At 41.7% G+C, this 115,343-nt stretch carries 91 protein-coding genes and 1 pseudogene (1 of these 92 running past the window's edge); 55 read left to right on the forward strand and 37 right to left on the reverse strand.

All coding sequences use genetic code 11. The annotated features are described in order from the left end of the window. Nucleotides 1-856 (forward strand): Imm49 family immunity protein (locus MHO82_RS14190; protein ID WP_239184614.1); only part of this gene is annotated, 856 nt, incomplete at its 5' end. 53 nt (nt 857-909) lie between these two features. Here MHO82_RS14190 and MHO82_RS14195 read toward each other — a convergent pair. Continuing rightward, the gene (locus MHO82_RS14195) at nt 910-2,475 is read right to left on the reverse strand and encodes a methyl-accepting chemotaxis protein (protein ID WP_239184615.1); all 1,566 of its coding nucleotides are present in this window, start codon (nt 2,473-2,475) and stop codon (nt 910-912) included. A 575-nt stretch (nt 2,476-3,050) separates the two neighbouring features. On the opposite strand from MHO82_RS14195, the gene MHO82_RS14200 reads away from it, so the two are divergent. Further along, nucleotides 3,051-5,366, forward strand: coding sequence for a cytochrome-c peroxidase (locus tag MHO82_RS14200; protein WP_239184616.1), 2,316 nt, complete (start codon nt 3,051-3,053; stop codon nt 5,364-5,366). 78 nt (nt 5,367-5,444) lie between these two features. Here MHO82_RS14200 and MHO82_RS14205 read toward each other — a convergent pair whose 3' ends face one another. Next, the gene (locus MHO82_RS14205) at nt 5,445-5,984 is read right to left on the reverse strand and encodes a hypothetical protein (RefSeq protein ID WP_239184617.1); all 540 of its coding nucleotides are present in this window, start codon (nt 5,982-5,984) and stop codon (nt 5,445-5,447) included. 318 nt (nt 5,985-6,302) lie between these two features. On the opposite strand from MHO82_RS14205, the gene MHO82_RS14210 reads away from it, so the two are divergent. Next, a complete protein-coding gene (locus MHO82_RS14210) occupies nt 6,303-7,568 on the forward strand; it encodes an immunity 49 family protein (protein ID WP_239184618.1) in 1,266 nt (421 codons plus the stop codon). Between the two features lie 136 nt (nt 7,569-7,704). Here the strand turns inward: MHO82_RS14210 and cra are convergent, their stop codons facing one another. After that, a complete protein-coding gene (cra, locus tag MHO82_RS14215; RefSeq protein ID WP_239184619.1) occupies nt 7,705-8,688 on the reverse strand; it encodes a catabolite repressor/activator in 984 nt (327 codons plus the stop codon). 300 nt (nt 8,689-8,988) lie between these two features. Between cra and fruB the strand changes: the two genes are divergently transcribed. The 11 genes from fruB (at nt 8,989) to MHO82_RS14270 (ending at nt 26,252) form a co-directional block, all read left to right on the forward strand. After that, entirely contained in the window at nt 8,989-10,104 is a 1,116-nt protein-coding gene (fruB, locus tag MHO82_RS14220) for a fused PTS fructose transporter subunit IIA/HPr protein (RefSeq protein ID WP_239184620.1), read from the forward strand. A 5-nt stretch (nt 10,105-10,109) separates the two neighbouring features. Continuing rightward, nucleotides 10,110-11,102, forward strand: coding sequence for a 1-phosphofructokinase (pfkB, locus tag MHO82_RS14225; protein WP_239184722.1), 993 nt, complete (start codon nt 10,110-10,112; stop codon nt 11,100-11,102). A 21-nt stretch (nt 11,103-11,123) separates the two neighbouring features. Beyond that, nucleotides 11,124-12,848: a PTS fructose transporter subunit IIBC gene (gene fruA, locus MHO82_RS14230; RefSeq protein ID WP_239184621.1), complete on the forward strand. Its 1,725-nt coding sequence runs from the start codon at nt 11,124-11,126 to the stop codon at nt 12,846-12,848. 322 nt (nt 12,849-13,170) lie between these two features. Further along, nucleotides 13,171-14,418, forward strand: coding sequence for an HlyD family efflux transporter periplasmic adaptor subunit (locus MHO82_RS14235; protein ID WP_239184622.1), 1,248 nt, complete (start codon nt 13,171-13,173; stop codon nt 14,416-14,418). A 53-nt stretch (nt 14,419-14,471) separates the two neighbouring features. After that, a complete protein-coding gene (locus MHO82_RS14240; protein ID WP_239184623.1) occupies nt 14,472-16,559 on the forward strand; it encodes a peptidase domain-containing ABC transporter in 2,088 nt (695 codons plus the stop codon). Between the two features lie 80 nt (nt 16,560-16,639). Next, a complete protein-coding gene (locus tag MHO82_RS14245) occupies nt 16,640-17,845 on the forward strand; it encodes a lanthionine synthetase LanC family protein (protein WP_239184624.1) in 1,206 nt (401 codons plus the stop codon). Nucleotides 17,846-17,880: 35 nt separating this feature from the next. Further along, complete coding sequence (locus MHO82_RS14250) at nt 17,881-21,024, forward strand: lantibiotic dehydratase (RefSeq protein ID WP_239184625.1); 3,144 nt, start codon at nt 17,881-17,883, stop codon at nt 21,022-21,024. A 138-nt stretch (nt 21,025-21,162) separates the two neighbouring features. Next, nucleotides 21,163-21,342, forward strand: a complete 180-nt coding sequence (locus tag MHO82_RS14255; RefSeq protein ID WP_239184626.1) for a hypothetical protein — start codon at nt 21,163-21,165, stop codon at nt 21,340-21,342. 196 nt (nt 21,343-21,538) lie between these two features. Next, the gene (locus MHO82_RS14260; RefSeq protein WP_239184627.1) at nt 21,539-22,792 is read left to right on the forward strand and encodes a hypothetical protein; all 1,254 of its coding nucleotides are present in this window, start codon (nt 21,539-21,541) and stop codon (nt 22,790-22,792) included. Nucleotides 22,793-22,886: 94 nt separating this feature from the next. After that, nucleotides 22,887-24,686, forward strand: a complete 1,800-nt coding sequence (locus tag MHO82_RS14265) for a glycosyl hydrolase family 18 protein (protein WP_239184628.1) — start codon at nt 22,887-22,889, stop codon at nt 24,684-24,686. A 591-nt stretch (nt 24,687-25,277) separates the two neighbouring features. After that, the gene (locus MHO82_RS14270; RefSeq protein WP_239184629.1) at nt 25,278-26,252 is read left to right on the forward strand and encodes a hypothetical protein; all 975 of its coding nucleotides are present in this window, start codon (nt 25,278-25,280) and stop codon (nt 26,250-26,252) included. A 263-nt stretch (nt 26,253-26,515) separates the two neighbouring features. On the opposite strand, the gene MHO82_RS14275 is transcribed toward MHO82_RS14270, so the two are convergent. After that, nucleotides 26,516-27,775, reverse strand: coding sequence for a ferredoxin reductase family protein (locus MHO82_RS14275; protein WP_239184630.1), 1,260 nt, complete (start codon nt 27,773-27,775; stop codon nt 26,516-26,518). Nucleotides 27,776-28,270: 495 nt separating this feature from the next. Here MHO82_RS14275 and MHO82_RS14280 point away from each other — a divergent pair, with 495 nt between their 5' ends. Continuing rightward, complete coding sequence (locus tag MHO82_RS14280) at nt 28,271-29,419, forward strand: lytic polysaccharide monooxygenase (protein WP_239184723.1); 1,149 nt, start codon at nt 28,271-28,273, stop codon at nt 29,417-29,419. Nucleotides 29,420-29,623: 204 nt separating this feature from the next. Next, nucleotides 29,624-29,863, forward strand: a complete 240-nt coding sequence (locus MHO82_RS14285) for a hypothetical protein (protein ID WP_239184631.1) — start codon at nt 29,624-29,626, stop codon at nt 29,861-29,863. A 24-nt stretch (nt 29,864-29,887) separates the two neighbouring features. Here the strand turns inward: MHO82_RS14285 and MHO82_RS14290 are convergent, their stop codons facing one another. Beyond that, nucleotides 29,888-30,652: a helix-turn-helix transcriptional regulator gene (locus MHO82_RS14290; protein ID WP_239184632.1), complete on the reverse strand. Its 765-nt coding sequence runs from the start codon at nt 30,650-30,652 to the stop codon at nt 29,888-29,890. A gap of 91 nt (nt 30,653-30,743) precedes the next feature. On the opposite strand from MHO82_RS14290, the gene MHO82_RS14295 reads away from it, so the two are divergent. Next, nucleotides 30,744-31,886 (forward strand): MFS transporter, encoded by a 1,143-nt coding sequence (locus MHO82_RS14295; RefSeq protein ID WP_239184633.1) that lies wholly within the window; start codon nt 30,744-30,746, stop codon nt 31,884-31,886. A gap of 159 nt (nt 31,887-32,045) precedes the next feature. On the opposite strand, the gene MHO82_RS14300 is transcribed toward MHO82_RS14295, so the two are convergent. From MHO82_RS14300 to MHO82_RS14310, 3 genes are all read right to left on the reverse strand, one after another. After that, the gene (locus MHO82_RS14300; protein WP_239184634.1) at nt 32,046-33,326 is read right to left on the reverse strand and encodes a DUF1835 domain-containing protein; all 1,281 of its coding nucleotides are present in this window, start codon (nt 33,324-33,326) and stop codon (nt 32,046-32,048) included. Between the two features lie 269 nt (nt 33,327-33,595). Next, the gene (locus tag MHO82_RS14305) at nt 33,596-34,402 is read right to left on the reverse strand and encodes a slipin family protein (protein WP_239184635.1); all 807 of its coding nucleotides are present in this window, start codon (nt 34,400-34,402) and stop codon (nt 33,596-33,598) included. 9 nt (nt 34,403-34,411) lie between these two features. Continuing rightward, nucleotides 34,412-35,779 carry a nodulation protein NfeD gene (locus MHO82_RS14310; RefSeq protein ID WP_239184636.1) on the reverse strand — a complete coding sequence of 456 codons (1,368 nt, stop codon included), beginning with the start codon at nt 35,777-35,779 and terminating at the stop codon, nt 34,412-34,414. Between the two features lie 133 nt (nt 35,780-35,912). Between MHO82_RS14310 and MHO82_RS14315 the strand changes: the two genes are divergently transcribed. After that, entirely contained in the window at nt 35,913-36,131 is a 219-nt protein-coding gene (locus MHO82_RS14315) for a hypothetical protein (protein WP_239184728.1), read from the forward strand. A 204-nt stretch (nt 36,132-36,335) separates the two neighbouring features. Here the strand turns inward: MHO82_RS14315 and MHO82_RS14320 are convergent, their stop codons facing one another. Together MHO82_RS14320 and MHO82_RS14325 are read right to left on the reverse strand one after the other, a co-directional pair. Then, on the reverse strand, nt 36,336-37,574 hold the full coding sequence (locus tag MHO82_RS14320) for an MFS transporter (protein ID WP_239184637.1): 1,239 nt from the start codon (nt 37,572-37,574) through the stop codon (nt 36,336-36,338). A gap of 223 nt (nt 37,575-37,797) precedes the next feature. After that, a complete protein-coding gene (locus MHO82_RS14325; RefSeq protein ID WP_239184638.1) occupies nt 37,798-38,286 on the reverse strand; it encodes a GNAT family N-acetyltransferase in 489 nt (162 codons plus the stop codon). Nucleotides 38,287-38,719: 433 nt separating this feature from the next. Here MHO82_RS14325 and MHO82_RS14330 point away from each other — a divergent pair, with 433 nt between their 5' ends. Beyond that, complete coding sequence (locus MHO82_RS14330) at nt 38,720-39,907, forward strand: alpha-xenorhabdolysin family binary toxin subunit A (protein ID WP_239184639.1); 1,188 nt, start codon at nt 38,720-38,722, stop codon at nt 39,905-39,907. A gap of 157 nt (nt 39,908-40,064) precedes the next feature. Further along, nucleotides 40,065-42,446 carry a hypothetical protein gene (locus tag MHO82_RS14335; RefSeq protein WP_239184640.1) on the forward strand — a complete coding sequence of 794 codons (2,382 nt, stop codon included), beginning with the start codon at nt 40,065-40,067 and terminating at the stop codon, nt 42,444-42,446. Between the two features lie 103 nt (nt 42,447-42,549). On the opposite strand, the gene MHO82_RS14340 is transcribed toward MHO82_RS14335, so the two are convergent. Next, nucleotides 42,550-43,203, reverse strand: coding sequence for an HAD family phosphatase (locus MHO82_RS14340; RefSeq protein ID WP_239184641.1), 654 nt, complete (start codon nt 43,201-43,203; stop codon nt 42,550-42,552). A 270-nt stretch (nt 43,204-43,473) separates the two neighbouring features. Here MHO82_RS14340 and MHO82_RS14345 point away from each other — a divergent pair, with 270 nt between their 5' ends. Next, nucleotides 43,474-44,349, forward strand: coding sequence for an endonuclease/exonuclease/phosphatase family protein (locus MHO82_RS14345; RefSeq protein WP_239184642.1), 876 nt, complete (start codon nt 43,474-43,476; stop codon nt 44,347-44,349). 35 nt (nt 44,350-44,384) lie between these two features. Here MHO82_RS14345 and MHO82_RS14350 read toward each other — a convergent pair whose 3' ends face one another. Then, nucleotides 44,385-45,269: a LysR substrate-binding domain-containing protein gene (locus MHO82_RS14350; protein ID WP_239184643.1), complete on the reverse strand. Its 885-nt coding sequence runs from the start codon at nt 45,267-45,269 to the stop codon at nt 44,385-44,387. A 104-nt stretch (nt 45,270-45,373) separates the two neighbouring features. On the opposite strand from MHO82_RS14350, the gene MHO82_RS14355 reads away from it, so the two are divergent. Together MHO82_RS14355 and MHO82_RS14360 are read left to right on the forward strand one after the other, a co-directional pair. Further along, a complete protein-coding gene (locus MHO82_RS14355) occupies nt 45,374-45,985 on the forward strand; it encodes a LysE family translocator (RefSeq protein ID WP_239184644.1) in 612 nt (203 codons plus the stop codon). Nucleotides 45,986-46,021: 36 nt separating this feature from the next. After that, entirely contained in the window at nt 46,022-46,726 is a 705-nt protein-coding gene (locus tag MHO82_RS14360; RefSeq protein ID WP_239184645.1) for an amino acid racemase, read from the forward strand. Between the two features lie 58 nt (nt 46,727-46,784). Here the strand turns inward: MHO82_RS14360 and MHO82_RS14365 are convergent, their stop codons facing one another. From MHO82_RS14365 to MHO82_RS14375, 3 genes are all read right to left on the reverse strand, one after another. Next, the gene (locus MHO82_RS14365; RefSeq protein WP_239184646.1) at nt 46,785-47,504 is read right to left on the reverse strand and encodes an SDR family oxidoreductase; all 720 of its coding nucleotides are present in this window, start codon (nt 47,502-47,504) and stop codon (nt 46,785-46,787) included. 342 nt (nt 47,505-47,846) lie between these two features. Continuing rightward, nucleotides 47,847-48,482, reverse strand: a complete 636-nt coding sequence (locus MHO82_RS14370; RefSeq protein WP_239184647.1) for a hypothetical protein — start codon at nt 48,480-48,482, stop codon at nt 47,847-47,849. 483 nt (nt 48,483-48,965) lie between these two features. Next, nucleotides 48,966-50,183, reverse strand: coding sequence for a hypothetical protein (locus tag MHO82_RS14375; RefSeq protein ID WP_239184648.1), 1,218 nt, complete (start codon nt 50,181-50,183; stop codon nt 48,966-48,968). Nucleotides 50,184-51,045: 862 nt separating this feature from the next. Between MHO82_RS14375 and MHO82_RS14380 the strand changes: the two genes are divergently transcribed. The 3 genes from MHO82_RS14380 (at nt 51,046) to MHO82_RS14390 (ending at nt 54,423) form a co-directional block, all read left to right on the forward strand. Then, on the forward strand, nt 51,046-52,680 hold the full coding sequence (locus MHO82_RS14380) for a lytic polysaccharide monooxygenase (RefSeq protein ID WP_239184649.1): 1,635 nt from the start codon (nt 51,046-51,048) through the stop codon (nt 52,678-52,680). A gap of 79 nt (nt 52,681-52,759) precedes the next feature. Next, nucleotides 52,760-53,902 carry a cytochrome c peroxidase gene (locus MHO82_RS14385; RefSeq protein WP_239184650.1) on the forward strand — a complete coding sequence of 381 codons (1,143 nt, stop codon included), beginning with the start codon at nt 52,760-52,762 and terminating at the stop codon, nt 53,900-53,902. 11 nt (nt 53,903-53,913) lie between these two features. Then, a complete protein-coding gene (locus tag MHO82_RS14390; protein ID WP_239184651.1) occupies nt 53,914-54,423 on the forward strand; it encodes a hypothetical protein in 510 nt (169 codons plus the stop codon). Nucleotides 54,424-54,449: 26 nt separating this feature from the next. Here the strand turns inward: MHO82_RS14390 and MHO82_RS14395 are convergent, their stop codons facing one another. Continuing rightward, nucleotides 54,450-54,710, reverse strand: coding sequence for a hypothetical protein (locus MHO82_RS14395; protein WP_239184652.1), 261 nt, complete (start codon nt 54,708-54,710; stop codon nt 54,450-54,452). Between the two features lie 437 nt (nt 54,711-55,147). Between MHO82_RS14395 and MHO82_RS14400 the strand changes: the two genes are divergently transcribed. The 6 genes from MHO82_RS14400 to coaD all read left to right on the forward strand — a co-directional run bounded on the left by MHO82_RS14400 (nt 55,148) and on the right by coaD (nt 61,121). Next, nucleotides 55,148-56,059 (forward strand): hypothetical protein, encoded by a 912-nt coding sequence (locus MHO82_RS14400; protein ID WP_239184653.1) that lies wholly within the window; start codon nt 55,148-55,150, stop codon nt 56,057-56,059. A gap of 206 nt (nt 56,060-56,265) precedes the next feature. Beyond that, entirely contained in the window at nt 56,266-57,120 is an 855-nt protein-coding gene (locus MHO82_RS14405; protein WP_239184654.1) for a hypothetical protein, read from the forward strand. Between the two features lie 27 nt (nt 57,121-57,147). Further along, nucleotides 57,148-57,531, forward strand: coding sequence for a lysozyme inhibitor LprI family protein (locus MHO82_RS14410; protein WP_239184655.1), 384 nt, complete (start codon nt 57,148-57,150; stop codon nt 57,529-57,531). 133 nt (nt 57,532-57,664) lie between these two features. After that, nucleotides 57,665-58,411 (forward strand): lysozyme inhibitor LprI family protein, encoded by a 747-nt coding sequence (locus MHO82_RS14415; protein WP_239184656.1) that lies wholly within the window; start codon nt 57,665-57,667, stop codon nt 58,409-58,411. A 611-nt stretch (nt 58,412-59,022) separates the two neighbouring features. Then, on the forward strand, nt 59,023-60,390 hold the full coding sequence (gene glpT, locus MHO82_RS14420; protein WP_239184658.1) for a glycerol-3-phosphate transporter: 1,368 nt from the start codon (nt 59,023-59,025) through the stop codon (nt 60,388-60,390). 239 nt (nt 60,391-60,629) lie between these two features. Then, nucleotides 60,630-61,121, forward strand: coding sequence for a pantetheine-phosphate adenylyltransferase (gene coaD, locus MHO82_RS14425; protein ID WP_239184659.1), 492 nt, complete (start codon nt 60,630-60,632; stop codon nt 61,119-61,121). A gap of 85 nt (nt 61,122-61,206) precedes the next feature. Here coaD and MHO82_RS14430 read toward each other — a convergent pair whose 3' ends face one another. After that, entirely contained in the window at nt 61,207-62,067 is an 861-nt protein-coding gene (locus MHO82_RS14430; protein WP_239184660.1) for a hypothetical protein, read from the reverse strand. A gap of 439 nt (nt 62,068-62,506) precedes the next feature. Between MHO82_RS14430 and MHO82_RS14435 the strand changes: the two genes are divergently transcribed. Together MHO82_RS14435 and MHO82_RS14440 are read left to right on the forward strand one after the other, a co-directional pair. Beyond that, the gene (locus MHO82_RS14435; RefSeq protein WP_239184661.1) at nt 62,507-64,414 is read left to right on the forward strand and encodes a bifunctional UDP-sugar hydrolase/5'-nucleotidase; all 1,908 of its coding nucleotides are present in this window, start codon (nt 62,507-62,509) and stop codon (nt 64,412-64,414) included. 98 nt (nt 64,415-64,512) lie between these two features. Then, nucleotides 64,513-64,722: a DUF3565 domain-containing protein gene (locus tag MHO82_RS14440; RefSeq protein WP_239184662.1), complete on the forward strand. Its 210-nt coding sequence runs from the start codon at nt 64,513-64,515 to the stop codon at nt 64,720-64,722. 21 nt (nt 64,723-64,743) lie between these two features. Here the strand turns inward: MHO82_RS14440 and MHO82_RS14445 are convergent, their stop codons facing one another. The 9 genes from MHO82_RS14445 to MHO82_RS14485 form a co-directional block, all read right to left on the reverse strand. Beyond that, entirely contained in the window at nt 64,744-65,463 is a 720-nt protein-coding gene (locus MHO82_RS14445) for an ABC transporter ATP-binding protein (RefSeq protein ID WP_239184724.1), read from the reverse strand. 7 nt (nt 65,464-65,470) lie between these two features. Beyond that, a complete protein-coding gene (locus MHO82_RS14450) occupies nt 65,471-66,754 on the reverse strand; it encodes an ABC transporter permease (protein WP_239184663.1) in 1,284 nt (427 codons plus the stop codon). Nucleotides 66,755-66,756: 2 nt separating this feature from the next. Further along, nucleotides 66,757-67,974, reverse strand: coding sequence for an ABC transporter permease (locus tag MHO82_RS14455; protein ID WP_239184665.1), 1,218 nt, complete (start codon nt 67,972-67,974; stop codon nt 66,757-66,759). Continuing rightward, nucleotides 67,971-69,212, reverse strand: a complete 1,242-nt coding sequence (locus tag MHO82_RS14460; RefSeq protein ID WP_239184725.1) for a TolC family protein — start codon at nt 69,210-69,212, stop codon at nt 67,971-67,973. The genes MHO82_RS14455 and MHO82_RS14460 overlap by 4 nt, the downstream gene beginning before the upstream one ends. 46 nt (nt 69,213-69,258) lie before the next feature. Beyond that, nucleotides 69,259-70,386 carry an efflux RND transporter periplasmic adaptor subunit gene (locus MHO82_RS14465; protein WP_239184666.1) on the reverse strand — a complete coding sequence of 376 codons (1,128 nt, stop codon included), beginning with the start codon at nt 70,384-70,386 and terminating at the stop codon, nt 69,259-69,261. A gap of 334 nt (nt 70,387-70,720) precedes the next feature. Then, nucleotides 70,721-71,308: a TerD family protein gene (locus MHO82_RS14470; RefSeq protein ID WP_239184667.1), complete on the reverse strand. Its 588-nt coding sequence runs from the start codon at nt 71,306-71,308 to the stop codon at nt 70,721-70,723. A gap of 44 nt (nt 71,309-71,352) precedes the next feature. After that, complete coding sequence (locus MHO82_RS14475) at nt 71,353-71,928, reverse strand: TerD family protein (protein ID WP_239184668.1); 576 nt, start codon at nt 71,926-71,928, stop codon at nt 71,353-71,355. Nucleotides 71,929-71,953: 25 nt separating this feature from the next. After that, the gene (locus tag MHO82_RS14480) at nt 71,954-73,117 is read right to left on the reverse strand and encodes a toxic anion resistance protein (protein ID WP_239184670.1); all 1,164 of its coding nucleotides are present in this window, start codon (nt 73,115-73,117) and stop codon (nt 71,954-71,956) included. Continuing rightward, nucleotides 73,101-74,144, reverse strand: a complete 1,044-nt coding sequence (locus MHO82_RS14485; RefSeq protein ID WP_239184672.1) for a toxic anion resistance protein — start codon at nt 74,142-74,144, stop codon at nt 73,101-73,103. Before MHO82_RS14485 ends, MHO82_RS14480 begins: the two co-directional genes overlap by 17 nt. Before the next feature lie 641 nt (nt 74,145-74,785). On the opposite strand from MHO82_RS14485, the gene MHO82_RS14490 reads away from it, so the two are divergent. From MHO82_RS14490 to MHO82_RS14520, 7 genes are all read left to right on the forward strand, one after another. Further along, the gene (locus MHO82_RS14490; RefSeq protein WP_239184674.1) at nt 74,786-75,376 is read left to right on the forward strand and encodes a hypothetical protein; all 591 of its coding nucleotides are present in this window, start codon (nt 74,786-74,788) and stop codon (nt 75,374-75,376) included. Further along, nucleotides 75,373-76,026, forward strand: a complete 654-nt coding sequence (locus MHO82_RS14495) for a YqiJ family protein (protein ID WP_239184675.1) — start codon at nt 75,373-75,375, stop codon at nt 76,024-76,026. The genes MHO82_RS14490 and MHO82_RS14495 overlap by 4 nt, the downstream gene beginning before the upstream one ends. Nucleotides 76,027-76,036: 10 nt before the next feature. Beyond that, nucleotides 76,037-77,785: a flotillin domain-containing protein gene (locus tag MHO82_RS14500; protein WP_239184676.1), complete on the forward strand. Its 1,749-nt coding sequence runs from the start codon at nt 76,037-76,039 to the stop codon at nt 77,783-77,785. Between the two features lie 98 nt (nt 77,786-77,883). Further along, nucleotides 77,884-79,035: a crosslink repair DNA glycosylase YcaQ family protein gene (locus tag MHO82_RS14505; RefSeq protein WP_239184677.1), complete on the forward strand. Its 1,152-nt coding sequence runs from the start codon at nt 77,884-77,886 to the stop codon at nt 79,033-79,035. A gap of 140 nt (nt 79,036-79,175) precedes the next feature. Then, nucleotides 79,176-80,174 (forward strand): succinylglutamate desuccinylase/aspartoacylase family protein, encoded by a 999-nt coding sequence (locus tag MHO82_RS14510; RefSeq protein WP_239184679.1) that lies wholly within the window; start codon nt 79,176-79,178, stop codon nt 80,172-80,174. A 129-nt stretch (nt 80,175-80,303) separates the two neighbouring features. Next, complete coding sequence (locus MHO82_RS14515; RefSeq protein ID WP_239184681.1) at nt 80,304-80,801, forward strand: hypothetical protein; 498 nt, start codon at nt 80,304-80,306, stop codon at nt 80,799-80,801. 279 nt (nt 80,802-81,080) lie between these two features. Further along, a complete protein-coding gene (locus MHO82_RS14520; protein ID WP_275440621.1) occupies nt 81,081-81,812 on the forward strand; it encodes a M50 family metallopeptidase in 732 nt (243 codons plus the stop codon). 84 nt (nt 81,813-81,896) lie between these two features. Here MHO82_RS14520 and MHO82_RS14525 read toward each other — a convergent pair whose 3' ends face one another. After that, nucleotides 81,897-84,200: a PKD domain-containing protein gene (locus tag MHO82_RS14525; protein WP_239184683.1), complete on the reverse strand. Its 2,304-nt coding sequence runs from the start codon at nt 84,198-84,200 to the stop codon at nt 81,897-81,899. Nucleotides 84,201-84,493: 293 nt separating this feature from the next. On the opposite strand from MHO82_RS14525, the gene MHO82_RS14530 reads away from it, so the two are divergent. From MHO82_RS14530 to MHO82_RS14550, 5 genes are all read left to right on the forward strand, one after another. Beyond that, a complete protein-coding gene (locus tag MHO82_RS14530) occupies nt 84,494-85,690 on the forward strand; it encodes an MFS transporter (RefSeq protein WP_239184685.1) in 1,197 nt (398 codons plus the stop codon). Beyond that, nucleotides 85,665-86,618, forward strand: a complete 954-nt coding sequence (yidZ, locus tag MHO82_RS14535) for an HTH-type transcriptional regulator YidZ (RefSeq protein WP_239184686.1) — start codon at nt 85,665-85,667, stop codon at nt 86,616-86,618. The genes MHO82_RS14530 and yidZ overlap by 26 nt, the downstream gene beginning before the upstream one ends. Before the next feature lie 246 nt (nt 86,619-86,864). Then, complete coding sequence (locus tag MHO82_RS14540) at nt 86,865-88,193, forward strand: anaerobic C4-dicarboxylate transporter (protein WP_239184687.1); 1,329 nt, start codon at nt 86,865-86,867, stop codon at nt 88,191-88,193. 219 nt (nt 88,194-88,412) lie between these two features. Further along, nucleotides 88,413-88,784: a hypothetical protein gene (locus tag MHO82_RS14545; RefSeq protein ID WP_239184688.1), complete on the forward strand. Its 372-nt coding sequence runs from the start codon at nt 88,413-88,415 to the stop codon at nt 88,782-88,784. Between the two features lie 84 nt (nt 88,785-88,868). Then, nucleotides 88,869-89,786 carry a LysR family transcriptional regulator gene (locus tag MHO82_RS14550; protein ID WP_239184689.1) on the forward strand — a complete coding sequence of 306 codons (918 nt, stop codon included), beginning with the start codon at nt 88,869-88,871 and terminating at the stop codon, nt 89,784-89,786. A gap of 16 nt (nt 89,787-89,802) precedes the next feature. Here the strand turns inward: MHO82_RS14550 and MHO82_RS14555 are convergent, their stop codons facing one another. The 7 genes from MHO82_RS14555 to MHO82_RS14585 form a co-directional block, all read right to left on the reverse strand. Then, the gene (locus MHO82_RS14555) at nt 89,803-90,681 is read right to left on the reverse strand and encodes a YjjW family glycine radical enzyme activase (RefSeq protein WP_239184727.1); all 879 of its coding nucleotides are present in this window, start codon (nt 90,679-90,681) and stop codon (nt 89,803-89,805) included. A 4-nt stretch (nt 90,682-90,685) separates the two neighbouring features. Further along, nucleotides 90,686-92,203 carry a YjjI family glycine radical enzyme gene (locus MHO82_RS14560; RefSeq protein ID WP_239184690.1) on the reverse strand — a complete coding sequence of 506 codons (1,518 nt, stop codon included), beginning with the start codon at nt 92,201-92,203 and terminating at the stop codon, nt 90,686-90,688. A 207-nt stretch (nt 92,204-92,410) separates the two neighbouring features. Further along, nucleotides 92,411-93,421 (reverse strand): glycine betaine/L-proline ABC transporter substrate-binding protein ProX, encoded by a 1,011-nt coding sequence (proX, locus tag MHO82_RS14565; RefSeq protein ID WP_239184691.1) that lies wholly within the window; start codon nt 93,419-93,421, stop codon nt 92,411-92,413. Continuing rightward, the gene (gene proW / locus MHO82_RS14570) at nt 93,418-94,500 is read right to left on the reverse strand and encodes a glycine betaine/L-proline ABC transporter permease ProW (protein ID WP_239184693.1); all 1,083 of its coding nucleotides are present in this window, start codon (nt 94,498-94,500) and stop codon (nt 93,418-93,420) included. Before proW ends, proX begins: the two co-directional genes overlap by 4 nt. Before the next feature lie 4 nt (nt 94,501-94,504). Continuing rightward, nucleotides 94,505-95,692, reverse strand: a complete 1,188-nt coding sequence (proV, locus tag MHO82_RS14575) for a glycine betaine/L-proline ABC transporter ATP-binding protein ProV (RefSeq protein ID WP_239184694.1) — start codon at nt 95,690-95,692, stop codon at nt 94,505-94,507. A 337-nt stretch (nt 95,693-96,029) separates the two neighbouring features. Further along, nucleotides 96,030-96,641 (reverse strand): fumarylacetoacetate hydrolase family protein, encoded by a 612-nt coding sequence (locus tag MHO82_RS14580; protein WP_239184695.1) that lies wholly within the window; start codon nt 96,639-96,641, stop codon nt 96,030-96,032. Beyond that, the gene (locus MHO82_RS14585) at nt 96,638-97,432 is read right to left on the reverse strand and encodes a PhzF family phenazine biosynthesis protein (RefSeq protein WP_239184701.1); all 795 of its coding nucleotides are present in this window, start codon (nt 97,430-97,432) and stop codon (nt 96,638-96,640) included. The genes MHO82_RS14580 and MHO82_RS14585 overlap by 4 nt, the downstream gene beginning before the upstream one ends. Nucleotides 97,433-97,611: 179 nt before the next feature. Between MHO82_RS14585 and MHO82_RS14590 the strand changes: the two genes are divergently transcribed. From MHO82_RS14590 to MHO82_RS14600, 3 genes are all read left to right on the forward strand, one after another. Continuing rightward, nucleotides 97,612-98,649, forward strand: a complete 1,038-nt coding sequence (locus tag MHO82_RS14590) for an acyltransferase (protein ID WP_239184702.1) — start codon at nt 97,612-97,614, stop codon at nt 98,647-98,649. Nucleotides 98,650-98,754: 105 nt separating this feature from the next. Then, nucleotides 98,755-100,749, forward strand: a complete 1,995-nt coding sequence (locus MHO82_RS14595) for an HD family phosphohydrolase (protein WP_239184703.1) — start codon at nt 98,755-98,757, stop codon at nt 100,747-100,749. A 9-nt stretch (nt 100,750-100,758) separates the two neighbouring features. Continuing rightward, complete coding sequence (locus MHO82_RS14600; RefSeq protein ID WP_239184704.1) at nt 100,759-102,669, forward strand: adenylate/guanylate cyclase domain-containing protein; 1,911 nt, start codon at nt 100,759-100,761, stop codon at nt 102,667-102,669. Between the two features lie 60 nt (nt 102,670-102,729). On the opposite strand, the gene MHO82_RS14605 is transcribed toward MHO82_RS14600, so the two are convergent. Further along, nucleotides 102,730-103,635: a transporter gene (locus MHO82_RS14605; protein ID WP_239184705.1), complete on the reverse strand. Its 906-nt coding sequence runs from the start codon at nt 103,633-103,635 to the stop codon at nt 102,730-102,732. Nucleotides 103,636-104,144: 509 nt separating this feature from the next. Between MHO82_RS14605 and MHO82_RS14610 the strand changes: the two genes are divergently transcribed. The 3 genes from MHO82_RS14610 to MHO82_RS14620 all read left to right on the forward strand — a co-directional run bounded on the left by MHO82_RS14610 (nt 104,145) and on the right by MHO82_RS14620 (nt 106,860). Further along, entirely contained in the window at nt 104,145-104,618 is a 474-nt protein-coding gene (locus MHO82_RS14610; RefSeq protein ID WP_239184706.1) for an SH3 domain-containing protein, read from the forward strand. A gap of 41 nt (nt 104,619-104,659) precedes the next feature. Then, nucleotides 104,660-105,547: a M48 family metalloprotease gene (locus MHO82_RS14615; protein ID WP_239184707.1), complete on the forward strand. Its 888-nt coding sequence runs from the start codon at nt 104,660-104,662 to the stop codon at nt 105,545-105,547. A 131-nt stretch (nt 105,548-105,678) separates the two neighbouring features. Further along, a complete protein-coding gene (locus tag MHO82_RS14620) occupies nt 105,679-106,860 on the forward strand; it encodes a VWA domain-containing protein (RefSeq protein WP_239184708.1) in 1,182 nt (393 codons plus the stop codon). A 125-nt stretch (nt 106,861-106,985) separates the two neighbouring features. Here the strand turns inward: MHO82_RS14620 and MHO82_RS14625 are convergent. Further along, nucleotides 106,986-108,410 (reverse strand): annotated as a pseudogene (locus MHO82_RS14625) (chitinase); the annotation flags it as partial. Nucleotides 108,411-109,205: 795 nt separating this feature from the next. Between MHO82_RS14625 and MHO82_RS14630 the strand changes: the two are divergent. After that, nucleotides 109,206-112,259: a hypothetical protein gene (locus MHO82_RS14630; protein ID WP_239184709.1), complete on the forward strand. Its 3,054-nt coding sequence runs from the start codon at nt 109,206-109,208 to the stop codon at nt 112,257-112,259. 63 nt (nt 112,260-112,322) lie between these two features. Here MHO82_RS14630 and MHO82_RS14635 read toward each other — a convergent pair whose 3' ends face one another. After that, nucleotides 112,323-112,784 carry a hypothetical protein gene (locus tag MHO82_RS14635; RefSeq protein WP_239184710.1) on the reverse strand — a complete coding sequence of 154 codons (462 nt, stop codon included), beginning with the start codon at nt 112,782-112,784 and terminating at the stop codon, nt 112,323-112,325. A gap of 483 nt (nt 112,785-113,267) precedes the next feature. Here MHO82_RS14635 and MHO82_RS14640 point away from each other — a divergent pair, with 483 nt between their 5' ends. Together MHO82_RS14640 and MHO82_RS14645 are read left to right on the forward strand one after the other, a co-directional pair. Beyond that, nucleotides 113,268-114,485: an acyl-homoserine-lactone synthase gene (locus MHO82_RS14640; RefSeq protein WP_239184711.1), complete on the forward strand. Its 1,218-nt coding sequence runs from the start codon at nt 113,268-113,270 to the stop codon at nt 114,483-114,485. 115 nt (nt 114,486-114,600) lie between these two features. Continuing rightward, a protein-coding gene (locus tag MHO82_RS14645; protein WP_239184712.1) for a hybrid sensor histidine kinase/response regulator crosses the window boundary here: on the forward strand, nt 114,601-115,343 show its 5' end (the start). It continues 1,636 nt past the right edge of the window; 743 of the gene's 2,379 nt are visible here — the first part of the coding sequence; its start codon is at nt 114,601-114,603; the stop codon falls past the right edge of the window.

The raw sequence follows: 115,343 nt of genomic DNA on the forward strand, positions 1-115,343 counted from the left end.
GTCTTTGAAGAGTTATAATCATTGGGTAGAATCTATCTTCTATCAGTTTTCAGAGCGACATCAACGTTATTTGTTAGCACGTTGTGGCGAGTATTGGAAATCTAAAGCCGAACTTTCTCTTAATGCATTTAACAATCAGCCCCTGGCTATTCAGTTTTTTGGGGAAAAGCTCAACTTTAGCGCTGAACAATTAGAGTTTGATTCTAGAGTTAATTTTTCTGCTTGGAGCCTTGGCCTAGTAGTTTCTATTCTTGATCAAAATAAAAGAGCCTTGGACACTTTATTGCAATGGCCTAAGGGAGAATATAAAAATAAATCTTATGATTCGGGGTGCCGTGAATACATGAAGACATTTCATTGTTTGCTTCGAGCGTATTTTGAAAATGAGCAAGATCGAAATATCAGGGAGCAGTTAGCCAATGAAGCAAAACGTTGGCTTAAACCAGGTGAGATTACAAGAGCTGTTGGCCCAGATGCAGAAAAGTTTTATTTAACTCAGTATGCCGGCCCTGTATTGCTTATTTGTAATCTTTGGGGGTTAGATTCTCTGTCGTTAGATGAGCGGGTGAAATACGCCATTGAGCAAGATTATTTGTACTTTTCTGAGTATTTACCCACTAATGCAGGGCGGGAAACTGGGGATAAGTCCCTAGATTTGTGTGCTCCTGGAAGCTATTTAACCTTATTACCGCTAGGTTTGCTGGCTTTACATTATCAAAGAACAGGGGAAACACCGAGCTTTGATTCTCCTTATATACCGCTAAGGTTAATTCAAAGCGAAGGCCCCACACGAGAAGAAGTGTTGGCTAACCCACCACCGTTTACGTTAGAAGCGATCATGGGCACTCGGACGTAAAAGGGGTAGAAAAAAGCCCCTAACTACGGGGCTTTTTAGTATAAAGAGTCATGTTAGTGGCTAATTTTAAAAGAGCCTACATGGCGGTCTAAAGTTTGAGCAAGCTCGGCCAGATTTTGGCTGGTGCCTTCTAGCTCTTGGCTGGCACTTAAGCCCACTTTTGCCGAGCTGTCCACGGCATCCATATTGAGGTTAATTTCATTGGCAACACTAGACTGTTGCTCGGTCGCCGTCGCCACTTGTGTGTTCATATCCAGTATTGCTGTTACTTGTGCTGAAATGAGTTCAAGGGCCTGCTGGGCTTTTTCTGTGGCTTCAGAGCCTTCTACCGTTAAAGATTTACTGCTGTCCATGGCATCAACTGCATTTTTTGCTTCATGCTGTAGCTGATCAATCATGGTTTGGATCTCATTGGTGGACTGAGCTGTCTTCGTGGCCAAGTTTCTTACCTCATCGGCAACCACAGCAAAACCTCGGCCTGCCTCACCAGCACGCGCTGCTTCGATGGCGGCATTCAGTGCCAACAGATTGGTTTGCTCTGAAATTCCTCGAATCACTTCAAGAATAGAGCCGATGGATTGAGTTCTGCCTGCAAGAGATGTGATCACGTCAGACATCTCATTCATTTGTGTGGCCAGATCCACAATCGTACTGGATGCTTCTTGCAGGGTTTGTTGGCCCTTTTGAGTTTCAAGGTTGGCATTTTCGGCAGATTCTGCCGCGCTGGCCGCATTTTGTGAAATTTCCCCAATGGTTGAAATCATTTCATTCATTGAGGTAACCACCAATAAAGATTGCTCACTTTGCTCGTGGCCTCGCGATAAGGCTTGCTGAGATTGGCTACGAAGCTCAGTCGCAGAATGGCCAAGATCCACACCAGTATTGACGACCTGAGTAATAATCTCATTGATTTTGCCAACAAAGGTATTAAAAGCCGTTGAAATATGCGCGATTTCATCGTTGCCTTTTACGGGTAGTCTAATAGTTAAATCACCATCCCCTTTAGAGATATTTTCTAGCGCGTGCTGCAACCCAGATAGTGGGCTCAGTAGCTTGCCCAGCAGCCATAGAAGAACACAACCACAAATAAAGAAGATGCCTAAAATCACAACAAGCTGAGCCATCACGATCCCTTCTGCGGCGTCATCAACTTCAGTAATTGGAATACCGATATCGAAAGTGCCGTACAGCTCACCATTAACATAAATTGGGGATAAAATATCGTATACCCATACTTCTTGCACATCCGCATACCACTTAGAGTGTTGTGGTATGCCTTTTGTTGCGCCATCGACGGTATAACTATCGTCATAGACTTTATTTAGCTTTTGGCTGTCACTGTGGGCGACAGCTTGAACATTTTTATCAATGACAATGGCGTAGCTAATATCAGAACGGTTTTTTAGGGATTGAACCAAGGCTTGTAAGTCGTCTAATGGTTGCGAAGAGGTACTCAAGATGTATTCTACGTTTTTAGCTAATAGCTCACCCTGTGCTTGAGATTTTTTCAAAATGATTTTGTCGATTTCTTGATGAGAGATGTAAGAAGTCGAGGAAATACTGGCTATTGCAGCAATGGCAAACATGATGCAGACAACAATTAATATTATTTTTTTCATATACGAGTACCCTTGTTACATTTGCAGCAATAAAGTCAAAATAGATGAAGCGCAACGAGTACTACCAAGGCTGAGCGATAAATAACCACGAGTTAAATTAGGCTTCCTTGGTAATCTAAACGTTGGTTTCAGCTTGGATAATACACACCATCTTTGCATATCACTCATGGACATAGTGGAAATATTGATCTTGCTCAAGGTAATAAATTTATCAGGTGGAATACATGCTTGTGATGATAGAGTGACTTTTGAGATTAGGTTGCGCCCTTCAATGGCTTGTTCATAGCCCTTTCGGTGAATCTTTTTCTACCCAGTATGATGGTAACAAACCGATTATTACATGTCAGTATTCTTCACTGCCTCGATTGCCTATTCGGGGAGATATGCTGTTTTGTCTGTTGGTGATAACAACTGATAAAATAAAAAATAACCATATTAATGTTCTTATCATGACGATATTTTAGGTTAAAAAGCCATTACTTGCCGTGTTTATAAATCTTTTCGTTATTGAAATTAATAAATAGAATTGGTAAATTCGCCGCCCAATTAATAATAATTATCATAAGCATTCTAAAATGAGTCAGTCTATATCCCTTAAAAATTCCCTGTTAGTCACGAGTATTTTATTTGGCATTAGCGGGTGTCATGATTCTGAAAGCCAAACATCAAATCATGCTTCGCCTCCCACAACCTCACAACCGTTTCAGCTGAGTGCTCAAGTGGATCATGATTTAGCTGGTGGCAGTACTTTCCTTATCCGTCAACCAAGCACTAATATTGAGATCTCCGGCGTTACTGATAATAACAAGCACTTCACGGCTAATGTGCCTGCTGGCGTGCGATTAAAAGAACCGTTGCAGATAAGTATTGCCCTTGGACAAGATACTTATAAATACTTAACGGCGAACGTTGAAACGCTTAATCAAATCGCCACTAAATCGGCATTGAGTCAGCGTGCACTGTCGACTCTAGATAATACGTCAGTATCTGTGGCTAATACGATCACTTTAACGACGACAGCCGAATTTGCCCTTTCTGATGTCAGTAAAGATGGGTGGCTGTCTCAAGAAGAGATTGTGGGCGGGCAAACACAAAGCGCACAAGGTGATTACGAAGATAAGAAAAAAGACTTAATGATTGCCGCACAGGTGAGCAGTGACGATACCAGTAAACTGTTTTATGCCTCCAGCTATGAATTGATGGTGAACTTGGCAACCGATGCCCAAGAAAAAAGCGCTTTTTTTGCTCTGAATAGTGAAGCCGTCCAAGCCGCCAAGCAAACTTTATTTAATATCGAGCCTGTTGCTAATAATGAAATTGCTTCTTTTTTAAGGTTGGATCAATCGGGCTGGCCATTGCAAGATCAAACCGCTCAAATAGATACGCTGGCTTGGTCTTGCGTCGATGATATTCGCCGTGTCGCCTCAAAAGATTACGGAACACGATTGTGGACGGCAGCTGGCACTGAGCTGGTTACGGCTGAAGGTATTCAAGAAACCATTGATGAGATGAACTCAAGTGCTCAATGTAATAACACTCAATGGCGTCTTCCAAAGGCTGAGGAGCTTGCGGGTCTATTTAAAGATGGTCAGCTTGCCTTTCCCAATTCTTTCCCACAATTAGTAGGTAAAGCGCTGTTTTGGGCCGCGAATGCTGATAATGTTCCAACGCTAGTATCACTTGATGACCAAGGTAACCTTGTGCCAGCTGAAACAGAAAAAACGTCTGGTATGTTATCGCTCTACAGTTTTACCCCTGTCGACGTGTGGACAAATATCCCCGCTTTCGATACCCCTGTCGATGTACCCAGCTTGCGTGATATTTATGCTCAGCCTTCGGATGCTTGGCCCGCACCAACGGTTGCAGAAGGAGTCGAATGGCAGGAGTTAGGGTTAAAGCCTTCAGTACCATTTCCTGTCGATAACCCTTATTCAATATCGAAAGTGGAATTGGGTAAAGTACTGTTCTTTGATAAGCGTTTATCTAAGGATGATACGGTGTCATGTGGTAGTTGCCACGATCCAGAAAAAGGCTGGGCTGACGGTGTTCGTAACGGGATCGGGATCGGTGGCGAAGTGGGTAAGCGAAACACGCCGACCATTATTAATACCGCGTATTACGAGACCTTATTTTTAGATGGCCGTGTTCAATCGTTGGAAGAGCAATCCTTACACCCCATTGCTAATCCTATTGAAATGGGGCTGCCATTGAACGAGCTATTACAGAAACTGGATGGTATTGCTGAATATCGACCGTTATTTCATGCTGCCTTTGGTGATGAAACGATCACGCTAGACAGAATTGCCAAAGCTCTCGCCACATTTGAAAGAACGATCATTAGTAACGACAGTGCTTTTGATAAATTCTTAGCTGGCGATACCAATGCCATGACAGATCAACAGCTCCATGGTTTGCATTTGTTCCGAACGAAAGCGAAATGCATGAATTGCCACAGTGGCCCAATGATGACCAACGATAAGTTTGAGAATATCGGTTTAGTCTATTATGGACACTTTTTGGAAGATCGTGGCCGTTACAATGTAACCTATGAGCCTGAAGACATGGGCAAGTTTCGTGTCTCTATGTTGCGTGACATTAAAGCGACCGATCCCACGACACACGTAGGCTTATTTCCACTGTCGATGAAAATAGGCGATCGAGTTTTTGGTTTATTAGCCATGTATAACAATGGCATGACCCGCAATCGTCCTGGAAACTTTCCGCAGTATGCTGCTAAGTACGATCACAACTTCCCTGAGGTTTCTCCGCTTATTGAACGTTTGGGGATGACATCAGAAGAGCTTCTGGCATTGGATGCTTTTATGTCGGCCATTACGGCAGAAATACGTCAGGATAGTGCATCCGCTGAAGAAATGGGCTTAATTCAGTAACATAGCTTTTAATATCAAGCCAAAGCGATACTGACTTTGGCTTGATAATTACCAACCTTGATTGGGTTCAGGATAGGTTTAGTGCGTGTGCGACGTTTTTACATAACCGTCACCACGGCTAGATGTGCTGTTATTGACCACGGCCCAGTGGTATTTACCCGTGTTTGGGCGCTCTGAAATAGAAAACGATGGGCCCGAAACAATATTTCCGCTGCCATCTAACAAGTACAGTCTTAGGCTAGCGTTAGATAAATTGGTCAAACTACCAGTAACGTACTTATTGGCACAGGTTTGATCAAAAGAGTAAACCACCGTAGCTTTTCCTGGACGAAGGTTAGTGAATCGGTGCTCGTCTCTCATTGTAATACGGCACTTAAAGTTAATTTGACTCATGCTTTCAGAAAAGTCGTACATTGCACTCTCTTGTTTAAGTTGCTCAGACTCATTTTTAGAAAGATCAATGGACACAGAACTATTAAATGTTTGTGGCTCTGTTGGTGCTAATAACTCGACACTATTACCATCAATCACAATATGTGATGGTAACGCTGAAGCAAATGCTGTTGATGAGCTTAGTAGTAATGCAGGCAAAAGTAAGTGTTTTAGTTTAAGTGACATTATTATAAATCCTTAATTATTTTATAGGGTTATGAGCGGCGTTATTAGTAATTCTTTTGATTTTTCACTTCAACAGCAAAGCTAAAATTTGTGTTTAACTGCAATGCAATTGTGTAATTTATAAAAGTGTCTTTCTTTATTTGTTGGCTGAATGTCATGAATGCAGTATTGTGGCGAGCGAAATTTGAGTGATGACGATTCGGCTCAAATCAAGGTCAATTTTTGAGTAAGTGATCAGGCAAAAGCTGGATGATAGTGGTCGTCCAAAAGATGTAACGGTTACAAAGTACGATGTGAATAAACCAGGCGAGAAAAAACATGAAAACACTAGATCATCACATTCATTCATTAACCAACGGTCTTTTTGAGCGGATGGAAGAAAAATATTTACGATCAGAAAGATTGTCGCAGATCGAATATGAACGTTTTTGTGAAGACCCTAATGATTTATTGCAATCCAAGTTTTTGCTGGAAAAGTTTGTGTTTGGCACATTTACGCTGCGGCCTCACGAAGAGTTGATCCGCAGCTTATACGATTTACTGCAAATCAACATGATTGATTACGCAAGGTACGCCAAAAAAGATCAATATGTTGAGATTAAGTACCGAGATCAAACAGCAATAGAGCCACCATTTGTAGAATATCGACCAATTTCTTTTACTGAGTGGTTAATGGCATTTAGCACCAGCTTGATTTTACGTGATCCGTTTGGTCAAGCTGAGCTTCTGCTGCAATTGGAAGAAACGGATATTCGCACGTTTGATGGCTCAGATAACACTGGCGGCAGTAATGACATCCGCAGAGTGATGTTTCGTTTTATCAAAGCTTTTTTTATTGATGACGACGATGTCCCTATTTCTCAGCGTATTCAAGATGTTGTAACCTACTCTGCGCCAGAATTTGTAGGGGAGCGCTTTGCACAGGATTATGTTAATTATTTAGAATTACCTCTTGCCGAATTGTTAGTATCGATTCATCAGCAAGACCGTGAAGAAAAGTACCCACAAAAGCTGCTTCAGGCATTAGAAAAGCATAAAGCCTACTATACAAAAGTGACAAACAATGGGGTTGCGACACCGTCTTTAGTTTCGTTATTCATTACTGGCTTGGCATGCCACGCTTATGATTCACGGGGATTAGAGCCGACCATTGAAACAGAATACATGCCGCTGTGGTTGGTGAAAGGTGAGTTTCCAAGTTATGACGACGCATTTCCAGAATTCAAGAATCTGCCAGCACCTGAAGCGAAAAACTTCATGTTCACCGCCGTATGCGAAGAACTAGAAGACTGGGGAGAGGTGGTCGAAGCGTGCATTAAGTGGGGTAAAGAAGAGATTAACTTACCGCCAATGTGCAAAGTGATTGCCCGAAGCGTCGAATCTGAGGTTGTTACGAAAAGGCTGCAAGGTGAAACTTTTGTGGATGTATACGGTAATGAGCCACCAGAGCTGCGTTTTTATTCAATGGAGCCAAGCGACATTCGTGAGCCTGAAGTGTGGTTACAAGAGATGAAGCAAAAATGGCAAGACCATATTTTATCTTTGATACCTAAGGCAAAAGTCGATGCCTATTTTGTAGATTAACAGCTCAACAAAATGATCAAATAAAAGCGTTAAATAAAGCAATAAACGTGATAACTGAGTTTATTGCTTTATTTTGATTTTCCACAAGATTTCCCGTTACTGTCCGTAAAGCGTTCTTAGCAGGTGGTCGTTTCCATTACCGCCGTTTTAGCTTCCTTGGTACAACTTCAACACCGCTTCTGTAGCGACCTGCTGCTGCATTTAAGGCTAACTCTAAAGCATTATCAGCAATCAATTCAAACTGTTGAGGAAGCGATTGAATCTTGATGGGCAGAAAATCCAATAAGCGGTGATCACCAAAGGTGGCCAAATGAGTTTTTGCCATTACATCCGGGTTAGCAAGCAAACAATCGAGCACGCCTTCAAACAAAGTGTAAGACGTCGCCAAAATAGCCTCTGGGCACTGGTTTGTATCAATCCAATGTTGGACTTGTTGTTGCCCTTGTTCTTGGCTGAAGTGATCGCCATAGATGATTTGCGTGCTGACATGATTGCTATGTTGGCGAACGGCGGTGTTAAACCCTTGTTCACGTTCTTTCGACACGCCTAGCTCTGGTACGGCTCCAATTAAACCAATACTGGTCACGGTTTTATCCAATAAGGTGTTGGTGAGCTCGTATGCGCCGTCGAGATCTTCGCTGATCACACTGGCAAAAGTTTCGTCATCTAAGGCACGGTCGAGGGCAATCACAGGCACCCCATTTTTTTGAATGTCTTTGTAAAAGCGGTGATCAGCAGGAAGAGCACTGGCCACCAGTAACGCATCAATCCGTCGGCTGAGTAAGGTCTCTGCCACTTTCATTTCGGTGTCTGGCTCGTCATCAGAGCAGGAAATGATCAGCTGATAGCCTGCTTTTCTGGCATTGCGCTCCAATAGTTTTGCTAACTTGGCGTAACTGCTGTTTTCAAGATCGGGAATGATCAAACCAAAAGATTTGCTGCTGCCTGCGCGTAGAGAGCTGGCGGCGTGATCCGGGCGAAAGTTATGTTCTTCAACCACTGCCATCACCTTCGCTTGGGTTTTGGCGCTAATACGGTACTTATTGGCCTTACCGTTAATAACATAACTGGCGGTTGTCCGGGATACACCAGACAGCTTTGCGATTTCTTCTAATGTCATGATGAGTTCTTAAGTTATTGATCAAATATTGCTCGAAATAATAATTGTGCGCTTGATCATATATTCGGCAAGGATCTTGTTTGGAATAATTGCAATATTAGCTGAAACCATTCAGCATGTCAGCTAAATGGTTTCAGCAAGGGATAAAAATGTTAAGTCACTTTGTTGAAACTTTTATATTAATTTTTTGCTGAAACGATTCAGCTTGCATCTTCAGCAAAAAGACGTGTAGAGAAGGTACTGGCATTGCTGGCTTCTTTAAAACAATTAAAACAGACAGTGAACTGTCACGGGGGACGAATGTTGTCATTGGATAAGAGCGATATTCAGTTACATCAGAGTGCAGATAATAAAGATGCTGCCATTCGCGATTTGGCTGATGGGCTACATAGAAAAGGTTTTGTCGAAGTGGGCTACGTAGAGGGTATGTTGGCTCGTGAACGGCAAAATTCAACGTACTTGGGAAGTGGGATTGCCATTCCTCATGGTACGACTGCAACCCGAGGGTTGGTGAAAAGCACAGGTGTGGTTGTGCATCATTTTCCACAAGGGGTGGATTGGGGGAACGGCAATACCATCTACTTAGCCATTGGCATTGCGGCTAAATCTGACGAACACTTAGGTATTTTAAAACAGTTAACCAAAGTCTTATCTGCGGATGGGATGGAAGAGAAAATAAAGCAATGCACAACGGCAGACAGTATCGCTTCACTGTTAAATGGGGATGCCCAATCTGAAGCCACCTTCAATGCCGATTTGGTGCTGAGCCAGTTTCCTGCCACCGATGTATTGCAATTAACCGCCGCTGCTGCTGGATTGCTAAAAAACCAAGGGCTGGTAGACAACCGTTTTGTGGCTGATGTTATCGGAACGGGTCTAACGTATTTAGGTCAAGGGCTATGGCTGGCAAGAAGTGATAAAAGCGTTTCTCAGACGGCGTTTTCTTTTGTGACATCTCAAGATGAGTTAACGGAAGAGGGGCTACCACTAAAAGGGATTTTAATGTTGGCCTGCTGTAATGATGCCCATATTGCAAGCCTCGTGCATCTTGTTCAGCTGATGTATAAAAACCAGTTGGATAAGTTGTTTTCAGCCGATAAAGAGCGGGTCGTGTCTTTATTAACTCAAGAATCCTTAGATGGCGCGAGTGCTGTTTTTACCATTACGAACCCACATGGCTTGCACGCTAGGCCGGGCGCGATGTTAGTCAGCGTTGCAAAAAAATTCAACGCTGCGATTCAGGTGGTGAATCTTAATGGCGAAAGTAAACCTGCAAATGCAAAAAGCCTGATGAAAGTGATTGCTCTTGGGGTGAAATGTCGTCATCAGCTGCAGTTTACCGCGCAAGGTGAAGATGCCGAATTAGCGTTAGAGTCCATTGGCCAAGCCATTGCAGACGGGCTAGGAGAAGGGTAATGAGCATGGAAAATCAAGCATCAGTGAAAGCACCTAAAGTAGTGACCGTGACGTTAAACCCTGCTCTGGATCTGACGGGCAGCTTAGATTCTTTTTCAGCGGGAATGGTGAATTTGGTCGACAAGGGCAGCCTACACCCAGCAGGCAAAGGGGTTAATGTGGCGAAGGTTTTGGCCGATCTGGGGGCCCAAGTGACCGTAACCGGGTTATTGGGGGCTGACAATCAAGAGCCGTTTTGCCAGTTGTTTGAACGAATTAACGCCCAAGATTGTTTTGTTCGTGTAAAAGGGGCCAGCAGGATTAACGTCAAGTTGGTGGAAAATACTGGGCGTGTTAGTGACATTAATTTCCCGGGAGTGGCTGTTTCTCAAGAAGACATTACCCGCTTTGAAATCACCTTGTTTGAATTGGCCAAAAGCCATGATGTGTTTGTTATCGCGGGTAGCTTGCCAATCGGTATCAGCCCTGAGCTATGCGCACAATGGATCGAGCAGCTACAAGCCAAAGGTAAGCGAGTGCTGTTTGATAGCAGTAAAGCAGCGTTGGCCGCCGGCTTGGCAGTATCCCCTTGGTTAGTTAAGCCCAATGACGAAGAGCTGGCGGAATGGGCTGGTCAAGAATTGACGGCAGAGGCAGAAATTATCGCCAGTGCAGAAAGTTTGGCGCAACAAGGCATTACGAATGTGGTGGTGTCTTTAGGGGCAAAAGGGGTGATGTGGCTCAATCAAGAAGGTTGGCTGAGATCGCAACCACCAAAGATGAACATCGTAAGCACTGTTGGTGCCGGCGATACGCTGGTGGCGGGGATGTGCTGGGGCCATGTTAATCAGTGGAGCAAAAAAGAGATCCTGCGTTTTTCTACTGCGTTATCAGCGCTTGCGGTTGCTCAGGTCGGGGTGGGAGTTGAAGACATTAACGATGTAATGAAGATGGCGAACAAGATTGAAGTTAGCGCAATAGAAGCGACAAGCACTCCTCCTCATTACGTAACCTGTTAATCAGATCGGAAGGTATAGATTATGAAAATTGCAATTGTAACAGCGTGTCCGAGTGGTATTGCCAACAGCATTATTGCGGCAGGTTTATTAGAAAAAGCGTGTGCTGATCTGAACTGGCAGGCGGGTGTAGAATGCCATTCTTCTATCTCGACAATAACAACTCTGACAGCAGATCAAATTGAGGCCGCCGAGTGCATTATTTTAGCCACGAGTGCAGCGGTGGATATGTCTCGCTTTGTGGGGAAAAAAGTCTATCAATCAGAAGTAAATGACTGCTTCTCTGACCCTCAACTCTATTTACAAAATGCCGTTACTCAAGCGGCAGAGTTAGAAGAGAGCGCTGATGCTCATTCATTAAATGAAACCAAATCTCAAAATATTGTGGCTATCACCGCGTGTCCGACAGGCGTTGCACACACTTTTATGGCAGCAGAAGCGCTGGAAGAAGAGGGAAAGCGTTTAGGGCACACCATTAAAGTGGAAACTCGTGGCTCGGTAGGGGCGAAAAATCAGCTGACCGAGCAAGAAATTGCCGATGCTGATTTGGTGATCATTGCAGCCGATATTGAAGTGGATTTAGCGCGATTTAATGGCAAAAAGCTGTATAAAACCAGCACAGGGTTAGCACTTAAGAAAACGGCCTCTGAATTTGAAAATGCCTTTGCATCAGCGGTTGTTCATAAACATGAAGCTGGCAGCGCATCTAGCGAAACCAAAGCTGAAAAAGCAGGGGCGTACAAACATTTAATGACTGGTGTGTCTCACATGCTGCCTTTGGTTGTGGCTGGGGGATTGTCGATTGCGTTGTCATTCGTGTTTGGGATTGAAGCCTTTAAAGAAGAAGGAACGTTAGCCGCTGCGTTAATGACCATTGGCGGCGGTTCTGCATTTGCGTTAATGGTGCCGATACTGGCTGGCTTTATCGCCTTTTCGATTGCTGATCGTCCCGGACTTGCCCCTGGTTTGATTGGTGGCATGATCGCAAGCTCCACAGGGGCTGGTTTTCTAGGCGGCATCGTCGCGGGCTTTCTTGCTGGTTACAGTGCGAAGTTCTTTGCTGATAAAGTGCAACTTCCTCAATCAATGGAGGCATTAAAACCCATCTTAATTATTCCGTTACTGGCCAGCTTAGTGACAGGCTTGGCGATGATTTATGTCGTGGGCAGCCCAGTTGCCGCCGCCATGACTGGGTTGACAGAATTTCTAAATAACATGGGCTCAACCAATGCGGTATTGCTTGGTATTACCCTTGGTTGCATGATGTGTTTTGATCTTGGTGGGCCAGTAAACAAAGCGGCTTATACCTTTGGTGTGGGCTTGTTAGCATCGCAAACATACGCACCAATGGCTGCCATCATGGCCGCAGGTATGGTGCCTGCACTTGGGATGGGGCTAGCCACTTTCTTAGCAAAACGTAAATTTAACACCAGTGAGTCTGAAGCGGGCAAAGCGTCGTTCGTATTGGGGCTGTGTTTTATCTCGGAAGGTGCGATTCCGTTTGCGGCCCGAGATCCAATGCGTGTGATCCCATGCTGTATGGCTGGTGGCGCGTTAACAGGCGCAATGTCTATGCTGATCGGCGCAAAATTAATGGCTCCTCATGGTGGTTTGTTTGTGCTTCTTATTCCAAATGCCATTACGCCGGCCTTAATGTACTTGGTTGCCATTGCTGCTGGTACATTAGTGACAGGGATCAGTTACTCTTTGATTAAAAAATCGGATCAAGAGCAGTTTGCTACGGCATAAAAACATGCAGTGCTAAATAGTCGAAATGCCTCGGAGAAATCTGGGGCATTTTTGTTGGTTTTTATTTGTGCTACGAGAAGACTTACTTTCTTCTTTTTCTGGGAACGAAAACGCAAAAAAATATATAAATGATATAGCTCTGATTATTGGTTTTTGGCGGTTTTTTTATCTGTAGATTTATTTTTATGTGAAATTAAAGCCTATTATGATGAATGTGATTTATAAATTATTCTGAGCTGTCTTATTTGTTGCTGTTTTGATAATTACTTTGTTTGTTGGAAGAATATTTGTAATGAATATGTTTTCAAGGAACTGATGGGTTTTGTCAATTTTTCGCAAGGAAGCGGTCGAGAATCAGTACAACAAGCTTTGGGGAGAAGTGACGCTTTCGCAGCCCTTAAGTTATAAGGTATTTTCTGGATTACTTATTTTCATTGTTATCAGCTGCTTTATTTTCATCTTAAATGCCGATTATCAAAAAAAGCAGAAAGTGAAGGGGTATCTATTACCCAGCAAAGGCGTGATTAAAACCTATGCGCCTGGCAGTGCTTATGTGTCTGAGGTTTTTATTAAAGAAGGGCAATTCATAGAAGAAGATACTCCCATGTTTAAATTAGAGTATAAACATGGCACTGCTTCAGGCACAGATTTAAACGATCTGTTGTCTGAAGAAATAGGTAATCAGCTTTCTATTATTCAAGTTCAAAAAAGTCGCACGGCTTCGGTGTATGAAAATCGAGAACAAGAGCTGAACGAAAAAATCCATTCTAAAAACATTCAAATTGGCCTTACCACACTTCAGATCACTCAGGCGGAAGCAAGAAAAAAGCTCGCACAAAATCGATTGCAAGATTATGAAAAAATGAGACAAAAAGGCTTTCTTTCCAGTAATGATGAAGACAGCCAATATGATTTATTACTGACTTTAAAGCAGGAAATTGTCACGTTAGAGACTCGGTTAGCACTACTGGAACAAGAAGAACGTAATTTAACCTTGGCGTTAGATCGATTGCCTTTTGAAAAAGAAAAAGAAATGCAAGAGCTGCTGCTTCTGGAGTCGAGTAAAAAAAATCGCCTGACGGAGCTGGCAGGAAAAAGTGAAATTTTACTCCGAAGTTCTAAGTCTGGCCGAGTGACAGGGCTAGGGATCAAAGAAGGTCAGCTGCTTAAACCTCAGCAGTATATGGCCAGTATTTTGCCGAAAGGAGCGATCTTGTATGCCGAGCTAATGGTGCCAACCCGGGCGTTTGGTTTTATTACCAAAGGGCAGGCGACAAAAATTAAGCTCGATGCATTTCCATTTCAAAAGTTTGGAATGATGGATGCCGAAGTATATGAAATGACGGAAAACATTGTGCTACCCGGTGAGGTCGTGTTGCCAGTTGAGCACGCTGAGCCTATGTATCGTGTTAAAGCCAAGCTTGATAAACAAACCGTGCAAGCTTATGGCAAAGAGATGTCTTTACAAGCTGGGATGCTTCTTGAAGCCGACATCATTGTCGAAAAGCGTTCATTGGCTGAGTGGTTGTTGGATCCGCTATTTAGTTTGAAAGGGGTGCTTGCTATTTAGATGTTTCTTATAGATATCAGATAAGCCGTTTTATGAAAGGGAAATAATAAATATTGAATACGATACTTCAATCTGAAGCCGCAGAATGTGGTTTATCTTGTTTAGCGATGGTCGCAGATAAACATGGCTATAAATCGGATTTAAATACACTTAGGCAAAAGTACTCGCAAACGCTCAAAGGGGTTAATTTACAGCATTTAATGAATATTGCTGATGAGTTGAACCTAAGCAGCCGAGCACTGAAATTGTCTTTAGATCAACTTCATCATTTAAAGCTGCCTTGTATTCTGCATTGGGATATGAACCACTTTGTTGTTCTAAAATCGGTGTCTCGTAACTCGATCACCATTGTGGATCCGGCGATAGGTAAGCGTAAGTTAAGCTTAGAAAAAGTGAGCAAACACTTTACTGGTATTGCGTTAGAGTTAACCCCAACCAAAGAGTTTAAAAAGCAAGATACCAGAGTGAAAATGAAGCTGTCCCAGTTTATTCATTCTGTAAGCGGCCTTAAGCCTGTGCTTTTTCAGCTTTTTGCGTTGTCTTGCATGTTGCAGATCTTCGCTTTAGCCAGCCCGTATTATATGCAGCTGGCGGTGGATGAGGTGATTGTGAGTTACGATCACAATCTGCTTTCCATGCTGGCATTAGGGTTTGGTTTACTGGTGTTGTTTAACATTGCCACGACGGCTTTGCGTGGCTTTGTGGTTATCCACTTAGGAGCGAGCCTGAATCAGCAGCTCGCTTTTAATTTATTTCAGCACCTTATGCGTTTGCCGTTAGATTATTTTGCTAAGCGGCATATGGGGGACGTGGTTTCACGGTTTGGATCGTTAGAGCAAATCAAACAAATGCTCACCACTTCGATGGTTGAAGCGTTTATTGATGGTGTTATGGCCATCATGACATTGGTGATGATTTATTTATACAGTCCGCAGCTGGCTTGGATAGTTTCATCTGCCATGTTGCTTTATCTAATGCTTCGTTTGTTATGGTATCGCCCGTTGCGGGAGATCTCTGAAGAAGCCATTATTGCGGAAGCAAGAGAAAGCACTAACTTCATGGAAAATGTTCGTGCCATGCAAACCATCAAGTTATTTGGTATTGAAGCGAAACGACAGGCTCTATGGCAAAACCACTACACAGAAGCGCTGAACTTAAGCGTAAGAGTGGAGCGTTTGAATGTGGCGTATGGGGTGAGCAAAAACTTTCTGTTTGGCATCGAAAACGTGTTAGTGATTTATTTCGGGACTCAGTTGATCATGTCACCTAGTGGAACAGAGCTGTTCACTGTTGGTATGTTTATGGCTTTTATGGCTTATAAAACCCAGCTTATTCAACGCTTTTCTTCCTTAGTGGATAAACTCATTGAATTTAAAATGCTGGGCTTACATTTAGAACGCTTAGCTGATTTAGCACAAACAGAGCCAGAGGAACATTTACATTCGGATCAGTCTCATACTTTAACGGGTCACTTAAAAATCAATACTATTTCCTTTCAGCACTCTTCTGGTGAGCCCTATTTATTTCAAGATCTCAGTGCGGAGTTCAAACCGGGTGAGTGTGTGGCCATTGTGGGGGCTTCTGGTGGCGGGAAAACCACACTCATGAAAGTCATGCTTGGTCTTTATCAGCCTAATACTGGTGTCATTGAAGTGGACAATAAAAGTCTTCATCAGTTAGGCCACCTTCAATATCGACGTCAAATAGCCACAGTCATGCAATCTGATGAGCTACTGTCTGGATCCATTGCTGAAAATATCAGTCAGTTTGATCCTAATTTAGACATAGATCGCGTGGTGGAGTGCGCCAAGATGGCCGCCATCGATCAAGATATTATGAACATGACAATGCAATACAACTCTTTAGTTGGCGATTTAGGTTCTAGTTTGTCGGGCGGTCAAAAGCAGCGGATCCTGCTAGCGCGCGCCTTATATCGAAAACCGAAAATATTGTTCCTAGATGAAGCCACTTCTCATTTGGATACCGATTCTGAAACGTATGTTAATCAGTCTCTTGCCAAATTAAATATCACGCGGATTTTGATTGCCCACCGCAAGGAAACCATAAAAATGGCTGACAGAGTGTTGGAGCTAAAAGAGGGGCAGCTTGTGGATGTCACTGGTGATCCAAAATACCAGTAAGTCGGAAAAGAAAAATAGTGGCTGGTGCATTGTTTGTAAGGTACTGGCCTTTGTGATCAAGCCATGGATGATGACTTAATATGTTGACAAAGCGGGTGACGGATCCCAAAAAAATCTTAGAAATTGAGCAAATAATCGAAGACATTCAGGCCTGTTTAGCCACGCGAACGTATGAAACGGGTTCGGGCTTATACAGTGGTCTGACAGGGCAGCTTTTGTTTCAGTGGCAGTTAAAAAAATACAAAGCGTCTTTTGTTGATGAAGGTAACTTCAGTGCGCTTTTGGAAAAAGTTCAACTAGAAAGCCAAACTCAGCAGGATATTTCCCTGGCTTGGGGGCTGAGTGGGTACAGTTGGTTTTTGGAATTGCTTTTGTCTGAGTTAGAGGATCAGCCATACGATCCAGAGGTGAACCGTGACTTTGAGGGTTATTTACTTCATCAGTTAAGTGCTTCCCAGTGGAACGGTGACAATGAAGTTGTTTTGGGGCTTGCTGGTATCAGTGTTTTTGCAAGAAGACGTTTTGCTAATAATGGCGGCGGTTTTTTGTATCCAAAGGTCATAAAAACGTTGTTAGAGCAAAGCGTGCAAACACCACAAGGGCTCAGTTGGAGTACGCCTGTCCATTCTGTATTTCGTGTTGATAAACAAGCCGCCACTGAATTTAATTTAGGTTTAGCTCATGGTGTTGCGTCTTCAATAGTCACACTCACTCACGCGTTACCTGTGCTGGAAGAGCAACTGCCTCAGATAAAGGGGGCATTAGAAAGTAGTATCGATTGGCTGTTGTCGCAAAAAAATCAACCTGAGTGCATTTCTTGCTTTGGTTATCGTGCTGGGCAAGAAGCCAATACACGTTTGGCGTGGTGTTATGGGGATGTGAGTACTGCTTTAACGCTGGTAAAAGCTGCCTTGCAGTTAAATAATCAAGAGTTGTTGTCTCAAGCTAAAACCATTGCCATAGCCTCAACGAATCGTAGAGCTGGCGAGGCGGGTGTCGAAGACGCGGGAATTTGTCATGGCAGTGCTGGGTTATATCTTATTTATCTTCGATTATGGGAACTTTTACAAGTCCCAGAATTGTTAGAGGCCGCTCATTACTGGCTCGATCAGACCTTGATGTTTTATCGAGAAAAGGGCCTTGCTGGTTTTGACAGTTATGTGCCAGAAGAAAATGCATTTATAAGTCAGCCGGGGCTGTTGGAAGGGTACAGTGGTATTGGGCTGTGCTTGTTAGTCGCATTGGGTATTGATGAAGGCTGGGATGATTGTTTGTTATTAAGTTAGGGGTTTCGGACTCCCCTGAATACATGGATTGTAAAATGAATAATATAAAAAGTGATGGTTTTTTTCTTGTTCGGACACCGAGTTTATCTATTTCCGATTATTTGGCGTGGCAAGGTGATGATAATGAATTAAAAAGAAAGCTAGCAAATTGGCTCCAACAACCCAAAGTAAACGAAGCGCTTTTTCTTGCTAGTCCATCACTCCACGACAAAGTCCCTGTCTGGGAAAAAGCACCAGACAGTAAACAAGGGCGTAAAGTTGGCTTAGCATTGTTGAAATACTATATTCGTATGCACTCACGTCCGACCCCTTTTGGCCTGTTTTCCGGCGTGAGTAAAGGAGAAGTAAGCGATAGAACGCAATTACAGTGCTTACCTACCGAGAGTGATAAACGAAGTACTCGACTTGATATGTTTTATTTGACGGGAATTCGTGATTATTTGTCAAAAAAGGGAAACCTGCCTGATGAAGTGATCATAAAACCCAACAGCACTCTTTATCTTGCTGATAATAAGAGCTTAAGGTTCATCGAACCCTATCAGTCTAATGATACGCTTAGCTATCAACTCAGTGCCGCAGAGCACGATGAATATGTTGAAAAAATGCTTCATTTATCTGGGAATGGGGTTTCAAAATCTGCTTTAGTTACACAGTTCATGGCTTGCTTTTCTGATGTGGAGCAGAATGAGGTAGAGGAATACGTTCAAGCCTTGATAGAGGCAGGTATACTGGTTATTGATCTTCCTTTGCCCTTAACGTCTGAAGAACCTGCTTTGGCTTTAGCAAAAGGGCTAGAAAATAGTGGCATGTCTCGCTATGCGGATAAGTTGATAACGACGATATCGGCGTTAAAAAAGTTAGATAAAGAAGTAGAAATTACTAAAGATAATTATCTCTCCGTGATTGAGGAGCTTCGCACATTACCTTTTCCCGTAAGCCCCGCGAAATTGTTTCAAGTGGATGTACAGCGACACTTTGCGACTTGTACGGTTGATAGTAAAGTGGCAACGTCACTTGAAAAGACCTGTTCTTTACTCGCATCAGTCACCCGTCGACCAAAGAATGTGCTGAGCGAGTTTATTACTCAGTTCCAACGTAAATACGAAGGGCAGTATGTACCTCTCACTCGATTATTGGATGATGAATCTGGGATCTCGCTAGCAACGACGAAGGGCTATGATTCCCCATTGTTAGCGGGAATGCCACTGAACCATAATGTGCCGCTGAAGTCTGCCAAGGAACAAAGCCCTCTTAGTGACTTGTTAGCTGAAAAGTCATGTCAAAAAGGCCAATTGGAGCAAGAAGAGATGTGGCTTGATCGTAAAGAGCTGGCCAAAATAGGTCAACCTAGTGATGCTAAGTTACCGGGCTCTTTTGGGGGGCAAGCGGCTTTACATTACGACACCAACACCAAGGAAGAGTTGATCCATTTTCAAGGTTGCTATGGTCCTTCGGCGGCTAACTTCCTAGGCCGATTTTGTCATTTAGATAACGATTTGGCTGATAGCGTGAGAGGGCATTTAATCAACGAGGAGAAACAACAACCAGAGGCTGTTTTTGCCGAGGTAGTACATTTACCGGATGGCCGACCAGGAAATGTGATTGCTCGGCCTAAGTTAAGAGAATATGAAATTGTCTTTCTTGCCGATTCAGACATCGAACACCACAAGCAAATTCAGGTTAACGATTTATATGTTTTTGTAGAAGAGGGCATGGTTCGCCTTTGGTCTAAGAGGCTCAATAAAGAGATCATACCGAGAATGTCGTGCGCCCATAATTTTATGGCAAACAGTTTGGGGGTTTATCGCTTTTTAGGCATGATCCAACAACAAAATGTTCTTTTACCGCAATTTGAATGGCCAGCAGCATTCACTGAAGCGCCAAGGTTGCCTAGAGTGCGAATAGATAACGTGATTTTAGCCCCTCAATCGTGGTTGATAGATAGGCTTGAGTTTGCTTGTTTACTTGATGTGACTGTGGATGAATTTACTTCTCATGTGGCCGTATTATGCGCTAAGTATTCGCTTCCAAATGTGGTGGTGTATGCCCTAAGAGATAATGCCCTGACCTTACATTTAAATAGCCGCATGTGTATCGAGGCATTGTTATCAGAAACCAAGGGCCAAGAAAAAATCAAAATTCAAGAATCCCTTAACCATCGTTTTTCACCGAGTGTTGAAGAGAAAGGCAATGAAGCGATGCGCTATGCCCATGAAATCCATTTTTTATTTCATAATAAAGCAAAACTTACCCCGCCAGCTTTGAAAATCCCCCCGCTGAATAAACTGCATCTCTCCTCAATCAAAAGACGCTTTATGCCGGGATCTGAGTGGTTAAGTTTAAAAATATACGGCGGCAACTCTGTGGTGGAAAATGTTCTGCGTGATCATTTAGGCCCTTTGATCGAAAAGATGAAAGCGGAACAGAAGTTTAGCCAATGGTTTTTTATGCGATACAGTGATCCTGAGTGGCACATCCGATTAAGGTTTAAGGGAGAGCCTAGTACCTTGCTCAGCCAAGTCTTACCCAATTGTAGTGAACTATTGGCACCACTGATTGAAACTGGGCAGGTGGCCCGTTTTGAAGTCGCGCCATACGATCGCGAAGTGGAAAGGTATGGAGGGGAGAAAACCATTAGCTTGGCAGAGTCGTGCTTTGAAAATAATTCAGAATATACACTTGATGTTCTTAAATTAATGGACGCTTATGGTGAAGAAGCTCGTTGGCGTGCTGCGATGTTGGGGGTTGATCAGTTATTGTCCGCGTTTGAATACTCTTTGCAAGACAAGTTAGCACTGATCACTTTGCTCAGAGAAGGATTTGGCAAAGAGTTTAATGAAACGGCGGAGTTACGAAGGCATTTAGGTGCAAGACATCGTGGTTTTTCAGGGTTAATAAATTCAGATTTATCAAGGCATATTAGGCCAGAAGGAGAGCTGCAATCTAGCTTATATCAGCTGCTAGAGGCCAATAAGGAGCCTATTTTTAGTTTGGCACGGCACGTTTTGTCATTACTTGACGAGCAGGCTTCAGTAACGAAAGACGAGTTGCTCGCCTCTTTGCTGCATATGCATAATAATCGAATTTTTAAAGCTTACAATCGTCAGCATGAGCTTGTTATTTATGATCTTTTAAGGCGTCACTACCTGGGTGAGAATTCGCGAAATGTGAATAGTTAGTCTCTTATGATTACATGTTTTTGTGAAGTGTTACGAAATAGTTTTCATTGGGTTTATATTATTTTATAAATTTATTTTTGTTGTGTTACTTTTTTTATGCCTATGTGAGGCAAGGATTATTTAAAATAGGAAATAAAAATGAAATTAAATGTAAAAAAAACAGTACTAGCTAAATTATCTAAAGACGCTGACAGCTTACCAGTAGAAATCGAGCGTGAAACAGCTGAGCAAGTAGCGGGTGGTTGGCCGACTTTATCAGTAGGTCTATCTTGCATGAGACCTCATCAGCAACCAAAAGTAGCCGCTGATAGCGAATAAGAGCTAGCTGTTAGAGTGATAGGTATCCTTTAAATAGGGTACCTATCTGAATTAGCCCGTTACAATAATTAAATCACTTGAGCTTTTTGAATAGCGAATTCACTGTCATAACATCACTATGGTTCACTCATCTTAGTGCTTAACGGTAATTTAGCTCTTTACTATGTTTATCATAATAAAATAGGACCCAGTATTAATGAGAAAAAATACATCTTTATTAGATACGAAAGTAGAGAGCTTAAGAGAGCTAATAAATCACATTGATGCGCATAAAGATATTTATGTTGATACTAATTATGAGCAAGGTGAGTTACCTATTTTAATGGAGCCTAAACTCATCAGTCATGCATTTACTGCGGATAGTTTTAATGAAGAGGTAATTTTTTCGTTGCTTGCTAGGATAAAGCAGGCTGGAAAACAATCTGTAGCATCACTTTTTAGAGTGTATATAGAAGGAAAAGCAAACCAGGATGAAGAAACGGCTTTTATGTATTCAGAAAGACATGACGGTGAAAATCTAGCAGAGTACTATGAGCGTATTTCAAAAGGGAAAAAGTTTGGCGTTGTGATAAATGGTGCAGAGCAATGGTCAGATGATTTCTCTCGGTTCGCGGTGAGATCTTTTTCTCCCATTGTTGAGAAAATGGGGTATGACTGTGCGTCTTTAGAAGTCACTTTGTTTATTGGTAACTATGGCTATACGCCTTTTGGCATACATGTCGATGATCCTTATACGCAAGTTGTGCACTTTCATATGGGGCCTTCAGCAAAGAGCATGACGCTATTTGAGCCAGAGCATTTTCATCAATTAAATGGTCCAAGCCAGAATTGTTATAACCCAGATGATATTATTGAACATGGGGAAACATTTGAGATAAAGCCGGGAGATATTTTTTTATTACCCGCTCATTATTATCATGTTGGAAATACAAAAGAGTTCTCTATTGGGGTTGCTGTTTCAATTTCTAAAAATCCCAAAAATCTAGTGACTCAGAATTTATTAAGAGACGCTATTTATGATAAGCGTTTTGCGGGAGATTTTGAAACAGTTAAATCAAATTTAGAGCAAAGCCAAATTACGTTAGCGGATTGGTTAACGGAAAGGCATGAAGATCATTATTTAAAGAATAAAAGCCAACGTGCTCTTCGTTATGCGTATACTGAGCCGGATATTCCCGACTTTGATTCTGAAACTCGATTTATTATGGATCCTGATTTTAAAATGGAGATAATAGAGGCCGAAGATAAAATTCGCCTGTTTTGTCGAGGAAATAAGTTAAAGCTAACTTCTAATGAGCTGGTGGGTGACTTTCTGACTACATTGAGTTTAAAAGAAGGTGACTTTAATATTGACGAAATGTATGAAGAGATAAATCAAGGCTTTAGTCAGGATGATTTAGCGTATTTTATCAGTATGTTTTATTCTTTCGGAGTGATACATCTCAAATAAAGTGGAATGTGATCCTGATAATAAAGGGGCTAAAGTAGGTTATTGCCTCTTAATGAAGAACCATAGAAGTGAAAAATTATATTTTCGACCAGATATGAAGCGAACCAAGCTGCTTATATTACTGTGTATTGCGTATTTCTTTTCGATAACTCAAGTATTTGCCTCAGACAAATGGTTAGTTGGTCATTTTTTTGAATGGAATGGCCAGTTAAATAAGGTACAAACGGAGCCGTTAACACACCTTGTTTATAATCATCTTGATCTCACCCCTGATGCGAGTATTAAAATCTTACATCCAGAGCTAGCGTCATCTCATTTCAAAGCATTACAGCAACTTAAGCAACAACAACCCGAATTGATCATATTAGCCAGTATTGGAGGGTGGACACTCTCTAAGCACTATCCTTCGGTTGTGGCTGATGAAGCTAAATCTCATCAATTGATTAAAAATATTGGTGAGCTTGTTGCGAACAGTGAGTTTGATGGGGTGAGCATTGATTGGCGCTACCCTGGCATTAGCCGCGAAAGTACAGTGGGTCAGCGGGATCATGACGGTGCCTACTTATTACGTTTATTAAGAAATATTCGCCAAGCTTATCCTACAATGCCATTGATAGTGACTGTTTCAGTGTTGACGGATGACTTAGCTTATCTTCCCGTCGCTGACATGAGTCAGACCGTGGATTTTATTGAGGTACTCACGTTAGATTTAGCCGGACATTGGCAAAATCACACTGGCCACGCTTCCCCATTACACACGCCTGTGGACAACCCCTCTATCTTTACTGGTAGTGTCAGTGAATCTATTGAGTATTTATTACAGCAACGAGTGCCAGCAAATAAACTGGTAATCAGTGTTCCTGCTTTCGGGCACGGTTGGCTGGGGGTACGTGATCACAAACTGGGTTTGTTTCAGCCATCACAATCCATTCCCGCAGGGGATTATTCTGTGCCCGAGCAAGCAAATACTGGGCTATATCATCAACAAAGTATTCATGAGCTGTTTTTTACTGAGCACTATCAGTCTTTTTGGGATGATCAAGCCAAAGCTTCTTATCTTTTTAATGCTCTAACAGGCCATTTTATTAGTTTTGAAAGTACAAGATCATTGAAAGAAAAAATTGATTATATTCACTTACATGATTTGGCTGGCATCAGCGTTCAAGATTTAGGGGCGGATGCCAGCTTAACAACCCAAGCATCTACGCTTTTAGCTCAAAAAGGGTATGACTCTTTTTTCATTGAGGTGAGGAAAGAGAAAATCAATTGGTTTGTCCAAGGCGGAATCTTATTGGTGTTCATTCCGCTGTTTCTTTTTATTGGGTTTGGTTATCGACATAAAAATAAACAAAAACAGATCACAATGACCAGAGAGCTGATGGCATTAAAATCACGACTAGAGTTATTAAGCGCTATTTCACCGAGTGAGATGACAGAGTTGAAGCAGTATCTGGCTGAAAAGCAGCAGCAATATAAACTGACGGTGTCAGAGGGGCCTATTTCGGCACAGCTTAAGCACATGATGACCTATCTGAGCACGCATATTCAACAACTAAGTAATGATCCTAGTTTATTGTCTGAGTTACATAAGATCAGCAGTAACAAAAACAAACTACTCTACGTTCAAGCTGAAAAGGGGTACACCGCTTTACACCTTCATCGGCATGATAAGCCTGAATATATTTATAGCCGCTTAAGACAATTAAAAAAATATTACGACGATGAGTTTCTGCTGCAAATTCATCGCTCATATTTAGTCCACCCTCAAAAAGTTGAAGGTATCCGCGAACGTAGCCAAGGTAAATTTGTGGTTGTGATTGAAGATCATGAGTTGCCTATTGGTGGAAGTTTTCTTGCTGCTGTGAAGCAAAAAAATGCTCACTGGTTTGAGTAGGGCTGTTCTCACCCATCCCTTTTACCGTTAGATACTCTTTTGCCCTAATACTCTCTTTGCTCTAACACTGTATTTAGCGCCATAAACCGCCTTCCTTGTATCTGAAATTGCCTCGATACCGCATGCATCCTTTTCCGAAGATTAGGCCTGTAACAAGTTAGCCAATTCACCTTGGCTTTTCATCAAGCACCTTTCAAACGGTCATTATTTTTAATGAATGATCTTGCCACCCTATAAATAGTTATCCGCGGCTTTGTCACAGAACCTTGATTTAAGTATCAGAAAAACGAGTAGGTAGAAATCGGTTAACGGCTTATAAGTTCACTCCTTTTGGGGGAAATAAATTTAACAATTTTAACGTGTTTCATGAAATGAATAATATTGCCTTATTTTTCATTGTCTTATTTTTACCTTAGGGGAGATTATAATTCATGAATTTCATTCAGTTTGTTTATTTTGAAAAGGTGCCAGAGCACTTGAAAGCACTGGTTAAGCTTATTTTTCATGAAATGTTGGCTTACAGGAACTGGATATTTGCTGTGCGTGTCTTTCATCATGTCTGTTCACTCAAACAACCGAACAGGGAAGTCAATGAAATACGTTAAAAAAACAAAATTAGCTGCTGCTATCACTGGTCTTGGTTGCGTATTAGTAACGCCTTTCGCATTCTCAGAGACGTCGAAATTAGCTAATACAGCCACTATTAAAGTAAATTGTGAGCGCTCACCATCGGCATTAAAAGATGCTCTGAAACGTAAGCCAAGAAAAGCACTTAATTTAGTCCTCTCTGGTCAGTGTGAAGGGCCGATTGAAATTAATCGAACTCAAAAAACGGTCTTGCAGAGTGCTGAGGGTGAAAAAGCCATTATTTCGATCCCAGATCGCCAAGACATCAGCAGTGCCGCTCAAATAACCAGCAGCAATGTGGCTTTTAAAAATCTGCATTTTGATTTGCCTGCGGGTAAGAAAATGCTCAGTGTCGAGCATAATGCTGTGGTGAATATTGAGGGTTTAAGTAGCAATTATCATTATGGAGAAACACAGGAAAAACCTCATATCTATGTGTTGGGTAATAGTAGCTTAATTTCGGCAAACCAGAGGGCGGTAGATTTAAGAGTGAGCGGCAGTTCTTATGCTCAATTTAACAAAGGTAACCAAGAGGTTTCTTTGATCATTAGTGATACTTCAGCCGTGCTTGCTAAAGATGGCAGCGAATTTGAGAAAATAGATCTGTGGGGGAATGCACATTTAGAAGGCAATACGGGGATGTCTGTTAACTCATTGTCTTTATTTGGTCAGTCTTCCGCAGAAGTGCTAAGCAGCCAAGTAGCCGCTTTAACTTTAGGTGGGCGAACTATGTTTGCCGCGTATGAGTATTCGACGGTAACAGGCCCTTATACCTTTTATACCAATAACTATATTTTTGAAGCGATGGATTCCAGTGTGAATAACTGGCAGCAACAGGAGCACCCAAATGCACTGACGATTGGCTTTAATGCGGTAGTTAATGGCCATACTTATCATGGGTGGACTTGGCTTGGTGAAGATGGCACCTCTAAAAAATAAAGCCTAGCTTGGGTGGCGCTTAGCCCTGTGGATGGTGTTTACAGGGCTCAGCGCCTCGCTGATAACGGAACACGTGTTTCAATATTCAATTGGCCTTGTAAACCTGCTTCTTTGTGTATTTTTAAAGATTGAAACTCAGGTGAAGAGGTCATTTGCAGTAAGACCTGGCGTGATGGATATTTGATAATAACTATGGCTTCCCAACTTAAGGTTGATAATTGGGAAGCACCCTTCAATTTTTCTTAGTTGTAATAAGCTTTTTATTAACGCATTAAGAAGTTTTCATTATGCCAGCAATGTTCCGGTAACCCGCACTCTTTTAATTGTGTATGTAATGCGGCCGTAAAGGAAGTTGGCCCACAAACAAACACTTGATACTGTTTTAATGGTTGTTTAATTACTGTAAGAATGTGTTTGGCGGTTAACCGCATTGCATTGGCTTCTCTGATATGCAACGTAATGTTTTTATTCTGTGCAAGTGCGTACAGTTTGGCTTTTATTTGCTCGGATAAATGTCCATTACCACTGTAAAAAAGGTGAACTTCATTGGGAAACTGGCGGCTTTCATTAAGCCACGCTAGAAAAGGTGTGATCCCAATGCCTGCTGCTAACCAAATTTGGGGTTGCTTGGTTTTTTGGGTTGCGTGCCATCGACCGTATGCACCATCTACGCTGACGGTTTGCCCTTGCCTGATTGCGGTTTGAAGTTGGGTTGTATGATCGCCCAGAGCCTTGATAATGAAGGTAAGCTCCGGTTTATCGGGGCTTGACGTAATCGTGTATGGGTGAAAATTTTCAGAATTTGAGAGATGAAAATCGATGAAAGCAAATTGCCCACTTTTATGGTGTATAGGTTGCTGCTGGGGAGTTAACGTGACCTCAATCGCGCTACCTAATGAACTTATCGCTGTGGCTGTATAAGGTTTAATTCGGTGGTGATAGAAAAACGTTTTGTACAGCCAGCTTGTACAACCTAACGCACAAATAGCGATGAGTAATAGCCCAGCTGGTTCAGTTAGCGTGATAGGGCCGTTGGAAAAAAGACTATGATAAGCACACAGTAGAAAAATAGGCCCCATTAATCGATGGGTATAGCGCCACCAACGATATGGTATCCAGCGGCACATGCTTAGCACACCCATAAATAGCAGCAAATTGACGGCCAGTTCTCCGACGTCCTCTCCGCTTTCGGCTAAAAATGAATGGTCACCGTCACCGACTGAACCGGGCACGATAGCCCAATGTAATGAAACGCCAATTAACCCTACGATACCTAACCACTTGTGCCATAGATAAGCTTTATCCATACCGCCTAACAGTGGCTCGATCCACTTAGGGCGTGTGCTGATAAACATAGCAAGTGCCATCGCTAGCATAGAAATGAGGGCAAAATAGGTGGAAACGGTTTGTGTTATCCCATAAGTCGTTGGGATCAAAAACCAGATCCCACTACAGACAGTTATTAGGGCGATAAGTTGAGGAGTTTGGGTTTTTAATGAGGTGGAACGGTTTGGAGTATACATTGGGTTGTGGCCGTTATTTATTCATACGGTCACTGTATAGCTTTGACTGTGAATGATTCCTGAATAAATATTTCATCTTTTTTCTTAATAAAGGCGACTTTCATCAGCGTTATTTAAATTACAAGGGTAGGTTGTATGTTTTCTGTCTCTGATTGTGTGTTGAGCGAAAAGACTGCTGCGATTGAGTGGGGAGTGTAGACTTTTGAAGGCGGGATTATTGAGGGGGAAAGGTGAACAAACTTGAAGCGACTCGAAGAAAAAGCAGGTTTTTTCACATCTTGTATTCCTCATTGGAATTGAGTTTGCAAATTCACTCTTTATTCCGAGTTTTATCCATACATTCGCTCTTTTTTTGTACAGGTTTGCTAATTTGATAGCGTAAATAGCGTGTTACGAAGTCAATTGTTTTACAGGTCGATAACCGATAATAAACTCAAATTAAGGAAGAGAAGAATGAAAAAACTCGGTGGTTCGGTGGCACTTACTTTAGGGCTGATGAACGTGGTGTCTGTACCCACAGTGGATGCTCATGGTTGGGTAGAATTTCCAAATGCGAGGCAAAACATTTGTTATTTAGATGGTGGCTTTTGGGAGAACAGCATTCCCAATGCAGCTTGCCAGGCTGCATTTGATGTTTCTGGCGCTTATCCATTTGTTCAGCGAAATGAAGTGGCTGCCAATGTGGCTAATCATCAAGACATGGCGCATGTACAAGCGATTGTGATGGATGGCCGTTTATGCTCGGCAGGCTCTACGGCAAAAGAAGGGTTGGATGTTGGCTCTGCGCACTGGCAAAGAACAGGCATAAAATTAGATGCTAACAACCAAATCGATCTTGTGTTTAATGCAACGGCACCGCATAACCCATCTTATTGGCAGTTTTATCTGACTAAGCCGACCTACGATCCATTAGTGCCTCTAACTTGGAATGATTTGGAGCTAGTTGATACCGCTGGTAATGTGGCGGTTGGTGAAGATAAAAAATACCGTATAAAAGTGACATTACCTGCGGATCGAACGGGAGATGCGATTTTATATACGCGTTGGCAACGTGAAGATCCTGCTGGTGAAGGGTTTTATAACTGCAGTGACATTACCTTCAATGGCACGGGTGGTACCCCAACGGATCCGACCGATCCTACTCCGCCTGCTAACAATTTAGTGGATCTTGGCTACTTTGTGACTCCCGATTTTGGATTGGTGGAAACTGGCGATACGATTCGATTCAGGACCTTTGATGTGAATGGTAGCGAAACCACTGATATTTCATTGGCCATCACTGCAAATAATACACAAACATGGCCTGCTGAAGTGGCTGGTCAGTTCAATGATTTGAAAAAAGGTAAGTGGTTTGTCGGCATTTGGCATCAAGAGATGAATCACTATATGTTTGATAGCAAAAATGTGCATGCCAATCGTGTATTTGCTCCAACGGCGACGCCGTCTTATCAGCTTTCTTTGATTAAAGCGGTGGATCCTATTCCGCCAACAACACCGACAAACGCGTGGCGTACCGATGGTGTGTATGACACCGGAGACATTGTCGATCACAAAGGGAAAAAATGGTTGGCTCAATGGTGGACCACAGGTGAAGAGCCAGGGACAACAGGCCCGTGGGGTGTATGGAAAGAGCAAACTCAATAAATAGCGTTGAATAAATAAAATAGTGTGATACGCCGAAAGCCGATCTTTTTGATCGGCTTTACTGTATTAGCGTTTTTTATACTGTATCACTTGCATTCAAGGTGTTGTGTGCATCGAAACAAAAAGAGTGTCTGGTGCATAAACGTATCAAATACAGCGTAATTACCTTAACTTTATAGTGGTTAAAATAAAGGGGGATAAATAATGGAACAAATGGCGATTTCTAATTATTTAGGGGCATTTATTGCACTGCTCGTGTGTTACCCATTTTTACTTGTGGCATTAAATATTGCTATTTACGACGTGAAAACTCGTTCTAGGTATACCTTCTGGTTTAATATTACTTGCGTGTTATTAGCCATCATTCTACTGACACTTCATATGCAAGTTGAAGTTATCTTTGGTAAAGAATTACTTGATAAGTGGTACAGTAATCATCCTTAAGTCTCGTACTTCATTCAGTTGCTTTTATAAGTATTGCATTGGCGATTTTCCCGTTTGTTGGCGGAAAAAGTGTATAAAAGCACTGTCACTGGAAAAGTCTAATTGATAAGCAACATCATTGACTTGCAGTCCAGTGGAGAGCAATTCTATGGCTTTGAGTAAACGCCACTGCTGACGCCAATGTTGGTACGACATTCCGGTTTCTTTACTGAAAATACGACTGATGGTTTTACTGCTGGCACCAATTTGTTTTTGTAGCTGGTTCAAGGGTGGCGCAAGAGCACCCGGTGAGCTTAACTGGTGTAAAAAGGCGTTTACCCTTTTATCTGTGGGGAAGCGCAATTGCAGTGTTTCTTCTTTGGCTGCTCTTAACTCTTCAAAAAATAGTGCAGCGGTATTGGTTTGCTCTTCTTCTTTCTTATCCCAAGGCCAAAATGCCATTCTTTCAATTAATGCTTTCAGTAAATCCGTGACTTCAATTATTTTCACGCTATCAGACAGTTGATATTCCCCCGTATTGCAAAAATACACCGAGCGATAATCCACAATATTGGTCATTGTGGCACGGTGGAGCACGTTGGCAGGGATCCATGCCGCACGACTTGGTGGTAGAACACAGACTTGATTATTTAATGAAATGCGCATGCAGCCACGAGGCGCATAAAGAAGTTGGCTTTTTTGATGTTGATGAATGCCAGAATCGTGTTGGGCTACTGTGGCGGCGATACCGATAATAGGGTTTGGTAATTCATCGATATTAAAAATCGTGTTGTTATTAATGAATGCCATCTGTCTTTTTCTTGATGTTTTTTGTCTTAGTTGTGTTATTCGACCATGAAATGGCTGGGTAGACTAGTAAAAAAACAACGAGGATTGAACAATGAAGAAAGTGCCACCGGTATTTTTAATGGTGACATTAATGATGTTTCCACAAATTGCAGAAACGATTTACAGCCCAGTATTGCCCCATATTGCCGAGCAATTTAAGGTGAGTGCCCAGCATGCGAGTCAGACTTTATCTGTGTATTTTGTGGCTTTTGCATTAGGCGTGATTGGTTGGGGTATTTTAGCGGATCACATTGGCCGACGAGCAACCATGTTATGTGGGTTGTGCGTGTACGGCATGAGTGCTATTGCGGCTGTGTGGGTGACAGAGTTTACACTGCTACTTGGTCTACGGGCAACCAGTGCTTTTGGTGCTGCGGTGGGTTCAGTGGTTTGCCAAACGATATTACGAGACTGTTTTGAGGGTAAAAAACTGAGTCAGGTATTTTCGTGGATGGGAATGGGGATAGCGCTGAGCCCGGTGCTTGGTTTATTACTTGGAGGAATGTTAGCGAATAGTGGCGGAGTAAGTGCTGTATTTCTATTCTTAGGTTTGTTTGCGGTTTTGCTTATTGTTTTAACATTGAGTCAGTTACCAGAAACCATACCTCATCACCAAGCCTTATCTTCGCTTACGCGTATTGGAACAGCGATGTGTAAAGATCTCAGCATTTGGCGCTACGCAGTGTTGGTAGCAGTGTATAACATCTTGCTGTTTTCGTATTATTTACAAGCCCCATTTTTGTTTGAACAATTGGGTTACGGATCTCAAGAGTTTGGTTGCAGTGGCATCGTACTGGCTTGTGGTGTATTTATTGGCGGCCTAGTAAATACTCGATTATTACAGAGTAATCTAGAGGAAGATGGCATCTTAAATGTTGCTGGTGGAGTGGCATTATTGGGAGCATTGGGCGTATTTTTTTGCCAAAACACCTTGCTGTTTTTGCTGCCGATGATGTTGGTGGTGATAAGTTTTGGTATCGCGATCCCTAATATTTTGAGCCGAGCACTGATCAATTACAAAGGGGATGCGGGTAAGGCCAGTGCTCTGTTTGGCGGAGCATATTATACTTTGTTAGCTATTGGCCTTAGCGTTACAGGCTATGTTCAGAATTTGGGTGTGGTTTTGGTGGCGGTTAGCTGCGTGTCCGTCGTGGTGTCTGGTATCACATTAGTACGCAGACTCGCTATCTCTTAGTTACGCTGCTTATAAGTCCGCCCATTGGTATGTGTTCAAATCACCTTACCTCAAAAATCCCTTATTTCATTAGCGAAGTAAGGGATTTATATTGTTTAGATTAGAAACTACCACGGCGGTGTGGTTAAGGCTGTGGCGGTAAGTAGCCTTTACGACCAATCAGCCATAGGGTGCTAGCGTGTCCAGCTGCTTATGATCCCACTGCCAGCCGAATGAGGGTGTAATTTCAATACCTCCCACCCAATAGTTAGGTGAGTGCCATTTTAGCTTCCCTTTTATGCAGCGCACGCCTTCTTCAGTTAGGGATAATTCATGATCAAAGAAACTCTCTTTGGTGGTCAGTTGAATAAGAGCAGGCTTTGTTTGGGTAAGGGGCTTAATTAAAGCCCAGAACATTAAATCGCCAAGAAAGGGTAAAGGCTCGCGTGTTTGGTACTCGTTAAATAGGGCTTTTACTGTCAGTTTTTTCCCAGAATTATCTAGGCAGCCAAAATCCATTAGAATTTGCAGTGCAAGAGAGCGGGTTAAACTTAGACCTGTAGCCGAATGAGGCAGTTCTTGTAAATGGCGTTGTAATACAGGCTTAATATCTGGAAAGTGTCTATCAATTGAGCCAGATAACAGTGCTATTAGAGCGTTTGGTTCTGTGGCACATAAGGCATGCCAAGTTTGAAGAGCGTAGTCGCGCATCTTGGTCGTTGCAGAACGACGATGTTGCCAAACGCTTCTAAGGGCTTGTGGTGGTAACTGACCTAAACCCATATAGCGCTGATCGCCTGGAAATTGATTAACTTCGATGATCTCGGTTCGTTCCAATTGATGATCAGGCATATGAGCCAGTAAATATACCATCATGAGTTGATCGTAGTTGTCATGCTCAACCCATACAGCAATACGCTCAAATTCCGTTGATAGTAACTGTGTGTGATTGGCTTGTTCAGATTCAATCACCTGATTAACATCAGCAACAGCAGAGGGCATTTCAGATAAATAATTATCAACTACATAGCGCGCTCTTTCCGCCAACATTTTGGTTTTATCGAGAAACAGGGGGCCAACACAGTAAGGATCAATCCAAGGCAGAAATGTCCCCTTAAAACCCGCAGAAGTCAGGATCGGTTGTATATCGTGACCACAGCGTATGTGCAGTGTGTTTTTATCGGCATCGCAGGGCTCAGACGACTGAATAGCGTGTAAGTGAGTATTTTGATTCTCTATGTGCGTTTTTAAAGCAGACCAGCTACTTACCCCTTTTTCTCTGGCGATCACGAGTTGAATATCAGCCAATTTGACGGACTCTGGGGTGAGTGTCTGTTTCGGGTGGTGTAGGCTAAGTTGCGTCCACTGATGCTTATCTGAATTTTTCAGTAACTTAAGGCGGCGTTTAGCCTGGTTTTTTAGGTAAGCGAGGTTTAATGTAAAGGCATTTCGAGTTGTCATGAATTCACCATTCTTTATTTTCTGCGCTCGCAACCAGAACAGAAGGTAAACATACACATTGTGAGTTACTCAAATGAGCAACCATTTAGCTTATCTCCTAGATATTGATCTTTTCCGCGAGCTGGAGGCTTGGAGCATGCCGTTGCAGGTAAGTTATCAAAAACGGCGGGCTTGAGTAAAGCATTACTTTTGGTAAAGGGGGACTGGCGCTTAAAGTAGCATTTCATCCGGTTGAAGTAGGGAGCAGCAAGTAGCTACTCCCTTTTTATTTATTCTTTTTCTTCCCCTTCTTCCCCTTTTTGTTTCTCTTCTTGTGTTGCCTTCACCGCTCTGGCGATATCCGACACCGCTTCTACCAGGTTGATTGGCATAGGGAAGATAATGGTGGACGTCTTATCTGTTGTGATTTCTGTTAGGGTCTGCATGTAACGAAGTTGTAATGCGTTGGGGGCTTCGTTGAGCATTTGTGCTGCTTCTTTTAGCTTATTGGATGCTTCCAGCTCACCGGTTGCATGGATGATTTTCGCACGACGGTTGCGCTCTGCTTCGGCTTGGCGGGCGAGGGCGCGCACCATGCTTTCGTTGAGGTCGACGTGCTTAACTTCAACCGTTGCAATTTTAATCCCCCAGTCGTCGGTTTGTTGGTCAAGAATAGATTGAAGGTCTTTGTTGAGGCGTTCTCGCTCTGAGAGTAACTCATCAAGTTCATGTTGACCTAAAACCGAACGCAGCGTTGTCTGTGCGAGTTGACTTGTGGCATCGCTGTAGCTTTCGATGTTGTTGATCGCCATTTGTGGGTCGACAACGCGGAAGTAAACTACGGCGTTGACTCTCACCGATACGTTGTCACGTGTGATTAAATCTTGGGTCGGTATATCCAAAACAATAGTACGCAAGTCGACTCGAACCATTTGTTGAATGAAGGGAATTAAGATGATCAAACCCGGCCCTTTAACCTCTTGGAAGCGACCGAGGAAGAATACAACGCCGCGCTCGTACTCACGCAGCACCTTGAACATTTGTGTTGCCAATACAATCAACAGAACGATGATAACGGCAACAGTGTAGGATATCATAAGCGTCTCCTATTCCTTAGGGCGGCCACTGGGTTTTACGGTTAAGGTCAGACCTTTAATTTTTACCACAGTCACGTGGTCACCTTGTTTGAGTTGTTCTTCTGCTTTGGCTTGCCATAACGCACCGCCTAGTTGAACAAGACCAATTCCGTCAACGAAATCATCACTTACAACAGCGAGTTTCCCTAGATAGGTTTCTAACCCTGTTGTAGCTTTTTTGCTGCGAATCTTAAGCAACAGGCTAACCGTAATGACGATGAGTCCAACAGAGAAAATGGCGATGCCAAAGATAAGTGGTAGGGCGATTTGAAAACCCGGAATATCGCTGTCTAATAGAAAGATGGAGCCGAGAACAAACGCGACGACACCACCTAACCCGAGTATGCCGAAGCTAGGGTTAAAGGCTTCTGCAATCATCAGAGCAATGCCGAGCAGCAGCAGACCTAAGCCGATGTAGTTCACGGGCATTATTTGCAATGCATACATAGCGAGTAACAGACAAATACCACCGAGGACTCCTGGAAGCCCAACCCCAGGGTTGTAGAATTCCAATAATAATCCGTAGATGCCAATCAGCATTAGGATATACGCAACGTTTGGATTGGTGATAACAGCTAACATTTCAGCGCGCCAATCGGGGACACGTTCCACCCATGTTGGGTTTTCTAACGCGAGCTTAAACGGCTTTCCGTTGATTTTGACTTCTGTACCATGGATGGTGGTGACCAAGTCTTCGGGAGAGTTGGTGACGTAATCAATCACGTTCAAATCCAGAGCTTCTGAGGCGTCTAAGCTTGCTGCTTCACTTACGGCTTTTTCTGCCCATTCTGCGTTTCTATCATGTAGGCGTGCTAAGCCTTTGATGTAAGCTCTTGCATCGTTGATGACTTTCTTTTCCATTGCGGTTTTGGCTGGTACTTTTTCTGAGTGCTTAGCGGTTTGTTCGTTTTCGGAACCTGCACTGTCTTTGCCTTCATCAGAAGAGGGTGGCTGTGGAGCGCCGCCTAATGCGACAGGTGTCGCCGCGCCTAAGTTGGTGGCTTCAGCCATTGCAGCAACATGGCTGGCGAGAAGAATGTACGTACCCGCACTGGCAGCACGAGAGCCTGACGGCCCTACCCATGTGGCAATCGGGGCAGAAGACGTTGTAATGGCATGAATGATGTCGCGCATCGAGCTATCAAGCCCACCAGGGGTATCCATTTTTAAGATAACCAAGTCCACGCCGTTTTGTTGCGCTTGTTCGATTTCACGAGAGAGATAATCGCTGAGTGCAGGACCGATAGCCCCTTTGACAGGCACAACCCATACAGTGCTCGCTAACGCTTGGCTGGCGAACAAGAGTAGAGGAATAAGCCACAATCGTATCTGTTTCATACAGCCCTCCTTGTGTTACCCAGGGGCTTATTGAAAACACTATCTCAAGTATAGATACGAGTGGCGACACAAAAAGGATTTATACAACACGGTAGGGGTATAGTCGCGTGTACAGAACCGCAAGGGCAACACTTTGTTACGCAATCTGGGTTTTCATACGTTGTGGTTCGTAGGAAAACCAGTAAACTGCGAAGAATCAACGACACTCAGACAAGAATATAAGTTGGAAATGATGACATTAATTGCGATTCGATTGGTGAAGCTTGCCGTAATCTGTGCCGTGTTTTTTACTATCTATGATTTGGTGGCATTCGGTGAGTTGATTTGGATCAATCGTTTTTTCGGCCTGTAACCTGAAAAGCAAAAGGGGCGAGAGTGCTTAATGCTGATCAGTTGAATGAGCCTCCTAGAATGTCAAAATCCGAGTGTATTCAATGCACTCGGATTTTTTATGTTCTTTAGACAAGCACCCCATAAAATTCACCCGTTTTTGGTAAACCAGCTATCAGGACTGTCAGAACCTTTGTATCAAGACCTCATCGAGCAATGCTTGAAATTATGCCTTTACAGAAAGCGTTTTTTGCTGCTGTTGTATGGAAAGAGCCAGTAACAACATGGATGCAATAACGGAGCAGGCAATAATGGTTAGCCATGTATTTTGGTAGCCTTGTTGCTCGATATAAACACCCACTAAGATATAACTCGGCATAACCATCACATTACGAAGTGTACTTAATACACCATTGATTCGGCCTCGGTGGCTACTTGGGGAATGATTGGCAAGATAAACCCCTTCTTTGGTTAAGAGTAAAACTTCGGCAGCCGAAAGGAAAAACCAAGCCACAAATTGCATTGGTATGGAGGAGTTGATAAACACCAACCAATACCCAAAGGCAAAAAGTCCACCAGACCAAGCTAAGCTTTTTATCTCGCACTGAGTTTTGGTCATTTGCATTAAGATTGGAGTGATCAGTACCACTAAAATGCTGGCAAATGTCATGAGTTGACCAAACAATATCGCTCCTTGCTTGTCGAATAGATGGCTTAAATACAGTGGCGTTGTCATGGTCATTTGGTTAAGCGAAAACCACAGTACACCGCACAAAAGAGTAAACACAATTAATCGTGGGCGCAGAGATAAGACTTTCCAGATACTGCCATCAGTGGCTTTTTCGAGTTCTGAATGTTCTTGGTCGTGTTGAGTTTGATGAGTTGAATTGACGCCGATTAAGATGATCAATACGCCAATTAAGGCGGCTAAGCCATTTCCCCAGAAAATCCAAGCGGTGTAATTCCAAAATAGGTAGCCTGCCAATATCGGCCCTACCCCTGAGCCTAAATTGTAAGCCAGATAGCTTAAAGACATAACTGCGTCACGGTTTTTGGGCGTCGATAAATCGCCAACCAGAGCCATACTTGCAGGAACCGCGACACCAAAGAAGAAATAGCTAACAAAGAGCAGCATGGGGGTGTACAAGTGAGACTCTGGGAAAAAGCCACACACTAAAAGTAAAATCGCGCCGAGCAGCTCGCCCCATATCAACACTCTTTTATGTCCAAAACTGTCCGACAGTTTTCCACCAAGTAACCCCCCGAGTAAATAGAGAGCCGTAACGCTCATGGCTAGCCCGCCCGCAACACTCGGAGAATAATCAAGCTTTTGTGTAAAGAGCAGAACTAGAAAAGGGATAATGAAATTGCCTAAGCCAAGAATAAATCGGGCCAGTGCAATCACATAAATATCTTTTGGTAGCCCTTGATATAATCTAATGGCATTACGTATCCGTTCGAGCATGAAGCCTCCTTGTTGAGGAGTGATATTAAGTGAATAAAATGTTCGAATTATATACACATAGGTTGGTATTACGTGAAGGTTTTTTACTCACCAGCTTCTAGGTGATAGTGTTTTTTATTCAATGATTGATCCAACAACATGGACTTAGCGACTACCCAAAGTATCACATCATTACTGTCGTGGAGGCAGCTTCGGCAATACTAAACAAGTGTCTGATATCGTATCAGTTTGTAGGTTTTTTGTTATGGGTCATGTGTTTTTCCATCATGAAGTTAGTGAGTGTTTGCCCTCTTACTTGCACCTTTTGTTCTGAAATAACGGTAAAGCCAAAGCGCTCATAAAAAGGCTTAGCGGTAATACTGACCTCTGAATAGTAACGTGTTATTCCGCTTTTCTGACCTTCAGATAAAAGATGCTGCATTAGTTGTGTTCCAATGCCGAGCCCTTGATATTGGTGATGGCAAAAGAAATGATCGATGAGGCCATCGGACTGTAAATCGGCATAACCAACCAGTACGCCATTAAGCTCCGCAATAAAAGGGTTCAGTCTTTTCATACGCTGGGCCCACTCTTGCTTATCGAATGAATCAGGTGCCCAAGCTTGAACTTGTTCTAAGGTGTAATGGCGAGTATTCACCTTTCTAATTGTGTTATAAAAAAGATCCCATGTGGCTTGGGCGTCGCTATTTTTATATTGTCTTATTTTAATCATAAAGACCTCTTTTTAGTGGTGTTATTATTGTATTAAACAAAACAGCAGCTGATATTTTAATTCATAATCAAGTATTGAGACAATTATAAATATTAAAAGACCTTAATGATTTAATTGTCATTAGAACTATCCCGATACATTTAAATAATAAATTTATCAATATTAGCTGCATTGTTGGGATATAGATCTCACTTTGTATTGGTATTGATGATAATTTAATTTTATAAATTTATAAAATTGAGATCTATCGCTAAATTTTAAATATATTACTAATGTAGAGTGGCGAAAATAACAGCAGATAATTTGGAGGAAATAAAACCATAAACTTCTAATTAAGTAATTACTAAATATAAATAAAAATATTCTTATTTCATTTGGTAAGGATTAGCTTCCTGCTGCGAAAAATAAAAAACAATTAAAATAAGGTTATAAAATGAAAAAGTTAAAAAGTGCGCTAGTTATTTCTACACTTTGTATGAGTTTATTTGGTCACTATAATGCTGTCGCACAAGATATAGAAATACCACCATCAAGCTACGATACAATCATCGGTGAAAATAGCACTTTTATTGATATTCACTCTGACCGATTTGTATTAAACCAAGAAGAATGGTTTGAAATACAAGCTTATGTAGAAGCAGCATTAAGCTTGCCAACCACAGAAGCTAAAATGAAATCAGCGTTAAGCATTCCAGATGAAGTACCATTTACTAATTTTCAAGCGTTAGTGGATGAATATAAAAATGTTTATGGCACTGCATATACGTGGAAAAATGACATTTATCCTAATATTGTTGATTTGTCGTTAGGGCTTTCAAATTATGCTGGTGTTCATTCCGCACTATTTACTCCTCTTTTTGAGGCACTAATCAATATGCGTGATAACAGTGACTGGGCAACCGTTGAAGCGAACCGACAAGTAGCCATTCAGTTACTAAAAAGCATGAAACAGTTAGCTACGATGAACCAACACCAAGTAGAAGAAGCGAAACAAAAGCTACTGACTTTCTCTGCTGATCTTGATTCTCAAAAAGCCCAGCTAGGTGAACTAGAGAATTCTCATAGTGAATACCTCGTGGATGATGGCAGTAAGATGAAACAAGAGATAGCTTCATTAAGCTCAAGAATATCAACACTTAATGATGATTATGACCACTATGTTACAGTGGCTGCAACGGCAGTGACTTACGTTTGGTTCCCAATGGTGGCGATTCCAGTGATGGGTGTATATGGTGATAAAGCTGAGAAGGCGCGTATGGAGCGTAACCGTTTACAGTCTGAATTAACTGAATTAGAAGCACGATTTTCTCATAAAGAAAAAGTCTATGCATCGTATCTTCGTTCAACCACCAGCATTAATACTATTTCCGAGGACATTGAGAAAGTTATTCCTCATGTTAATAAACTAAAATCACACTGGCAGGGAATTAATAGCGATTTTGATACAGTATTATCATTAATTGAAATCTCCGAAGGCCCAAGTGGGATTAATAATGCCTTAGCCTTTGTGGCAAGTATTACTACCAATGCAAACTTAGGACAAGTTCAAGATAAGTGGCGTGATATTGCAGTTAAAGCACAGCAATTTGCTCAAAATGCTTATATTGTTCCAATTAAATAATATCTAAAAACGAATTTATTAATTCAATGTAGTTAATTAGGCTGTGCTCCTTCATGACATCTCTGTCATGAAACAGCCTATATTGAATGTGAACACTCTTTCATAAATAAAATTAAAATATATTTAGAGTTATAACTCTATATCTATAGGGGTTTATATGCGCTATTCCGCCTTATTTATATTAATGGCTGCCGCTGGCAGTACATATGCAAGTGATTGGACAGAGGTTAATAATCTACAAGACATCAATAATACACCGAGTTGGCTATCATCAGCGTATGAATATTCTGATTCAGCTTCTGTTATAAAATCAGATTTATATATTAATTTATCCGATTGGGTAGAAGAACAAAATCTCCATCAAGTGAAACCGGCTTCCCTTGTTATTGTCGCCGACACATTAGATATTTCAGACACTTTTAGCCTGTCGGTAAAAAATCAATCCATTGTTATTTTTGCACGAAAGATTGTGGGTAATGGGCGAGCAATCTTTACACTAGGTAATGAAAGCAGTGCGAGCTCGGTGACTGTTATTAGTGAACGCATGGAATCGCCTATCGATATTATTTCAACATTAGATGATGGTAGTGTTGAAATACAAAGTATTTTAAATACCAAAGAGCAGATTTCCAGCTCCGTGCTGCTGGCAGGTAATTTCTATCGTGCCACACAAGAGCAAGATGAACTCACGGGGTATTTGCAAATTGGTACTGAAGCTTATCGCGATGTCTTTAATAAATCGTTTGATATGGCAACGCAGGTGTTCTCACAGTCGCCAGAGACCAGCTTAGCCTTGCTAGACTGGATCGAAACCATCATGAGAAAGTCTTCCAATATCGTGAAAGCGGATCCTTTACTGTCGGATTTGTACCTGCAGGCACTCGCCTTTAAGCAATTTGTTTACTTTAGTGGTAAAGACAGCAACTATGTGCCGTATCTTGATCACCAGTTGTATAAAGACAAATATGAAGCATACATCGATGCCATGGTGACGTTCCAAGATCAGTATGACATTGTTACCAATCAATCCAACTCAGAAGATGACAAACTACAGTCCGCAACCCTAGCCGCGGCACAAATCAGCGATGTGATTAACGCTGAAAAAGCCATTATTGATCGTACTCAAACCAATATTGATAAAATCAATGACCGTTTGCTTGCAGTGAAAGCGCAGTACGATGAGCAAGACAGAAAAGTATTGGCAGCCAAAACACAATATTTGATTGGGGTAGATAAGTGGAAGCGCAAGCAAGAGCTAAATGCTGCGCTGAGTATTTTCAAAGCGATTGCCGAGTTAGGCAGTGCCGTTAGCGGAATATTTACCGGGAACTTGAGTGGTATTAATGATGTGACAGAGCAGCTAACCACAGAAGTGCCTGATGCGATCACGAAAGCGAAAAACTTAGTCACCAACATAAAATCTCTCACATCTGTGATTGATAGCATTACCAAAACTGTTGGTGGCATCGCATCGCTGACAAATGAAGTGAAAGGCAAAATTGTCCAAGATAAAATTGCTAATGCGGTAGATGGCTTTAACTTTACGGTGCCTTCCATTGATGAAAGTAACACCGCGTGGGATGCCATGCTGATTGAGCTAAGAAGTAATCTGCGTTACGCCGATAGCTTAGGTATTGTGGGCGCGCGTGCGTTTCTTGTGGAGCTCGAAAAGCAAGTGCTGTTTGGTAAAGCGGTAAATGCCACTCAACTCAGATTGGTCACCGAACAATCTAAACTCATCGACATGGTAGTGACAGCAGAAGTTAGTAAAAATCAGCAAGCACGACTGGATGAAATGATCAGCCAAATCCACAGTAAACAAGCTTCAATCGCGCAGGTTGAGCGAGAGTTAAGTCGTGCACTGAATCATTTCAAACGTCCTATTTATGTCGCGTTATCGAGTTATAGTCATGCGTTTAAATATTGGGCTCTGAAAGACAGCGAGGTGACACCGTCACTTGAGAAAAGCTACTTAGATTATAAGTTAGATCTTGCAACCATTGAAGATGAATATTTACGTGCGTTGGAGTCATTCCAACCAACACCTCATGACTTCACGATTGATAATATCATTATTGATGATCCCGAGACGATCGCCGAGTTTGCTGACTCTGGTGTGGTGAATTTTTCCATTGCTTCGGATGAAAGTAAATTCTGCCGTTTTGATCGAGTTCGAATTAATACCATTCGAGTCATGTTGGAAGGGGAAAACTTACCCTATGGCGATGATTATTACCTGAGCATTACTAATACGGGTAACTACCTTGATCGTTACCAAGGGGAGGAATATGAGTTCAGTGCATTACCTTTATCTCGTGCTTTTTACTACCGGTTAGATGATGCTCAAAACAATCAAGTCAGCATCATTACCGATGGTGCGGTCGCAAAACAACTGTCGTTTGTGTACTTTGAGCCAACGCCATTTACAACCTGGAGCGCAAGACTGCAAAACCATGAATATTATTCATTAAACAGTGTGGAAAGAATTCGCGTTACCTTTAAAGGCATCGGCATTCCAAATGGAAAACCATGTCGATAATGATCGTGAGTCAGTAATCGCTGGTTAGCAGTATAAAAAAGATCAAATGCGCCTGTTGTTTGCTCTAAGAGCGCAGCAGGCGCATTTTTTTGAGTGATAAAGCTTAAGCCGTTTTTAAGGAAACCAAAACATCGGCTAAAGAGGGGCTAACCGTATGACCTAACGCTAAGATCTCTTGGGTTGGCTCTACTAAATCTGGAATTTGGAAAGTCTGCATGTTGGCGTTAACCGCTGACAATACGCCGTTATTAGAATCTTCAAAGGCCAAACACAGCGTTGGTTCTACCTTTAATCGTTGGGCAGCAAGTAGGTAAATTTCAGGGTCGGGTTTCCCTCTTTTTACTTCACAGCCCGTGGTGATCATATCAAAATATGTGTCTAATTTTGCTAATTGGAGTTTTATCCTAGCTACGTCTTTTTGGGTCGATGTTGCTACGGCCAGTGGTATCTGGTTGGCCTTGAGCCAAGTTAATAGCTCAACCACGCCCTCTTTAACTGGAATGGCTTGGTGCTTTACAACTGCGTTATAACGGTAACGCCATGCTTCATTTAGAGCTGGATAGTCTAAATCATCACCGTATCCGGCACGGATCACCTGCTCAATACCTTGTGCATTTCGGCCAATAATATCGAGATAAACGTGCTCTAAAAAAGGGACAGATAACGATTCACACGCTTCTTGAAAGATGTTTTTACACACTCGCTCAGTATCGAGAAGCAGTCCGTCCATATCGAAAATAGCGGCTTGGTAATTCACAAAAGAGTCCTAAAGTAATGGTGCCAACGGGCTAAAACAGATATTAATAACTTGCATTCTAACGCACATCTTAGGCTGACAACATCAAAAAGGTGAGGAGGAACTGTACCGAGGTGAAAGCACCGTATGTGATCATTTTGATAAAACGTGAAGGTAGTTGATACAAGAAATGATGGGGTAGGTGATGTCAGAGGAAATACTGCTTAAAACACTGAAATTAAGCGCGATCTGAGCTATTCTTTCCGCTCTTATTATCATGTTTGGAACACCATGTCTTTTTTAAAATATTTAGCTGCTTGTGGGCTATTAGTGAGTGTGAACCTGTCGGCACAACATTTGCGCATTGCAACGTGGAATATGGAGCATTTAGCAGAAAAAAACGGCGCTGGATGTAAACCACGAAGTACACAAGATTATAAAGAACTGGCTGATTTTGCTAAAAGCACGGAAGTGGATGTGTTTGCAGTTCAAGAAGTGGAAAACGAAGCGGCCTTAGCTAGGGTTTTCCCTAAAAATGAATATGATCTGATTGTGTCTGACAGAGCGGTAAATACTTACAGTTGTCGTGGCAAAGGGCAGAAATCTACCCCGCAGCGTGTGGGATTTGCGATTAAAAAATCGGTGAATTATCACTACGATGAAGCGATGAACTTGCCGGAGCTGGCATTAAAAGGGGAGAGCCTGCGTTATGGCATGGCCATTCAGCTGCCAGACCTTAATACCAGCTTATTGTCTGTGCATTTAAAATCGGGCTGTTTCTCTAATCCACTAACCAGTGGTAAACGTGGCTGTGATCAGCTCGCGCAACAGTTACCTTTAGTTAGAGATTGGATCCAAGATCAGTCGAAGACAAACGAGGTTATGGTAGTGGGAGATTTTAATCGTCGATTAGCAAACCCAGATGATTTTACTCTTGATTATTTAAGTACTGCTCAACCACTTTATAATGCCTCGCAGGATTTGCTAGGTTGCCACCCTAAATATTCTGCTCCCATCGATCATTTGCTGCTATCGCATAACTTAGTGGATCAGCTTGAATACCCAACGGCCAAAAACCACACTTACAGCGGCTCGGCCATGGTCTCAGAACCTGCCAGCGCCATGCTTGCCGACCATTGCCCCGTGTCGGTGTCGTTTAAGTTTTAGTGGTTGTGAAGCGCTACGTGCCCAGTAACGATTGGTTACTGGGCCTTTCCATCATCGGGTATGCATGAACACAATTCATCTATTAGCCAAGTGGTAAAAGACTTTTCTAATTCATTGTGCTGTTGATTTTTTTGGCTTAACAACAAATAGCGGTGGCCTGATGAAACAAAACCAAAAGGGGCGATTAAATTACCGCGTTTAAGATCATCCATGATCAGTGGATAAGAGCCCATTGCGATACCCAGCCCATCGACAGCAGCCTGAAAACAAAAGTAAAAGTGAGCAAAATCTTGAGACTGGCAGTGTGAAAAAGCGGCTTTATTCGTGCGTGTTATCCAATCACGCCATGCTTTCGGTCTTGTTTGGCTATGCAGTAGCTTGGCCATGGTGAGATCTTTTTGAATATGTTGCCAATAATCTGGTGAGCAAACGGGTCCTACCCATTCTTCCACGAGAGTGGTGTGCTCGTACTCCTCAATTAATTCAAAATCATCGCGGCGGATAGCCAAAGAAAGCCCTGTACTGCCAAGTATTACGGGGCCACCCGCGGTAGAGAGCCTCACATCGGCATTTGGGTAGCATTGATAAAAATGGGAGAGCCGTGGCATCAGCCAGCGCATGGTTAGGGTCGGCTCACAAGAGACTTCCAAATATTGCTGGTGGTGTTGTGAGATTTCTTTTACTCCGGTGCTTAAGGCATCAAAAGCTTGGGTGGTATATTTTTTGAGTATTTCCCCTTCATTCGTTAAATATAAGTGTCGGCCTTGGCGATAAAACAAAGACTTTGATAGGTGGCTTTCAAGTAGCTTGATTTGTTTGCTCACAGCACCATGAGTAATGCATAACTTTTTGGCCGCTTCGGTTAGGCTGTCAGAAGTGGCGGCAATGTGAAAAACATGGAAGGCGTTTAAATGTCTCATTTGTGATTTTTTCTCACATATTGACTGAAATTGTTTCGATTATAATCATCAGAAAAGCGCCTTACAATCGCACTCTATTAACGTATTTGTAAATTGGAGTTGTGATGGAAGTCATGTCTTTAGCCTTAGTTGGTTTGCTGATTGTAATGAGCCCTGGGGCTGATTTTGTGTTGATTTTAAAAAATAGTATTAACGATGGACGTAACGCTGGTTTGTGGACAGCAGCTGGGATCAGCTTGGCCATTGGCGTTCATGTGAGTTATTCCATGCTGGGGATCAGTTACTTAATTTCACAGAATGAAGCGCTGTTCTCTCTAGTACGTTATTTAGGCGCAGGGTATTTGATCTACATCGGTTTAAAAGGGGTATTAACGGCCAATAACACGTTAGAAACCGTGGAGGAGGAAGCTGAGACGATAAGGCCAGTGCAATATGTAATGCAAGGCTTTTTGTGTAATTTGCTTAACCCGAAAACAATGCTATTTTTCTTAAGTTTATTTAGCCAATTAATCGGCCCTGAACAAGGAAGTGGCGCGTTTGCTCTGTGGTATGGCTTATACATTGCGGTACTTCATGGGCTGTGGTTTGGTGCTGTAGCAATGGCATTTACATCGTCTTTGTTCAAAGCGTATTTGCTAAAAATGAAGAAGAGGTTGAATCAAGCCTGTGGAATCGGGTTAATCGGTTTTGGCTCATACTTAGCGATTAAATCCTAGGTGGAAGGGTATTAACAGACATAAAAGGAAAACTGAATGGATTCAGAAAAGCGTGTAAAGCACATAGGTATTGTGGGGTGCTCAGCAGAAGGGGCTGCGTTGTGCTATCGCATTATTTGTGCTGAAAGTAGTGCGTATTTAGGTCAGCATATTCACCCTGAAGTGTCGATGCATACCCACTCTCTGGCTGACTATGTTGATTGTTTAAACCGTCAGGATCTGAATGGAGTGGGGGAGATCATGTTATCTTCCGCGAGGAAATTACAGCGAGCAGGGGCCGAGTTTTTGATTTGCCCGGATAACACCATTCATCAAGCCTTTTCCGTGGTAGAAAAAGAGACGCCGCTGCCGTGGTTGCACATTGCAGACGCAGTAGTGATGGAAGCCAAAGAAAAGGGGTATCAGACTTTGGGGATCCTAGGAACTCATTGGCTAGTGGACAGCAATGTGTACCCCAATAAGATTGCGCAAAGTAACATGGACTGGCAAACGCCAAAGGAAAGAGATAAGCAAGAAATCAGTCGGATCATTATGGAGGAGTTGGTGTATGGCGTGTTTAAATCTGAATCCATTTGTTATTTTCAAACTGTGATCAATAGTTTGAAAGAGCAAGGTTGTGACGCGGTGATTTTGGGTTGCACAGAAATCCCATTGATCATTAATGATGAAAATTCAGCTCTGCCGACACTTAACTCCACTCGCTTGCTGGCCTTAGCGGCAGTGAAACGAGCGATAAAATAAAAAACAGCGTGACCTTGAAGGTACACGCTGTTTTTATTAGATGATATGTAACCTGTGATTATGGTTGCTGACGAGTCGCGGCAACTACAATCTCACGGATGCACACACCTTGTGGCTGTTGGTAGGCAAACTCAACAGTGCGTGCAATGTCATCAGCTACCAGTACGCCGCCCATGCTGTCTTTCCAATCTTCATAGCCATTTTTAATCTCGTCTGATGTGGTGTGAGACAAGAGTTCCGTTTCAACAGCACCCGGTGCAATCGTTGTAACACGCACATTAGAATCGGCCACTTCTTCACGTACGTTTTCTGAAATTGCGTGAACAGCGAATTTAGTGCCACAGTAAGCCGCGTGATTACCGAATGTTTTACGACCTGCTACCGAGCTGATATTGATGATAGTACCTGATTGGCGCGCCTTCATAGGAGCCAACACTGCTTGCATACCATTCATTAAGCCGATGACGTTCACATCAAACATACGTTGCCATTCATTGGCATCTTGAGTGTCCATTTGGCCTAACAACATAACACCGGCATTGTTGACTAAACCGTCTACAGGGCCAAATTGTGCTTCAGCTTTTGCGATTGCTGCTTCAAAGGTGGCCTTGTCGTTCACATCTACTTTTTCACATAGTGTGTTTGGTAAATTTAATGCTTCTAAACGTTCCACGCGACGTGCAAGGAGCAATAAAGGGTGGCCAGCATTACTTAAACGACGTGCGATTGCTTCACCAATACCAGAGCTTGCACCAGTGATCACGATTAATTTTTCCATTGTTTGTCTCCTGAATAATTAAGTGGCAACGCTGTGTCGTTGCGATGGGGCTATATTACGAATAACAGAGTTGTTGATATATAGCCTTTAAATCAAAAGACTGTTGCAGTACTGCACCAATGCCTGGGCGTAAATGGAGCAAGAAAGAGAGAATAATGTGCAAGTACATAAGGGAGACAGTTAAAGTATGGATAGAACGTGATGCTGATGGAGGTAATAGGAGAGAACGAGAAGTGAAGACTAATTGTTATAGATGGTAAAAAAGGTAATAAAAAGAGGCGAACGTTAATACGGAGCTAACAGAGTAGCTCCGACCTAATCACATTGATGGATGCAGCCTAGTTAAGCTGGGTAGTGGTGTTGTCTTTTTTTCTTTTTAGGTTTGGCAACAAAAGGGTTTTCTTGATCCAGTGTTTCACCATAGAGTGAAATGGAAATGTCTTGCCATAGGTATTTGTCAAATGGCGCGCCTTCATGGATAGAAGGTTCTAATAATTCTGCTTCTAGTTTCGCGTTGCGAATAAATTGCGCTTTACGTTTTTTGTTGTAGATTGTGGCTATTCGGTTGTAGCAAGAGACCCATTGGTTACGAAATTTAACGGAGTATTCCAGTGCGTCTTGTTCAGAATCAAACGTACTGATGAATACTTTCTTATAAGTGAGTGCTCGGTTTTCGAGTTTTCGGATAGCAAATTGAAAGTATTCGCTGTTAATGCGTCTTGAATCTTTCAGTCTCGAAATCCCTTCCACTTTTCCGCCATCAGCATGTAATTCAGAAGGCTTACACAGGGTGATCATGTAATGACGGTGGACATAATCTAAGCTTTTGTACAGTTTATTACGGCAAAGCAGCGCTTCGTGCAGCGCGATATCAGAGTGACCGTAAAAGTGAGGTTGGTACTCTTTACGGTTTTTTTTAAGCTTGAGCTGAAATCCTGTTTTATTTTTTGATACGTTCGAAAAATTTAAGTAAGCCATCACATTCTCTCCATTTAGATGACCGTGAGTGAGTCGTTAAGATAAAGCATCATTGATTATGTATTGTTCGATATTATACCGATATAAGGTGCAAATAGTGTAGTTATCCGCACTTGGTATTGTTGTTATTGATATTAAACACAAAAAGGTATTTTTATTCAAACAAAATGATAGCCCATTTTTTAAGGGTTAACTAGAACCACATCAAAACAGTGTTAATCTTCTTATTTATCATTCGCTTATATTTATCATGAGAAGAGTAAAAAAATATTATCATTTTGACCGGTGTTCAATTGCGTTTGGTTGATTATTGCTTATGAGATAAATATCTAAGCCGTAATATTGATTAAATACTCTATTTTTATCTGGTGATTTGATAGTAGGTTGATACCAAGCTTGGTGTTGTCAAACTTGGTATCGGTGATGAACGGATGGCCTCTATACTGACCGATCAAATCAGAGGGGTATGGAAACCTTTGTTGTTTACACTGTTGTGACTTTAAGTGGGGCGACTGCCGTTACCGCAATTTCTTCGCCGTGTAAAATGCCTTTACCCGTTTTTAACTCCGCTAACCTCGCGGATACCATGCCATCTTTACTGGTAAAGTCGACACCGTAGCCATCGGTATACTCTTGTACGTACGACGTAGATAAATCCTTGAGCTTTTCAATATAGACGATCCCTTTGCTAAAGGAGTCTTGAGAGGTGATGGTGCCGTTAGCATTAAGTAGTTGCAAAAATTTATTTGGGTGAGCCACAAACCCTGAACCCATTACTAGCGCGGCAATGACTGGCGTTGTGATCACGGAGTTTTGAAACCATTCAGAAAAACGTTTGTGATCATGCACAAGGCTTGTGCTGGACGCTCTGTTATTCCACTCTTTTTTAGCACGAGTTAAGACAGAATCCACCAAGCAGGTTTGGATCATCCAATCGACCGCTTTGATAACGCGATCAAACATACCTGATAATGCACTGACTAAGGTTCCTATCCCAGCAAATGCATCACCAGCGGCTTCTAAGCCTGTTTTTGTGATCCCTACTGCGGCGGTTTTTAAACCTCCTGCTACGCCTGCAAGTGAATGTCTCGCCAGTGCATTAGCAATAATGGAAGGGTGGCCACCGAGCAAATTAACCCCTCTGCTCGCGTACATTTGAGTGACAAAGTCTTTTGACTTGAAAATCGCTTGTTTTACGCCTGAATAAATATCGGCGGCATTTTGTACATAGCCCCAACCTGGAATGCAGTTTGAAATGTTGCCTGCAAACTCTGCCGCCATCCAAGTACCGTATTCGACAACCCATTCAGCAGCCCATAAGGTCTCGCCATACACACTTTTGATTTTGTGCAATAAACCTTGGAAGAATTCGGAAATCATGGCTTTGATTTTTTGAATTACAGCGCTGGCTGCTTCACCCACCACGCTAACAGCGCTAACAACCTTTCTGCCTGCATTGGTTTTTTGTAATAAAGACATGGAAATGTTTTTCATGTCAGCCAGTGGCTCTGTGCCCACAAGAAAGTTACCAGCGAGATCGGTGGAGAAAGATGGGATTTTGCTGATGTCAGTTTTAGCAAGCATGTAGGTTGCCCCCATTCTTGCATCAGCCATGTCTTGTCGCTGCACACCAATTGCAGTGTCTTTTGTGCTTCCAAAAACGGTGTCTTTTACTCGGCGCTTGAATATTTTAAATTGCATAAGATTTCTCCAGGTGACATACAAACAAAAGTTTTGTATCGACTTACCGTAAGGTGAACCAATATGAGTATAGGGCTTTATAAATATCAACCCAATCTATTTATATTATTATAAGTTATAAATACTAATGTAATATCAGCAGAGATAGCAAGCAGATAACCTAGATTAAATCGGTACTTTAGTTCTAGAAATTAAATTATTGATGAATATTTTGTATGCTTTTCTCTTTTTGATGCCATAAGTTGTATATGTTTGATTGGGTTTAGGGCTTTAGACTGAGAAGATAAGATGAAGCTTTAAAGCATAATAGTTGATAATTTTATTGTCTGGCATGTTATTAAATTAGCTTATATTTACAGTTAATGCGTTGCATTGATTTGTTTGCATTGATTATGGGTGTGGCAAGTAGCTTTGCGGTGAGTGAAGGGAAGAGGCGATCTAAAGTTGAGTCTGTGCTGATGTGTTTTACTATACGCCAGGTGAGTTAGGTTAAAATGAGATTCATTATTACTCATTAAACATATATTAAGGGAACTTAATTTATATAATTACTCGAATAAAACCATTATCTACACTTATTGTTTTGTGGTTTTTTATTTTTACAGTGGATTGGAGTTTAAAGTTATTTATATATAGTGTGATGTTATCCCAGAATTGATATATATGAAATTGAACTTATTTTTCTTCGTACAATAATTAACACTCAGTTAAAGATATTTATTTAACTGAGTGTTGGTTTTTATAATTATTAATTGAAATTTTAAACTAATACATAAGCTTACTGGTGAACAAGAAGCAGTGTTAATTATTCACCTACTTATAATACATCTCTTTTATGATAATAAAAATTGAGGTTGATGAAATGAGTTCGTTTAAAAAGTCACCCTATATCCCATTATTATTTTCGCTGTCTGCTGCGGTTGGGGCATTGGGTTCTACAATGGTACAAGCACATGGCTATATGGAATTTCCGCTGGATCATGCTAATGCGTGTGATAAAGGGCTAACGACAGGCGCAGGCTTATGTTCTGAAGTAGCTTCGTCGAATAAAAATGGAATTAATCAAGGTTCTGCGGGTAATAATCACCAAGCTGTGGTTTTCGATCATCAGTTGTGTTCTGCTTCCATGGGAGGCGATTACAGCGTATTGGATGTACCTAGTGCCCTTCGCCACACCACTACCATTACACCTGATAATAACGGTGAAGTGGAGTTCACTTATTACGTCACCGCACCACATAAAACGTGGTACATGGATGTATTTGTGACCAAAGATGGTTTTGATCCTGATACTCAAACGCCTACGTGGGATGATCTAGAGCGTATTGATACCATTGATTATCAGGGGCAGTTATTGGGGCAAGGGCCACAAACATACAAAGTGAAAATTCCGTCTGATGTGACGGGTAAGCGCCTTATGTACAACATTTGGCAGCGTGCAAATCAGGGCCAGCCTAACCATGAGGTGCTAGGTCCACCTCCTGCAAATGTGTGGGACAGCAATGAAGCATTTTACAGCTGTATGAATGTGTATGTGGACGGAGATGGTATTGATCCAGGGCCAGATAGTCAGTGGGTTCATGAAGAGAAATTTGCGGACAACAAAGGTGATCTAAACGTTGGTGATACCGTGAGAGCTCGTATCATGATGGAAGGTACAGAAAAATACACACCGACGGTTGAAATCGATAATCACAATACTTCTGCTTCAGTGTGGAAGTTGGATTTGGCGCGTGAAATCAATAATAACTCAATCGCTTCTGGGTACATGAAAGTCGGTGTAAAAAACAGCGATGATGAAGTGATCCTTTCTGGTAATGCTGAACATAATTATCTTTACTTTAAAGAAGAGGGGCTTAGTCACTTAGTTGAGGTGATCAGCCCAGATCAAGAAGATTTCCAGTTCTCATGGCATAGCTTACAAGACGAGTACATCATGACGGGCGATCAATTTGTATTGCCTATTAATTTACAAATTGATGAAGGTGATGATGGTCAGTACACCTATGAAGCCCTTTTGACTGAGATCACGCAAACGTCGGGTACGCCACAAATGGTGACGGGGAGTGTGGGTGAGCAACCAGCTAAGTCCTTTACTATTACACAGGATGCACATTATAGTGTGAGAGTAATCGTAACCGATGAGTATGATAATCGTGAAGAAGAGATCTATACATTTACGGTAACGAAACAGGATGTTCCTGAGCCAGGTGAAACCCAAGTTACTTGGATAAACCATCATTCACAGCCATTTATTGCCGCGCTGCAATCTGGTTTATGGGGCGATTGGAGTCAACCTGGATCACAGCTAACAGTACAACCTGATGGTGATATTTTTAATATCCCTGGCTGGGAAGTTGAAGTGGGAGAAAACACCGTCTTTGGTGCTGCCATTAACAACGGGGTTACTTATGTGAACTGTGGCACTTTACCACTTTCTGGCAAGATTGAGGTGATTGTGGCATCGGATGGTACATGTAGTGTAACCACGAAGTAATACAAGAAATAACGCAGTAGCAGTGCAAATTTCGGTTTGCGCTGCTTTTTCATGTAGTAATGTTTGAATATGGTCGAAAATGCAGTTAATTAAACATAGTGTGGCTACTTTACCCTTGGTGTTTTCTTTTTTGTTTAGCCCGCTGGCGTTGGGCGAATCGCGTGAGAAGCAAGTAGAGTTAGGACGCTATTTATTTAATGATGTCAGGCTATCGAAATTTGGTAACCGCAGCTGCAGCTTGTGCCACTCTCCGGATCATGGGTGGAGCAATACTTTTAGCCGCAGTATTGATATTCATAACCGAATGAGCACCTTAAACACACCGTCGTTGCTAAATTCAGGATCGTACCAAGTATATATGCAACGCAGTGTTGGCCTCGTTGATTTGAAAGAAACCCTTAAGTTGCCCCTATTTTCAGTACAACCAGAAGAAATGGGAATGACGGAGCCTTTGCTTCTTGAGCGATTAGAGCAAGCAGATACTATCTACCGACCTCTTTTTGAACAAGCTTTTGACAGCGATGACGTTACCGTTGACAGAGTACTTACTGCGCTTGCCGAATACGTGAAAACCATCAAATCCACAGACACTCCTTATAGCCGCTACATGGCAGGGGATCCTCAAGCATTAAGTGAATCACAGAAAAAAGGGCTGGATTTATTTAATAGTGATCGCTTGAAATGCAGTCAGTGTCATGGCGGTCCGCTATTAAATACACCTGAATATGGTCAGTCGTTTGCTAATACTGGGTTGTATGGAATAAGGGCTTATAATGGGGAGTATCGTTATCCACATAAAGAGCCTGGACGGCAAAAATTTACAGGTGATCGTAAAGACAATGGTAAGTTCCGGATTCCATCGTTAATTAATGTAGAAAATACCGGGCCTTGGGGGCATGATGGCAGTTTTCGACGTTTATCGACGGTGATCAGCGCATATGCTGCGGGAGGGCGCGTCACAGCTTCTGGGCCAAATAAAGGAGATGGGCGATTACATCCAGAAAAAGATGAGAGAATTCAAGGGTTTTCCATAACAAGAAGTGAAAAAGAGCAGCTGCTATCTTTTCTTTCGGCATTAACGGTTTCAGAGTCGGGTGTTCCTGGGCAACATCAATCGCCGTTTTGCTCTTTAGTCCCCTTAAAAAATAAGCCCGATGCACCAAGCTGTTTACCGCCATTTGTTTATAAGAAAGTTAAATCAAGGGATAACCAAGCCCGATAAGGTCATAAAATATGAGACTACATTTACCGAGTACCGTAGGAGCCTTGGCTTTATGTTTGGCTTCGTCTTACGCTTATGCCCAAAAAGAGAATGAGATTGCGCAATCGGAACAGGAAGGGCGTAATGCGTATTTTCAAAAAGAATACAGCCTAGCTTGCCAGCAACCACTGACTACACTGAATCCATTAGCAGCAACGCTGGATGAAGCTGCGCAACAAGAAGTAACATTAGAAGGTGGCTTAGGTTACCGAGCTCAGTTAAATAGCCAAGGCGAAGGCTATTTGCAGTTAGCGATTACTGAGTGGAATGAAAAGTTAGTGATTTTTCATCATGCTGACTTGATATTGGATCTGCCCGGCGCTGACGTAACTGGCTCGCGCATTAAAAACTTCCAATGTCCTGAGCAGGAAAAATTACTCACCCATTTTAATACTCACGAGTGGGGAAGTTACACCTTAAAGCTAGTTGGAAAACCAGATCAAAAGATTGAGTTTTCGATTGTAAAAGAAGTGAAGCGATAAATAGACCCCCTTAGGCTGTGCTCCATTCACCGAATTGCGGAGCACAGCCTAGAGAAACACATAATAATGAGCCCCAGCACTAAACCAAGAAAGAGCATGGCTACTTCAACCAGCGTAAAAATTATCAAAGCCAGCCCCGCTAAACCTTTATAGTCTGGTTCACAGACCTTCTGATCATTGTAAATACAGTAATCATTAAGGGACAGAGCGGCTTCTATGGCTCCCCAGCCAGCGAATAAACCAATTAACACTGTAACCACAATATATAACAGGGCGAGTTTCTTCATGTTTACTTCACTTTAAGAGTGTATGTGTGATTGAACTTTTTCATCGTGCTTTCCGTCTGAAGTGGTGTTTTTTTACCCAGTTCTGCACATCGTAATCAAAACCGACATATTACCACTGAGAAGTTGCTTTTATGTCGGTATTTCCTTAAAAAAAACAGGTATTTTCACAGGCAAAAATCGCACGACTCTTTGAACTGGAAATTATATAATTGATTGTAAAATAACAAAAAATATTAGCTGTATATTATTTAGGAAATTGGGACTAAATATGGGAAATACCATCGCGCGCCCTAAGCGTTATGTTCAGGCATACGATGTGCCTATGAGTCTGCGTGAAACCAATGTGCCGGAAATCACTGAGACTAACCATTGCTCAAGCGTTGGATGAAAGACCTGAAGTTTCAGATGATTTTAACGTATAGATAAAAAGGTGTATTTTGAAAAAGTCGTTAATTATTACGTTGGCGTTGTTGCCATTGTTATTTACTGTTCAGTCACCTTTGGCTGAAGAAACACCTCGCACACTAACCGATGATGAATGGGTAACACTTCTTTCTATTATGGACAGTGTGTCAAATAAGTCAGATAGCACGGTTTGGGAAGCTTTTCAGAAAGTTGAATATGGTGGTAGAGAGTATGAAGGCTTTAAAGATGAAGCAAAACATCAGGCGTTGATTGGCACCTTTAAACATTGGTTTCTGAATAAGTTGACACCATATTACCCTGCAAACTTGGATGCAAGAGAAATATTAGTTAATAGTAAAGGGAAGTTGAATGGTATTCACGATAATAAGGTTTTTGAACCTATTTATATTCCTAATTGCCAGGAGAAAGGGTTTGAATGCTTGTTTTTAACTCTATCTCTTGCTGATGAACGATCTAAAGATCGAAGCTTTCCCGGCTATTTAATTACCTTTAATAATGAGCATATTGTTGATGCTGAGGTGTTAGTATGGGGGACACTCGGAAATGATGCTTATCGGTCGTGGGCGAAAAAGCAAGAGGGGAGTGTTTACCGGAGAATGCAAAGTGAGGATACGTGGACATCGGTTCAAGTAGGGTTTTCTCCATTAACTTCATCTCTAGATATAAATAACAATTTTGATATTGATACCTCTGCTAAGGGAAGAATTTATTTTCCAGTAATGGCTGATCATGATGGCTGGAATAATAACCTTACAGCATATGAAAATGCACAGTGGTACTTTGTTGTACAATCTGATGGAAAAGTAAAGAGGTTATCTGAGTTTTCTTGTTCTGGCTCTTATCCTTCTGATTATATAAAAGATGTAGGAGAGTATATGATTCCTACATGTGAGCCATTCATTAATGAATACAATCCACATTAACCTATATTTGATATGAACTATTTAACTAGTGAGGTAATCATATTCACCTTGCTAGTTTTTATTTTAAATATATTTAACCTAAGCTCAATGAATTGTTCGTATAATATACAATGGACAGCACCTCTTATTATGTAGGATATGGTAAATAATAAAAAGGTAGGAGGAGAGGTTATTCAGGGAGTTTACTATTATGCTGGTAGTGGTTAATGATAAATTTAGTATGTAAAAATAAAGTAGATAAAATGAATAAATTTTTAATTATATTGCTATTCTTTTTCTCATTTGGGGTATGGGCTGACCAGCTAAAACCTTTAACAGAGCAAGAATGGAGTGAATTAACCTCTATTATGTATTCTATTGAAGCTGAATCAGCCAGTGAAGCTTGGCGTCAGTATAAATCTATTTTTAATCCCGTTTCATCTCCATTTTTAAACGAATTTAAAAGCAATGAAAAAAATAAAGAATTGATTGATAAATTTTCGGATTGGTTAGTTAAAGAACTGAGGCCTTTCAACCCTAGTATGCTTACTGAAGAAAAAGCGATTGCTTTACCTGATGAGCTAAAAGAGGAAGGTATAATCTCAAGATTTCCAAGAAATACTTTTGTTCGACTTCCTTTTTGCAAAAATATGCTTTGTTTTACAGTTATAGCTTATATTGAAGATAGAAATGGAGAATTGATGCCATCCCCTGAGTACTTAGTGACAGCAAATAGAGATAAAGTCATCGATGCAGTTGTGATCAGTACAGAGAGAATATGTAATGAGGTCACTTGTTCAACAGTAGGGGTTGGGGAAACACTCATTGTCAATGAGGAAAAAAGTCCACTAAGCAAACTGGCTCGGGATCAGTTAGTTTTTCCTGTTGGCCTCGGTCGAGGTTGGTCTCCTGCTCAATATTATGAAATAGCACAACGCTATTATGTAGTACAACCAACAGGTGAGATTAAACTTCTGGCAGAACCACAATGGTGTGAGGGATATTACCCTTCGGCGTATTTAAAGAATGGTGGCCCAGTATTAGCCGAGTTTTGTCGAGAGTTTTTAGTTCCTATAGATTAAAAACCAACATAAAAATAAGGTAATATGATGTTTAGAATCGTATGTGTATTTTTTATCTCTATCGTTTCTTTCTCAGCCTTCTCAATGGAGGAGTGCTCAGTACATAAAAGCTTATCTGAAATTTATCAGTGTGAAAAATTTGCATATGAAAAGTCCATGGATAATCTTGATAAGATTTATGGTTCTTTAATTTCTAGTGTTGAAGCTATTCCAGAATATAAGGAAAGTATTACTTTATCTCAAGAGCAATGGAATAAAACAGTAAAATCTGATTGTGCTAATTACAGTTATTTTATTGAGGAAGGTTCAATAACGTATGATATAGAGAACTTACATTGTTTAACATTTAAAGTAGACCAAAGGAATGAATATCTACTTAAATTACTTTCACGTGCGAAGGATTTTTTATAAATATAATAAATTGAGCACTATATACTTTTTAGAGGCACTTGATTCGTAGGAATGCTCATTAACAGCAGATTCTGATTAGTAATACTTTTCATCTCTGCTGATGATTGCTGCCATATTCTTTGCCAAAGTTGCAATGAAAAAGTGGTTAAATTTACAAAGTCAATATTTTATAAGAGAAACTAAATTGAAGAAATCACAATGGATTTTGAGCTGTTCTATGCTCACATTTGGGTTATTGCCATTTAATATTAATGCAGCCAGTTTTGATTGCGAAAAAGCTCAGACCAAGGTCGAAAAGCTGATTTGTAAAGATAAGGACCTTGGGGTTTTAGATGAAATGCTCAACCGTCAGTACAAAGCTCAACGTGAAGTTTTTGACAATGCTGATTGGGTTAAAGCAAGGCAATTAGAGTGGTTAGCAAGACGTGATCAGGTCTGCACCAATATTTATTCTTGTATGGATACCTACTATGCACGTATAGCCGATTTAAAACATTATAATGTTGGAGATTCAAAAGATACAGGGCGACAGTTTATGGGGCAAAAGCCTCCGGTAGAGTCTCATATGACTTTTTTTGATTTCAAAAATCATACATTGGTAATGAACTTTCAAAAAGGGACTACGCATTCTATAGAGGTCATTCGGAAATCAGATAATGAAGTGACTCAAGTAATAGACTTAGGCGGGGATACCGATAACTTATATTACGGTACAACGAGGGAGTATCTTAGTATGCCAGACGTTAATGATGATGGTTATGCAGACATAATGTTACTTTCTTCGTGGGGCGCGAGGGGTGGAACTGAATCTTACGAGGTTTGGACCTACAACCCTGAAAGCCAAGATTATGAATACACTTCAGGTATCGGTGCACGATAATTTTAGGGTTGATGCCTAGATTAAAAAACCAGAAAGGTGAATAACCCTCACCTTTCTGGTTTAGTAACGAAGAGAATTACTTACAGGTTTTAAGTTATTTCAAAACATCAGTATCATTACCCGACTTACGATGCCGCAGGCTACTTATTAAATAGAACAACGCAATGCCAACAACAGCAAGATAAGCGTTAGGCATATTATTTGTCCTTTAATTATTTATACCAGTCAAACTGTTTAAGCAGGGGATTTTGATATGTTCCTGTTTAACATTTTTATTTATTTCACCTAGCTCAAGCTCTGGTTGAGAGCAGCTATTGTTGATTCATTAATGCTTATACAGCCGCTTTAATCATTCAAACGAATAGAGCGTTTCATGTTTTAGTCCTTTATTAGGTAGTTGGTTTCGCATCTTTATAATTATTTCTGAACAAAATCGTTCTAAATACATCTTTTTATGGACATAAAGTTCCTTTGTAGATCAAATTCACATAAATTAATTCCATTTTGTTTGATAATGATCATATGTCGTGTTCATTCGAGCTTTTCTTGTTCGATATTTTACACGGTGCATCCATCGCTAAAACAAAAAATTATATTTTAAGGAACACTTTATGTTTGGCTTGTTTAAACCAGCTTTGCACACAGAGCGCTTGCCTGATGGGCAGATTGATTCCGTATTCAGTCGCCTACGCTGGCAATTGTTTATTGGTATTTTTGTTGGCTATGCAGGGTATTACCTTGTTCGTAAAAACTTCAGTTTGGCCATGCCATATTTGATTGAGGAATACGGTTATAGCCGAGGCGATCTCGGTGTGGCATTGGCTGCGGTCTCTATTGCTTATGGCTTATCTAAATTTTTAATGGGCAATGTATCCGATCGCTCTAATCCCCGTTATTTTTTAGCCTGTGGTTTAACCATGTCTGCACTGATCATGCTGTGTTTTGGCTTTATGCCATGGGCAACAGGCAGCATAACAGCCATGTTCATCCTACTATTCTTGAACGGTTGGTTCCAAGGTATGGGGTGGCCCGCGTGTGGGCGAACGATTGTGCATTGGTGGTCACGTAAAGAGCGTGGCGAAGCGGTTTCTGTCTGGAACGTAGCTCATAATGTGGGTGGTGGCTTAATTGGTCCGATGTTCTTATTAGGGCTGTGGGCATTCAATGATGATTGGCGTTCGGCATTTTATGTTCCGGCATTTTTTGCGTTATTGGTTGCGGCATTTTGTTTATTGATCATGCGTGATACGCCGCAGTCGTGCGGTTTACCTGCGATTGAAGAGTATAAAAATGACTACCCAGAAACGTACGATAAATCTCACGAACAAGAGATGACTGCAAAAGAAATCTTCTTTAAGTACGTTTTCAATAACAAGTTGTTGTGGTTCATTGCGATCGCTAATGCGTTCGTTTACTTGATCCGCTACGGTGTATTAGATTGGGCTCCTGTGTATTTAAATGAAGTGAAAGACTTTACGGTTGATAAATCGTCTTGGGCGTACTTCTTATATGAGTGGGCAGGGATCCCTGGAACGCTGTTATGTGGCTGGATGTCGGATAAATTCTTTAAAGGCCGCCGCGCACCTGCAGGCATTTTGTTTATGTCTTTGGTGACGATCGCGGTGCTTGTGTATTGGTTTAACCCTGCGGGTAATCCTGCAATTGATATGATTGCTTTGGTGGCTATTGGTTTCCTCATTTATGGCCCAGTGATGTTGATTGGCTTGTACGCTTTAGAATTAGCACCGAAAAAAGCTGCGGGTACGGCGGCAGGTTTAACCGGTTTATTCGGCTATTTAGGTGGTGCAGTAGCCGCGAATGCCATTTTAGGTTATACCGTTGACCATTTTGGTTGGGATGGTGGCTTTATGGTGCTGACTTCTGCCTGTGGTTTATCTATTTTCTTCCTAGTGCTGGCATTAGTCGGTGAAAATAATTTTCATGCTCAGCGAAAAGCAGGGCAAGAACAACAAGCATAAATCGCTATTATGGTTATAGTCAAAAGGCTTCACAGGTTGAAGCCTTTTTTATTGATGTTGGTTCAGTTGGGAGTAGTACAGTATACGTAAATACATATTCAGTGGTTTTTATCCTTCTATTTGGCGATAATGATCCAATTATGTTCACCTGAATATCACTTTGTTTTTGGCGCTAGGGTAATGGCTTTGTGCTGAGATACTTGTAAAGAAAATTTAGGTTTGAGAAACAAAGGATTAAGATGAAAGAAAAAATAGCGGTATTTGCTGGCTCTTTTGATCCAATCACGCTTGGCCACATTAATATTGTGCAAAGAGCGTTGAAGGTTTTTGATAAAGTGCATATCGTGATTGCGATCAATGGCGATAAGAAATATTTGTTCTCTAATGAGCAAAAATTAGCCATGATAAAGAAAACATTCATTGAGCACCCTCAAGTTGAGGTGTCGGTCTGTCATGGTGTGGTTGTGGATTATGCTGGGGAGCTTGGTGCATCGGCTTTGATCCGTGGTTTAAGAAACTCAACCGATCTGGACTACGAATACCCAATTTCTATTTTAAACAGTAAACTTGGTAACGATATTGAGACGTTTTGCATCCTTGCAGATAAGAAATATTCTTACATGAGCTCTTCTATCGTTCGTGAGCTGATCCGTATTGAAAAAGACATTTCAGAATATGTGCCTATCGCCGTTGTGGATGAACTCGCGGATATGGCGTTAGAAATGGCGTAGTCGATAAAATGTAAAGGTACTGATATGACGTCAGTACCTTTTTTGACAGGGTGATTTTTTAGTCTGTTCTGTTATGCCTGAGCATTTATACCTTAGTGCTTATGGCTTCCCAAAGTTTGTGTAAACAGCGACTGTCTAATGTTAACTCTAAGGCCATTTCACAAAAACTGTAAGCGAGCTTCAGCTGGTTTTTATTGGCACAATCTTCGTTCCAAATCGCAGGATCATGTAAGTTGATCGCTTTTGCTTCAGCAGTGATTGTTGTCCCTGAAGTATGAGCTGCGAACTCAAGTTGCTTTATTGTATGTTTAAGGGCGTCGTGAGCAATGTGCTCGTAACCCAGTTGGTTAAGTTGGTAAATGGCATAGGCGTGGGTGAGGCCATGAATTTTTTCGCCGGTGAAAAAGGGCTGATGGGAATTGATAAACATGGGCTGAGCGCTTTTCTCAACCGCGAGCTGACAAATATCGAACACTGTTATTGTTTGGCACGAGATAGATTGATAATTATGGCGATTATTTAGATCGTAATATTTTGCCCATTTGTCTTTTTGGCAGTTATGGATTAATTGAGCAATGGCATTGGTGATATTGCTATCAGCCAGCTCTGGAAATTGGTGTAGTACTCTTAGTGCTAACGTGCCATAAATGAAGCCATACCCAGACAGGTTTTGCTGCTTGGTACAGGCGTTAAGGGCCTTTTCGATAGGCATTATATCGGTAAAGCAAGATCGTGTAATGGGTTGAAAGTAATCGGAGTAGGATTCAATAATGATGTCTAGTCTTGCCTGGAGACTGGTTTCGGCGTATGAAGATAATAGCCCAGATTCGAGTAAGTAAGCGCCAGTAATTAGTGAAGCTCCTATATGGCCATGAAACCAGCCTGTCTTGTCCACATGAATGACGTTGGCTAAGGCGTGAAGTCCTTTTTCTTTATAATAATCCATAATTTCTTTCCTTGTTTCTGGTTATCTATTGATCAGAGTTATCCATACATCTGATCTAAAAATTTCAATAATAAGTACTCCATTCTGATTCAATTTTTATATTGTCATAATAATGAGAAAATATTTAGGTTTAATTGTTATATTCCATTTCTTTTTGGTGTAATGAATAATTTACCTTATCATTTCTATTTATGTTTTAAGTTGTGGTATTACCTTTAATATTAATCTCGGTTTATTTGTATGGTTATTCTTATTTTAGTCTGTATTGTAATTAAAAATATAATCTGGTTGTGTAAATATTAATTGTGAGTTATACCTCACATAAGTTAATTATCGAATTATAATTACATGGATAGTGTGATGAATATCAATATATATTTGGCTGCACAATTTATTATGGCGATCCTTTTATTTACCCATTTTTATAAAGAGTTTCATCATGAAAAAAAGTGTATTGGCGGCCGCAATTTGTTTGTCTGTTTCGGTGCCTGTTATGTCGGCTGATGGTGATATCGTCGATGTGACGATTTTGGGTACGTCAGACATCCACGGCCATTTTATGCCATGGGATTACGCTAGCGATAAGCTGAACATGAGAGGGAGCTTAAGTCAGATCGCGACCAAGGTAAAAGAAATCCGCGAAGAAGAAGATAACGTGATTCTTGTGGATGCTGGCGATACCATTCAGGGTAACTTTGTTGAAACTTTTAAAGATGAGCCGATAGACCCGATGATGAAAGGGTTTAATGAAATGGCTTATGACGTTTGGGTGCCGGGTAATCATGAGTTTGATTTTGGCTTAAATGTATTTAACCGCTCTTTGTCTCAGTTTAAAGGTAAAACGTTGGCGGGGAACATCAAACGCGTGGATGGAAATCCGTTGTTGCCAGCACATACCATTATTGAAAAACAAGGCATAAAAATTGGCATCATCGGCATGGATACACCAATGACTCAGGTGTTTGCTGAAGGAACAAATCGTTTGCAGGGAATGACGTTCACGAACCCTTCTTTGGAAGTGAAAAAAGTGATTCAGGAAATTGATGAGCAGGTGGATGCCATTGTCCTTGTTGCTCATATGGGGATAGATAACGAAAATAATATTAAAGATACAGGCGTAAGGGATATTGCCAGCATTAACCCTGAATTAGACGCTATTGTTGCAGGGCATATGCATACTCGAATTGATAAAGAAGTCGTGAATGGTGTGATTGTTACGGAACCAGATAAGTATGGCCGTGCTCTGTCTCGTATTGATTTGCAGTTTGAAGAAAATAATGGTCAGTACACGCTGATTAATAAAGACAGCTTTACCTATAGTATTAATGGCCTGACTTCCGATAAAAAGATGGAGTCGCTGTATGCGCCGTATCATAAACGCCTACGTGAAAATGCCAATAGAATGATTGCAACTCTGTCTGGGGTTGATTTAGTTCCTGCTGATGCAATAAAAGGCATTCCTCAAGTTCATATCCAAGACACGGGTATCAGTGCGTTATACCAGGAAGCGGGCATGCATTACGCGCCGATGGCCAATGTGGTGGCGTTGCAAATTGATAACGATAAAGCGAAGTTGAATGTGGGTGAAATTAAAGCCAAAGACATTGCTTATAATTATCAGTATGCAGGGGGGGAAATTACTGTCTATGAAATGACGGGTAAAGAGCTGAAAACTTACATGGAGTGGTCGGCCGGTTACTTCAATCAAGTAAAAGAAGGGGACGTGACCTACAGCTTTAACCCAGAGCGTCGTTCATCCAAATATTCGACTAACGATTTTTTTGCTGGCGTGACTTACACCATTGATTTAACCAAACCACAAGGTCAACGAATTTCGTCATTGTCGTTTGCTGATGGCTCACCGATTACTGATACCACACCAATTAATCTGGGTATGAACAGTTATCGCATGGGGCATTTGACGAGTGCTGGTGGTGTATTGGAAGGCCGTGAATTTCCCGTGATCTTTGATACAAAAGAAGCGTTTGGTGAAGAAGATGGCACCATTCGTAATCTTACAATCCGCTACTTAACGGAAGTGAAAAAAGGTCAGTACCAAAGTAAACCAATGTCACGTTGGAAGCTTGCGGGTCTTGATGACAATTATAAGACGCAGCGTGAGATTGTGACTGCTTTAATCAATGACGGTAAAATTACAGTACCAAGCAGCAGTAATGGTCGATACAGCAACGTGGCGTCCATTAATGTGAAAGATAAGCTATTTTCAGACAAAGATGAGCTTAGTGCAGAATTAGCTGAATTAACTCGTCAACTTAAGACGGCACAAACCGATCAAAAGAAAGCGGATCTGCAGCGTGACATTACCATTATTAAAGCGTTGAATTAATTGTAGGCTCTCCTATACAGCCTAACTTGGGCTGTATAGGAGACTGTCGTATAATGCCCGGCTTATTTGGTTATTGGTTAGATTGTAGGGTAGTTGGCATGAAACAAGCGATAAGTGGTTATCATCAGGATGATGAAAAACACTGGGTTGCACAGTTAGTGTGTGGTCACTTTCAGCACGTTCGACACAACCCACCTTGGGTCAGTCGCCCTTGGGTGATCAGCGTGGTTGGTCGTAAGAAAATGTTGGGGTTTGAGCTTAACTGCATTAAATGTGACGAGGGAGCCCCAAAAGATCAACAAGAGTGATATTGGGGCTCTAAGTCGTTTTTATGAGGTAACGGCTTTATCGGAGATCACTTGGCCGTCTTTAATGTGAATAATGCGTTTTGTTCGCTCAGCCAATGATACATCGTGTGTTACCACAATTAATGTGCGTCCTTCTTTATGCAGTTCATTAAACAGCGCTTCAATTTCTGCACCGGATTTAGAATCCAATGCCCCTGTGGGCTCATCGGCCAAAATAATATCGGGATCATTGACGAGCGCGCGTGCAATGGCCACGCGCTGTTTTTGACCACCAGAGAGCTGATTAGGTTTGTGTTGCATGCGATCCCCAAGCCCGACTCGGGTAAGCAATTTGGCAGCCCGCTCTCGCCGTTCTTTGGTTTTTACGCCGCGGTACACAAGGGGGAGGGCAACATTGTCTAGTGCGCTGGCGTATTCAAGTAAGTTAAAACTTTGGAACACAAAACCAATTTTTTGGTTACGGATCCCCGCCAGCTGGTGGCTAGATAATGAAGACACATCTTGTTGATCTAATTGATAATGGCCGGATGTTGGAATATCAAGGCAGCCAAGTAGATTCATTAACGTGGATTTCCCAGAGCCTGATGGCCCTAAGATAGAAAGAAATTCTCCCTTATTAATGGTAAGAGACACGTTATCTAATGCTCGAACTATCCCTTCACCACTACTGTAATGCTTACTGATGTTCGATAGACTCACCAAAGGTGCATTACCTGAGCAAGTTGTTTCGTTTGTGATCATACTGTCGTTATTCACTTTGTAATGCCTCTAATGGAGTAACGTTTGCTGCTTTCTTGGCTGGAAACCAAGCGGAGGCGACACCAACTAAGATCAGAGCGAAAATAACAATACCGACTACGGGTAAAGACAGCTCTGGGATTGGCTGGCCAAGTTCTTGGTATAACATATTATCTTCAAATGAGATGGACTTTATGAGCGTGACGGCACCATAAGTCAGGGTTAAGCCAAAGAGGCCACCGATGGACATGGTCAATAACGCTTGCACTAAGTAATGCAGTTTAATTGTGGTCGGCGTTGCCCCTACTGCCATTCTTACCCCAATGTCTCTGGTCGAGCGTTTCACGGTTGCGTACATCACATTAGCAATGCCGATGCCTGCAACACTTAGGGTGATCAGGCCAATGAGGCCGAGAAAACTCTGTAACCCGATTAAAAATCGGCGCATGGTTTTTTGTCTTAGCAACATATCTTCAGCTTGGAGCAAAGATATATCGAGCGGACTGGCTCCGTATTTTCTAGCCAGTACTTGTTTGACGGTGCTGGCAACTCGCTCTCGAACCACTGTTGGATGCGGTAAGATATTAATGGCTGAAATAGCGGCATTTTGATGAAAACGCTCCCAGGTAGTAAAAGGCACAAACATCGCATAATCTAGCGGTGTGCCTTGTTCTATTTGGGCACTGTTTCGTTCTAATACACCGATCACTGTAAATTCTTCATCGCCTAATTTCACGACTTTGCCAACCGGGTTTGTAGTCAGTTGTATCGGTTTCATCCAATCTCCCTCGTCGGGAGGGCTGAACAAATGCGCAGCGGCACTGTTGCCAATCACAATGACTTTACGTTGCTCAATCATGTCGAGCGGATTGAGCCAACGCCCACCCGGAGCAACACTTAAGCCAGTCAGTTCTTTGTAAGCAGGGTTAACCGCGAGAGGGTTTTGCCAAGTTGGGTTGTCGTTGTAGCTGACTCTTGCATCCCATTCCACTGTAGGCTCAGCGGCTTTAATGCTGGGTAGCTGGCGGATCACATTAATATCATCCGGTTGTAGAGAAAGTGCTTTACCTTGGTAGAAGCTGCCTGCGGTCATGCTGGCATATCCCCCCGTTAGGTAAATTAAGTTGCCGTTCCCATTTTCTGACGTTCTTATCAGACCTTGTCGTAAGCCTTCACCTGTCGCTAGCATCATGGTTATGCATAATGTCGCCCAGACGACGGCAAGAATCGTCAGAAACAATCTCATTTTTTCAGCTGCCATTTCTTGGAAGATCTGGCGTATTGGTAACATCATGATCAGGCTCTCGCACTTAATGCCATGACTGGCGTGAGGTTGGCTGCACGCTGGGCTGGAAAATAAGCAGCGAGAAGAGCAAGAAAGGCAGTAATAAGCAATGACCAACCGATGGAAGCAAAAGTGATTACGGGTGTCCCTAACCATTCAGGCATCCCAATGTAATTCAGTCCAAATACAAGGAGAAAGGAAAGCGCGATACCTACAGCGGTGCCAAAAGCGACCAACATCGCGCCTTCCAGTATAAATTGACACAGTATGGTGGTTGGTGTTGCACCAACGGCGAGTCGGACGCCAATTTCACGGGTTCGCTCGGTAACAGATAAAAACATAATATTGGCCACTCCCAGAGCACCGACAGCCAGTGTCATAGCACCACTTGCGCCAAGAAAAGCTTGAATGCCTCGAAATAAGGCATTGAAGAAGTCTGCGCCATCGCTGAGATCTGGCAAATTTACGGCGCTCATGTCGGTGGGATCAAAATGTTGTTGATTAGAAAAAAAAGCCCGTAAATTATTACGTAGTACAATGCTGGAAATGCCCTCCGCGGGAGAAACCAGCAAAAAGTCGGGCTTTAGATCCCATAAGTTTCGAAAGGTTGTGCTTGGCAACATAACTTGGTTGCTTTCATTATTCATAGAAAAGCCTCCCTCACTTTGAGTAGTAATGCCAATAATTGAGAAAGGAATGCCATTAACTTTTATTTGATCACCAATGAATAAATTACCCATTTGTGCTAACTGCCAACCTACGATAGCGACACGCTGATAGTGCTTAAGATCACTCGGAGTAACGTTTCGCGACACCGGTTGTAAGGTGAGGTTACGTAAAGCCATAAATTTCAGATCGATACCACTGACGTATCCCGGTAAGTGATGGCCTTGCGCATCTGTGACGGTGGCATCCCACTTACTGTAAACCACCGAAATATTGTCAATGTCTTTTTGATGCTCTAGCTGGCGCATTTCAGGCTCTGTAATGGTGATAGCCCGTCTTGATGGTAACCCTTGCCATGGTTTACTGGTTTGAAATGGGAAAGCCATTTGGGTATCACTCATCAACAATGAGAAAGACTGGGCATTAACACGGTAAAAACCTTCCCCCAGTGCCACGAGCACCAAAACCGACACAATTCCCCACACAATGGCAATCACCGCAAGTAAACTACGTAGGCGGTGAGCTAATAAGGTTTGTGTGGTTTGCTGTAGCAGTGTGATCATGATTGTAAAGCCTTGGAGATGTAGGCGATGGTATCATCATTGAGTTTGCCTACGGCTTGGAGCAGGGCAACACGTTGTCGCCAATAGGCATACAAGCGAGACTGTAAGGCGTTTTTACTGCTGAATAAGCTATTATGGGCATCGATCAGCTCAGAGGCATCGGTCATGCCTGCATCGTACACGGCTTGTTTACTTTTTAGCGCTTGTTCACGTGAAGAGACTTGGCGTTGGGCTATTTCGACTTGTTGCCAGTTCAGCTCAATTTGTCGAAACAAACTCTGTATTTCCCTTTTAATATCGATTTCTACTTTTTTGAGTGACTGTTTGGCATTGAGGACTTGGAGCTGCGAGCGATCCACTTGCGCACGTGTTGAGCCATTCAGATCGATTGGTATTTTGACATTTAACCCTGCTCCAAAGTTACCGTCTCGTCTGACGTCATCATCACTGTATGACAGTGACCCCGATACCGTTGGGTAGTAGCCCGCTTTTGCTGAATCTTGGCTATATTGTGCTGCTTTGACGCCTTGTTGAGCGGCAAGTAACTGTGGGCTCTGATCGTAAGCGGTTTTCAGCCATTCCGCTTCTGTGCTAAACAGTAAATTAGGCTTATGAAAATCAGTGGTGTTGATCTCATTAATTTGGTTAGCGGACAGATTCACCAAAGCCACTAGGTTTGCTTTTTTCGCTTCTATTTCTGCTTGGGCGTTATAAATGGTTGCTTGCTCATCTACGTGGTTGGCCCGCATGTCCTCTAGCTCAGTTGAGCGAATTTTCCCTGCTTTGTATCTCTGCTCTGTAATGCGCAGTAACCGAGCCCCTTCTTCAAATTTCTGCTTGGCTAGCTTTAGATCGCCTTGGGCACTGGCTAAATCAAAATAAGCATTAATAACACGGCCTGCGAGCTCATTATGGGCGACTTGCACGTTAAGCTGGGCGGTAATATACGCTGCTTGAGATTGGTCGAGTTGGGCCCACTGTGAGCTATCCCAAATGGTTTGGCCGAGTGTGGTTGAATAGCTATTGGTGTTGTTGCCATCGTTATCCCAGTTAGAATTGGCGGAGGCACTGAAACTGGGTAAGAGAGCACTTTTGCTGGATCTTACTTCTGTTTCACTGATTTGCGCTTGGATTTGCGCTTGAGCATAACTTGGGTCGTATTGTTTAGCCGCTTGCCAAGCTTGATTCATCGTCAGTGCGTGGGCCGATGCTGAAAGCAGACCAAGTGTAAGCAGCATAGGAGTCGCTAATTGGTTAAAGCGGTGAGAGCGGCAAGAATAAACATTAGGCATTTGGTGCTCCCATCATGCTGTTGTCAATAAACTCTTCGTCTTGAGATAAGCCGGAAAGCACTTCGACATTGATGCCATCGGAAAGGCCAAGAGATACTTTTCGTGGAGAGAAGCCTTGCTCTGAATCGTCTGGGATCAATATTTCAGGGGAGTCGCCGTTAAAGCGTAACGCGCGCTCAGGGATGACTGTTACTTGATCTGCCTTTTGTAAAATGATTTGTGCGGTTGCGGAAAACCCTGAACGTATGGTCATCTCTTCGGGAAAGCGGATGTTGCCGACTTCCACTTCAAATCCGTTATCAAAGCTGGTGGAGGTTACGCTGCTGTCATTGAGTTTCTGAGACTGAACCGCAACTTTGTTTAAGGTGCCTTCAATAACAGCATCAGGGTAGGGTGCAAGCGTTAGTGTGACAGGCATACCGACGCTCAGCTGGGCGGCATCGTGTTCACTGACGCTGCCTTTGAAAATCATGGCTTTCATATCGGCCACAGACATCATTTCTGTAGCGGCTTGGCTGGATTCTGTGGAAATGATTGGTTCACCAATCTCCACTTTTAAGTTGAGAATCGTACCGTTAATTGGTGCGACAATCGTAGAGGTCAATTTCGCGTCTCCGACGGAAGCCTCGCCACTTTGGATCAGAGCCAAGTGCTGTTTTTTCTGCTGCACATCCGCGATGCGGGATTTCACGTCGGATTTTGCCTGAATGTACTCGCCATAATTGTTCGGTACTATCTGTTGTTTCACCAAACTGTCTAGGTTAGCTAAGGTTTGTTTGGCTGACTCTAGTCCAGCTTCACTTTGCATGAGTGCTGTGGTGGCATCGGTTAAGGTTTGTGGAGTTGGGTTAGGGCGTACTTTGATCAGCGGCATTCCTGCCGTGACTTGTTCGCCTTCACGATGGTAAATCTCGCCAACAATTCCTTCAATTTGAGATTTTATCGACACGGAATGTGCCGGGACTATTTTGCCAACCGCAACAGCTTGTTTTTCAATTGTGCCTATGTGGGCGGTGAGCAGTGGAAGCGATGGCTCTGATTGAGACGTTTGGTTGAGATAGTAATATCCACTTCCCGCAGCGAGTGTGATAAAGGCAGCAAGCGCCCAACGTTTGTTCATAATTGCTTCCATATGTTTGTTAGCCATATATAAAATCTTTCAATTAGTTAGAGCACTATTGGCACTAATAGAGATGCATTAATCAGGCTATTACTTCATAAATGAGTGATGGTTTTCCGTTAATGATACCTTCTTTACTATCAAAAAAATAATGTTTTTTATTTTATAGGTATCATGCATGAGGTGATTTTTTGTATTGCCTGAGTGTATTATTTTGAAGTGTTGAAGAAATTTGTTTTATGTCTGTAAACAGAGAGCAATAGGGTAGAGAGAAGGCTTTGGAAAGCACCAAGCTTTACTGTTTGGTGCTTTATGATAGGTGAACTAAGTTCAATTAACCTAAGTTTTCTTTTACATAAGGCAGCATATCATCAACCGTTCTACCTGTTGCTGGTATGCCTTTTGAAGCAAAAGTCCACTCATTGTTATTGCGGCTCACCAATGCGATGAATGTGCCTGTGTGATTGCCTTGTTCATTCAATGTAAAGCGGCAGACTTCTTTATTGGATTGATCAAGCACACGACAAAACGCATTTTCAACTTGATTAAAACTTTGGCCTCTGAAGCTATTCACAACCAGCGCTAAATGTGTTGTAGCGGCTGGTAATTTTTTCAGATTAACCGTGATTTTTTCATCATCACCGTCACCATCACCAGTTAAATTATCCCCTTGGTGGCGAACACTTTTACATTTAGTGGACAGCTTTTGGAACCAAACTTTATCCACTAAATTGCCGTCTTTATCGAGCAGAAGGCACGAAGCATCTAGATCAATGCTCCCACCACCGCCGCCAAACAAAGATCCGAAAAAACCTGACTTTTTAACAGGATCCCAGCCTAGCCCTAGTGTGATTTTGGTGAGTTCAGAGTCTACTGATTTTGTTAATGAAATTGAGCTGTTCTTTTTCAGTGAAATTGCCATTTCGATATACCTATGCTGTCATTATTCAAATGAATACGTGCTGTTTACTGATATCCATTAACGAAATCAGCTAGGCCTAGTTGGTAACCTGCACCAATTGCTTGGAATGTCCACTGGCCATTCTCTTTAAACACTGAACCAAATTGAACAGACGTTTCGTTATCAAAATCATTGCCTAGGTTATATTGGGCGATTAGCTTACCAGTGTCTTGGTTATAAAGCTTAATGTAGCTATTTTTTAGCATGCCAAAGTTATGCTTACGGCTTTCAGCTTCGTGGATAGTTACAATAAGAGAAATTTCATCCACCTTTGGATCCAGCTTGGTCAGGTTAATTTCAATAACCTCATCATCGCCAGATCCATCACCTGTGCGGTTGTCACCTGCGTGGTTTACTGCGCCTTGAGGGCATTTTAAGTTATTGTAAAAGACAAAATGCTCATCTGATATTAACTTAGGCTCACCTTGCGTGTTGTGCTGGCAGATAAAAGCCGAGGAATCGAGATCAAATGGTGTATGTTCCGTTACCGGATCCCAACCCAAACCCAAACGTAAGTTGACTAGGGTTGGTTCTTCTTTTACCAAGTTGATTGAGTTGCCTTTTTCTAAGTTAATTGCCATGTTTTCACCTGTGATGTATTTGTTTTTAGTTTGATAAGACAGTCAGTAGCTCTGTTTTCATTGATTCCATTTTCTGACTTGCGGCCAGTCGCTGTCTTGAGCCTTCTTGTTCAATAGACACCACATCTTGAAGTGTTGAAATTAGGGTGTTTTGAACATGCTCAAGGGTTTCGACATCGACGATAGAGCGTTGACTAGACTGAGCCACCGCTAAGGTATTTTGTCTTAGCAAGTCAGCATTTTTACGAATTAAGTCATTCGTGGCATCATCAATTTTATTGCTAAGTTGAATCGATTTTTTCTGCTCAATCATGGAAATTGCCAACGTAAATTGCTTTTTCCAAGCTGGAATCGTTAGCATTTTGATGTTTTGAAACTTTTCAACTAAGAGAATATTGCTGGACTGAACCATGCGGATCATCGGAGCCGTTTGCAGTGCCATGGTTTGTAAGGATTTTAAGTCGTGTACGCGCTTTTCAATTCTTGTTGCAGTGTCTTTTAGATCATTCAATTGCTGAGCGACAAATGGAGAGGAAGTGGCTTGCTCCGTCATTTCTGCGATTTTTTTATTGATGAGCTGAAGTTTCGATTCACCATAGATAATGCTAAGGGAAAGCTCTTTATATTCAGCCATGTTGTGGAAGAAAACGGTATCGAGTTGGTTCGCGCGCTCTTGTAGACTTGCTTGTTGCTTATCCACTTCTTTAATAAGGCGGTCTAGCTGAGTGTTCACTGAGTTAAAGTGAGCAAGGATTTTTTCTTTGGTGTTCTTGATTTTCGATACGATTCGAGAAAACACATTATTGTCACCAATAAGGGCATCTATTTTTACCCCTTTAGCCAACCCAATCACTTCATTTAAGTTTTTACCCATGTCTTCAAGATCGTTACATCTAACGTGCTTAAGCATGTCATCGGAATAACTGCTGATACGCTCAGCAGACACTTGACCTAAGGTGGCAATACCACTTGGGCTGTAGATATCGATGTTTGAAAGCTGATTGATGACATTTTGAGTGACTTCATCGGAGTCTAATAGGCATTGTTCAAGCTCATTTTGATAAGAAAGAACGACTTCTTTGACTGATGTTTCAATGACTGTCATGTCAGCAGAGGTGTTTGCAAGAGAGCTTTCTTGCGACTCTGTGGTTTTTTTTGATACAAATATTGGTTTAAATGCCATTTTCATTGAGCTCCGCGATACTGTTAAATAAACTTTCTTGTACATCATTCAATTCATGAAATAATGAAACTTCGCTTTTTTCATCAATTGCAATGGCAGTAAGAAATTGTTGTTTCCAAATTTGGATGATGTTTGCTCTGATGTACTCTAATCGAGTAAAACCACTGATGAGATTCGATGAATACAATTTAAGTTGTGGTAAAGTCAGTAGAACAGATTGTCTTAATATCATTAAGTTTGATATTTTTCGTTCCCAACGCAAAATGGATTCTTTATTGTTTGAGATCTTATCAATATAGAAAGGATCCAAGTTATCAGAGTCTAAATTGTCACCAGATAAATTTTCAGAGGTGTAATGACTGATTTTGAGCTTTAAAGACAGTAGTCTTATATTTAGGTCGTTATATATACTTTCTATTTCATTCATCAAAGCATCAAATTCGTGCATTGTGCTTTTCATTTTATCAAGATCATTAAAGACAGTATCAATGTCTTTATCTATTTGATCGCAAGCAAAATCAAACTCAACTTTTATTCTATCCACTTTTGTTTTTCTATTATTTAGCAGGCGAGATAATTTTGTGCTGAGTTTGTTGGGGTTAAAAATAGAAATATTAATGCTTTTTGCAATATCGATCACCTTATTACCCAGCCAAGTAAGCTTGTCCACTTTTCCTAGCTTAGCGTAATCGGAAAGATCACCTTGTACATTCTGAAATCGTTGAGATAAATCATTGCCAAACTCAATTTGATAATTGATGTTTTCTATATCAATTTCATCAAAGTATACTCTAGACTTCAGGTAGTCATTATCCGTGAATGATAAGTTATTAAACTCTTGTGTGCTTAATAAATCGTCAACACGTTGCTTCCAATCATCGGGAATGTCAATATTGCTGTTTACTTTATGTGCTTTATTAAAAAAAAGTACAGAAGGTGCTTTTTTATGGCTATCTTCATTTTTGGGCTTCTTTTTTACATCAGAAAATAACTTAATATTTTTATTGTTTGAAGAGTGGAATGTTTTCACCATAAAAAGCTGCTTACTATTCAATATAAAAAACAAGACTATTATTATGTACTTAAGTGTCTGTGTGAAGGTGTTACTTTGACGGTTGTATTGGTTATTTTGACTTTTTTCTTGGTTAAACTGTATGAGAGCGAAATGAGTTTATTTTAGATTTTGCTGTTGTATCAAGAATGTTATTTTAGTTATAAAAATATTTCCAGTTTAAATCAGTAAGATCACTTTTTTATATGGAATATAAGATGATATTTTTGATGATAAGAACGGGGGGAGCCTTGTTTATGGCTTATTAAACTTTGATTCCTCTGCATTTAATATGAGAATGTTAAATAAGTAATCGCTTAGGTTAACAGAACGGTTTACATTATTTATAAAATACTGGAATAGATTTTATGAGACAAATTTATTTAAAACTGTGATTTAAGATGATATCTTTTTGGTTATTCTTAATTTTGAGAGTGTATCTTGATAAAAATTTGATAGCTTTATTAGGTTTCTCTGGAAGAAGTATTTCGATCCTCGAGAGGTAAGATTAAAAATAAAATGATGCAATAAATATTACATCAAGTATATAAATTATAGATGTTATGTTATTACATTCTTTTAAGTCTATATACTCTTCTCAACCTATATTTAAGGAATGAACTATGAACGCAGCGTTTCTCTCTCGTTTTAAGCGTTTCATTCACTCACATTTCAGAGCCGCTTTTAATGAAATAAGAGGTGAGACACAAGATTCGATTCAGGCGAAGACCATTCAAAAAATTGATACAGCTTGTTCAGACATAAAGCACTTACTTGGAAAAGAAGAAGCCAAAAAATACCTTGCAACATCTAAATTGTTAGAGTTGAAGTCGGACGATTCTCTGCTTAATCAGGAAATACAGCTTGCTATTAATGAAGAAGATGATGAATTAGCGAGATCTGCGATTGAAAAGCAAATGGGGATTAAATCTCAAATAACAGGATTGGAAAATCTCATACTGGAATTTGATGATGAGATGAAACGAATGGAGTTATACCTTCATGATTTGTTGTCTGAGAAAAAAGCTCTTAAAGCAAATACAATGAATGTGGCTTTCTCGGCTGAGTTGGATGAGTTTTTGGACAAAAAAAAGCGAGCGATAAATCATGATGTTCTGAAGCCTAAGGAGCTCGTTGAATTAGATGAACTTGCTCATGCTGCTAAGGTCGATGAGAGGTTAGCCGCTTTTAAAGAAAAGGGTAATTTACAATGAGTTTTTTATTATTAGATGACAACCTTATTTTTATGGTTTCGTTGTGCCTAATGTTATTCATTGCCATTGCAGAGGGGCTGCTCACTGTGATTGGTATTGGAATAGTAGGCGCAATAGCCAATTTATTACCGGATTTTGATCTTGATACTCACGAAGCTCACGGGGAGACTAAGGGGGTTGCGAGCCATTTTCTGAGTTGGTTGAAAGTGGGGCAGTTACCCGCGCTCGTGATATTAGTGGTTGTTTTAACCAGTTTTGGCGTGACAGGTTTGTTACTTCAAGCAACTTTGCTTAGCGTTGTTAGTTTTACCTTACCGTCTTTTATTGTTTGGTTACCTGCATTTATTATTTCATTGCCTCTGATCAGAACCATGAATGGCCTACTTGGTAAAATTGGTTTTAAAGATGAAACAGAAGTGATTAATACTAATGATTTAGTAGGGCTTGTGGCTACCATCACCATAGGTACTGCCAAGAAAGGCAGTCCAGCCGAGGCCAGAGTAACCGATCGTTTTCAAACGACTCATTATGTCTTGGTTGAACCGGATAGTGATATTTCGGTCAAGCGAGGAGAGTCTTTATTGCTAGTTCAAAAAAATGGCAATCAGTTTATCGGTATTATACCGACGCATTCATCATTAAGTAAATAATAGGATAATTATGGAAAATACAGTGGATTTGTTCATGAGTAACGCTCAGCTTATTGGGATCATTGCCGGCGCTATCTTTATAGGCCTAATTTTGATCGGAATTATTATTGCTCGTTTGTATGCCAGAGCATCAAAAGAACTGGCATTTGTGCGAACGGGTATGGGTGGTCAAAAAGTTGTGATGAATGGCGGTGCATTGGTACTTCCTGTTCTGCATGAAACGATTAAAGTGAATATGAACACGTTACGTCTTGGGGTAGAGCGTAAAAACGATCAGGCTCTGATCACCAAAGACCGTTTACGTGTGGATGTTTTGGCTGAGTTTTATTTACGCGTTAAGCCGGACTTAGAAGCGATTGCAAATGCAGCGCAAACTTTAGGTGATCGGACACTGGATCCAGAGCAGTTAAAACACATGATTGAAGGTAAGTTTGTTGATGCTTTACGTGCAGTAGCGGCTGAATTAAACATGACAGATTTACATGAAAAACGTGCTGATTTTGTACAACGTGTTCAGCAAGCGGTTGCTGAGGATCTGCATAAAAACGGTCTGGAATTGGAATCTGTATCGTTGACGGGACTGGATCAAACAGACAAGAAATACTTCAATCCTGATAACGTGTTTGATGCTCAAGGTCTAGCTATCATTACTGAGCAAACTCAAGCGAGATTAAAGCAAATTAACGATGTTGAACAGGAAACGGCCGTTGAAATTGCGAATAAAAACCGTGAAGCTCGTGAACGTCAGCTTCAAATTGAACGTGATGTAAAATACGCGGAATTAGAGCAAGCGCGAGAGCTTGAAACTCGAGAAGCCGAACAAAGTGCAGCGATTACGAAACAAAAAGCTGAGCAAGAGCGCCAAGCTAAAGAAGCGGAAATCGAAGCAAATCGTTTGGTTGAGCAACGCGATATTGAAGCCAAACGTGAAGTGGAAGCGGCTGAAATTCAAAAAGCGAAAGCTATTGAAGAGCAAAACATTGCTCGTCAACAAGCCATTGAAATTGCAGAGCAAAACCGTCAAATTGCGGTGGCTGAAAAATCAAAAGAGCAGTCAGAAGCGGATAAACAAGCGAATGAAGCGTTGGCTCTTGCGGTAAAAGCGGAAGAAGAAGTGGTAACCGTTAGGCAAATTGAAGAAGCGAATCGACAGAAGAAAATTGAAATTATTGATGCTCAAAAAGAAGCTGAGCGTCAAGCTACAGGGATCAAAGTTGAAGCGGCTGCTGCAAAAATTGCCGCAGAAGATGAAGCGGAATCTATTCGTCTTAAAGCTCAAGCGGATGCCGATGCTATTTCTATTCGTGCTATTGCCGACGAGAAGAAATTTAAAGTCGAGGCTGAAGGTCAGCGTCAGATGAATGATGCGTTAAATAGCCTAAACCAAGCGCAAATTGAGTTGAAACGCGTGCTTTCTCTGCATGCGGTGTTGCCTGACGTTATCGAGAAAAGCGTTAAGCCACTTGAGAATATTGAAAGTGTGCGTATTGCATCCATCGATGGCCTGAATGGGATCACACAAGGCCAAGAGGGAGGCGCTCCAGCATCAATCCATGGGGGATCTTTAGCCGATCAAGTGGTGTCCGCTTCGCTAAAACATCAAGCACTTAAACCAATGGTGGATAACTTGATGGAAGCCGCTGGGCTTGCAAGTGTTGCAGATACCAGTGGGCTAGTAGAAGCAATCACCAAAGCAGAAGCGCCTGCTAAGCTGGATTCTGAGCCACTTGCTGACGCTGCGGTAGAAAAAATTAGTTAATTAACAATTTGCTGATTAAAATAAAAAGCCGAGTACAGCATTGTACCCGGCTTTTTTATTGTTAGTGCCTAAGGTTGACGGAATAGCATGGGATCGTTATGGAATCACTTTCTTTATCGCAAGCCAGAAAATTGGCGTTATTATCACAAGGCCTTTTGGGTAAACCTTCTGAAGGGTGTGCGTATTCAAAAAGCCTAGAGGTCATTGAGCGTCTGGGTTATGTACAAATCGATACCATTGCGGTGGTACAACGAGCTCATCATCACACCCTTTGGAGTAGAAACCCCTCTTATAATGAAGCTCATCTTCAAAAAATGGTGGCGGAGAAAAAGGTGTTTGAGTATTGGTCACACGCTGCTGCTTATTTGCCCATGAGAGATTTTCGCTTTACTTTGCCTCGAAAAATGGCGATTAAGTCAGGAAAACAGAACCATTGGTATCAAAAAGATCACCAATTGATGCGTGACGTTTTGGCACGGATTGAAGATGAAGGCCCTTTGATGGCAAAAGATTTTACGGGCGAAAATCGTACAAGCCAGGGCTGGGGCAGTAAGCCAACGAAGCGAGCCTTGGAAACCTTGTACATGCAAGGGGATTTGATGATCTCTGAGCGACGTAATTTTCATAAAGTGTATGACTTAACCGAGCGAGTATTACCAAATGATGTGGATTTGTCGCTGCCTACTGAGCAAGAATACGGGCAGTTTTTAGTTCGGAGTTATTTAAGAGCACACGGTTTTGGTAGCCTGACTGAAATGAATTATTTACTAAAGGGTGTGAAAAATTTGCTCAAACACGCTTTAAATGATTTATGTGATAGCGGCGAAATAGAAAAAGTAACTGTGAATAAGACAGAATACTATGCTTCTAACAACGTACTTACCTTACTGAATCAAGGTTTAAACGAGAAGCAAGTTAAGTTTCTGTCGCCATTTGATAATTTGTTGATCCAACGTAAGCGCGCCAGTACGATTTTTCAGTTTGATTACCTGCTCGAATGTTATGTTCCTGGACCAAAGCGTCAGTTTGGTTACTTTTGTTTGCCCATTCTTTGGGGAGACAATCTAGTGGCAAGAGCGGATTGCAAAGTGGATAAGCGTACTTCGACACTCCATGTTATCCACCTGTACATGGAACCTACACTCGATAAACAAGATAATTTTTTAGAAGCTTTTGAAGAAGAACTCAGTGTATTTGCTCAATTCAATCAGTGTAACCACCATAAAATTGAGAAGGTGTCACGTTGTTAGTCTTAATGATAAGAAGTTCATTACGGGACATAGTACAAGAGTGTTATGGTAAACAATGAACGCAGAAGCGAGACTCACTTTTTACGTGATAAGCTTTGCAGTGCGAAAAATTAAAAGTTTAATAGGTTAAAGGTAGATATATGAGCAAGCCACTAAACGAATGCATTGTGCCTATGTACCCAACAATCCAAGCATTAGATGTGGATGCCTTGCCTTTTGGTGAGCATAAATTTTGGTTTGCAGTTGCAACGGATGCGATTGGTCATCCTCAAACTTTACCTTTACGCGTATTTAAAGGCGCTAAACCGGGCAAACGAATCGTAATTACCGCAGGGGTTCATGGTGATGAACAGAATGGTATTTTAACCGCCCAACGTTTAGCACGAGAATTGGTCGGTAAAGACGTGGCTGGTACCGTGACTATTGTTCCGACGGTCAATTTATCGGGTATCGCAAGGCACAGTCGAGATTTTCATTCCGCTGCACCGGACAGCTCATCGGCTAATCTTAACCGTGTTTTTCCTGGTAACCCGACGGGAGACGATGCTAGCCGTTACGCCAATAGTTTATGGGAAAATTTACTAAAACCTAATGCCGATTTGGCCATTGATCTTCACTCTCAAACCAGTGGTTCTGCATACCCATTATATGCGTTTGCTGATTATCGTTTAGAAGATGCCATTCGCATGGCTAGATTGATAAACCCTGACGTAATTTTAAATGATCCTGGTGATCCGGGGATTTTGGAAACAGTCTATAATCGTGCGGGTATTCCATCCATTACCATTGAAGTGGGGATTGGTCGCTACACTGATTTAGAGATGGTAGAGCGAGCAACAAACGGCGTACTCAACATTTTGAAATCTTATGAAGTGATCGAAGGTAAGGCTGACAGTGCACAGCTCCCTTGTGTGGAAGGGAAGGAAATCGTTAGCGTAAGGGCGAATCAGGGCGGCTTTGTTATCTGTCATGTTGACTTAATGGATTCAGTGGCGGAAGGCCAAAAACTCGCTACTCAATACAACAGCTTTGGTGATGAAGTCGACATTTATTACGCTCCGGTAGAAGGCACGGTAATAAGCCACAATGTAGAATCTGTTCGAGCGCCAGGTTCATTAGTCGTGCGGCTAATTCGGTAACGATAGACAGAATAAAGTGTGTATCGATAAGTTTATAACCGTTTCTGATTATCTTGTGTATCGGAATCGGTTTTTTAATTATTGGTTTTAACGTTTTAAAGCCGAAGGGCCTCATGAAGGAGTTAACTTGTGATTGATTGTATGCTTGAGTTGATTTATTTCGATCAAAAGCTCACGCTGAGTAAAGAAGAGTATTCAGTAGAGTCTCAGGATGAGCTTAGCGTTATTTTGCGTTATCAAGGGGAGACGCTGTGTCGCCCATATATTTATTTTCGTCCGCTGAATCTGAGCGATCGTAAAACCGAATACCACTTTTCTGAACTCATGTTTGAGTGTTATGAAGGGCATGCCGACGTGGTATCTCAAACGGTGACTGAGCATGAAGACCATCTAATAATAGAAACTCGTTATGCAATGCGGCATGGTGATGAGGGCGGTGAGTTATCCGGGCTTAACTTCACCTATCATGAAGAAGATTTTGCGTATCATTATGAAATTGAAAATTCGATCGTGCCCGAAGAGACAGCCTGCACCCCGCACAACCCACTTAACCTGACACCACAAGGTACTTTAGTTGCTGAAGCAGTTGAAGTGCCACTGGTTGGTTCATATCTTTGCCCAACATAAAGTTAAGTAAGGGCTAATCAGTGTCCTTACCTTATTTTATATTGGAATGATTGTATTGCGATTTACTTAAGCGTTGTATTGTCGTAGGTCTGAATCTTAGTGGGTATCATTTTGGTTTTAGTGAGTTAAAAAAGAGCTGATATTTGGCAACGATAGAGTAAAATAAATCTTTTGAATCATACCATTGCATATTAGTGAGTTAAGCTAATGGCCATTTTCACCACCAGCTTAATTTTGATTTGCTCCGGTATATCTACTCATAATCAATAGAGTCCATTGATGCTAAAGCACATACAACAACATCCCAAAGGGGATCTGTATATCTTCATCTTTTTCACCTTTCTCGCGTTCTGGATGCACCATTTAAGTAATTCGGCAGTATTGAGTTATTCATTAAAACCGGTAGAAGTGTTTTTACATGAAGCTTCCCACGGAGTGGCTGTGCTATTAACAGGTAATTTTTTTGAAAGTTTGCATCTGGAGTGGCGCCAAGGGCATGTAATGTCTAGAGTTTATCTAGATAATGATGTACGAATGGAGCGGATCATCATTTCTTTTTCTGGTTATGCAGGGGCTTCTTTATGGGGGCTTTTAATCTACGCCACGAGTATTTATGCCAGCAAAGTCATGAAGGTGGTTTTGATCGTTTTTAGTGCTTTTTTCTTCTTGTACATTGATGGTATTACGACGGGGCTGATTCTCAGCTTTGTCATTGCCGTGTTTGTTGCTGGTTGGTACTTAGGTGTTGCTGGGTGTTATTTCCTTCGATTCCTCGGTATTTTTGTTATGTTGAACTCAATTTATTCACCGACTTATTTATGGTCTTATGATCAAATTGGTGATCATATATCGTTAAGCAAATTGACGCTTTTGCCATCGTTTGTATTTATTTTGATTTGGGTGGCTATCGGTTTATATTGCTTAAGGTTGGCCTATAAAATCACACTTACAAAAACTCGCAGTATGAACACACAGTCTCCTAATGTAAGTCAAAGACCACTAGGCAGCTAAGCTCGTTTCTGTTTCTCTGTTTGAGAATGGTGTTTGTGGTATTCGCCTTCCCCCGACATCCGTTGGGGGAAGGTACTTAAAGGTCTAGATCATGATCCAAGGGTTATGTTCTCCCCCTGCTCCTGGCACTTGTTGTCCATCGGCATACCAGCGTGCTTGATAGGTTTTTCCTTTATAAATGGCTTTTTCGCCTTTTTTATAAATACGCATTGGATCCCATTCAATTACTCCAGCATCATAGGTTTGTTCCCATGCGATACTCACTCCAGGCTCTTCACCTGCTTGAGTCACCCATTTTGCAGTAAACTCTTTATTACGGTGTTTGACTTTGTCCCCTTTTTGATACTCTTTTGTCGGATCCCACGTTGAACCACTTGTTAAACTTTTCACCGTCACTGGAATAGTGGTGCTAGAGGCATTATTTTTACTGTCTGTGACCGTGAGAGATACCGTGTAGTTGCCAATATTGGTCGCCGTGAAATTGAGTGTCGGGGAACTGCTGCTGACAACATCACCATTAGGTAAACCAGACCAACGGTAAATCAACGTATCTCCGTCTGGGTCGATGGTTTCGGTGGCATCAAGTAAAACGGTATCGCCTTCGTATACCTCATTGAGTGGCTTCACATGAATAATAGGAGCTTGGTTAGGGCGTAACGTGATGACTACCTCATCAAATGCGGTTTTTCCATTTGCTGTCGCCGTTAAGCGGAAAGTCAGTTTTGTTGCCGTCGTTGCTGCATAGGCATCAAAATAAGCGTGTGGACCTGTGGTGGTTAAGGTGACGGGAGTACCCGTTAATTGAGACCAGTTGTAGGTAACAGCATCACCATCAGGTTCGTAGGATTGACTGCCGTTAAGGTGCACGGTTCCAGCGGCACTAATGAACTGATCTGAGCCAGCATGAACGACAGGTGGACGGTCGGCTGGACGAGTACCAAGAACCAGAGGTTTTGAAACACTTTCTGGGTTACAACGATAGCTTTTTTCTATGCCACGGAAGCTGCCGTCACGGTTCCATGCGTCGTAAGAGCCACCATCTGAAGCACACAATTGGGTCCAGGGTGTGTCTACGGGAAGTGCCAATAAGATGGCATCCAACACGGCACCAAATTGATTGGCAAAATCGATCGTGCCGTTAGAGGCGGTTGCATCAAATACGGCTTGGGCTGACGATTTTGCCGATGCGATTTCTTCGGGAGTATAAAGAGGGGTTAACGCGTCCAAATAGGTACTGATGTGTAACCAGTTTAGTTGGCTTGTATAGTAACCTGGGTATCCAGGGCCGTTATTTTCCGCAATATCTTTCAGGTATTTCGATTTATAGGGAACTTGATAAAGGTAGCTGGTTCCAAACCCTCCTTGGTTTTCAGGATCAAAACAGTCATCGATCACTTCTTTAGCCATACATTCAGCACGACGAACCGGTTTTAGGGGATTGAGGGCCATACTGTCTGGGCTTAAGCCACGATTGTAACCAACAGAGATCAATTTAGTTAACGCCAATGGGTCTTTGGCAGATTGAATGAATGTGCCTAACTCATCGGCAGAGCGAGCTAATGTGTAGTAGGCAAAAATATTAAAGTATGAAGCGCCAATGGCACTAGGAACAAAACTGTTTTTGCCTTTTTCTGGTTTGAATACGGCGTTGTAGATCGGTGAGGTCATTTCATAAGGTTCAACGACTTTATAAATAGAGTCGGGCTTTTTGCCTTTATAAAAACGTTGGGGGAACATGCGCATTAGCTCCCCATAAGCGGAGTACATGTGGCCTTCTAACTGGAAAAAACCATCATGGCTGGTTCGGCCAACCCCTAAGGTATTCCATATGCCATATAAGTTTTGGTGCTCTGCGTTCGAGTCGGTGTAGTTAGGTTGTACTGGGTAAGTAAAGTAGCCAGGCACGTTATCGTAATCAGCACCAACAGCACTTTCTTGGAGAGTCTTAGCCGCATATAAATTGGCATCGTGATACGGATCATCTATGCCAGTTACATTTTTAAAAAGCTGCGCGGCGTGTGCCATAGCCATGGCCCAATGAGGTCGTTCGTTAGGAATAATGAAGGAGTAAGGGTGTAACCACACGAGTTTTTTTAGTTTTTCTATCTTTATGAGTTGTTCGATGCGCTCTGGTGTTTCGTGTGCATTTTCAGCGCGGATTTGATCTAAACGTTCTTGAGATAAACGAAAATCCATCTGGCCAAGACGTATTGGCCCCGTTTTAATCAGTAAAGCGGGATCTAGTTGGTAGTCCAGCACCCCTACTTGGTGAGCGGGCCAAACGGGCGAGGGGGTAGCCGTTGACGTATTTTCTGCTGCGCTGGTGGCAGGCAGTGCTAGTAAGCCAAGTGCTGTTGCAATTACAAGTGGGCGTAGTGATGTGTTCATGAATAAACCTTTATATTGTTATTTTTAAAATCGTCACCAAACACGTTAATAATGTTTGGATTTTATAAAGTACTTGGCGTTTTTTTGTCCAACAATATGCAGGTTGTACAAATGATAACCAACTCGAAGGAATTGAACTTAAGCTGCATCAGCAATCTGGAAGGGGAAAAGTTGGCCTAGCATCTTCTGGCCCGTTGTCGTAAATGGAAATACCTGTTGTCAAAATGGCAACACGTCAAGTCATGGGCATTTGGATATTATCTTCGCAAACGTTAACCAATAACGAGGTGTGTATGTCCCGATTTCTTTTGTGCAGTTTTGCGCTTGTTCTTCTTTACCCTACGGCCATTGATTTGTACTTGGTTGGTTTGCCTCAGATCGCTCAAGATCTTGGTGCGAGTGAATCTCAGCTTCATATCGCCTTTTCAATTTATTTACTCGGGATGGCAACGACCATGTTCTTGGCGGGAAAAGTGGCGGACAAAGTGGGGAGAAAGCCCGTTGCCATTATTGGTGCGACTGTGTTTGCCTTTGCCTCTTGGCTGGGTAGTGTGGCTGAAACCAGCTCGGTATTTTTGGTGGCCAGATTTGTTCAAGGGATCGGGGCGGGCAGCTGCTATGTGGTCGCCTTCGCTATTTTGCGTGATACGTTAGACGACAAGCGCCGTGCTAAGGTGTTATCCATGTTAAATGGAATTACGTGTATTATTCCTGTTATTGCGCCAGTGATTGGCCATCTTATTATGCTGAAATTTCCTTGGCCGAATTTGTTTTCAGCCATGGCAGGCATGGGAGTCCTTGTAGGCCTTATCTCTTGTTTAGTATTGAAAGAGTCCTTAGTTGCTCAGTCTCAGATTAAGGGGGCAGAGTCGAGTGGTGATGTGACTAAGTTAGAGCCTTTTTTCCAGCGCTTCTTTATTTCCAGAGTGGTGATGACTTCATTGGGAGTGACCGCTATTTTGACCTATGTGAATACATCGCCGATTGTGATCATGGAGTTGCTCAATTTTAGTCGTGGCGAATATTCCACAACGATGGCGTTAATGGCCTTAGTGGGAATGTCGAGCTCTTTTTCCGCGCCGATATTGCTGTCGTATTGTCAACAGCGAACCTTGATATTTACATCAAAGCTGCTTTTGATCGCATCGGCACTTGTACTGGTGCTGGGTAATGAAGTGGGTGATTCAAATATATTTCTACTTGGGTTTGGGTTGCTCAGTGTCGGTTTTTCTATGGGGTTTGGTGTGGCCATGAGTCAGGCTCTCAGTCCATTCTCTCTGCGAGCAGGTGTCGCAAGCTCGTTACTGGGTATTGCTCAAGTGTGTAGCTCTGCATTTTATATTTGGTTTATGGGAGTGCTCGGTGTGTCAGCGTTAAATATGTTGGTGATTGCGTTGAGTACGGCTGGCATTATTGGCATTGCTCTAATATTATTTGTTCCTTATCAACAAAATAATAATACCTATGAAGAAATCACTGGCACGTCTTGATCTTAATTTGTTGTTTACCTTGCAGTTGCTTTTACAAGAGCTCAGCGTAACCAGAACGGCGAAGAAACTCAGTGTGACGCCTTCTACGGTCAGTAAATCTTTGGGTAAGCTGAGACAATGGTTTGATGATCCGTTATTCGTTAATACGCCTAAGGGGTTAACGCCGACACCGCTCGCCAAAAGTATGGAAGAAAGCCTCTCAGATTGGTTGCAAATGGGCAACCAATTGATTGCTAGGCGGGGGGATGAAGCGCCGAAAGGAGTGCTTTTTAATTTGGCCATTGAATCTCCTCTGTCTTTGATCATGATTGATGAGTTGACTCAATGTATCCATCAAACCTATGACGATTCGAAAGTGAAGTTCCTTAATTGGGATTACGATTCTTTAGAGGCCATTATTCGTGGTGAAGTGGATATTGGTTTTACGGGGCGAGAAAGTCACCCTCGTTCTAAGGAATCGTTAGACTTGCTACCTTATTTCATCGATTTTGAAGTCTTGTTTACCGATTTACCTATGGTTTACGTTCGCAATGATCACCCTGTTTTGCAACAAGAATGGAACTTAGAGACTTTTCTGAGCTATTCCCATATCAATGTCATCTGGGAAAAAAGCGATACTTGGGCGCTAGACGATATCTTGCTTGAGCAAGGGGTAACGCGAGAAGTTGGTGTGACGATGACAAGTTTCGAACAGGCTCTGTTTATAGCAGAAAAGCCAGGACATCAGATGATTACCACTGCACCCAAGTATTGCCAACGGTATTGTGAGCAGCTTCATCCTAACTTGGTTGCTCTTCCTATTCCGATAGAAGAGTCTCAGCAAGAGAAGTTATTGATCCCATTTACGATGATTTGGCATAAGAGAAATAACCACAACCCCAAAATCAAGTGGTTACGAGACACCATTAAGCGCATTTACGCGTCATAGGTTTGTGTGTAGCGTTTTTAATGTTGCATATGATTATGCGAGCTGTAACAACTTGGCGCTTTTTTGTGATTAGCTTGTATTTATGTAATGAGCAAATTTAGTTCGGAATCACATAAATCTTATTTTAATAAATAGCTATAAGCTTTATTGATATCTATCAACAGTTTACTTACGTTTTAAAGTCATCCTTATTATCAGTGCTTTTCTGAAAAGCCGTTGTTTTTCAATAATAAGGAGATTACGAGTATGTTGTATTTGGAATTTTTATTCCTTCTTCTCGTTTTGTATGCGGGCAGTCGGTTTGGTGGTATTGGATTAGGGGTAGTTTCGGGGTTAGGTTTACTGATTGAGGTGTTTGTTTTTCGGATGCCTCCGACATCACCTCCTATTACGGTGATGCTGATCATTCTAGCGGTGGTAACGTGCGCCTCTATTTTGGAAGCTGCTGGTGGCTTAAAGTACATGTTGCAAGTTGCGGAAAGAATTTTGCGTAGCAACCCGAAACGGGTAACGATACTTGGACCGCTAGTCACTTATACTATGACGTTTATGCTCGGAACGGGTCATGCTGTCTATTCCATCATGCCTATTATTGGTGATGTGGCGTTAAAAAATGGCATTCGACCGGAAAGACCAATGGCAGCCTCATCAGTGGCCTCGCAATTGGCGATTACGGCCAGCCCTATTTCAGCCGCAGTAGTGTATTATTTGGCTCAACTGGCCGATATTAATACCAATATCCACTTGTTAACCATTTTGATGATCACTGTGCCATCGACATTACTCGGTACGATTCTTTTGTCTTTATTTAGTTTACGCCGTGGTAAAGAGCTCAACGATGATCCTGAATATCAACGTCGATTACAAGATCCACTGTGGCGAGAAAAAATCTTACATACCACTTCAACATCACTTGATGAAAAGTTACCAGCATCTGCAAAACAAGCGGTATTACTGTTTGTACTTGCGCTGGCCACCATTGTGGTGGTTGCCATGGTGCCAGAAATCCGAACAATTGGAGATGCGGAGAAACCAATTTCCATGTCTTTAATTATTCAAATGATGATGCTTGGGTTTGGTGGTGTAATTTTGCTGGTGACTCGAACGAATGTACAAAAAGTGCCTGAAGGGGTGGTTTTTAAATCCGGGATGGTTGCAGCAATCGCTATTTTTGGTATTGCGTGGATGAGTGACACCTATTTTCAATACGCGATGCCAAGTTTTAAATCGGGCATTACTGAAATGGTGCAAGATTACCCATGGAGCTTTGCTCTGGCGTTATTCATTGTGTCTGTAGTGGTAAACAGCCAAGCGGCTACAGCGAGGATGATGTTACCTGTGGGGATCGCGATGGGGTTAAATCCGGCATTACTGATCGGCTTAATGCCAGCGACGTATGGGTATTTCTTTATTCCAAATTACCCTTCAGACATTGCGACTTGTAATTTTGATGTCACCGGCACGACCAAAATCGGTAAATGGTACTTTAACCATAGTTTTATGCTACCGGGGTTAATTGGCGTGGTATCAGCTTGTGTATTCGGTTACACCATTGCTCAGGTTGTGGTGCCATAAATTAGCAAAACAGATTTTCTACTGCAAAGCTCGCGGAATGATAGCGAGCTTCTTGCTCTCGATGATGAGAATAGACAGTACTTATGTATTCGATTTGACTTAATCCTCATTTTAATCATTCCATTAACTAACAGGTATTACCTGTTGGAAGCTCAACATTTGTCCTGTAGAGTGAGTCATTCGTAAAATAGAAAAACATAACAATAGCAGGAAATACTCATGCAACTTGACCATTACACTGAGAACGATCGCGTGCGAATCGAATCGTCAGAAGAATTAAAAGAGCGCGTTTTTGAAGCCAACGGAATAAAGCTAGTCCATGCTGCGTGGAAGAAAAATGGTGTTCCTTTTGCTCACCTCTACCATAATCAAAGACGAGTCGTTATTCACTATGTGCACCTAATGAAGACTGGGGAGGTGAATGCTCACGATGTTAACTTCAATGCGACGCCACTTGCAGAAGGTATTGATGGTACAGAGCGCACTCTTGGTACTTGGAGTCACACACAAGCGAAAGAATATGAAGCTTGGTATATTGAATGCATGAAAGACGGACTTGAGCTGGCAAAAGGCGTACGTCCAGCAGCCTAAAGAACAACCTAGGTAGGGTTAAATGAACGCAAGGATGCGTAACTCACCAGAAATATAAAAATACTCTCACCAATAAATAGAAGTATGGATCTTATTCAGCTCTCACGCATTAGTCTCAAGCACCTTACCACGTTGCACGTGATGCTCAGTACTCATAGCGTGACAGAAACGGCACACGTGTTGTGTGTCAGCCCATCCAGTGTCAGTAAAACCTTGGCGCAATTACGCTCGCTTTTAGGAGATGAGCTTTTTTATCGTGATGGTACGCACCTTATACCTACTTCATTTGCTGTTAAGGCAGAACCGACTGTCCACTCCATTTTGGGCAGTATGAATGCTTTACTTCAGCAGGAGGGGTTTGATCCCGCTCACTATACTGGAGCTTTTCGTTTAGCGATGCGAGAAAGTAGCTTTGAGATGTTTGCCAGTATGTTCAGTCATATTATTTCTTCCTACGCACCTAATGCTTCATTATCCATTTACTCAAAAGAGCAGTTTGGCTTCGAGGCGTTACTAAGTGGGCAAGTGGATTTTATTTTATTGCCGCATGACAAGAGTCAGCCCCCAACCAATGATAAAGATTTAGTGTGGGAAACCATTTTAGAAGATGACATGGTTTGCTTGATGAATGCCTCACACCCATTGGTGAATACCGATTTAACCATTAGCGACTATTTGAAATATAAGCATATTGGGATTTTTGATAAGGCATTAAATCAGCCTTATTTTGAGCATATTCTAAAGCAGCACCATCAACCACGCAGTGTCGCTATTTCTGTCGCGGATTTTGGTAGTGCGGCTGTATTGTGCCAGCAATCTGATTTTCTCTTTACGTGCTCAAAACAGTGGGCAACCATGGCATTACAGGCAAAAGGACTAGTCCGTAAGCCACTGCCTTTTGATTATGGCGAAGTGGCTTACAGCTTGGTATGGCATAAACCTAGCTTGAATGATCAGGCGATGAACTGGCTGTATCAACAGATAAAGCAGTCCGTAAACTAAACAAACAGGTGGTTTTTTATAAATAGACGGAAGGCTTTATTAACTCTCTTTGTACTATGCTGCTGAGATTTTCGCAAAATGTCTCCATCTGCTTTTTCGAGCAAGTTGTCCAACTGCGAGCTTCACCAACGACGCCGTGGTGTTGGAAAGCGTTGAGGCGAATGTTTACTTGCGAGGGTAGCTGCTTTAAATAATTACCTAAGGCCTCTATTTCTGTGGCTAAGTCTGTTTTATCAGGAATGTAGAGTAGTCGAACTTCATATAACTTATTGTGTTTTGCTAAGTGATTGATGGATTGGAAAACACGGTGATTACCTCGGCCAACTAACCATTGATGAGTTTCTGCTTGCCATGCTTTTAAATCGATCATAGTGCCATCAAGGTAAGGCATTACTTTGTTCCAGCGATCTATACTTAGGCTGCCATTACTGTCAATAAAACAGGTTAGGTGGTTTAGCTCGGCGTTATCTTTAATAGCTTTGAACAGTTCCGTAATAAAAGGCAGCTGTAACGTGGCTTCTCCTCCTGTGACTGTGATGCCATTTAAAAAGAATTTGTGTTTGGCGATGATATTCAGCAGTTGTGACACCGAGTAGCGTTGAACTTTCGGGTTTGATTGCTGTGGGCAGGTCTCTAAACACACATCACAATGAGTACATAAAGTTTCATCCCATTGTACTTTATGGTTAACGTTCATAGTAAGCGCGCCTGAGGGGCAGGTGGACAGGCAATCGCCACAATGGTTACAGTGGTTAATGGTGTGTGGATTATGGCAATTTAAACAATGAAAGTTGCAACCTTGCAGAAAAATCACCATTCGGTTACCCGGCCCATCAACACAAGAAAAGGTCAAAATCTTACTGACCCATCCTTGTTTATTGAAATGAATACTCATTTGATTAACGGTAAGTTGGGTTGGTTTCTTGGGCTGCCACACGAGGCCGCCGTTCTAATATCCCCGTGTTTTTAGCGGCTTCAGCACCGAGGAAGGTGGTATTGGTGCGTGAACCTTGTTGGTCAAATTTAGCAATATCAGAGAGTTTGATCATATAGCCCGTAACACGAACCAAATTGTTTGAGGTCACATTAGCTGTAAACTCGCGAAAACCTAGCTGTAAAGCACCTTTACACAAGTTAAACATGGCTTCTGGGTTTGATTTTACGGTTTCATCAATGGTTAAAATGTCACTGATGCCAGACGTATAATACTGATGGTGTGCTGAGGTAGCTTGTACATAGCTCACGGGATCAGGCTCTGTACCATAAGGTATACGTACGCCAGGTGTGACATTTTTATCTAAACTAATACCGCCTTGAGCATGAAGCAGTGCTTTTCCGTTGTACCCATACTGCACGGGAGTTGAATCGACAATATCAGCCAGAACTTTAGATAGGGCATGGCCTAATTGATTGGCTTTTTCATCATGGCCGTATTGTCGTTTCTCATCAGAGTACAGATGGTTGACCGCTTCAGCCATACCATAAATACCAAACATAGGGGCAAAACGCGCTTCTTCAATCAAGCCTTCAGTGGTTAAAAAGCCAGAAAAGAAGTTGGATTTTTCATGTAAAAAAGCACTTCGGGTATTCATTAATTCAAACATGAGTTGGCAGTAGTGTGGCAGTACGTGTTCGATAAAGTCGGTGGTGTTTTTGGCTTTTTTTGCTACTTCTTTTAAGTTGAGACGGACAAGGGTGTTAGAGCCTCCCGCTAATGGCAGTGAGTTATAACAGCTGACAATACCAAACCCTTTTTCATCGTAGGCATTTGCATGCACTGGGTAGTTGGCAATATGAGGTTTACTGCATTCACAAATATTGCTGGTGGCTTGGTGCAGCAGATCATCAGGGGTAATGCTCGGATCGTACATGAAGGTCAGGTTAGGGGCGATCTGCTTTAATTCGGCATCCAAACGTAAAATGGTTCGGCAAATAATGTTGTCAGTAGGGCCAATATTTACGTGCATAAACGCATCAGGCAGTGTTCTATCCAGCATGATCCAGAACAGTTTAAGCTTTTGATAGATCTGCTCGTCACTTAGCTCACCAACGTAAGGCATGAGAACATCATCTAACTGGCCCAAATAAACTGGAATGGACGTAACGGAGGGTACATGGTGATACAGAATGGTCAGTAGGTTGAGCGCTTCATCAAAATTGTGAGCAGGAGATAATTCTAAATGCTCAGAGCCTTGTTGTAAAAATTTAGCGTAATCGGGTAAGACATAGCGAGGCTTAAAGGGGGCATGGCCTTCGAACATGTCACACACAATACCTTCTTCCATTGCTGCTTTAAGTTCGTGAGACACTGCGAAGTAGGGCAAGCTGGCTTCTGCTTCCAGTGCTAAATATTGCGATTTTTGTTTTGGCGATAAGTTGGCATCGGTGATGATGTTATAGAAGCGTTCCTGACTCATGATTAAAACCCTTTTTAAAGTGTGGTTTTAACGTAATTCATCCATCTCTTTTCTCCTAGTGAAATAACTGAAACTACTTATTTCTAGTTTGGAAATACCTGCGGCGGGGACGTACTTTATTTATGGCCATGAACAAAAACCAGTAACACAAGGCTACTGGTTTTATCTTACAAAAATAGGTGAAACGGATTGAGCTCAATGCTTACATTATTGCGCTGCTTTTTTTGCTTCATTAACCCAAGAATCAAATAGGTTTTGGTTTGACTTTATCCAGCCGTTAACGTGGGATTCAATATCCGCAGCGCTGTTTTTTCCTTGGCTCATGATCATGTTTTGGGCACTAACGTCATTGATGTTCAGCTTAATGATCTCAAATAATTTTGCTGCTGATGGGTTGTTGGCGGCAAACTCTTTATTGGCAATAATGCGCATTGAGTTCATTTCGAAACCGTAGTTTTTACCATTCGCTAAGGTTGTATCAACATTTTTACGCTCACCAGGCAGAGCAGAGAACGGCACTTCTAGCCACACTACATCTTTACCCGGTACAAGCACACCACTTACCCAATAAGGTGTCCATGTATAATAAAGAATAGGTTCGCCTTTTTTATAACGTGAAATGGTGTCGGCGATGATCGCGGCATAGTTACCTTGGTTATGATCGACGGTATCGCGAAGTTTGTAGGCCGAAAGTTGCTCTTCAATGACCATTTCACAACCCCAGCCTGGGTTACAACCGGTGAGATCTGCTTTGCCATCACCATCCGCATCGAACAATTTAGCCAGCTTTGGGTCGCTGAGTTGGGAAATATTGGTAATGTTATATTTCTCGGCTGTTTTTTTGTCAATAAGATAACCTTGCGCAGCACCACTCACATATTGGCCTTGACGATAGAATTTGTCGTCGCCACCAGCCATTGTGTATTTGTCGGCATGAAGTGGGAACCAACCCACCGCTAAAAACGTAGCATCGCCTTTAGAAATGGACGTATAACCAACATTGTAATCGACTTCTTTTGTTGGTTTAACATCGTAACCCAGTTTTTCAAGTGCACGGTTTACAATCAGGGTTTGGAATGTTTCTTCGGCAACGGTTGATTGTACTGGTTGAACCGACACACCTTCACCCGGTAGCTTTTCTGCCCATACAGTGCTTGAGAGCACCAAAGTAGAGGCTACGCCTAATGTGAATGTTTTCTTCTTCCATGATTTCTTCATTTTTGTTTCTCCTTAAGTGTGAGTTCTGGCTTTTTTCTTTGAGCGTATAACCTTAGTAAAATCGACATCGGCCCCATGTGATACCAACGTAGCTTTGTATTCCCTGCATTAGTCCCTAATTCTTGAGTTATTCGATCAAGCAGTATGGCGAGAATAACGATGCCAAGGCCGCCCACCGCCGCAAGGCCCATGTCTAATCGCCCAATTCCTCTTAGCACCATTTGCCCAAGCCCACCTACAGCAATCATGGAAGCGATAACCACCATAGAAAGGGAGAGCATAAGCGTTTGGTTAACGCCAGCCATGATAGTGGGTAGTGCCAATGGTAGTTGGATCCGGTAAAGCATCTGTTTTTTGTTTGCACCAAAGGAATGCCCGGCTTCTATGAGTTCAGCTGGAACTTGTTGGATTCCTAAAATAGTCAAACGGACCACTGGTGGTAAGGCAAAGATGATGGTTACGACCACGCCGGGGACATTACCGATCCCAAATAACATCACAATAGGCACTAAATAGACAAACGCAGGTGTGGTTTGCATGGCATCAAGAATGGGACGAACAAATTTCGCGGCAGTTTTGCTTCTGGCTAGCCAAATTCCCATGGGCAGGCCGATAAGTAAACAGAAAAATACAGAGGTCATGACGAGGGAGAGTGTCGTCATTGCTTGAGACCAAGCACCAATAAGGCCAATGAAGATGAGTGATACAACCGTGGTGACGCCGAGCTTTAAATTGGAAAATTGCCACGCCAGTAAAAACAGGATCATTAACATGAAGGGGGCTGGTGTTGAGACCAGTGCGGTCTCAAAAGAGCTGAGAATGAAATCAATCGGGATCCGTATGGCTTGGAAAAGTGGGCGTCCATGCTCGACAAGCCAATTTAAGCCGGATTCGACCCAAGTATCTAGAGGAATGACGGCTTCTTCGAACGGATTGAGCGGATCAAACGGTTTGGTTTCAATAGTGCTGTTTGTTAACCAATCTGTTGAGGAAGTAGAATCGCTGGCTTGACCCCAAGGATCCGCTTGTTGGCTGGTGGGCTGCCCCCATGGATCATTGTTTACTTGTTCTGATGACATCGCTCTAATCCTTATCTAGCGTCTGAAGTAATCGAGATTTAGTCACCACACCAAAGTAGTTACCACTGTCGTCTACGACGGGGACGGAATAAGGCACGCTGGCGACTAGGCCCAAAATATCATTTATAGATTGGTTCGGTTGTAGCGTTAACTCATCCTCTAACTTGGCACTGGTTAACGAGCGATTTTCTCTATCTGCCTTACGCAAAGAATCCACAGAAACGATCCCCGAATAGTGGCTGCTTTTTTCCAGTACAATGCCGTACTCACGATCGTTATCCATTAAAATCTGTAGGGCAGAAGCTGGGCCGTCGTGCTCTGATTTCTTAAAAACAGCGGCGGGCTTTTTACGAGCAATGTCTTTGGCGGTTAATACGCTGGCAATGTTAACGCCACGGAAGAAAGCTTCGACGTAGTCATTGGCGGGGGTGTTGAGGATTTCGTCGGGTGTGCCAACCTGAACCACTGCACCATTTTGCATGATGGCGATTCTGTCACCAATTCGCATCGCTTCGTCTAAATCGTGAGAGATAAAAACAATAGTACGCTTGTCGTCGTTTTGAAGCCGGATAAGCTCGTCTTGCATCTCTGTTCTGATCAGTGGATCAAGCGCTGAAAACGCTTCGTCCATTAAAAGAATATCAGGATCGCAGGCTAATGCTCTGGCTAACCCGACACGTTGCTTCATGCCTCCGGATAATTCATCGGGGTAGGAATCGGCATAAACGTCAAGTCCAACTCTTTCTAGGGCCTTCAGAGCGGATTTGGTACGCACTTCAGGTTTCACGCCAGCAACTTCCAAACCAAAGGCTGCGTTTTCAACCACTGTCATGTGTGGCATTAAGGCAAAATTTTGAAAAACCATGGAAATATTATTGCGGCGAACTTGTCGAAGTTCTTCTTCAGAGATGTGCGCAATGTCTTTGCCTTTGAGCAATACATTGCCTTTGGTGGGTTCGATGAGTCGGTTAAGGAGCCGAACTAGAGTAGATTTTCCCGAGCCCGACAGTCCCATGATCACGAATATTTCGCCTTCTTGAATGCTGAGGGATACGTCGTTAACACCAATGGTTAAGCCCGTTCTTTCAAACACTTTATCTTTGTTGGCACCTTCATCTATCAGTGAAAACGCACGTTCAGTGTCTTCTCCAAACACTTTGTAAAGTCCCTTAACTTCCAGTATGGGATCCATGTTGTAAGTCCTTTTAAGGTATGTTGTTCTGATGGTTATTAGTGCTCTAAATAAACTGCCCTGCACTTTCAATGAATGATAGACCATAAAATCAATTAGGCCACTTACATTTTTATGCATTCAAAAATAACCTGATTGATCGTTAGTATTGTGAATTGTAGTTGTTTTTTAGTCTTTTTTTTCTTTCTGGGAAGCTAAGTAGGGTTGAGGAAAATAAATAGGAAATGCGGCTGATTGCCTTTACATTTAGTTTTCTCACCCCAAGATTTCAAACTTATTTTCTAAAATTGATTTGAGTACAAATGAATTTTTTGATGTTTTCTAGCATTGAAATGAACTACTTGACTGTCCATGAATGCTCTATGAGTAGGGTATGTTGAGTGAACAATTTTCCGTGAAACACGTCTCCTTTTTTTACAATACCAACGCCTTTTGGTGTGCCAGACATGATGACATCACCATCTTCTAAGGTGAGAAAGCTTTTTGTTTCTTCTAAAATCTGGTTTGGTTTATTGATCATCTTGGTGCTATCAGCTAACTGAACTAGCTGATCATTGATGCTTAATTCTAATCTAAGGTCTGTTAAGTTTTCATGAAAGGGAACAAAGTGGCTAAAAACTGCGGATTTATCGAAGCATTTTGCTCGCTCCCAAGGTAAACCTTTACTTTTAAGTTGAGATTGAATCTCTCTTTTTGTCAGATCTAACCCGATACCAACGGCTGTGATTTCTCCGGCTTGGATCAGGTAACAAATTTCGCCTTCGTAGTGGATGGGATCGGTAGTACCTGCGTAAATTTTCGGGCTGATAGAGGAGTTAGGCTTGATGAAAAGCACAATTTCTTCAGGGATATCGTTATTCAATTCTTTAATGTGATCGACGTAATTTCTGCCAACACAAACCACTTTAGAAGGAGTGAGCTGTTTTGTTTCTAATTGGATTTGATTCATAAAATTGCCTCTTGTGCGGTGAATTCATGTTTGTTTAAAAAAGTAACTTTGGCGGAAATCTTTACGTGATTACCAACTAATGAGACGGAAAAGTCGCCACCTCGGGCGGATAGCTGTGTCGCTCTGAGGGGAGATCGGGCGAGGGTGGTTACCCAGTAAGGGGCTAAGGAGCAATGTGCTGAGCCTGTGGCAGGATCTTCATTAATGCCGATTTTAGGGGCGAAATAGCGAAGCACATAGTCGGATTGATTACCTCTTGCGGTGACGATGAGAGCGTGATGATCTTGCATTTTGTTCAGCGTATCGAAGTTAGGTTGAAATTGTTTAACTTCTTCTTCACTGCTTAGTACCGTCACTAAATCACGGGTTTTAAATGCGTATTGAGGGTGAAGATTGAGTAAAGACAAAATAGGATCATGCTCACTAATTTCTTTTTGTTCCCATTGAGGAAGCAAAATAGAGAGGGTTCCATCGTGCTTTTCGACACATAAATCACCGTAAGGGCTGCAAAAATGAACAGCGCCTTGGCAAATTTGCTCTTTGATAAATAACATTTCTGCGGCGGCTAAAGTACCATGCCCACATAAATTGATTTCTTGGGTTTGCGAGAACCAGCGAATGTCATAATGTCCTTGTTTTTTTACCACATAAGCACTGACGGGGTAGGCATAGGTTTGAGCGAGTTTGAGCAACTCTTTATCCGAGGGCCAAGTGTCAAATTCCGCCGCTGCTGCTGGGTTGCCTTTATGTGGTGAATCGGAAAAAGCATTTAAAAAGTATACTGTCGTCATTTTATCCTTCGTGCCTTATTTTTCTTACTTTTATTGTTATGCCATAAGCTGATTTATAAATCATTACTAGATACAGAGAATGTCTTTCTCAATTCTTTTATAAAGCGAAAAGAGAGCTACTATAAATAAAAGTGGTGGTTGATGCCTTATAAGGACGCTGTGATATAAAAGGGGCTAATGTGCGAATAAGTTATATTGATGGTTTACGAGGCGTTGCTATTTTATTGGTGGTGGGCTTTCATGCTTATTCTCGATGGCCCTCATTATTACCGTATGGCAATACTTATGAAATGTTTCCACTGTTTCATCTTGGTTGGTTAGGGGTTCAGCTTTTTTTTATTATATCTGGATTTGTGATCTTTATGACGCTCGATAAAACGGCGAGCTTTAATCAATTTATGTATAAGCGCTGGATGCGATTATTTCCAGCCATGTTATTAGGCACCATATTGATTTTCTCTACGTCTTCATTTTTCCATGAAAGGCCAGCTGGATCCCCAGAGATATTGAGTATTTTACCAGGCATTACCTTTATTGAACCTAGCTGGTGGTATTTGGTATTTGGTTTAGATATTAAACCATTAGAAGGGGCATTTTGGTCTTTGTATGTAGAATTTAAATTCTATGTGATCGCTGGGTGTATCTATTTTTTTATGGGGAGAAACCGGTTAATACCGATTTTACTTGGGCTGTACCTGCTTTATCAGTTAGCCGCTTACCTTTCAGTAACGACGGATGTGTATGTGTTTGATGTGTTACTTAGGTTAGGTCATGAACTCTCATTAGAGCACTTTGGCTGGTTTACATCGGGGGCTCTTTTTTATCTGTATCATGAAAACAAGAGAGAGAGGTTTTTTATAGGGGCGTTATTGTGTTCTGTTTTCAGTGCCTCGTTTTTAAAATATATCGATGTAATTGTCGCGGCAGTTATGATTTCAGTATTCTTTGCTGCTAGTTTAAGATTTTCGGTATTGCAAAAAGCACTTCAAAGGCGATTTATTTTATTTTTTGGTTTTATTAGTTATCCACTGTACTTAATTCATGAAAACATCATGATTTCAATGATCATTAAGTTCGATGAATATGCGCTTTGGGGAAATGCATTTTTTTACCCGATTATTTCATTGGTTGCGTTGTCGATCGTCTCTTTTCTCATTGCTAAAAAGGGCGAGCCATTGTTGGTGGCTTATATTAAAAAACACTTAACCGATAAGTAGGGGCGTATTGCATGAGACCTTATCGTTTAGGTTAATTTCTTGCTTGCCCTTTCCCTTATTTTCAGAAGCTGAACTATTATAGTAATGAAGAATAAGGAAATAATTATGACGTTAGTGGATGAAGCACAATCTAAGAGTCAGTTGGTGATAGCACATGGTCGTGCATTTTCAGCCACCAGCATGGTAAAAGATCTGAATAAAGAACACATTCAGTGTGTGTGTGTGAGGGATCTCGAAGAGTTGTCTTCACTTTCCCCGGCATTATTAATACTTGATGAGGCTTTGTTGCAGGCTTTTGGCGAAGCGTGGCTGAAACCTGAATCTTTGTTTGTGTTGGCTGAAGATCATTTGGATTTTGATGCGGACTTGTACGTTCCGATGGGTTTTAATAAAAAAATAACACTAAAGCATATTGAGTCGGCATTGCATTGTTATGTTCAGCAAAAACAGCAAAATGAGTTAAGGCAAGTCATTGATAATAAATCCATGAGCTTACAGCGATTGGCAGACATTGGTATTGCTCTTTCTGCGGAAAAAAGTTTGGCGGCGTTGTTGAGCCGGATCTTGGATGAAGGTCGTAAATTAGCCTGTTGTGATGCGGCTTCGCTGTTTTTACTGGATAGTGAAAGTGGCGACCAACCTGACTTGGTACTGAAACTGACCCAAAATGCGTCGATTGAGTTTGATTTTGAAGAAAGGCACATGCCTCTTAATGACACCAGTGTATCAGGCCATGTTGCGACTTATGGTTGTGAGCTGAACATTGAGGATGTGTATCAGTTGGTCGATACACCTTATCAGTTTAACCCGGTGTTTGATAACGCGACGGGCTACCGCTGTCAGTCGTTACTTGCGTTACCCATTAAAAACCACGATGGTGAAGTCATTGGTGTTCTGCAATTTATCAATCGCACCAAAGCGGAAAATTTAAAGCTAACTTCCCATGAGCTCACACGGGAAAATGTGATCCCTTTCGATAATAATGTCATTCCATTACTGCGCGCTCTGGCCAGTCAATCAGCAATTGCGATTCAAAATCGACGTTTGATCGAAAATATTCGCCATTTGTTTGAAGGTTTTGTTCAGGCATCTGTGACGGCGATTGAGCAGCGTGATCCAACAACCAGTGGTCACTCGTTTCGTGTGGCAGATTTGTCTGTTGCGTTGGCTCAGGCTTTACCTAGCTCTGGTCTAGTGGCTTATCAAAACCAATTGTTGAATAAAAAAGACTTACGCCAATTAAAATACGCCGCATTGCTGCATGATTTTGGCAAAGTAGGGGTACGAGAAGCGGTATTAACCAAAGCAAAAAAGCTTACACCACATCAACTTGATGTGATTAAATATCGAATACGCCTTACCCAACAAACTCTGATGCGTGAGCGAGCGGAATCAGAACTGGCTATGTTTCAGCAGCACGTTGCGTGTGACGCGGCGATGCAGCTGAAGCGCCAGCAACATCTGCAAGCACAAATTGTACAATTAGAGCAATTTTGGCAAGACATTATACAAGCAAATGAGCCTTCTGTTCTGCCTGAATCCATTGGTCAGCATTTACATCAAATTCATGAATACCAAGCCAGTGATGAAAGCGGTATTTTAACCCCTTTGATCAGCAAGGAAGAGCTGGCGGCTTTATCTATTCCAAAGGGAAGTTTAACCCTTAATGAGATGACAGAAATTCGTGCGCACGTAACGCATACAGAAAATTTTTTACGGCAGATCCCGTGGACGAAAGAGCTACAAGACGTTCCGGACATTGCCGGAGCACACCATGAAAAAAGAGATGGCAGCGGTTACCCAAGAGGGTTGAAACAAGATCAAATTCCTCTGGCGTCACAGATAATGACCGTATGCGATATTTACGATGCATTAACGGCTTCTGATCGGCCTTATAAGCAGGCGTTGCCGAATGAAATCGCATTCAAAATTTTACGAAACGAAGCAGAGAGACAAGAACTTAATGGGGATCTGGTAAAGCTTTTTATTGATGCCAAGATACATTTAGTGATCAAGGATAAGCAATACAATGACATGAGTGAGAATACCAGCAGCTTCCATCATCATGTGTGTGATTTTGATCTGTTGGATGACAGTTGAGGGTTGTGAATGAAGTTTCCATTGATTCATCGCAATCAAGATTTACTGCGCAGTACTTTCAAAAAAAAACGGGTTTTCTTACTCATTTTTGGCCTTTTTACCGCCTTATTAAGCATAAACGCATTTTTCAAACCGCTAGTGAATTTTGACAATATTTGGCTCGATTTTGCAGTAAAAAAGTGGAGTGTAACTAGCCCGGCTGATCCCAATATTGTGGTTATTGATATCGATGATCCAAGCCTGCAAGCCATGACAAGTTTAGTGGGACGGTGGCCTTGGCCTCGCTCGGTGCATGCGGAACTTATCGAACAGATCCTATTACAAACCCCGCAAGCCGTTGTATTTGATATTTTGTTTTCTGAGCCAGACATTTATCGCCCAGATGCCGATCAATATTTGTCGGAAGTAATTGAAAGTTCGAATAATGTTTTTTTACCCATTTTACATTTTCAATCAGCTCAAGCACATTTGTTTCCAAAACTCAGTGAGTACCCTGACACCGTAGGCTTAAGTCCTCCCAGTGAGCTTAATGGTCAAAATCAACAAACAAGAGCCAATCTATTGTTGCCAAACGCCATAGTGCCTTCAGCTTGGAAAGTTGGCACCATTAATTTTTCTTCCGATCACGATGGGGTTGGGCGGCGATATCAGGTTGAGCATCAAATCGGTGAGTGGCGTGTGGACTCTTTGCCTACCAAAGTGGCTCGGTATTTGGGGGCTGTGATCCCAGAACAAGATCATATTATTCTAGATTGGCGAACCAGTGATATTCAAACTAATATGGATGGTCGTTTAGTTCCCTACTCAACGTTCAGTTATGCCGCTGTGTATAAGGCAATCAGTGAAGAAACCCCATTTATTGAACCGGGCTTTTTTACCGATAAAATCGTGTTGATTGGGGCAACAGCGACGGGCTTACATGATATTAAAAATACGCCGATTAGTACTCAATTTCCTGGTGTTTATATTTTGGCAACAGCCATCGATAACTTATTACATGATCAGAAATTAACAGCGTTATCTGATTCAACTGAATGGATAATTGGTTTTTTCTCTTTGTGCTTGATCACTTTAGGACTACTTTTTTCAAAGCGGATAGTCCCAGTGGCATTGGCGTTTGGTGTATTGATGGTGAGTTATTTTCTTGCCAGTTATTTTTTGGTGTCGGCGAAATACCTAATGGTCGTGAATAGCCCGCTAACCATTTTGTCGACCTATTTTATCAGTATTCTTATTATGCAATATTTACAGCGTCAGCAAGAGTACAATTATGCCATTGATATTTTTGGGCGTTTTATGGACCCCAATGTGGTGCACCAGCTGGTGGACTCAGGGCAAACAGAGCAAACCTTGCACGCCAAAAGCTGTAAGGTGACGGTACTTTTTTCTGATATTCGTAATTTTACTACCCTCTCAGAGCGCCATACACCATTAGAGATTGTGAAACTATTGGATGATTATTTTTCATTACAAGTCAATGTGATATTCACCCACCACGGTACCTTAGATAAATTTATTGGTGATGCCATTATGGCGTTCTGGGGAGCGCCATTAGAAAATGATAATCAAGAAATTGAAGCGGTTGAAGCGGCTTTAGCCATGGTCGATAAACTGGAAGAGTTTCGCCATCAGCAGAATCTGCCGGAATTTAATATAGGAATCGGCATACACACAGGGGAAGCGGTGGTTGGTGCCATCGGTGGCGAGCAGCGCTACGACTATACGGTGATTGGCGATACGGTGAATGTGGCTAGTCGAGTGGAAGGGATCACGAAAAATCGCTGCCATATATTGGTTTCTGCTTCGACACGTGATGCGTGCTCTGATCATTTCGATTTCACAGAGCAAGGAAGCTATACCCTTAAAGGAAGAGAAAAGCCCGTTGTTTTATTTACACCCAGCCGTAAACAACCAAGTTAAGATGTGTTTGGAAAGAGTGGTGTACACACAGAAGCAGGTTTGCGCCTGCTTCTAACGTAACTAAAAACCGCGGCTAATACTCAGGCTGAATGAATTTTCACGATCCGGAAGAGTGGCACCACTATCAGCATCTTCCGATACGGTTAATACGTAACGTGCATTGATGTTGAATAAATCTTTCACTCGATAAGTGATGGTTGGTATTAAATCGGTGAAGGTCATACCACCAGACTTGCTACCCACATTTGAGCTTAAGTCTTCATTGCCATCCTGATCCACGTAGATGCCATTAATACCGACCCACAAACCGCTAATGACTTCATATCGCCCGCTAAAATCGAGGGTAAATATATCACCATAATCATGCTTAAAGCCTTGTGGCTCTCCTTCTCCTTTATACATGTACGCAATTTCGCCACTCATGGCTGCACTGCCAAAATCTTTTTTAACGTACAAGGAAACGGCAATGTCAGTCGATCCTGTGCCGAGCCCTTTATCTTCATCACCGGTTGCGAGTTTTACGAGCAGTGATGGCATTACGGTCAGTTCTTGTAATTCATCGTAGTAGATATAGTCCACCCCAATGGTTGAGTCACCTGTACTAGCTTCATCTTGGGGAGTTAAAGGGCTGGATGTGTCGATGTAAGAGAGGTTAGCATTAAAGTTGAGTCGTTCATCTGCTTGTAAAAAAGACACGGGTGTGCCGTAGCTCACTGGAATGTTGATGACATCATTGTTTTCCATCGAGATATATTGCGCTCCGACCATGACTTGAGGTTCATTATCTGCGGCAACGTCTTCCCCCTTCATTTGGTCGAGTGGATCATTAACCACCGCATTGACCACGGGATCCGCTAAAATCGATTCTTGGGTAGAGAGTGTTTCGAAATAACCGTGACTGTAAGGTGCGTATAACGCCATAAATAGACAACTTGGCCACGCAGTTTTTATCATTAACTTTTTCACACTGCTTTCCTTATCTTATTTGTCATTATTCATATGGAATACAATTATGATAAATATTAGTTACCGATATGGGTTTTGTAAAATTCCTGCTGGATACAGGTACTAATTGTAAGGGGGCAATTAAAAGTTTCTACTAACACTTAATCTGAATGGGTTTTCTTTAAATTAAATTTATGCATCAATAAGATAAATGGGCTTCTAATTAGACTATCCTTTGAAAGGGCATTTAGGGTATATATAGTTTATCTGTCATCCTAAATACCACTTCGTGTTTTTGTGTTTGCTTGATTTTTTTACGATATTTTGACTTTATTGCTCACGGTGACTATAAATTAGGACATGAGGGTTACGCTAGTTAAGTCGTCGTAAAATATAATATTCAACTTATTAAGTGTTTATTTTTGTCGAAATATCAGTGTAAACCTAAGGCAATTCCAATAAGTAAAGTTATGTTATGTGGCGTTTTTAGTTATAAATCAGCCCCATTTTTATTTATGGAGATAACACTTGTGAAATATTTTTGGTCACTTGCTCTATGTAACTTTCTATTCATCAGTTCATTACAAGCACAGCAAGCCGTCACGATGAAGGATGTCGAGCTGAAAAGTACCCCTTCAGTGAAAAGTGAAACGGTTAAAAAGCTCAAAGCTGACTCTGGCGTAACTATTATTGGTCGGCAGGGAGGGTGGTATCACGTTGAAGTTCCAGTTGAGCAGAAAGGGTGGTTAAAAATGTTGTGGCTACGTTTTCCAAATACGGCAAAAGAGCAAGGTACACTCGATCTTTTAGCACAAAGTGCCAGTGGGGTAACGGTTGCCACTGGCATACGAGGTCTGTCTGATGAAGAGTTAGAAAAAGGAAAAGGCTCGCCCTTTGCAATGAGCAATCTTGATCGATTTGTTGTTTCTCCAGAGCAAGCCAAAGCATTTGCTGAAGCGGGTGGATTGCAGAAGAAAACAATTCCGTATGTGGACGAAGAATAGTAGGAGTCATGATGAAACAGTATTTATGGGATACGAAAATAATGACTCGATCACTTTTACTGTGTTGCGCCTTTTTTGTGTTGGCTAGCTGTAAAACCACTGATCTGAAAATGTTTGATGAAATTGATCTTGGCCAACTAACAACGACAACACTCGATAAAATATCGGATTTAAGTGATAAAACGGATGCAAAAGAAACCGAGTTTGGCTACGAAGTGTCTCAGGTATTGCTCGAAGACAGTGAAATACTCAATAACGATGAAGTACAGTTGTATGTGAACCAGGTGGGGCAGTGGTTAGTGCAAAATAGTGAGCGACCTGAGTTGAAATGGCATTTTGTCGTGTTAAATGATAATAACTTTAATGCGTTTGCTGCTCCTGGCGGTTTTGTGTTCATTACTTCGGGCACATTGCTGAGGCTGCACAATGAAGCGGAGTTGGCTGGTATTTTAGCCCATGAAATTGCTCATATATTGAAACGTCATTATCTCAATGCACTTCAAAAACAAACATCACTGGATTTAGTCTCTGATGTCAGTATTTTGGCCTACCAGATGAGCAATAATCGAAAAGGGCGTAGCTCAGATAAAACACAGGAAAATGCAGACCTTGCAGAGCAAATAAGCAGCGGGGTGGATACCTTATACGCAAACGGGCTTGCCCGAGGTGACGAAGAAGAAGCCGATAAAATGGCGGTGATCTTAATGGCACGAGCAGGCTATGATCCATATGCATATATTACAGTGTTACAAAAGATAGCCAGTGAAAAGCCTGGGGCGAGTGCGTGGCTACGATTTATGAAACGTCACCCGCCTGCGTCAGATCGCTTAATAGAATTAGAGCCAGTGATGGATAAAGCTTTTCCAAACCCTGTCGGTTACGAAACAGTTCAGCCACGTTATCAACAATTAAGGGTGTTCCATCGTTAATGATAAGAAAATAAGGTAAGAAAAGGCATTATTGTACTCCCTTTGTTTCTATTCTGTTTGCAACTACGCTTTTATTAGTGATGAAATGGAAGTCAGCAAAATACTATTAATAAGCCGTTTGGGAGGGAGTCATGGTTTATATAAAGAAAATAATGTTGGCTGGTGTGCTGAACAGTGTACTTATCACGTATGGGGTAAGTGCTGATCAATCACTGACGTTACCACCTATTCTCGATCCAAATCTGCCCACCGTAACAACATCGGTTCCGAGCCACTTTGTTCGAACTGGCCCGACGATTCAAATAGCCATTGCATTAGACAGCTCTGGCTCAATGGAAGGGCTAAGTAATCAAGCCAAACAAACGATTTGGAAAATTATTAACGAAGTGTCTAAGGCGAATAAAGATGAGCAGGGCGTGACACTGCAAGTGGGGTTATTTGAATATGGCATTAGTGATATGGCGCAAGAAGGCCATATTCAGTTGTTGTCACATTTGACGAATGATCTTGATACATTTTCAGAGCAAATGTCAGGCATGCGGGTGGGGGGAAGTAATGAGTTTGGCCCTAAAGTGGTACTAGAGGCGGTGAATCGCCTTGCATGGAGTGATCATCCTGATGATATGAGGTTAATGATCGTTGCTGGGAATGAAATATTTCAGCAAGGTGATGTCGCTATGGCATACGCTATTGATAAGGCAAAACGTCAGGGGATCATCGTCAATACTGTGTATTGCGGCGATTATTCTGAGGGAGTGCAGCATGGTTGGCAAAAAGTAGCAGCTCGCTCAGGTGGCAAATACATGAATATTGACCAAGATGAGAAATTAAGAGTCATTGCCACCCCTTTTGATAAAGAAATTATCGAGCTGGGCGAACGATTAAATGAAACCTACGTGGCGTACGGCGCTTCAGGTATGGCAGCAAAATCTCGCCAGCGTACTCAAGATCAGTACGTACAGGCGTTGTCTGAATCGGCATATATTGAGCGAAATGTGGCCAAGACGAGCAAGAGTTATAAAGCCGATAATTGGGATTTAGTGTCCGTGGCTGAAAAAGACATAACACAAGGTATTCTCTTAGCGAAGGAGGCCCCAGAATTTACCAATAAAACAGAAGCTCAAATAAAGACGTTTTTAGAAGAAAAACTAGCAATACGTAATGATATAAAAGATAAAATTGCCATGTTAAAGAAAAAACGTGATCAGTATTTGGTGACAGAATCGAAAACCACAACACAAGGGGATTTTGGTCAGGTATTGATTGATGGGGTAAAGGAGCAAGCTCAAGAGCAAGGATATTTGTTTAAGTAATTGCGTCGTTTTATTTTGGCGAATATAACGCACGATGAAAATAATCCGCCTTCAATGAAGAAGGCGGATAGGGCTTAGGTTTATACTGTTACGACTTGCCAAACGCCGTATGCGCCGCTTAGTTTAGGATCATCACCTTGTGTCCACCACTTAGCTTCATAAGTTACACCATCAACGACAACACGATCACCGGTGTTATACACTTTTGTTTCACTCCAAGCGTTTGGATCTGTTGGTGTTGTTGGATCTGTTGGGTTAGTCGGGTCGGTTGGATCAATTTTTTCAACCACACGAACTTCAGGCCAGTTAGCGTGAGAGCCGTAGAAGTTAGTTACACACTTCTCATAATCCCCTGGTACTAGAGCAGAATAGGCTGTTTGGAAACCCACCAGCTCACATTCGAACGATGCACCTTCTGGACGATCTGGGTAGTATTTCCAGTTACCGTCCCAGTTTGTATATAATACATCTGTTGCGCCGTTCAAGTTTAAGCTGCCGTAAGGCGTTTGTTGCCAACATGTGTTTTTCTCATCGGCTTCTACCGGGATTTGGTAATGAGCAGCTAGCCCTTCCCAGTAACGAATGCGGTTAACTGGTTGCCCTTTGTTTTTGTTTTGTTCTCCACATTCAATACCACCATTGATTACATTGATAGTGGTACCAAAACCGTAACCAATTCCAGCATCGATTTCACGTTGTGATGGGCTCCAAGTACGGTCAATAACGTGCAGCATTGCTGGTTTAGGTGCTTGAGGAGTCAAGAAGAACCAAATAGCAGAAGCGAGGTTTAACCAAGAATCGGCAACGAGCCCTGGGTTATTTAATAGTACGGTAGCATCACCGTCGTACATGACTTCTGAGAAGGCACCGTAGTTAAAGTGGTAAGAAAGTTGTTTTGCACCACGCCCAAAATATCCTTGACCAGCTGCACATGGCCAGCGCGCATTTTGCCAATCATTTTGTCCACATCCTGTCGTGTAACCTTCTTGTCCTTCAGACCAGCCCATTTCACGAACGTGTACTAACGCTTGCTGCCACTCTTCTAATGCAAGTGGGTTATCAGAAATGTTATCAATGGAGATGTGTCCGCCAGTTTCTTGAGCAAAGTGAGCAAAAGCGGTTACGATGGATTTTTTACAAATTGCATCTGAGTCTCGGCCGTCGGTGTATTCGCCACAAAATGCAGGGAATTTACCAATCGCACGTAGGAATCGAGTGTAGGTGTATTCAGGGGCGGCCATTTGAGTAAGGAAATCCCACTGCGCCTGTGGGAAAACGCGTTCAACACGTTTTACGTTTTCTGGGTTTGTTGCTACCCCAGAGTCAATGGCTTCAACGACTGTATTTGGGCGTGTTTCCAATGCTTTTGCCCAAATGTCGTACATTGGATCCAGTGTTTTCGCATCTTCAGCCGCTTGTATTTCTGCTTTTGTGACAACGTAGCCAGTCGGGTTTTGTGGATCTGGCTGTGGGTTCATCGTCACGCCGTTAGCCGCGTTAGCTGCAAAACTGCAACCGATCAATGCAGAGAGAAGTCCGAGTCTAAACATGTGTTCAATTCCTTTTATAAAATAGTATCAGTTTTTGGATCTGCGTTTAAAAGTGGCGCGAACTGAAAATGGATTTGGCATGAAGTCTTATCCCTCTATGGGGGCCGCTTCTTGAGCCAGTTAGTACCATTTTGATGTTTAAGAGCTATTCAAAACTTATTTTTAACCAAGTTTTAACTACCCAAAACAACTCGCCGCTACATCGCAGTCCTTTGACTATAAATCGTGCTCAGGAATTTGCTCAATAATAAATTTTTACTGTTTTATCTTTCGGGTACACCATTCTTGGTTTTTAAATCTTTATTTCATTAATTATACAGTGTTTTAGTTCTTGATTCTTTTTTATAATTATGATTTTGGATTTAAGTTCTGATAGTCATAAAACTAAGATGTTTGAAGAACTGCGATGGATATCAAATGAATAAGAAACATAATTCACAGTTATTATTTAGTTTGAGAGGTGAGAAAACAGCGTACGAATACTCTTCGATTTTTTGCTCAAAAAGCATAATGTATTAGGCACTTATTTATTGAAGTGTTATTAAAATCGGCTTTGTAATTGATAACTTTGTCTGCGTTTTTAGAGTCGGCAAAGAGAAGGGTTGTTTGTTTTTTGAGCGAATTTAAAAGGGTGAAATATGAAAAATCATGAAGGAATATAGAAATTAATCATAATATGAGTCCAATAAAAAACGCCGTTGAATATTTTGTAAAGTATTTATAGAATCCGACCAAAACTATTATACACCGTATCAAATTACGGTGATTTTTATTGTACAAAAGAGCTTGCTGTTCATGTTTAAAAAAAGTTGTTTGGCCATTCTTGTTGGCGCTTCCGTTATGCTTTCTGGGTGTAATGGCTCTGATGGTGCTGCTATAGAAAGCCCAAAATCCATAAAAATGCAACGTCATCCGTTAACAGCGGAAGACATTTCGGAAACTTATTATGAGTCAAGGCGAATTCAGCCGCGGATTGACTATGCGATGGGGGAAGTGAGTTATCAACTTGCTGATGGATCTCCAACAGATGTGGTTGTGGTGGACTCTAAATCAGGCTCCATGTTGGTTCTTCGTCCTGGCTCTGTAAAAATCAATGTGAGTGATATCAGCACGGTTTATGATGATTCAAGCACTTCTTTTACTGTTACCGTGGAAAAAGGGGTAAATACCGGATTATGGGCACAATCATTAGAAATTCCTGTTAATAGCGACGATGACTTCTTTGTTAAGGCGCGAGGCAATAAAGGCCAGGTTAGCTATCGAGTGGCTGAAGCGAGTTCTCGCTTACTGTCCATTGAGGCAAGCAGCGGTAAGCTAACGCCATTATCAGTCGGAACCGCCACGGTCATTATTGAAGATCTTGGCAATGGAAAATACGAATCAAATACCATTCAAGTCGAAGTGCAGATTAGGGCTGTCGACCCAAGTACTCTTTCTTATTCCAATTTGAGCATACCTTATTCGGAAGGCGTACTTCTTACCCCAGCTCAGTTAAGTGGTAAGGATGGCACGAGCTACCAATATAAGATTGCATCCAACAGCGCGACGGATATCATTTCCATCGATCAAAACAGCGGCCAGATGAAGGTAAACAAAACTGGTACAACAAAGATTGAAGTGACTGCTATGTATGGTGAAAACTTTAACCAGCAGGTGCAAACCGCTTTTTTTGATGTCGTGATTTTACCGGGGGATCGTCAACCGATCAGCAGCGAAAATCAGACCTTTAGCTACAGTGCTGATAAAGTGATTATTCCTCATGTGACTAACAATATGTCAGCGCCGACGTTTGAAGTTTTATCTGGAAATGATGTGATTCAGATTGATTCTGTTTCAGGTTATCCAAAAATAGTCGGAGTTGGACAAGCTGAGATCAAAGTTACGGATAACAAAAACAGTAATTACCCTGAGTCCAGTACCACTTTCCATTATACCGTGACAAAAGCGCCTCACCCTGGGCTGAAAAATAACCTTGTAATTAAACGTGTGTATTCTGATGGCTTAACTGTGCCTTTAACCATTGAAGGGCAGCACGGCACATTGAATATTGTCAGTGATTCAGCGTTGGTGTCGGTTTCTGATCAAACACTCTCAGTTTCAGAAGCAGGGCAAGCAACGCTGACTATTCGAGATTCTGGTGGCGATCATTATCTGACTTCAGAGCCTGTTTCTGTGGTACTGGAAATTTCACGAGCCGTGCACCCAGCTTTATCGGTTAAAGGTTTAACAACCGAGTACACTCAGCAAGGCTGCATTGATGTTTCTAACTATATCAGCGGTAATAAGGGGCAGCTTGTGTTACAGGGTAATTCGAATTCTGGTGTTGTACGATATGAAGCCAGTAGTGGCTGCCTGTCTCTTTTAAAATCGGGCAGCGCCGATCTGACTTTTTATAGTGCACAAAGTAATCGTTATTCACAATCAGAGCCGGTGGTATTGCCTGTTACTGTGAACAAAGCGGGTGTTTCTTTAAAAGTGTCAGGTGATGTGTCAGGCACATACAGTGATGGAGTGTCGTATGTAGCGAGCCCTCAAATCACAGGAGCACGAGGAGAACTGCGTTTTGAAATTGCACCTGGCTCATTAACAGATGTGGTGGAGGTAAACCCTAAAGGTGGGGTGATGAAGGTGCTTAACGCAGGGACTACCCGAATCAACGTGACGGATCAAGGAAGTGATCAATACGAAAGTGAGACGGTATCATTCAACGTGAATGTTTCGCCGACAGATTCACGTTTATCTGCCTCCTACCCGACGACAGAATATCAGGTCGGTGGTGGTATAGCACCGAGCTTTACGCATAAAACCGACGATATGGATTTGAATTTTGAAGTGATTTCAAACGGAATGTCACCAGTGAGATTGCGAAATAGCAAAACGGGTGAAGTTGAAATTCAATCAGGTGGCGAATACAGTGTGAAAGTGACTGCATTGTCGCGTAATTACCATCCGAAAGAGCTAACTATTAAGGGCACTGTTACGCCAGCAGCTCATCCTGGTATAAATACTACTGCTGTGGATCTTTCTTTTTCACCGTTGAAAAAATACACATTACAGCTATCTCAACCACCGATTGGTAAGCGGGTATTTGCGGTAGAGCCTGGATTGGCAAAAGGTATTGTGGAGATCGACCCTAATACTGGTGAGCTAACACTGCTAGATTACACGAGTGACGTAACAAGCTTTGCAATTATTATTAGTGAAAGTGGAGACAGTAACTATCAGCCGTTAGCTTCAACCCGTCAAATTATTAAGGTACATGCGCCAAAAGAAAACGTCTCACACCGTGACGTTAGTCTTGCGCCTACTGGTACGGTTTTTTCTAGTCGTCTGAATGACTATAGTTTTAAAGATTTGAGAGAAACAAGCGTACATTTTTCTGGTGTTAATGTCGTTAAAGCGAGTGATGAGCAGCTAAACAAGTTTGGTCCCGGCGTTAACCTTTTTGTAAAAATGAAACCTGTAGGCGAACCGGATACGTATTTGAACAATAGACCCGTGATGGTGTATGTCCAGCGGTTTGATGGATGCAGCAGCGAATACACTCTCGACACAGTGACTAACGGCACTGCACAAGCAATTAGTATGGAGGGGGCTGCTGTATGCTCACCCTCTGGGTCAAGAACTCAGCGATTCTTAACTTATACCATTGTTGATGACAGTCATTTAACGTCGGGTGAGTGGGAAGCGGTAAAACCATTTGTCGCTTACCGCAGTTCAGAGCGATCGTATGTACCAACAACATTTGGTGGCTGTTATGTAACCTCAAATAGTTCGTGTTTACCTCAACTTGAAGAACCTTCAGCTGTGCATGAATGGAACCGTATTGATTTACGTTTAACCAAATAACACCATTAAAGCTGGTCGATCAAACTCTCTTGTTCGGCCAGCCTTATACCAAAATTTCTCACCCTATTTCTTTTCTGAGTATCGTTCTAAAAAGTGCTCAAGAGGCAGTAAGCCATTAACTCCTTTTCTTTCTCGTTGCCAACAGTGATAAATGGCTGTTTCATGATCCGCAATCAGGCGAAAAATGTCTTTATGTGCTGATGCTTCATCTACCCAAGCTCGATATTTTTTCTCGTAGGGCTCTACCCAGTTAGCTAAGGTGATTGTTAACTTGTCCCAAGGTAGAGTGAGCCATTGTTCTGCCTCATTCTGCCCTTTACGCTCCATCTCAGGATCATGTGATTTGAAGAGGAGCTGGTTTCTGATTAAGTGTTCTTCAAGTAACTGCGCAGTAAGGGTTTCTACTTTTATCAGCGTTTGCCATAAAGTCGGCTTGTGCTCGTTTTTATACAGCTTCAAAAAATGATTAAAAAAAGCAATGCCATACTGTTCACCTTGGTAAGCGGTGTGAATTCGTTTGTTCATAGCTATATCTTCTGTATTTTTGTTATCGTCTAATGATAAGTTTTTGATAAAAAAGCGGTCCAAATGTGTTTAATTAGGTGGCTTTATGAAAGAAATGACCTTGCTATTTAGGCAGTAATATTTTTTGTATAGGGGCTCTCGATAAATAAAACTCAATATTACTAGCGTTTTTAAGTACTTGGTTTAACCAGCATCAATAATATTATCGATATAAGAATTTAATTGATAAAGTTAATATTGTTATTGATAGTATAGTTATTATTTATGGATTGTTATTATTGTTTAAATAATTAATAGATATAAATTTTTCTTTCTGATATGGTCCATTTTCATATGAGATAAGGTTAGTAAATAACTTTGCTATTAACTCGTCATTTATGTTGTATGAAAATTGACCACGCATATTTAACTCGACTTAGTTTGAGTAAATATTAGTGTCATTAGGTCAATTTAATGTAATTAATAGATGTAAGGGATATTATTTTGAGCTATTTGTCGAAATTTATATATATATTGAAACAAGCCTCACGGGAAGAGGTAACAACTGCTCAACATCGAGACTACATATTACAAGTCATATCTGACTATATTACTTCAAGCGGAAATAGTGACCTTTTTTCAGAAATTGTTTTTCTAAGGAAACAACAAATTATACAGGAGTTGCCAACCGATCCTGGAAATCTACATCAGATATTTACCTGCAATGAAGCCAAGCAGGTGTTAGTTACCTCTGAGTTAAGTGGGAAGCCAGCGGAGTTTGGTTATATCGAAAAGCTTGCTGAAGTATATTTTGGCAACATTTTGATGCTTTGGGCAGAATATGAGCGATTCACTATTGTTAGTAAATATTATCTCTCGAAAAAAAGGCATAGCTCACCGATAACAGCGCTTACGTGTGTAAAGAATGAGAGTGCGTATATGTCGGAGGTGGTTGATGAAATTAGAGCAGACCAACGCGTTTTTATGACGCATCATTCAGATATTTTGCTGTGTTTACAAGATGCAATCGTCCTCATTAATTTAGAAGTATTCGTGAAAGAGCAACATTGGTATGAGATGTTATTCTGCTTAGATTTATCCACGCGTGGTAAACATTTTATTTTGTATCATCAACCCAACGAATGTGCTTACCCATATTTAATATCGACCGCTTTAATACAAGGTTGGGACCGACGTCACCGATGGCTGAGTTTTGATGCTTTCTTTCAACATTCAAAATGGCAACTGTGTTTGCCTGAGCACGCCCATAATGTGTTAGGCAGGGCAGATGTTTTTGTTGAAAACTTGGTTTTAAACACTAAAAGTGTGGTGGATTTTGAGAGTAGCCTGAGCCGTCAGTTATTACGTACGGAAGCGGTATGTGAAGTACTGCGACTTACTGTCAGCGGGACTCAGAAGCAGCGTATGTATCATTTGTATCTAGGGCAGAAGATGTTAATGAGAGAGCTGGTGAAACAAGGCTATTCACTGGCTTTTACTATCATAGAACTTCCAGCTATGTTGCATTTTTATCAATCATTGCATTCGGCCGCGTACATGCATAGTAGTTATCAAGACATTAATAAAAATGGCCTTGTGACTTTTAAAGGTTTTTGGTTGCCTGATTTATTAAGCCAACAATTCGAACAGCATACTTTTCGAGATTACAATACAAAAATTATAAAACAGAGAAGAAGGTTAAAGGAGAAAACGGTTGTTTAGCCAGCTTTGTGATTTTATTGCTTATCCGAAAGCGATACTTTTATTAGCAATATTTTTTGCCGTTTTAGCATGGCTGATTTATTTTCTTCGTTCTTTAAAAAGGGAAGGAATCAATGTGTTGCAAAGCATCGATTTCCCGTACGTCTTATACTCCATATGCATTATGGGTTGGATATTGAGTAACGCCTATTTCCAATCGGGCTTATTGGTTTATTTTGGGGAATCGGGCGCCATTGTGATGTCTTTGGTTGCTAATTTAGCCTCGTTTTTTGCTTTTTCTTGTGCTTATCGTTTTTCATGTCGGTTAGCCTCAGCACTACCTAACAATCGGTTAAAAATTTGGCAAAGAGTATTATTAATCGCTCTCAATACTTATGCTTTACTGGTTAACTTAATCCCTGGTTTAACGGTAACAGGCGTAGATATTTATAATCCGAGTGAGTTTGTGATTCACTTTGGTGAATTTAATAATGGGTTTTTCCTGAGTATCGTTGCTTTAGTCTTTTTAACGTTTAAAAACTTTTGGAGTTTGAGGCGAAGTGCTTTAGCGGTAAAAAAACAAAAATCCAATTATATGGTTGCAGGTATTGTGATTTTTATGTCATCCACAGCGGTGGTTCACCTCTTAATCACGTATTTATGGCAAGATTTTTCGTATGTTTGGTTACCCCCAGTACTGTCTATCACAGAGGCGGCCTTAATGGGATATGCGTTGTTGCATACTCGATTTTATAGTTGGAAATACTTAAGTTGCACCTCATTAACTTACATGATGAATAGCTCGATTTACATCGGTTTATTATCTGTACTACTAGGGTTTCAAGATTCCTCGTATTTTATCGCGCTGTTAGTTGCCCT

The organism is Vibrio sp. Of7-15 (genome assembly GCF_022347565.1).
Taxonomy (GTDB): domain Bacteria; phylum Pseudomonadota; class Gammaproteobacteria; order Enterobacterales; family Vibrionaceae; genus NORP241.

Bases quoted from the DNA above. Each gene is read 5' to 3' on its own strand.
- MHO82_RS14195 (WP_239184615.1), bottom strand. From the start codon at position 2,475: ATGAAAAAAATAATATTAATTGTTGTCTGCATCATGTTTGCCATTGCT.
- MHO82_RS14200 (WP_239184616.1), top strand. From the start codon at position 3,051: ATGAGTCAGTCTATATCCCTTAAAAATTCCCTGTTAGTCACGAGTATT.
- MHO82_RS14205 (WP_239184617.1), bottom strand. From the start codon at position 5,984: ATGTCACTTAAACTAAAACACTTACTTTTGCCTGCATTACTACTAAGC.
- MHO82_RS14210 (WP_239184618.1), top strand. From the start codon at position 6,303: ATGAAAACACTAGATCATCACATTCATTCATTAACCAACGGTCTTTTT.
- cra (WP_239184619.1), bottom strand. From the start codon at position 8,688: ATGACATTAGAAGAAATCGCAAAGCTGTCTGGTGTATCCCGGACAACC.
- fruB (WP_239184620.1), top strand. From the start codon at position 8,989: ATGTTGTCATTGGATAAGAGCGATATTCAGTTACATCAGAGTGCAGAT.
- pfkB (WP_239184722.1), top strand. From the start codon at position 10,110: ATGGAAAATCAAGCATCAGTGAAAGCACCTAAAGTAGTGACCGTGACG.
- fruA (WP_239184621.1), top strand. From the start codon at position 11,124: ATGAAAATTGCAATTGTAACAGCGTGTCCGAGTGGTATTGCCAACAGC.
- MHO82_RS14245 (WP_239184624.1), top strand. From the start codon at position 16,640: ATGTTGACAAAGCGGGTGACGGATCCCAAAAAAATCTTAGAAATTGAG.
- MHO82_RS14250 (WP_239184625.1), top strand. From the start codon at position 17,881: ATGAATAATATAAAAAGTGATGGTTTTTTTCTTGTTCGGACACCGAGT.
- MHO82_RS14255 (WP_239184626.1), top strand. From the start codon at position 21,163: ATGAAATTAAATGTAAAAAAAACAGTACTAGCTAAATTATCTAAAGAC.
- MHO82_RS14260 (WP_239184627.1), top strand. From the start codon at position 21,539: ATGAGAAAAAATACATCTTTATTAGATACGAAAGTAGAGAGCTTAAGA.
- MHO82_RS14265 (WP_239184628.1), top strand. From the start codon at position 22,887: ATGAAGCGAACCAAGCTGCTTATATTACTGTGTATTGCGTATTTCTTT.
- MHO82_RS14270 (WP_239184629.1), top strand. From the start codon at position 25,278: ATGAAATACGTTAAAAAAACAAAATTAGCTGCTGCTATCACTGGTCTT.
- MHO82_RS14275 (WP_239184630.1), bottom strand. From the start codon at position 27,775: ATGTATACTCCAAACCGTTCCACCTCATTAAAAACCCAAACTCCTCAA.
- MHO82_RS14280 (WP_239184723.1), top strand. From the start codon at position 28,271: ATGAACGTGGTGTCTGTACCCACAGTGGATGCTCATGGTTGGGTAGAA.
- MHO82_RS14285 (WP_239184631.1), top strand. From the start codon at position 29,624: ATGGAACAAATGGCGATTTCTAATTATTTAGGGGCATTTATTGCACTG.
- MHO82_RS14290 (WP_239184632.1), bottom strand. From the start codon at position 30,652: ATGGCATTCATTAATAACAACACGATTTTTAATATCGATGAATTACCA.
- MHO82_RS14295 (WP_239184633.1), top strand. From the start codon at position 30,744: ATGAAGAAAGTGCCACCGGTATTTTTAATGGTGACATTAATGATGTTT.
- MHO82_RS14300 (WP_239184634.1), bottom strand. From the start codon at position 33,326: ATGACAACTCGAAATGCCTTTACATTAAACCTCGCTTACCTAAAAAAC.
- MHO82_RS14305 (WP_239184635.1), bottom strand. From the start codon at position 34,402: ATGATATCCTACACTGTTGCCGTTATCATCGTTCTGTTGATTGTATTG.
- MHO82_RS14310 (WP_239184636.1), bottom strand. From the start codon at position 35,779: ATGAAACAGATACGATTGTGGCTTATTCCTCTACTCTTGTTCGCCAGC.
- MHO82_RS14320 (WP_239184637.1), bottom strand. From the start codon at position 37,574: ATGCTCGAACGGATACGTAATGCCATTAGATTATATCAAGGGCTACCA.
- MHO82_RS14325 (WP_239184638.1), bottom strand. From the start codon at position 38,286: ATGATTAAAATAAGACAATATAAAAATAGCGACGCCCAAGCCACATGG.
- MHO82_RS14330 (WP_239184639.1), top strand. From the start codon at position 38,720: ATGAAAAAGTTAAAAAGTGCGCTAGTTATTTCTACACTTTGTATGAGT.
- MHO82_RS14335 (WP_239184640.1), top strand. From the start codon at position 40,065: ATGCGCTATTCCGCCTTATTTATATTAATGGCTGCCGCTGGCAGTACA.
- MHO82_RS14345 (WP_239184642.1), top strand. From the start codon at position 43,474: ATGTCTTTTTTAAAATATTTAGCTGCTTGTGGGCTATTAGTGAGTGTG.
- MHO82_RS14350 (WP_239184643.1), bottom strand. From the start codon at position 45,269: ATGAGACATTTAAACGCCTTCCATGTTTTTCACATTGCCGCCACTTCT.
- MHO82_RS14355 (WP_239184644.1), top strand. From the start codon at position 45,374: ATGGAAGTCATGTCTTTAGCCTTAGTTGGTTTGCTGATTGTAATGAGC.
- MHO82_RS14360 (WP_239184645.1), top strand. From the start codon at position 46,022: ATGGATTCAGAAAAGCGTGTAAAGCACATAGGTATTGTGGGGTGCTCA.
- MHO82_RS14365 (WP_239184646.1), bottom strand. From the start codon at position 47,504: ATGGAAAAATTAATCGTGATCACTGGTGCAAGCTCTGGTATTGGTGAA.
- MHO82_RS14370 (WP_239184647.1), bottom strand. From the start codon at position 48,482: ATGGCTTACTTAAATTTTTCGAACGTATCAAAAAATAAAACAGGATTT.
- MHO82_RS14375 (WP_239184648.1), bottom strand. From the start codon at position 50,183: ATGCAATTTAAAATATTCAAGCGCCGAGTAAAAGACACCGTTTTTGGA.
- MHO82_RS14380 (WP_239184649.1), top strand. From the start codon at position 51,046: ATGAGTTCGTTTAAAAAGTCACCCTATATCCCATTATTATTTTCGCTG.
- MHO82_RS14385 (WP_239184650.1), top strand. From the start codon at position 52,760: ATGCAGTTAATTAAACATAGTGTGGCTACTTTACCCTTGGTGTTTTCT.
- MHO82_RS14390 (WP_239184651.1), top strand. From the start codon at position 53,914: ATGAGACTACATTTACCGAGTACCGTAGGAGCCTTGGCTTTATGTTTG.
- MHO82_RS14395 (WP_239184652.1), bottom strand. From the start codon at position 54,710: ATGAAGAAACTCGCCCTGTTATATATTGTGGTTACAGTGTTAATTGGT.
- MHO82_RS14405 (WP_239184654.1), top strand. From the start codon at position 56,266: ATGATAAATTTAGTATGTAAAAATAAAGTAGATAAAATGAATAAATTT.
- MHO82_RS14410 (WP_239184655.1), top strand. From the start codon at position 57,148: ATGTTTAGAATCGTATGTGTATTTTTTATCTCTATCGTTTCTTTCTCA.
- MHO82_RS14415 (WP_239184656.1), top strand. From the start codon at position 57,665: ATGAAAAAGTGGTTAAATTTACAAAGTCAATATTTTATAAGAGAAACT.
- glpT (WP_239184658.1), top strand. From the start codon at position 59,023: ATGTTTGGCTTGTTTAAACCAGCTTTGCACACAGAGCGCTTGCCTGAT.
- coaD (WP_239184659.1), top strand. From the start codon at position 60,630: ATGAAAGAAAAAATAGCGGTATTTGCTGGCTCTTTTGATCCAATCACG.
- MHO82_RS14430 (WP_239184660.1), bottom strand. From the start codon at position 62,067: ATGGATTATTATAAAGAAAAAGGACTTCACGCCTTAGCCAACGTCATT.
- MHO82_RS14435 (WP_239184661.1), top strand. From the start codon at position 62,507: ATGAAAAAAAGTGTATTGGCGGCCGCAATTTGTTTGTCTGTTTCGGTG.
- MHO82_RS14440 (WP_239184662.1), top strand. From the start codon at position 64,513: ATGAAACAAGCGATAAGTGGTTATCATCAGGATGATGAAAAACACTGG.
- MHO82_RS14445 (WP_239184724.1), bottom strand. From the start codon at position 65,463: ATGATCACAAACGAAACAACTTGCTCAGGTAATGCACCTTTGGTGAGT.
- MHO82_RS14450 (WP_239184663.1), bottom strand. From the start codon at position 66,754: ATGATGTTACCAATACGCCAGATCTTCCAAGAAATGGCAGCTGAAAAA.
- MHO82_RS14455 (WP_239184665.1), bottom strand. From the start codon at position 67,974: ATGATCACACTGCTACAGCAAACCACACAAACCTTATTAGCTCACCGC.
- MHO82_RS14460 (WP_239184725.1), bottom strand. From the start codon at position 69,212: ATGCTGCTTACACTTGGTCTGCTTTCAGCATCGGCCCACGCACTGACG.
- MHO82_RS14465 (WP_239184666.1), bottom strand. From the start codon at position 70,386: ATGAACAAACGTTGGGCGCTTGCTGCCTTTATCACACTCGCTGCGGGA.
- MHO82_RS14470 (WP_239184667.1), bottom strand. From the start codon at position 71,308: ATGGCAATTTCACTGAAAAAGAACAGCTCAATTTCATTAACAAAATCA.
- MHO82_RS14475 (WP_239184668.1), bottom strand. From the start codon at position 71,928: ATGGCAATTAACTTAGAAAAAGGCAACTCAATCAACTTGGTAAAAGAA.
- MHO82_RS14480 (WP_239184670.1), bottom strand. From the start codon at position 73,117: ATGAAAATGGCATTTAAACCAATATTTGTATCAAAAAAAACCACAGAG.
- MHO82_RS14485 (WP_239184672.1), bottom strand. From the start codon at position 74,144: ATGGTGAAAACATTCCACTCTTCAAACAATAAAAATATTAAGTTATTT.
- MHO82_RS14490 (WP_239184674.1), top strand. From the start codon at position 74,786: ATGAACGCAGCGTTTCTCTCTCGTTTTAAGCGTTTCATTCACTCACAT.
- MHO82_RS14495 (WP_239184675.1), top strand. From the start codon at position 75,373: ATGAGTTTTTTATTATTAGATGACAACCTTATTTTTATGGTTTCGTTG.
- MHO82_RS14500 (WP_239184676.1), top strand. From the start codon at position 76,037: ATGGAAAATACAGTGGATTTGTTCATGAGTAACGCTCAGCTTATTGGG.
- MHO82_RS14505 (WP_239184677.1), top strand. From the start codon at position 77,884: ATGGAATCACTTTCTTTATCGCAAGCCAGAAAATTGGCGTTATTATCA.
- MHO82_RS14510 (WP_239184679.1), top strand. From the start codon at position 79,176: ATGAGCAAGCCACTAAACGAATGCATTGTGCCTATGTACCCAACAATC.
- MHO82_RS14520 (WP_275440621.1), top strand. From the start codon at position 81,081: ATGCTAAAGCACATACAACAACATCCCAAAGGGGATCTGTATATCTTC.
- MHO82_RS14525 (WP_239184683.1), bottom strand. From the start codon at position 84,200: ATGAACACATCACTACGCCCACTTGTAATTGCAACAGCACTTGGCTTA.
- MHO82_RS14530 (WP_239184685.1), top strand. From the start codon at position 84,494: ATGTCCCGATTTCTTTTGTGCAGTTTTGCGCTTGTTCTTCTTTACCCT.
- yidZ (WP_239184686.1), top strand. From the start codon at position 85,665: ATGAAGAAATCACTGGCACGTCTTGATCTTAATTTGTTGTTTACCTTG.
- MHO82_RS14540 (WP_239184687.1), top strand. From the start codon at position 86,865: ATGTTGTATTTGGAATTTTTATTCCTTCTTCTCGTTTTGTATGCGGGC.
- MHO82_RS14545 (WP_239184688.1), top strand. From the start codon at position 88,413: ATGCAACTTGACCATTACACTGAGAACGATCGCGTGCGAATCGAATCG.
- MHO82_RS14550 (WP_239184689.1), top strand. From the start codon at position 88,869: ATGGATCTTATTCAGCTCTCACGCATTAGTCTCAAGCACCTTACCACG.
- MHO82_RS14555 (WP_239184727.1), bottom strand. From the start codon at position 90,681: ATGAGTATTCATTTCAATAAACAAGGATGGGTCAGTAAGATTTTGACC.
- MHO82_RS14560 (WP_239184690.1), bottom strand. From the start codon at position 92,203: ATGAGTCAGGAACGCTTCTATAACATCATCACCGATGCCAACTTATCG.
- proX (WP_239184691.1), bottom strand. From the start codon at position 93,421: ATGAAGAAATCATGGAAGAAGAAAACATTCACATTAGGCGTAGCCTCT.
- proW (WP_239184693.1), bottom strand. From the start codon at position 94,500: ATGTCATCAGAACAAGTAAACAATGATCCATGGGGGCAGCCCACCAGC.
- proV (WP_239184694.1), bottom strand. From the start codon at position 95,692: ATGGATCCCATACTGGAAGTTAAGGGACTTTACAAAGTGTTTGGAGAA.
- MHO82_RS14580 (WP_239184695.1), bottom strand. From the start codon at position 96,641: ATGAATCAAATCCAATTAGAAACAAAACAGCTCACTCCTTCTAAAGTG.
- MHO82_RS14585 (WP_239184701.1), bottom strand. From the start codon at position 97,432: ATGACGACAGTATACTTTTTAAATGCTTTTTCCGATTCACCACATAAA.
- MHO82_RS14595 (WP_239184703.1), top strand. From the start codon at position 98,755: ATGACGTTAGTGGATGAAGCACAATCTAAGAGTCAGTTGGTGATAGCA.
- MHO82_RS14600 (WP_239184704.1), top strand. From the start codon at position 100,759: ATGAAGTTTCCATTGATTCATCGCAATCAAGATTTACTGCGCAGTACT.
- MHO82_RS14615 (WP_239184707.1), top strand. From the start codon at position 104,660: ATGACTCGATCACTTTTACTGTGTTGCGCCTTTTTTGTGTTGGCTAGC.
- MHO82_RS14620 (WP_239184708.1), top strand. From the start codon at position 105,679: ATGGTTTATATAAAGAAAATAATGTTGGCTGGTGTGCTGAACAGTGTA.
- MHO82_RS14630 (WP_239184709.1), top strand. From the start codon at position 109,206: ATGTTTAAAAAAAGTTGTTTGGCCATTCTTGTTGGCGCTTCCGTTATG.
- MHO82_RS14635 (WP_239184710.1), bottom strand. From the start codon at position 112,784: ATGAACAAACGAATTCACACCGCTTACCAAGGTGAACAGTATGGCATT.